This window comes from Kaistia algarum (assembly GCF_026343945.1).
Taxonomy (GTDB): Bacteria; Pseudomonadota; Alphaproteobacteria; order Rhizobiales; family Kaistiaceae; genus Kaistia; species Kaistia algarum.
Genome location: NZ_JAPKNJ010000002.1, coordinates 395,514 through 509,319 on the forward strand (window position 1 = coordinate 395,514; position 113,806 = coordinate 509,319).

General features: G+C 65.0%; 106 protein-coding genes, 3 tRNA genes and 1 riboswitch (2 of these 110 only partly in view). Of the genes, 50 read left to right on the top strand and 59 right to left on the bottom strand.

What is annotated here, in order from left to right; all coding sequences use genetic code 11:
- Both OSH05_RS15155 and OSH05_RS15160 read right to left on the bottom strand, forming a co-directional pair.
- Positions 1-319 carry the beginning of a hypothetical protein gene (locus OSH05_RS15155; RefSeq protein ID WP_266352534.1) on the bottom strand. Its footprint begins 530 nt before the window's first position, so 319 of the gene's 849 nt are visible here — the first part of the coding sequence; it begins with the start codon at positions 317-319; its stop codon lies beyond the left edge, outside the window.
- Between the two features lie 206 nt (positions 320-525).
- Positions 526-1,107: a methylated-DNA--[protein]-cysteine S-methyltransferase gene (locus tag OSH05_RS15160; RefSeq protein ID WP_104218923.1), complete on the bottom strand. Its 582-nt coding sequence runs from the start codon at positions 1,105-1,107 to the stop codon at positions 526-528.
- A 142-nt stretch (positions 1,108-1,249) separates the two neighbouring features.
- On the opposite strand from OSH05_RS15160, the gene OSH05_RS15165 reads away from it, so the two are divergent.
- From OSH05_RS15165 to OSH05_RS15185, 5 genes are all read left to right on the top strand, one after another.
- Positions 1,250-1,843: a hypothetical protein gene (locus OSH05_RS15165; RefSeq protein WP_207778743.1), complete on the top strand. Its 594-nt coding sequence runs from the start codon at positions 1,250-1,252 to the stop codon at positions 1,841-1,843.
- Positions 1,844-1,910: 67 nt separating this feature from the next.
- Positions 1,911-2,549 carry a L,D-transpeptidase gene (locus OSH05_RS15170; RefSeq protein ID WP_104218924.1) on the top strand — a complete coding sequence of 213 codons (639 nt, stop codon included), beginning with the start codon at positions 1,911-1,913 and terminating at the stop codon, positions 2,547-2,549.
- A 79-nt stretch (positions 2,550-2,628) separates the two neighbouring features.
- Complete coding sequence (locus OSH05_RS15175) at positions 2,629-3,654, top strand: amino acid ABC transporter substrate-binding protein (RefSeq protein ID WP_407660396.1); 1,026 nt, start codon at positions 2,629-2,631, stop codon at positions 3,652-3,654.
- A 142-nt stretch (positions 3,655-3,796) separates the two neighbouring features.
- Positions 3,797-3,872, top strand: a tRNA-Lys gene (locus OSH05_RS15180).
- 417 nt (positions 3,873-4,289) lie between these two features.
- Complete coding sequence (locus tag OSH05_RS15185; RefSeq protein WP_104218925.1) at positions 4,290-7,238, top strand: autotransporter outer membrane beta-barrel domain-containing protein; 2,949 nt, start codon at positions 4,290-4,292, stop codon at positions 7,236-7,238.
- Between the two features lie 100 nt (positions 7,239-7,338).
- Here the strand turns inward: OSH05_RS15185 and OSH05_RS15190 are convergent, their stop codons facing one another.
- From OSH05_RS15190 to OSH05_RS15200, 3 genes are all read right to left on the bottom strand, one after another.
- Complete coding sequence (locus OSH05_RS15190) at positions 7,339-7,776, bottom strand: hypothetical protein (protein WP_266352535.1); 438 nt, start codon at positions 7,774-7,776, stop codon at positions 7,339-7,341.
- A 234-nt stretch (positions 7,777-8,010) separates the two neighbouring features.
- Positions 8,011-8,499 carry a Crp/Fnr family transcriptional regulator gene (locus OSH05_RS15195; RefSeq protein WP_104218927.1) on the bottom strand — a complete coding sequence of 163 codons (489 nt, stop codon included), beginning with the start codon at positions 8,497-8,499 and terminating at the stop codon, positions 8,011-8,013.
- Positions 8,500-8,579: 80 nt separating this feature from the next.
- Positions 8,580-8,951 (bottom strand): winged helix-turn-helix transcriptional regulator, encoded by a 372-nt coding sequence (locus OSH05_RS15200; protein WP_104218928.1) that lies wholly within the window; start codon positions 8,949-8,951, stop codon positions 8,580-8,582.
- Between the two features lie 145 nt (positions 8,952-9,096).
- Between OSH05_RS15200 and OSH05_RS15205 the strand changes: the two genes are divergently transcribed.
- The 3 genes from OSH05_RS15205 to OSH05_RS15215 all read left to right on the top strand — a co-directional run bounded on the left by OSH05_RS15205 (position 9,097) and on the right by OSH05_RS15215 (position 11,734).
- Positions 9,097-9,939 carry an SDR family oxidoreductase gene (locus OSH05_RS15205; RefSeq protein WP_104218929.1) on the top strand — a complete coding sequence of 281 codons (843 nt, stop codon included), beginning with the start codon at positions 9,097-9,099 and terminating at the stop codon, positions 9,937-9,939.
- 98 nt (positions 9,940-10,037) lie between these two features.
- Positions 10,038-11,207, top strand: a complete 1,170-nt coding sequence (locus OSH05_RS15210) for an AGE family epimerase/isomerase (protein ID WP_165801569.1) — start codon at positions 10,038-10,040, stop codon at positions 11,205-11,207.
- Positions 11,204-11,734, top strand: coding sequence for a D-glycero-alpha-D-manno-heptose-1,7-bisphosphate 7-phosphatase (locus OSH05_RS15215; protein ID WP_104218931.1), 531 nt, complete (start codon positions 11,204-11,206; stop codon positions 11,732-11,734). The genes OSH05_RS15210 and OSH05_RS15215 overlap by 4 nt, the downstream gene beginning before the upstream one ends.
- 13 nt (positions 11,735-11,747) lie before the next feature.
- On the opposite strand, the gene rfbA is transcribed toward OSH05_RS15215, so the two are convergent.
- Entirely contained in the window at positions 11,748-12,623 is an 876-nt protein-coding gene (gene rfbA, locus OSH05_RS15220; RefSeq protein ID WP_104218932.1) for a glucose-1-phosphate thymidylyltransferase RfbA, read from the bottom strand.
- A gap of 213 nt (positions 12,624-12,836) precedes the next feature.
- Between rfbA and cbiB the strand changes: the two genes are divergently transcribed.
- Positions 12,837-13,829: an adenosylcobinamide-phosphate synthase CbiB gene (gene cbiB, locus OSH05_RS15225; protein WP_407660397.1), complete on the top strand. Its 993-nt coding sequence runs from the start codon at positions 12,837-12,839 to the stop codon at positions 13,827-13,829.
- Here cbiB and OSH05_RS15230 read toward each other — a convergent pair.
- From OSH05_RS15230 to OSH05_RS15265, 8 genes are all read right to left on the bottom strand, one after another.
- A complete protein-coding gene (locus tag OSH05_RS15230) occupies positions 13,804-15,264 on the bottom strand; it encodes a cobyric acid synthase (RefSeq protein ID WP_104218933.1) in 1,461 nt (486 codons plus the stop codon). The genes cbiB and OSH05_RS15230 overlap by 26 nt on opposite strands.
- Positions 15,265-15,439: 175 nt before the next feature.
- Complete coding sequence (gene cobO, locus OSH05_RS15235; RefSeq protein WP_104218934.1) at positions 15,440-16,063, bottom strand: cob(I)yrinic acid a,c-diamide adenosyltransferase; 624 nt, start codon at positions 16,061-16,063, stop codon at positions 15,440-15,442.
- On the bottom strand, positions 16,060-20,028 hold the full coding sequence (gene cobN, locus OSH05_RS15240) for a cobaltochelatase subunit CobN (RefSeq protein ID WP_104218935.1): 3,969 nt from the start codon (positions 20,026-20,028) through the stop codon (positions 16,060-16,062). The genes cobO and cobN overlap by 4 nt, the downstream gene beginning before the upstream one ends.
- A gap of 3 nt (positions 20,029-20,031) precedes the next feature.
- On the bottom strand, positions 20,032-21,048 hold the full coding sequence (gene cobW, locus OSH05_RS15245) for a cobalamin biosynthesis protein CobW (RefSeq protein WP_104218936.1): 1,017 nt from the start codon (positions 21,046-21,048) through the stop codon (positions 20,032-20,034).
- On the bottom strand, positions 21,045-21,590 hold the full coding sequence (gene cobU / locus OSH05_RS15250; protein ID WP_104218937.1) for a bifunctional adenosylcobinamide kinase/adenosylcobinamide-phosphate guanylyltransferase: 546 nt from the start codon (positions 21,588-21,590) through the stop codon (positions 21,045-21,047). Before cobU ends, cobW begins: the two co-directional genes overlap by 4 nt.
- Before the next feature lie 4 nt (positions 21,591-21,594).
- Entirely contained in the window at positions 21,595-22,350 is a 756-nt protein-coding gene (locus tag OSH05_RS15255) for a CbtA family protein (protein ID WP_104218938.1), read from the bottom strand.
- Between the two features lie 14 nt (positions 22,351-22,364).
- Positions 22,365-22,556, bottom strand: coding sequence for a CbtB domain-containing protein (locus OSH05_RS15260; RefSeq protein WP_104218939.1), 192 nt, complete (start codon positions 22,554-22,556; stop codon positions 22,365-22,367).
- Between the two features lie 30 nt (positions 22,557-22,586).
- Positions 22,587-22,806: riboswitch (cobalamin riboswitch) on the bottom strand.
- A gap of 50 nt (positions 22,807-22,856) precedes the next feature.
- Positions 22,857-23,114, bottom strand: a complete 258-nt coding sequence (locus OSH05_RS15265) for a hypothetical protein (RefSeq protein ID WP_104218940.1) — start codon at positions 23,112-23,114, stop codon at positions 22,857-22,859.
- A 220-nt stretch (positions 23,115-23,334) separates the two neighbouring features.
- On the opposite strand from OSH05_RS15265, the gene OSH05_RS15270 reads away from it, so the two are divergent.
- Positions 23,335-24,381 carry a LacI family DNA-binding transcriptional regulator gene (locus OSH05_RS15270; RefSeq protein WP_266352537.1) on the top strand — a complete coding sequence of 349 codons (1,047 nt, stop codon included), beginning with the start codon at positions 23,335-23,337 and terminating at the stop codon, positions 24,379-24,381.
- Between the two features lie 22 nt (positions 24,382-24,403).
- On the opposite strand, the gene mfd is transcribed toward OSH05_RS15270, so the two are convergent.
- The 5 genes from mfd to OSH05_RS15295 all read right to left on the bottom strand — a co-directional run bounded on the left by mfd (position 24,404) and on the right by OSH05_RS15295 (position 30,275).
- Complete coding sequence (mfd, locus tag OSH05_RS15275) at positions 24,404-27,907, bottom strand: transcription-repair coupling factor (RefSeq protein WP_104218941.1); 3,504 nt, start codon at positions 27,905-27,907, stop codon at positions 24,404-24,406.
- A gap of 4 nt (positions 27,908-27,911) precedes the next feature.
- Complete coding sequence (locus OSH05_RS15280) at positions 27,912-28,199, bottom strand: FAD assembly factor SdhE (RefSeq protein WP_104218942.1); 288 nt, start codon at positions 28,197-28,199, stop codon at positions 27,912-27,914.
- A gap of 394 nt (positions 28,200-28,593) precedes the next feature.
- On the bottom strand, positions 28,594-28,857 hold the full coding sequence (locus OSH05_RS15285) for a hypothetical protein (RefSeq protein WP_104218944.1): 264 nt from the start codon (positions 28,855-28,857) through the stop codon (positions 28,594-28,596).
- Between the two features lie 401 nt (positions 28,858-29,258).
- Positions 29,259-29,334 (bottom strand) — tRNA-Asn (locus OSH05_RS15290).
- Positions 29,335-29,459: 125 nt separating this feature from the next.
- Positions 29,460-30,275, bottom strand: coding sequence for a class I SAM-dependent methyltransferase (locus OSH05_RS15295; protein WP_104218946.1), 816 nt, complete (start codon positions 30,273-30,275; stop codon positions 29,460-29,462).
- A gap of 189 nt (positions 30,276-30,464) precedes the next feature.
- Here OSH05_RS15295 and OSH05_RS15300 point away from each other — a divergent pair, with 189 nt between their 5' ends.
- From OSH05_RS15300 to OSH05_RS15315, 4 genes are all read left to right on the top strand, one after another.
- On the top strand, positions 30,465-31,655 hold the full coding sequence (locus tag OSH05_RS15300; RefSeq protein WP_104218947.1) for a hypothetical protein: 1,191 nt from the start codon (positions 30,465-30,467) through the stop codon (positions 31,653-31,655).
- Positions 31,656-31,672: 17 nt separating this feature from the next.
- Positions 31,673-32,467 (top strand): SDR family oxidoreductase, encoded by a 795-nt coding sequence (locus OSH05_RS15305; RefSeq protein ID WP_104218948.1) that lies wholly within the window; start codon positions 31,673-31,675, stop codon positions 32,465-32,467.
- Positions 32,468-32,570: 103 nt separating this feature from the next.
- Positions 32,571-33,503 carry a MurR/RpiR family transcriptional regulator gene (locus tag OSH05_RS15310; RefSeq protein WP_165801571.1) on the top strand — a complete coding sequence of 311 codons (933 nt, stop codon included), beginning with the start codon at positions 32,571-32,573 and terminating at the stop codon, positions 33,501-33,503.
- Positions 33,504-33,603: 100 nt separating this feature from the next.
- Entirely contained in the window at positions 33,604-34,746 is a 1,143-nt protein-coding gene (locus tag OSH05_RS15315; RefSeq protein WP_104218950.1) for an amidohydrolase/deacetylase family metallohydrolase, read from the top strand.
- A 130-nt stretch (positions 34,747-34,876) separates the two neighbouring features.
- On the opposite strand, the gene OSH05_RS15320 is transcribed toward OSH05_RS15315, so the two are convergent.
- On the bottom strand, positions 34,877-35,167 hold the full coding sequence (locus OSH05_RS15320; protein WP_133163103.1) for a hypothetical protein: 291 nt from the start codon (positions 35,165-35,167) through the stop codon (positions 34,877-34,879).
- Positions 35,168-35,221: 54 nt separating this feature from the next.
- On the opposite strand from OSH05_RS15320, the gene OSH05_RS15325 reads away from it, so the two are divergent.
- The 16 genes from OSH05_RS15325 to OSH05_RS15400 all read left to right on the top strand — a co-directional run bounded on the left by OSH05_RS15325 (position 35,222) and on the right by OSH05_RS15400 (position 48,926).
- Complete coding sequence (locus tag OSH05_RS15325) at positions 35,222-36,451, top strand: ABC transporter substrate-binding protein (RefSeq protein ID WP_104218951.1); 1,230 nt, start codon at positions 35,222-35,224, stop codon at positions 36,449-36,451.
- A gap of 258 nt (positions 36,452-36,709) precedes the next feature.
- A complete protein-coding gene (locus OSH05_RS15330; protein ID WP_104218952.1) occupies positions 36,710-37,615 on the top strand; it encodes a carbohydrate ABC transporter permease in 906 nt (301 codons plus the stop codon).
- Positions 37,615-38,445 carry a carbohydrate ABC transporter permease gene (locus tag OSH05_RS15335; RefSeq protein ID WP_104218953.1) on the top strand — a complete coding sequence of 277 codons (831 nt, stop codon included), beginning with the start codon at positions 37,615-37,617 and terminating at the stop codon, positions 38,443-38,445. Before OSH05_RS15330 ends, OSH05_RS15335 begins: the two co-directional genes overlap by 1 nt.
- A gap of 42 nt (positions 38,446-38,487) precedes the next feature.
- Positions 38,488-39,270 (top strand): SDR family NAD(P)-dependent oxidoreductase, encoded by a 783-nt coding sequence (locus tag OSH05_RS15340; protein ID WP_104218954.1) that lies wholly within the window; start codon positions 38,488-38,490, stop codon positions 39,268-39,270.
- A gap of 24 nt (positions 39,271-39,294) precedes the next feature.
- The gene (locus tag OSH05_RS15345; protein ID WP_104218955.1) at positions 39,295-40,314 is read left to right on the top strand and encodes an aldose epimerase family protein; all 1,020 of its coding nucleotides are present in this window, start codon (positions 39,295-39,297) and stop codon (positions 40,312-40,314) included.
- Between the two features lie 359 nt (positions 40,315-40,673).
- Positions 40,674-40,853, top strand: coding sequence for a hypothetical protein (locus OSH05_RS15350; RefSeq protein ID WP_104218957.1), 180 nt, complete (start codon positions 40,674-40,676; stop codon positions 40,851-40,853).
- 30 nt (positions 40,854-40,883) lie between these two features.
- Complete coding sequence (locus tag OSH05_RS15355) at positions 40,884-41,054, top strand: hypothetical protein (RefSeq protein ID WP_165801572.1); 171 nt, start codon at positions 40,884-40,886, stop codon at positions 41,052-41,054.
- Between the two features lie 225 nt (positions 41,055-41,279).
- Positions 41,280-41,654, top strand: a complete 375-nt coding sequence (locus OSH05_RS15360; RefSeq protein WP_104218958.1) for a hypothetical protein — start codon at positions 41,280-41,282, stop codon at positions 41,652-41,654.
- 184 nt (positions 41,655-41,838) lie between these two features.
- Positions 41,839-42,009, top strand: a complete 171-nt coding sequence (locus OSH05_RS15365) for a hypothetical protein (RefSeq protein WP_165801573.1) — start codon at positions 41,839-41,841, stop codon at positions 42,007-42,009.
- A gap of 144 nt (positions 42,010-42,153) precedes the next feature.
- On the top strand, positions 42,154-43,182 hold the full coding sequence (locus tag OSH05_RS15370; RefSeq protein ID WP_104218959.1) for an acyltransferase family protein: 1,029 nt from the start codon (positions 42,154-42,156) through the stop codon (positions 43,180-43,182).
- Between the two features lie 45 nt (positions 43,183-43,227).
- Positions 43,228-44,655 carry a cryptochrome/photolyase family protein gene (locus OSH05_RS15375; protein WP_104218960.1) on the top strand — a complete coding sequence of 476 codons (1,428 nt, stop codon included), beginning with the start codon at positions 43,228-43,230 and terminating at the stop codon, positions 44,653-44,655.
- Positions 44,656-44,807: 152 nt separating this feature from the next.
- Positions 44,808-45,839, top strand: coding sequence for a cysteine synthase A (locus OSH05_RS15380; protein WP_104218961.1), 1,032 nt, complete (start codon positions 44,808-44,810; stop codon positions 45,837-45,839).
- Between the two features lie 4 nt (positions 45,840-45,843).
- Positions 45,844-46,560, top strand: a complete 717-nt coding sequence (locus OSH05_RS15385) for an alanyl-tRNA editing protein (protein ID WP_104218962.1) — start codon at positions 45,844-45,846, stop codon at positions 46,558-46,560.
- Between the two features lie 25 nt (positions 46,561-46,585).
- Positions 46,586-47,449: a 3-mercaptopyruvate sulfurtransferase gene (gene sseA / locus OSH05_RS15390; protein ID WP_104218963.1), complete on the top strand. Its 864-nt coding sequence runs from the start codon at positions 46,586-46,588 to the stop codon at positions 47,447-47,449.
- Positions 47,446-47,994: an MOSC domain-containing protein gene (locus OSH05_RS15395; protein WP_207778744.1), complete on the top strand. Its 549-nt coding sequence runs from the start codon at positions 47,446-47,448 to the stop codon at positions 47,992-47,994. The genes sseA and OSH05_RS15395 overlap by 4 nt, the downstream gene beginning before the upstream one ends.
- 125 nt (positions 47,995-48,119) lie before the next feature.
- The gene (locus OSH05_RS15400; RefSeq protein WP_133163104.1) at positions 48,120-48,926 is read left to right on the top strand and encodes a hypothetical protein; all 807 of its coding nucleotides are present in this window, start codon (positions 48,120-48,122) and stop codon (positions 48,924-48,926) included.
- Between the two features lie 13 nt (positions 48,927-48,939).
- Here OSH05_RS15400 and OSH05_RS15405 read toward each other — a convergent pair whose 3' ends face one another.
- The 4 genes from OSH05_RS15405 to OSH05_RS15420 form a co-directional block, all read right to left on the bottom strand.
- Positions 48,940-49,731, bottom strand: a complete 792-nt coding sequence (locus tag OSH05_RS15405) for an amino acid ABC transporter ATP-binding protein (protein WP_104218965.1) — start codon at positions 49,729-49,731, stop codon at positions 48,940-48,942.
- 12 nt (positions 49,732-49,743) lie between these two features.
- On the bottom strand, positions 49,744-51,087 hold the full coding sequence (locus OSH05_RS15410) for an amino acid ABC transporter permease (protein WP_407660398.1): 1,344 nt from the start codon (positions 51,085-51,087) through the stop codon (positions 49,744-49,746).
- A 5-nt stretch (positions 51,088-51,092) separates the two neighbouring features.
- Positions 51,093-52,310, bottom strand: coding sequence for an amino acid ABC transporter permease (locus OSH05_RS15415; RefSeq protein WP_104218966.1), 1,218 nt, complete (start codon positions 52,308-52,310; stop codon positions 51,093-51,095).
- Positions 52,311-52,436: 126 nt separating this feature from the next.
- Positions 52,437-53,456: an amino acid ABC transporter substrate-binding protein gene (locus OSH05_RS15420; RefSeq protein ID WP_104218967.1), complete on the bottom strand. Its 1,020-nt coding sequence runs from the start codon at positions 53,454-53,456 to the stop codon at positions 52,437-52,439.
- A 296-nt stretch (positions 53,457-53,752) separates the two neighbouring features.
- Here OSH05_RS15420 and metC point away from each other — a divergent pair, with 296 nt between their 5' ends.
- On the top strand, positions 53,753-54,928 hold the full coding sequence (gene metC, locus OSH05_RS15425; protein ID WP_104218968.1) for a cystathionine beta-lyase: 1,176 nt from the start codon (positions 53,753-53,755) through the stop codon (positions 54,926-54,928).
- A gap of 31 nt (positions 54,929-54,959) precedes the next feature.
- On the opposite strand, the gene OSH05_RS15430 is transcribed toward metC, so the two are convergent.
- The 4 genes from OSH05_RS15430 to OSH05_RS15445 are packed head-to-tail and all read right to left on the bottom strand — an operon-like array spanning position 54,960 to position 58,707.
- Positions 54,960-55,298 (bottom strand): lipid-A-disaccharide synthase N-terminal domain-containing protein, encoded by a 339-nt coding sequence (locus tag OSH05_RS15430; protein ID WP_104218969.1) that lies wholly within the window; start codon positions 55,296-55,298, stop codon positions 54,960-54,962.
- On the bottom strand, positions 55,291-56,061 hold the full coding sequence (locus tag OSH05_RS15435) for a glycosyltransferase family 2 protein (RefSeq protein ID WP_104218970.1): 771 nt from the start codon (positions 56,059-56,061) through the stop codon (positions 55,291-55,293). Before OSH05_RS15435 ends, OSH05_RS15430 begins: the two co-directional genes overlap by 8 nt.
- Entirely contained in the window at positions 56,036-56,989 is a 954-nt protein-coding gene (locus tag OSH05_RS15440) for a phosphatase PAP2 family protein (RefSeq protein WP_104218971.1), read from the bottom strand. Before OSH05_RS15440 ends, OSH05_RS15435 begins: the two co-directional genes overlap by 26 nt.
- On the bottom strand, positions 56,986-58,707 hold the full coding sequence (locus OSH05_RS15445; RefSeq protein ID WP_133163105.1) for an ArnT family glycosyltransferase: 1,722 nt from the start codon (positions 58,705-58,707) through the stop codon (positions 56,986-56,988). Before OSH05_RS15445 ends, OSH05_RS15440 begins: the two co-directional genes overlap by 4 nt.
- Positions 58,708-58,854: 147 nt before the next feature.
- Here OSH05_RS15445 and OSH05_RS15450 point away from each other — a divergent pair, with 147 nt between their 5' ends.
- The 5 genes from OSH05_RS15450 to rfaE1 all read left to right on the top strand — a co-directional run bounded on the left by OSH05_RS15450 (position 58,855) and on the right by rfaE1 (position 65,561).
- Positions 58,855-61,602 (top strand): DUF2339 domain-containing protein, encoded by a 2,748-nt coding sequence (locus tag OSH05_RS15450; RefSeq protein ID WP_104218973.1) that lies wholly within the window; start codon positions 58,855-58,857, stop codon positions 61,600-61,602.
- Between the two features lie 62 nt (positions 61,603-61,664).
- On the top strand, positions 61,665-61,922 hold the full coding sequence (locus tag OSH05_RS15455; protein ID WP_104218974.1) for a hypothetical protein: 258 nt from the start codon (positions 61,665-61,667) through the stop codon (positions 61,920-61,922).
- 48 nt (positions 61,923-61,970) lie between these two features.
- Positions 61,971-63,008 carry a lipopolysaccharide heptosyltransferase II gene (gene waaF / locus OSH05_RS15460; protein ID WP_104218975.1) on the top strand — a complete coding sequence of 346 codons (1,038 nt, stop codon included), beginning with the start codon at positions 61,971-61,973 and terminating at the stop codon, positions 63,006-63,008.
- Between the two features lie 28 nt (positions 63,009-63,036).
- Positions 63,037-64,041, top strand: coding sequence for an ADP-glyceromanno-heptose 6-epimerase (gene rfaD / locus OSH05_RS15465; RefSeq protein WP_104218976.1), 1,005 nt, complete (start codon positions 63,037-63,039; stop codon positions 64,039-64,041).
- Positions 64,042-64,118: 77 nt separating this feature from the next.
- A complete protein-coding gene (rfaE1, locus tag OSH05_RS15470) occupies positions 64,119-65,561 on the top strand; it encodes a D-glycero-beta-D-manno-heptose-7-phosphate kinase (RefSeq protein WP_104218977.1) in 1,443 nt (480 codons plus the stop codon).
- A 12-nt stretch (positions 65,562-65,573) separates the two neighbouring features.
- Here rfaE1 and waaC read toward each other — a convergent pair whose 3' ends face one another.
- A complete protein-coding gene (waaC, locus tag OSH05_RS15475; RefSeq protein ID WP_104218978.1) occupies positions 65,574-66,605 on the bottom strand; it encodes a lipopolysaccharide heptosyltransferase I in 1,032 nt (343 codons plus the stop codon).
- Positions 66,606-66,748: 143 nt separating this feature from the next.
- Here waaC and OSH05_RS15480 point away from each other — a divergent pair, with 143 nt between their 5' ends.
- Positions 66,749-67,360 carry a hypothetical protein gene (locus tag OSH05_RS15480; RefSeq protein WP_104218979.1) on the top strand — a complete coding sequence of 204 codons (612 nt, stop codon included), beginning with the start codon at positions 66,749-66,751 and terminating at the stop codon, positions 67,358-67,360.
- Positions 67,361-67,430: 70 nt separating this feature from the next.
- On the opposite strand, the gene OSH05_RS15485 is transcribed toward OSH05_RS15480, so the two are convergent.
- Positions 67,431-68,519, bottom strand: a complete 1,089-nt coding sequence (locus OSH05_RS15485; protein WP_104218980.1) for a COX15/CtaA family protein — start codon at positions 68,517-68,519, stop codon at positions 67,431-67,433.
- Positions 68,520-68,679: 160 nt separating this feature from the next.
- Here OSH05_RS15485 and OSH05_RS15490 point away from each other — a divergent pair, with 160 nt between their 5' ends.
- A complete protein-coding gene (locus OSH05_RS15490) occupies positions 68,680-68,892 on the top strand; it encodes a DUF2842 domain-containing protein (protein WP_104218981.1) in 213 nt (70 codons plus the stop codon).
- Here OSH05_RS15490 and OSH05_RS15495 read toward each other — a convergent pair.
- Positions 68,849-69,931: a polysaccharide deacetylase family protein gene (locus OSH05_RS15495; protein ID WP_104218982.1), complete on the bottom strand. Its 1,083-nt coding sequence runs from the start codon at positions 69,929-69,931 to the stop codon at positions 68,849-68,851. The genes OSH05_RS15490 and OSH05_RS15495 overlap by 44 nt on opposite strands.
- A 126-nt stretch (positions 69,932-70,057) precedes the next feature.
- Between OSH05_RS15495 and OSH05_RS15500 the strand changes: the two genes are divergently transcribed.
- Complete coding sequence (locus OSH05_RS15500) at positions 70,058-71,302, top strand: GNAT family N-acetyltransferase (RefSeq protein ID WP_104218983.1); 1,245 nt, start codon at positions 70,058-70,060, stop codon at positions 71,300-71,302.
- On the opposite strand, the gene OSH05_RS15505 is transcribed toward OSH05_RS15500, so the two are convergent.
- Positions 71,303-73,411 (bottom strand): GumC family protein, encoded by a 2,109-nt coding sequence (locus tag OSH05_RS15505; RefSeq protein ID WP_165801574.1) that lies wholly within the window; start codon positions 73,409-73,411, stop codon positions 71,303-71,305.
- 188 nt (positions 73,412-73,599) lie between these two features.
- Between OSH05_RS15505 and OSH05_RS15510 the strand changes: the two genes are divergently transcribed.
- The 4 genes from OSH05_RS15510 to OSH05_RS15525 all read left to right on the top strand — a co-directional run bounded on the left by OSH05_RS15510 (position 73,600) and on the right by OSH05_RS15525 (position 78,209).
- On the top strand, positions 73,600-74,166 hold the full coding sequence (locus OSH05_RS15510; RefSeq protein WP_104218985.1) for a polysaccharide biosynthesis/export family protein: 567 nt from the start codon (positions 73,600-73,602) through the stop codon (positions 74,164-74,166).
- Positions 74,167-74,168: 2 nt separating this feature from the next.
- Positions 74,169-75,353, top strand: a complete 1,185-nt coding sequence (locus OSH05_RS15515; protein WP_104218986.1) for a glycosyltransferase — start codon at positions 74,169-74,171, stop codon at positions 75,351-75,353.
- A gap of 70 nt (positions 75,354-75,423) precedes the next feature.
- A complete protein-coding gene (locus tag OSH05_RS15520; RefSeq protein ID WP_104218987.1) occupies positions 75,424-76,917 on the top strand; it encodes an undecaprenyl-phosphate glucose phosphotransferase in 1,494 nt (497 codons plus the stop codon).
- Positions 76,914-78,209 (top strand): O-antigen ligase family protein, encoded by a 1,296-nt coding sequence (locus OSH05_RS15525; RefSeq protein WP_266352557.1) that lies wholly within the window; start codon positions 76,914-76,916, stop codon positions 78,207-78,209. Before OSH05_RS15520 ends, OSH05_RS15525 begins: the two co-directional genes overlap by 4 nt.
- A gap of 59 nt (positions 78,210-78,268) precedes the next feature.
- Here the strand turns inward: OSH05_RS15525 and OSH05_RS15530 are convergent, their stop codons facing one another.
- From OSH05_RS15530 to OSH05_RS15565, 8 genes are all read right to left on the bottom strand, one after another.
- Positions 78,269-78,535: a helix-turn-helix domain-containing protein gene (locus OSH05_RS15530; RefSeq protein ID WP_104218988.1), complete on the bottom strand. Its 267-nt coding sequence runs from the start codon at positions 78,533-78,535 to the stop codon at positions 78,269-78,271.
- Positions 78,536-78,783: 248 nt separating this feature from the next.
- A complete protein-coding gene (locus OSH05_RS15535; protein ID WP_104218989.1) occupies positions 78,784-79,470 on the bottom strand; it encodes an outer membrane protein in 687 nt (228 codons plus the stop codon).
- 479 nt (positions 79,471-79,949) lie between these two features.
- A complete protein-coding gene (locus tag OSH05_RS15540) occupies positions 79,950-81,572 on the bottom strand; it encodes a glycerol-3-phosphate dehydrogenase/oxidase (RefSeq protein WP_104218990.1) in 1,623 nt (540 codons plus the stop codon).
- Positions 81,554-82,264 carry an acireductone synthase gene (mtnC, locus tag OSH05_RS15545; RefSeq protein ID WP_104218991.1) on the bottom strand — a complete coding sequence of 237 codons (711 nt, stop codon included), beginning with the start codon at positions 82,262-82,264 and terminating at the stop codon, positions 81,554-81,556. Before mtnC ends, OSH05_RS15540 begins: the two co-directional genes overlap by 19 nt.
- A gap of 19 nt (positions 82,265-82,283) precedes the next feature.
- Positions 82,284-83,597 (bottom strand): S-methyl-5-thioribose kinase, encoded by a 1,314-nt coding sequence (gene mtnK / locus OSH05_RS15550; protein ID WP_104218992.1) that lies wholly within the window; start codon positions 83,595-83,597, stop codon positions 82,284-82,286.
- 25 nt (positions 83,598-83,622) lie between these two features.
- Positions 83,623-84,438: a carbohydrate ABC transporter permease gene (locus tag OSH05_RS15555; protein WP_104218993.1), complete on the bottom strand. Its 816-nt coding sequence runs from the start codon at positions 84,436-84,438 to the stop codon at positions 83,623-83,625.
- Positions 84,435-85,385, bottom strand: a complete 951-nt coding sequence (locus OSH05_RS15560; RefSeq protein ID WP_266352560.1) for a carbohydrate ABC transporter permease — start codon at positions 85,383-85,385, stop codon at positions 84,435-84,437. Before OSH05_RS15560 ends, OSH05_RS15555 begins: the two co-directional genes overlap by 4 nt.
- Before the next feature lie 227 nt (positions 85,386-85,612).
- Positions 85,613-86,944: an ABC transporter substrate-binding protein gene (locus OSH05_RS15565; RefSeq protein WP_104218995.1), complete on the bottom strand. Its 1,332-nt coding sequence runs from the start codon at positions 86,942-86,944 to the stop codon at positions 85,613-85,615.
- 441 nt (positions 86,945-87,385) lie between these two features.
- Between OSH05_RS15565 and OSH05_RS15570 the strand changes: the two genes are divergently transcribed.
- A complete protein-coding gene (locus tag OSH05_RS15570) occupies positions 87,386-88,585 on the top strand; it encodes a mandelate racemase/muconate lactonizing enzyme family protein (RefSeq protein WP_104218996.1) in 1,200 nt (399 codons plus the stop codon).
- Positions 88,586-88,624: 39 nt separating this feature from the next.
- Here OSH05_RS15570 and OSH05_RS15575 read toward each other — a convergent pair whose 3' ends face one another.
- Genes OSH05_RS15575 through OSH05_RS15600 form a run of 6 tightly spaced genes read right to left on the bottom strand, consistent with a single transcriptional unit; the run spans position 88,625 to position 94,025 of the window.
- On the bottom strand, positions 88,625-89,878 hold the full coding sequence (locus tag OSH05_RS15575; RefSeq protein ID WP_165801575.1) for an allantoate amidohydrolase: 1,254 nt from the start codon (positions 89,876-89,878) through the stop codon (positions 88,625-88,627).
- Positions 89,865-90,662 carry a (S)-ureidoglycine aminohydrolase gene (gene allE / locus OSH05_RS15580; RefSeq protein WP_165801576.1) on the bottom strand — a complete coding sequence of 266 codons (798 nt, stop codon included), beginning with the start codon at positions 90,660-90,662 and terminating at the stop codon, positions 89,865-89,867. The genes OSH05_RS15575 and allE overlap by 14 nt, the downstream gene beginning before the upstream one ends.
- A 12-nt stretch (positions 90,663-90,674) precedes the next feature.
- A complete protein-coding gene (locus OSH05_RS15585) occupies positions 90,675-91,049 on the bottom strand; it encodes a RidA family protein (RefSeq protein WP_207778745.1) in 375 nt (124 codons plus the stop codon).
- Positions 91,046-92,509 carry a dihydropyrimidinase gene (hydA, locus tag OSH05_RS15590; RefSeq protein ID WP_104218998.1) on the bottom strand — a complete coding sequence of 488 codons (1,464 nt, stop codon included), beginning with the start codon at positions 92,507-92,509 and terminating at the stop codon, positions 91,046-91,048. Before hydA ends, OSH05_RS15585 begins: the two co-directional genes overlap by 4 nt.
- Positions 92,506-93,174 carry a TenA family protein gene (locus OSH05_RS15595; protein WP_104218999.1) on the bottom strand — a complete coding sequence of 223 codons (669 nt, stop codon included), beginning with the start codon at positions 93,172-93,174 and terminating at the stop codon, positions 92,506-92,508. Before OSH05_RS15595 ends, hydA begins: the two co-directional genes overlap by 4 nt.
- Positions 93,171-94,025, bottom strand: coding sequence for a BtpA/SgcQ family protein (locus OSH05_RS15600; RefSeq protein WP_104219000.1), 855 nt, complete (start codon positions 94,023-94,025; stop codon positions 93,171-93,173). Before OSH05_RS15600 ends, OSH05_RS15595 begins: the two co-directional genes overlap by 4 nt.
- 26 nt (positions 94,026-94,051) lie before the next feature.
- Between OSH05_RS15600 and OSH05_RS15605 the strand changes: the two genes are divergently transcribed.
- Positions 94,052-94,948, top strand: coding sequence for a PfkB family carbohydrate kinase (locus OSH05_RS15605; protein WP_104219001.1), 897 nt, complete (start codon positions 94,052-94,054; stop codon positions 94,946-94,948).
- A 31-nt stretch (positions 94,949-94,979) separates the two neighbouring features.
- On the opposite strand, the gene OSH05_RS15610 is transcribed toward OSH05_RS15605, so the two are convergent.
- The 5 genes from OSH05_RS15610 to OSH05_RS15630 are packed head-to-tail and all read right to left on the bottom strand — an operon-like array spanning position 94,980 to position 99,844.
- Positions 94,980-96,044: a phosphotriesterase family protein gene (locus OSH05_RS15610; protein ID WP_104219002.1), complete on the bottom strand. Its 1,065-nt coding sequence runs from the start codon at positions 96,042-96,044 to the stop codon at positions 94,980-94,982.
- 12 nt (positions 96,045-96,056) lie between these two features.
- Positions 96,057-97,052: an ABC transporter permease gene (locus OSH05_RS15615; RefSeq protein WP_104219003.1), complete on the bottom strand. Its 996-nt coding sequence runs from the start codon at positions 97,050-97,052 to the stop codon at positions 96,057-96,059.
- Positions 97,049-97,846: an ATP-binding cassette domain-containing protein gene (locus tag OSH05_RS15620; protein ID WP_104219004.1), complete on the bottom strand. Its 798-nt coding sequence runs from the start codon at positions 97,844-97,846 to the stop codon at positions 97,049-97,051. Before OSH05_RS15620 ends, OSH05_RS15615 begins: the two co-directional genes overlap by 4 nt.
- Positions 97,843-98,778, bottom strand: coding sequence for a substrate-binding domain-containing protein (locus OSH05_RS15625; RefSeq protein ID WP_104219005.1), 936 nt, complete (start codon positions 98,776-98,778; stop codon positions 97,843-97,845). Before OSH05_RS15625 ends, OSH05_RS15620 begins: the two co-directional genes overlap by 4 nt.
- The gene (locus OSH05_RS15630; RefSeq protein ID WP_266352564.1) at positions 98,771-99,844 is read right to left on the bottom strand and encodes a LacI family DNA-binding transcriptional regulator; all 1,074 of its coding nucleotides are present in this window, start codon (positions 99,842-99,844) and stop codon (positions 98,771-98,773) included. The genes OSH05_RS15625 and OSH05_RS15630 overlap by 8 nt, the downstream gene beginning before the upstream one ends.
- 250 nt (positions 99,845-100,094) lie before the next feature.
- On the opposite strand from OSH05_RS15630, the gene hpxZ reads away from it, so the two are divergent.
- Genes hpxZ through OSH05_RS15645 form a run of 3 tightly spaced genes read left to right on the top strand, consistent with a single transcriptional unit; the run spans position 100,095 to position 103,080 of the window.
- Complete coding sequence (hpxZ, locus tag OSH05_RS15635; RefSeq protein WP_104219007.1) at positions 100,095-100,484, top strand: oxalurate catabolism protein HpxZ; 390 nt, start codon at positions 100,095-100,097, stop codon at positions 100,482-100,484.
- Entirely contained in the window at positions 100,481-101,683 is a 1,203-nt protein-coding gene (locus OSH05_RS15640) for an amidase (protein WP_207778746.1), read from the top strand. Before hpxZ ends, OSH05_RS15640 begins: the two co-directional genes overlap by 4 nt.
- Positions 101,680-103,080, top strand: coding sequence for an amidase (locus OSH05_RS15645; protein WP_165801578.1), 1,401 nt, complete (start codon positions 101,680-101,682; stop codon positions 103,078-103,080). Before OSH05_RS15640 ends, OSH05_RS15645 begins: the two co-directional genes overlap by 4 nt.
- Before the next feature lie 111 nt (positions 103,081-103,191).
- On the opposite strand, the gene OSH05_RS15650 is transcribed toward OSH05_RS15645, so the two are convergent.
- The 7 genes from OSH05_RS15650 to OSH05_RS15680 form a co-directional block, all read right to left on the bottom strand.
- Positions 103,192-103,268, bottom strand: a tRNA-Pro gene (locus tag OSH05_RS15650).
- Between the two features lie 115 nt (positions 103,269-103,383).
- Positions 103,384-104,208, bottom strand: coding sequence for a MerR family transcriptional regulator (locus OSH05_RS15655; RefSeq protein ID WP_266352567.1), 825 nt, complete (start codon positions 104,206-104,208; stop codon positions 103,384-103,386).
- Positions 104,209-104,273: 65 nt separating this feature from the next.
- Positions 104,274-104,618, bottom strand: coding sequence for an integration host factor subunit alpha (locus OSH05_RS15660; RefSeq protein WP_266352569.1), 345 nt, complete (start codon positions 104,616-104,618; stop codon positions 104,274-104,276).
- Positions 104,619-104,727: 109 nt separating this feature from the next.
- Positions 104,728-105,705, bottom strand: coding sequence for a beta-ketoacyl-ACP synthase III (locus tag OSH05_RS15665; RefSeq protein WP_104219010.1), 978 nt, complete (start codon positions 105,703-105,705; stop codon positions 104,728-104,730).
- On the bottom strand, positions 105,702-106,763 hold the full coding sequence (plsX, locus tag OSH05_RS15670) for a phosphate acyltransferase PlsX (RefSeq protein WP_104219011.1): 1,062 nt from the start codon (positions 106,761-106,763) through the stop codon (positions 105,702-105,704). Before plsX ends, OSH05_RS15665 begins: the two co-directional genes overlap by 4 nt.
- A 114-nt stretch (positions 106,764-106,877) precedes the next feature.
- Positions 106,878-107,420 carry a YceD family protein gene (locus OSH05_RS15675; protein ID WP_104219012.1) on the bottom strand — a complete coding sequence of 181 codons (543 nt, stop codon included), beginning with the start codon at positions 107,418-107,420 and terminating at the stop codon, positions 106,878-106,880.
- Positions 107,417-107,974 carry a ubiquinol-cytochrome C chaperone family protein gene (locus OSH05_RS15680; protein ID WP_104219013.1) on the bottom strand — a complete coding sequence of 186 codons (558 nt, stop codon included), beginning with the start codon at positions 107,972-107,974 and terminating at the stop codon, positions 107,417-107,419. The genes OSH05_RS15675 and OSH05_RS15680 overlap by 4 nt, the downstream gene beginning before the upstream one ends.
- A 143-nt stretch (positions 107,975-108,117) precedes the next feature.
- Here OSH05_RS15680 and OSH05_RS15685 point away from each other — a divergent pair, with 143 nt between their 5' ends.
- Complete coding sequence (locus OSH05_RS15685; RefSeq protein WP_266352570.1) at positions 108,118-108,645, top strand: outer membrane protein assembly factor BamE; 528 nt, start codon at positions 108,118-108,120, stop codon at positions 108,643-108,645.
- Positions 108,646-108,720: 75 nt separating this feature from the next.
- Here OSH05_RS15685 and OSH05_RS15690 read toward each other — a convergent pair whose 3' ends face one another.
- Positions 108,721-110,865, bottom strand: coding sequence for a sodium-translocating pyrophosphatase (locus OSH05_RS15690; protein WP_104219014.1), 2,145 nt, complete (start codon positions 110,863-110,865; stop codon positions 108,721-108,723).
- A 249-nt stretch (positions 110,866-111,114) separates the two neighbouring features.
- Between OSH05_RS15690 and OSH05_RS15695 the strand changes: the two genes are divergently transcribed.
- Positions 111,115-113,806 carry the 5' portion of a tetratricopeptide repeat protein gene (locus OSH05_RS15695; RefSeq protein WP_104219015.1) on the top strand. 632 nt of this gene lie beyond the right edge of the window, so the window shows 2,692 of its 3,324 coding nt (coding positions 1-2,692); the start codon lies at positions 111,115-111,117; its stop codon lies beyond the right edge, outside the window.

Genomic DNA, 113,806 nt, shown 5'->3' on the forward strand with positions numbered 1-113,806 from the left:
CCGACGTCAGGGCGAAGGCGAGGCTCACGCCGACCGAGAACAGGACGCCGCGGGAATTCGCGCCAGCAGTCGCGGGCTGTCCTCGCGGGCCGAGCCGGTCTCGGATTCGCTCCATGATCGGCTCGATGAAGAAGACCAGGATCAGCGCGATCAGCAGCACCGATAGGAGATTGGCCCAGCTCGGATGGCTCAGGAAAATCTCCAGGCCACGCCAGATGAACTCCGGCGCCGCGGCGCAGATGGAGATCCACAGGGCGCAGATCAGAAACGCGGTCCCCGCCGATACCCTGCCGAGGCTGCGGCTCCACAGCGACTGCACTCGCGTAGACGACATCGCATGCCCTTTCCCAAGACCTCGCACCGGCCTTCCAGGGCCATCCCTGCCATACCGGACGCGGCGCGCCGCCAACAGGGCGCTCTCGCGGATATCATTGAAGATTGCGCGCCGGGAGGCCGGATGCCGCGCGTCGCTCTCGGCCGGTGAGGGATATCCGGCGGCGCGACGCTCGATCGGCACTGATTCGTTCAGCCTCGGCCAGGCGAGGATTGGAGCGGCCAGTCGCCAATTTCGAACAGGCTCGGTCCGTCGCCAATGCCAGCCCGCTCGATCGTGAGCATCCGGAGCTTCGTTCCGATCCCGCCCGCGCCGGAAAAGCCGCCGACCTTGCCGCCCGCCCCCAAAACGCGGTGGCACGGCACGATGATGGGAAACGGGTTCCGCCCCAGCGCCTGTCCGACCGCCCTCGCCTCGCCCGGCGCACCGATCGCAGTGGCGATCCGGCCATAGGTCGAGGTCGTTCCGGGCAGGACGAGGCGGGTTGCGCGCAGCACGCGGATTTCAAAGTCCGAGAGGCGCGATTCATCGATCTCGATCTCGGCGAGCGCGCGGCGTTCGCCGAACAGCAGGGCACGAATTTCCTGGATCGCGGCTATGGCGGCGCCCTGCGGTGCGGACAGGATGCCGTCCCCGAACCGGGCCTGAAGCCGGGACAAGGTCGCCTCGTCGCTGGCCTCGGGCAGTTGCACGGCACGAATCACCCGCCCGCCACAGGCGACACCGCAGGTTCCTACCGGGGTCGAGAAGAGCGACAGAAACGTTGGGTCCATGATCGCCGTTCTAGCATGCGCGGAGCCGCCGCGCGCCCTGCCCGCTCGGCACCCCGTTGCGTTTATGGGCGCGTCTCTTCATCATGCCGTCCGAACATCGTCCGCGCGGCGAGCCGAGACGGACGTCCGAGGGAGGAAACGGATGGGAACGCAAGCATCGACGCTGCGGGGATTCGCCGCGGCGAAGCCGAAAGTTCCGATGATGGCAGCGGGTGCGCTGCTTTCTGCCCTTTGCCTTTCGGGCTGCACGTCGGAATCGATGACGGGCCCGGCACTCGTGCCGGCGACGCCCGCGCTGCCGCCGATCGCCTCCGATGAACTCGTTGGCAAATGGGGCCTCGGTTCGTTCCGCGAAGAGAAGGACCTCGTGCGTACCACCGACGAGGCGCGCCGGTTCTGCAACAATCCCTACGTGATCACCAAGGGGCCGAACGGCGGCGTGATGATGTATCTCGCCGATCAGTCCGCTCCGACCGAGGTATTCGTGCGCACGGCCGGGGGCCGCGTCTATATCGGCCCGTCGAACCAGCCACCCGGCGGCATCAAGGATCGTCAGGTCATGTCGTTCGAGAACGGCGTTCTGGTCGCGGGTTGGGTCGACCCGACCGTCGCTGCCCGCTACGGCACCATGGTATTCGTGAAATGCCCCGACGGCGCGGCAAAGCCTGCACGCACCGCTGCCGCGAAACCGACGCCCGCTCCGGCGGCCGCGCCAGCGCCAGCTCCCGCCCAATAGGGAAGATATTCCGCGTGCCGCCGGTCGTATCGGTCGCGGCACGAGGCATTCAAACAGCGAGGTGACGATGCTGTCTGTACCCAAGAAGCCCCTGCACAGATTGCTGAAGACGACCGCGTGGACGGGTGTCTTCGCGGCCCTGCTTTGCGCCTCGGCGATCGCGGCGCCCCAGCCGACGAATGCGCGGGCGCCGCTCGCCATCGCCGATCAACCCGGCCTCGTCCCGACCGCGCAGGACTCGCTCCTGCCGCCGGAGTTCCGCCCCCAGCCCGTCTTCTATCGCACCAATGAGAAGCCCGGCACGATCATCATCAATACCGATGAGCGCTTCCTCTATTACGTGATGCCGGACAACCGCGCGATCCGCTACGGCGTCGGCGTCGGCCGCGACGGCTTCCAATGGGCAGGCCTGCTGAAGATATCGCGCAAGCAGGAATGGCCGGACTGGCGCCCGCCGCCAGAGATGATCCAGCGCCAGCCCTATCTGCCGCGCTTTATGGCCGGCGGCGAGGGCAATCCGCTCGGCGCGCGCGCGCTCTATCTTGGCGATACGGTCTATCGCATCCACGGCACCAACCAGCCGCAGACGATCGGCCATGCCGTCTCGTCGGGCTGCTTCCGCATGGTCAATGCCGATGTGATGGACCTTTTCGAGCGCGTTCCCGTCGGAACCAAGGTCGTCGTGCAGCAGCGCGCCAAGCTCTGACCAGCGACCAGAGCGACGATCGCCGGCGGCTTCCGCGGCCGGCGACAAGGACAAGCCGCAATCCGGGGGAGAAACGACCATGTCATTTCGGCTGAACACGATGCTGGCGCGGGGCGTTGGCCTCTCCCTGGCGTTTGCCGCCGCCAGCGCCGGCGCCGCCACGCTCGACGCGGTGAAGCAGCGTGGCACGCTGAACTGCGGCGTCAATCAGGGCCTGCTCGGTTTTGCCAGTCCGGACGATGCCGGCAAATGGAGCGGCTTCGATGTCGATTTCTGCCGCGCGGTCGCGACCGCCGTGCTCGGCGATCCGGAGAAGGTCACCTATGTGCCGCTATCGGCCAATGACCGCTTCGATGCGCTGAAGGCCGGCAAGATCGATCTGCTTTCGCGCAACTCGACCTGGACGCTCGGCCGCGAGGCGGATCTCGGCGTCAACTTCGCCGCCGTGACCTATTATGACGGCCAGGGCTTCCTGGTTCGTCGCTCCAGCGGCAAGAACTCCGCCCTCGAACTCGACGGCTCGACCGTCTGCGTGCAGACCGGGACGACGACGGAGCCGAATTTCATCGACTTCTTCACGACCAACAACATGAAGTTCACCGAGGTCACGTCGGCAACATCAGATGAATCGGTCGAGAACTACAAGGCCGGCAAATGCGACGTCGTCACCTCCGACGTGTCGCAGCTCTACGCCGAGCGCGCCGGACTGCCCGACGCGGGCGAGAGCCTCATCCTGCCCGACGTCATCTCGAAGGAGCCGCTCGGCCCGGCCGTGCGCCAGGACGACCCGCAATGGCGGCTGATCGTCCAGTGGGTGCATTTCGCGCTGCTGAACGCCGAGGAGCTTGGCGTCGCCTCCGATACGATCGATGCAGCCAAGGCTTCGAAGAAGCCGGAGGTCATGCGACTCGCCGGCACGGATGGCGACTTCGGCGCGAAGCTCGGGCTCGCCAATGACTGGGCGATCAATGTCGTCGCCAAGGTCGGCAATTACGCCGAGATCTACGAACGCAATCTCGGCGTCGAATCGAAGCTCGGCATCCCGCGCGGCCTCAACCAGCTCTGGAGCCGCGGCGGCATCCAATACGCCCCGCCGATTCGCTGATCGGAGAGGGACGCGCGAGTTTTCCCAAGGGTCTGGCCATATCGCAATGGCCGGGCCAGTTGGCCTTGACGCTCCCTCCCTCACCGACTAGGTTCCGCGCCAATTCGAGGCCCGGCCGGATTCATCCGGAAAATGCCTCTTAGAGCCCGTAGCTCAGCCGGTAGAGCACGTGACTTTTAATCATGGGGTCATGGGTTCGAATCCCATCGGGCTCACCAAACAAATCAACAGCTTGGCTGTTGTACCCCGTGAACCTTCCTGAAATGAGCGACCACCCTACGGCGGGCGCCAAGGCGCTTGCGCGGTGACGCGGTGCGCACCGCGCGTTTGCGCCGCCGGATCCCCGCCTCCGTCGTGATCGGGCGCCGCGCCTACGCCGTCGTCCGTCTGATGATCTCGGCCTCTCCCCCTCGCAGGCCATGAGCATCGTTGGTTGATCGGAATCAGCCGGCGCCCGGCGCAAGGACTTCCTCGAATTGTGCGGCGCCCCAACAGATATGCCACAGTCGCCCGCAGAATAAATGGTCAGAAACTTCCATATATCCCTAGTCTGAACGCTGTCGCATGTTTCGCGCATCGCCTGTACGCTTGGCGAATTCGGGCGCGAATCATATTTTCGGGATGGGGCGAATTCCATGAAAATCAGATCAGCATTGCGCGAGTTTTCGCGGATTCATGGCCAGGGACTGATCGCCGCTGGATTGGGCGCGGGCGTTACCCTGTCGACGGCCCATGCCGCCGAGCCGATCGTGTTCACCTATGAAACGCTGAATTTCGGGACCGACAGTACGTTTCTGACCGGCATTCGCGGCGACAACATCGTCGGCGATCATGTGATATCGGGCACGACCGAAACCGGCGGACTTTACTACAATCTCACGACGAAGACCTGGTCGCCGATGCCGGTTTCGACCTCGAACGGCGCGAACTTTCCCGGGGCGATCGGCTCCTCGCCTTATGGTCCGAGCTTCGGCACGCCGGAGGGCATCCTGCGGGTCGTGGGCAGCTACCAGACCGAGGCCTCGGCGCCCTATGATCTGAGCTATCTCTATGACGGCGCCGCCGCGCCGGGCCAGCAGATCACCAATCTCATCTATCCGAGCGGCGCCGCCGGCCAGACCCTCTACACGATTGCTCATAGCAATTTCGGCAATCAGGTCGTTGGCGACTATGACACCGACCTCGCGACCGGCAACGCCTTTATCTACAACATGGATACGGGCACTTTCTCGAACAACAATATTGCAGGCGCGATCAGCACGACTGCCTATGGGATCTATGGCGACAAGATCGCCGGCGGCTATTCGACAGTCGGAGACTTGAGCGGCCCGGTGTTCGAGCATGGCTACATCTATGACCAGACCGATGGAACCTATGTAACCTACGATCACGACGGCGCAATCGGCACCCATTTCGAAGGCATCACCGGCGCGGGCCGGGCGGGCGAATACAATCTCGTCGCGGACTGGATCAGCCCGGATGGCGCCACCCATCCGGCCGTTCTGCATGTCGCCGCCGATGGCAGTACGACCTGGTACGAGATCGACATTCCGGGCGAAGTCGTTTCGTCCAATTCCGCCTATGGCGACAATGTGGTCGGCGTCTATCTTGCCGACGGCAAGATCAATGGCTATGTCGCCACCATTCCGGGCATGTACAACCCGATCCGGAACGAAAGCTCCCTGACCGTTTCGGCCAACGGCGCGACCGGGATCGCGACCAATCCGGGCGGCGACGACGTCATCAACAGCGCCCCGATCCTGGTTTCCGGCAACAACAGCGTCGGCATCCAGGGCCAGACCTACGGCGTCATCACCAATACCAGTTCGATCACCACGACCGGCGCCGGCAGTTCCGGTGTCCAGATGAGCGGAACCTACGGCACGCTGCTGAACTACGGCACGATGACCGCCTCGCCTGGCGCCTTTGCCATCAGCACCGGAGCCAGCGCGCTGGGCACGGTTGTCGTCAATTCCGGTGTCATCGATGGCGCGGTCGATATCGAGGCCGGTCCCTATGCCCGCTTCGAGAACAGCGGCTGGCTCGGCATCACCGCGGCCGGTTCCGGCGTGACGCAGCAGATCAGCGGTATCTTCGCTCAGACGTCCGCCGGAACGCTCGGCTTGCGCATCGGCGACGGCAGCTATGACAGCCTCCATACCGACACGGCCCGCCTCGCCGGAACGCTGGCTGCCAGCTTCGATACCGATAGCCTGCTGAAGCGATACACCGTCGTTTCCGCTACGCAGGAGATCACCGGAGCGTTCGAGGCGCTAGAGACATCCGGCCTCCCCGACCTCTTCGCCGCCTGGCTGGGCTATACGCCGACGGACGTGACGCTGAACGTCGCGGCTGCCCTCGCCGCTCTGCCGGGCAATACGCCGAACCAGCAGGCGGTCGGCAGCGCCATTGATGGCATCATCAACAACACCGGCAACAACACCCTAGCCGCCCTACCCGAGGCGCTGGCCCCGCTCTATGCGCTGGATACGGCGCAGTTGCCGGCGGCGCTCGGCGCCTTGTCCGGCGAGGGCTATGCGAGCGAACAATCCATCATCGTCGGCGACAGCTTCTACAGCCGACAGGCCGTGCTCGGCCGCCTGCGCCAGGGTTCCTATGCCGGCCAGTCCGGCGCCATGGCGTCGCTCTCGGACGGCGGGCCGACCCTTGCTTATGGCGAGGAGGCCAAGCAGCCGGCATCCGTCGCGGCGCTCGGCTATGTGTCCAAGGATGGCGCGGCCGAGCCGAAGGCTTCGGGCGCCACGCTCTGGGGTCAGGTCTATGGCGGGTGGGCCGATCTGAACAGCGGCTCGGACCTTGCCGATGTGAGCGAGAGCATCGGCGGCATCATCTCGGGCGCCGACATCGGCATCGACGATTGGCGGGTCGGCGCGGCGCTCGGCTATTCGCAGTCGAACGCGGATGTCGGAGAACTGGGCAATTCGTTCAAGGTCGACAGCCTGCTTCTGGCGGCCTATGCCGGCACCAAGGCCGGGCCGGTCAATGTTCGCCTCGGCGCCAGCTATGCCTTCAACCAGATCAATTCCGACCGCCTGATCGCCTATCCGGGCTACCTCCAGCAAGCCAGCGCGCAATATAATGGCGGCACGGCGCAGGCCTTCGGCGAACTTGGCTACGGCTTCGCGGTCCAGAAGGTAGCCTTGGAGCCGTTCGTCGGCCTCGCCTATGTCAACGTCAACACGGACGGCTTCTCCGAGACGGGCGCGGCCGCTGGCCTGAACGGATCGTCGATGAATTCCGGCGTCGGCTACAGCACGCTGGGCCTTCGCGCCGCCACCAGCCTGGCGGTATCGGGCGGCATGGTCTTGCAGCCTCGCGCGTCGCTCGCATGGCAATATGCCTTTGGCGATCTCTCGCCGACGGCGCAGATGGCCTTTGTCAGCGCGCCGGGAGCGAGCTTCTCAGTGTCGGGCGTGCCGCTCGCCGAGAACACCGCGCTCGTCGAACTCGGCGCCGACCTTCTGGTCAACCCCAAGGCGCGCGTCGGCCTCTCCTATGTCGGGCAGTTCGCCGAGGATGTCAGCGACAATTCGGTCCAGGCCAATTTCAGCCTGAGCTTCTGACGCGCCGACATCGCATCTCGGGCGCATTTAGCAGCTCTGGCCGGCTTGATCATGATCGAGCCGGCCAGAGCTGTTTTCAGGATCGGTTGAGTCTGGGCGTTTAGATCTTGGCCGGCGCCGGGGCGGCAGGCGGCGTCACCGGTTTGGGCGCGGGGATCCAGCGGAAATTGTAGCGCTCGCCATAGGCCTTATAGAAAACCATCTTGTCGCCCTTGGCCGAATAGAGCGTGAAGACGCGGTTGGCGACGCTATAGGTCGGGAATACCGAAAGGTCGAGGTTGACGCCTCCGGTTGTATAGACCTGCGGACATTTGTTGCCGACGGCGATGCCGAACACCTTGTCCTTCTTGCGGTCCCAGCGGGTCACCGGCTTGCTGGTCGACGACGACATGACAAGCTGGCAGCCACTTCCATCCTTGCCGATCTGCACAAAGTCGAACCCGTCGGCCGGCGTGGCCGAGGCGGCTCCGCCCATCGTGGCGGAGAGGCCCAATCCGAGCGCAGCTGCACCCATCATCCCCAGAAAGGAAATCTTCATCGACAGCTCCCGTTAAGCCCCCAGGCCTGCGAACGCTGCACCAGGAAGGGCGGCGGGAGCAACAGGAATTTTGCGACGCACTCAACAATGTGCGACGCACCATTTCGGGGGCATGACATCGCGATGGAGCCTTCGCCCTGCCGGCCGACGCGAAAGGTTAGTCGGCTCAGCCGCGAATTCGTTCTATTCCGTCATTGCGTGAAGGAAAGCCGCCTGGTCCCCACGGGTAGGGCGTTAACCGAACATTCGTGTCAGGCGCTCGAGGATGGAGGTCCGGCTGTTCATGTCGGCCGCCTCGGCTTCCTGTTTCACATGGGCGAGTTCGGCGCGGCGCTGCTCGACGATCGAAGCCAAACGGTCCAGCAGCTCCGCGCGCCCCCCGACGACGATGGTGAAGGAGGTCTTGTCGATCTCGATCGCCGTCACAGGCTCCACCGCGGTGACGCTCGCCGTGCGGGAGAACCCCGTGAGCAGCGAAATCTCGCCGACCACGTCGCCCTTGCCCAGAACCGCGATCTCCTTGGAGCCGCCAGGAGAGTGGAAGGTCACCTTGGCCCGGCCGCCCGTGATCACGAACATCGATGCGTCCAGATCGCCCTGGCGCACGATCGAGGCACCCAAAGGGAAGCTCCGAACATGGGCGCGGTTCGCGAGCGCCTGGATTCCGTCCCAGCCGAAGCCCTCGAACAAGGGCAGCGTTTCCAGCGTCCCGGCGATCGTCATCGCGGCTCCTCGTTGCTACGAATCCTTCGATATTTCGACAGGCTTTTCGCGCCCAGCGCAAGAGCTCGGGACGCTGAAACCTACCCGGCCGGCGAGGCGCCGTCATAGGCCGCCTGCGCGGCGAAAACGGCGTCCATGTTGCTCTCGGCCCAATGGGTCAGAGCCGACACCGTCTCGGTCAGCGTGTGTCCAAGCGGCGTCAGTCGATATTCCACGGTGACGGGAACGGTCGGGAAGACGCTGCGCGAGACGAGGCCGTCGCGCTCCAGCTTCTTCAGGGTCTGTGAGAGCACCTTCTGGGAGATGCCTTTGATCTCGCGGCGAAGATGATTGAAGCGGACGGCGTCTTCCCGGAGCCGGTCGAGGATCAGCAGCGCCCATTTGTCGGCGAGGCGATCCAGCACCAGCCGGGTCGGGCAACGGTCTTCATAAACATTATAGATCCTGTCCATTGCCTGAACTTCCATCGATTGGCGGGCGCCGGCAGTTTCCCTGAGGAAACCATGTGAGCCGAAAGTGCCTTCTTTCGCGCTATATCCGCAGCGGCTATGTCTCCATATGATACAAAGTATCTATCAGAAACTTAGGAGATGATCCATGGCAGGCAAGATTCTCGTGCTCGGCGCAACGGGGCATGTCGGCAAGCCACTCGTCGCAGCGCTGCTCGCCAAGGGCGAGGCGGTGAAGGCGGCCTCGCGCTCGGGACAGCCGGTCGAAGGCGCCGAAGGCGTCGTATTCGACTTCGCCGATCCGGCGACCATCGCACCCGCCCTTGAAGGCGTCGACCGCGCCTTCGTTCTGCTGCCCACCGGTTATCTGGCAGTCACGGAATTGCTGCTGCCGCTGGTCGAAGCCGCCGCCTCGCGCAACATCAAGATCGTGTTCCAGAGCGTCTTCGGCGTCGATGCGGATGATTCAATCCCCTACCGTCAGGTCGAGATCGCCATCGAAAAATCGGGTACGCCCTATGTGATCCTGCGTCCGAACTGGTTCTCGGACAATTTCGTCACCTATTGGAAGCCCGGTATCGATCATGCCGGCACGATCGCTGTGCCGGCCGGCGATGGCAAATCCGCGTTCATCGACGTGCGCGACATCGCCGAGAGCGCGGCGGCAGCGCTAACCACGGATCGCTTCGACGGCAAGTCGTTCAACCTCACGGGTCCGGAAGCCCTCGGCTATGCGGATGCGGCGGCAATCCTCGCCAAGGTCCTCGGCAAACCGGTCGCGTATCAGGCAGTGGATGACGACACCTTCGTCGGCATCCTGACCGTCGCCGGTGTTCCCGAGGCCTATGCGCGCTTCCTGGCCAGCATCTTCTATCCGGTTCGCCAGGGCTGGACAGCCGGCGTGTCCGACGCGGTCGAGACCCTGACTGGCAAGCCGCCGCGCTCTGTCGAGACCTATGCCCGTGACAATCTTGCGACGCTCGCGGCTTGATAGGCCGCCAACCACCTTCTTCCCGCGTTGACGGTTTCGCCGTCCGGCGATAGCCATCGCTGCCGGCCTTTCCTGGCCGGCAGCGGGGGATGAGGGCGATGGCGGCAGCGAAGGGCGGCAAGGGGCGCGCGGCGGGTGCGCTGGGCGAATGGCTGGTGGCCGACGCCCTGCCCTTCTGGGCCGCGCATGGGGTCGATCGCAAGGGCGGCGGCTTCTTTGAGCGGATCGAGCCGGATGGCACGCCTATCGAGGAGCCGCGCCGGGCGCGCCTCGTCGCCCGGCAGATCTATTGCTTCGCGATCGGCCAGGAGCTCGGCTGGGGCGGCCCGGCGGGGGAATTGGTTCGGCACGGGCTCGACTTCCTGCTTGGCCGGCTGGTGCTGCCGGATGGGACCGTGCTGGGTGCCGTCGCCGTGGATGGCAGCCTGAGAAACGATCGCTACGATCCTTATGACTATGCCTTCGTGCTGTTCGGCCTCGCCGCGGCGGCGAAGCGGCTCGGCGACCGGAAGGAACTGCACAGCGTCGCGACGCGGATCCGCGAGCGTCTCGTCGCCTGCTGGGCGCATCCCTATCTCGGTTTCGAAGAGGCATCGCCGCGCACGCTTCCCCTGAAATCCAATCCGCATATGCATCTCTTCGAGGCGTTCCTCGCCTGGGACGAGATCGTGGGCACTGAGGATCCTTCCTGGCGTGCGCATGCCGACCGGATCGGCGAACTCGCGCTGACACGGTTGATCCTCCCCGAGACCGGCGCCTTGCCCGAGTTCTTCGACGGTGACTGGCGGCCGATGGCCGATGCGAAGGGTCTGCAGGTCGAGCCGGGCCACCAGTTCGAATGGGCCTGGCTGCTGCTGCGCTGGCTTGGCGCCAGACGCGACGAGCGAATCTTCTCGGCGGCTCTCAGGCTCGCCGCGATCGGAGAACGCTTCGGCGTCTCGATCGAGCGCAACGTCGCCTTTGGCGCGATCGATGAGCATTTCCATTTACGGGACGGCGAGGCCAAGCTCTGGCCGCAGACCGAGCGGCTGAAGGCGTGGCACGGGCTCGCCGGCCACAGGATGAACACCGACACTTCTCGTGCTCTCGCGGCGGAACGCGAGGCGGAAGCGGAGGAAGGTCTGATGCGTTATCTGGATCGCCGTCCGGCCGGCATTTGGCACGAGATCATGGCCGAGGATGGGAGCTTTCTTCCGGGGCCGGTTCGGGCGTCGAGCCTCTATCACATCGCCTGCGCCGCCGCGACATTGGCCGAGAAACCCGCATGAATGACGCAGCGCTCCGCCCCGCCGCCTTCCTCGACCGCGACGGCGTGCTGAATGTCGATGACGATTATGTCTTCCGCCCCGAGGCGCTGCGGCTCATTCCCGGCGCGGCGGCGGCCGTGCGGAGGATGAACGAAGCCGGTTTCGTCACCGTCGTCGTAACCAATCAATCGGGCGTCGCGCGCGGCTACTACTCCGAAGACGAAATGCACGCCTTCAACGCGTATCTCGCCGAGACGCTGGCCCGCGACGGCGCCAGGCTCGATGCGATCTATGCCTGCCCGTTTCACCCGGACGGCATTGTTGAGCGCTACCGCGCCGATCATTCAGACCGGAAGCCGAAACCCGGCATGATCCTGCGCGCCATCGCCGACCTTCGCCTCGATCCGGCGCGCTCCTTCCTGGTCGGCGACAAGGAAAGCGACATGCAGGCAGCGCGAGCTGCCCATGTCGATGGCTTTCTCTTTGAAGGCCCGGATCTGGCGACCTTTGTCGAGGGAATCCTGACGGCGCGCGCAACGCGCCGTTGATCGGCAGGGCGCCCTACCGCGTCCCATCCACCGTCAGCTGGCGTAGATACTGGCCATAGGCGCTCTTGCCGAGGGCCTTGGCGCGTGCCTCCAGCTGGACATCATCGATGAAGCCGAGGCGCCAGGCGACTTCTTCCGGGCAGGCGATCTTGAAGCCTTGTCGCTTTTCCAACGTGCGCACGAATTCCGCCGCCTCGATCAGGCTGTCCGGCGTGCCGGTATCGAGCCAGGCATAGCCGCGCCCCATCAGTTCGACGGCGAGTTCGCCGCGCTCCAGATAGGCGCGGTTAACGTCGGTGATCTCCAGTTCGCCGCGCGCCGATGGCTTCAGGTTGGCGGCAATGTCGACGACGCTCTCATCGTAGAAATAGAGCCCGGTGACGGCCCAGTTCGAGCGCGGCACCGCCGGCTTTTCTTCCAGCGACACGGCCTGCATGGCGCCGTCGAACTCGACCACGCCATACCGCTCCGGATCGGTGACATGATAGGCGAACACGGTCGCGCCGTTCTTCCTTGCCGTCGCCGCGCCCAGCAGTTCCGGCAGGCCGTGGCCGTAGAAGATGTTGTCGCCGAGCACGAGGCAGGACGACGAGCCGGCCACGAATTCAGCGCCGATGATATAGGCCTGCGCCAGGCCGTCGGGGCTGGGCTGCTCCTTGTAGGAGATCGAAATGCCCCAAGTGGAACCGTCGCCGAGCAGCCGCTGGAAGGCCGGCAGGTCGAGCGGCGTCGAGATGATGAGAATGTCCTTGATCCCGGCCAGCATTAGCGTGGTCAAGGGATAATAAATCATGGGCTTGTCGTAGATCGGCATGAGCTGCTTCGACGTGACCAGCGTCATCGGATGCAGCCGTGTCCCGCTACCGCCGGCTAGGATGATGCCTTTCATTGTTCTTGTTTCCTTTGGTTGAACCGTCCATGCCTTCCGAAGGCTCGATATGACCGGGATCGGGAGGTTCTGACAACTCCCCGCCGCTGCATCATGCCGCTTGGCCGGCCGCCTCCCAGCGGCTAGTGGAGAAGCGTTGCCAAAAGCTCACGGGGAAACGATGCGGCCGTACCCATACATGACCGATCGGCGACTACCCGGAAGCCAGCAGCTATGATGGCGCTCTCCTTTGATGCCCGGCTCTGGCTGCTGCTGGCCGCCCTCCTCGTCGATGCACTTATCGGCGATCCAGACTGGCTCTGGCGGCGGGTACCCCATCCGGTGACCTGGTTCGGAGCGATCATCGGTTCGCTGGACAGGCGCCTCAATGCCGCGCCGCCTGCCTCGGGCGAGGCGCAAGGCCGTCGCCTTGTCGGCGTGCTCGTCGTGATCTTCCTCGTCGGCTTGTCGCTGGGAGCAGGCTGGCTGCTGGAACGGCTGCTCATGACAACGCCGGCCGGCTATTCCCTGGTGGTACTGGTGGCGGCGATCCTGCTTGCCGGCCGCTCGCTCTATGATCACGTCGACGCGGTGCGGCTCGCTTTCGCACATGACGGCCTGCGGGCGGCGCGCGAAGCGGTGTCGCAGATCGTCGGGCGCGACCCCGACAAGCTCGACGAAGCCGGCGTCTCCCGCGCCGCGATCGAATCGACCGCCGAGAACTTTTCCGACGGGCTGGTCGCGCCGGCGCTGTGGTTCGCGCTGCTCGGACTGCCCGGCCTATTCGCCTACAAGATGATCAACACCGCCGATTCCATGATCGGTCACAAATCGGAACGCCACCTCGCCTTTGGCTGGGCCGCCGCCCGTCTCGACGACCTCGTCAACCTGCCGGCGAGCCGCCTATCCGGGTTCCTGATCGCGATGGCTGCACCCTTTGTCGGCGGGACGATCCAGCGGTCCTTCGTCGTCATGCTCGACGATGCCGGCAAGCACCGCTCGCCCAATGCCGGCTGGCCCGAAGCCGCCATGGCCGGCGCCCTCGACATCGCGCTCGCCGGCCCCCGCCGCTATGGCGAACTCGTGGTCGACGATCCGTTCCTGAACGACACCGCCCGCCACGATGCCTCGATGAACGATATCAGGCGGGCGCTGCGCGTACTGCAGGTCGCTGGCGCACTCGGCGCCGTGCTCATCGTTATCATCGGACTCTGGCGGCTATCCTGAGGATCGCCTCGATATCGAGATGCGCCTCCAGATGGTCGGCAAGCCTGTCCAACGTCTCCTCGACATTGGATTCGTACGAAACGTCAGACGGTTCGACGCCAAACCTCGCGAGGAAGTCGCGTCGGAACGGGTCGGATCCGAAGAGGCCGTGGACATAGCTGCCCCGGACGCGACCATCCGCCGACATCGCCCCCTCGCCGCCAGCTTCCGTCGTCAGCCACGGCCGCTCGCGGTCCGGTCCCTCGGTCCGCCCGAGATGGATCTCGTAGCCCGCAACCGCCAGTCCGCATCCGGCCTCGGTTCCGGCAAACGGCGCTGTCCGCTTGTCGCCGGTGAGTATGGTCTCGACATCGAGCAGCCCCAGTCCTGCGACGCTGCCAGCTAGACCCTCGACGCCATCGGGATCTGCGATCGTCTGTCCGAGCATCTGATAACCGCCGCAGAGCCCGACGATGCTCCCGCCGCGCCGACGATGCGCCAGGATGTCAATGTCCCAGCCCTGTTGCCTGAGGAACATCAGATCGGCCATCGTCGATTTGGAGCCTGGCAACAGCACGAGATCGCAAACGGGGATGGCGTCGCCGGGCCGCACCAGGACAAGCGCAACGCCCGGCTCCTGCTTCAGAGGATCGAGATCGTCGAAATTGGCGATCCTCGGCAGGAGCGGCACGGCAATCCGCACGCCATCGCTTCGCGGCGCTCCGCCGGCCAGATCGAGAATATCCTCCGGCGGCAGGCGTGACGCCTCGGCGAACCAGGGAACGACCCCGAGCGCCGCCCAGCCGGTGGCGCCGCGAATGGCCGTGACGCCCTCATCGAATAGACGAAGATCACCACGCATCTTGTTGATAATGAAACCTTCGATGCGATCCCGGTCAGAACGCGGCAGGATGGTACGCGTGCCGACGAGGCTCGCAATGACGCCGCCGCGATCGATGTCGCCGACGAGCACGACCGGAATATTGGCGGCCTCGGCAAAGCCCATATTGGCGATGTCGCCGGCGCGAAGGTTGATCTCCGCCGGGCTCCCCGCCCCCTCGACCAGCACGATATCGGTATCGCGGCGCAGGATGGCGAAACTTTCCAGCACCTTCGGCAGAAGTTCGGCCTTCCGCGCACCATATTCCCGCGCCCGCATCGTGCCGAAGCGCTGGCCCTGAACGATGATCTGCGCGCCGGTCTCGCTCTCGGGCTTCAGCAGCACCGGGTTCATATGAACGCTCGGCGCCAGCCGTGCCGCCCGTGCCTGCAAAGCCTGCGCGCGGCCGATCTCGCCGCCATCGGCCGCCACCGCCGCATTGTTCGACATGTTCTGCGGCTTGAACGGCGCGACCCTGAGCCCGCGCCGCACGAGCAGCCGCGCCAGCCCGGCAACCAGCGTCGACTTGCCGACATTGGAGCCGGTACCCTGGAACATGATCGCGGCGGCAGTCATGGACGGGCTATCTCGTGGAAGGAAGAAAGGCCCTCACCCCAACCCTCTCCCGCAGGCGGGCGAGGGAGCCGGACGGTGCTTGGCACGAGCGACACAGCCGATCGTTGGCGCCCCCTCTCCCGCTCGCGGGAGAGGGTTGGGGTGAGGGTCTTCCTTGCCGCCACCCACGACTCCCTCAAAACTCGATGCCCTTCTGCGCCTTCACGCCGGAGCGGAACGGGTGCTTCACCATTTCCATCTCGGTCACGAGATCGGCGATCTCGATCAGCGCCTCAGGAGCGTTGCGGCCGGTGACGATGACGTGGAGATCGTGCGGCTTCTCGTCCCGCAGGAAGGCGACGACTTCGTCGACGGGCAGATAATCGTAGCGAAGCACGATGTTGAGCTCGTCGAGCAGCACCACATGGTTGGTGCCGCTGCGGATCAGTTCCTTGGCCGTCTCCCAGGCATTGCGCGCCGCCGCGATGTCGCGCTCGCGGTCCTGCGTTTCCCAGGTGAACCCTTCGCCCAGCCGGTTGATGGTGACGAGGTCCCCGAATTTCTCCAGCGCCAGCCGTTCGCCCGTCTCCCAGGAACCCTTGACGAACTGGACCACGGCGACCGGGAAGCCATAGCCGAGCGAGCGGAAGACAACCCCGAAGGCTGCCGTCGACTTGCCCTTGCCCTTGCCGGTATGGACCATCAGCAGGCCCTTCTCGACCGTCTTCGACGCGAGGATCTTGTCGCGCACGGCCTTCTTCTTCTTCATCTTTTCGGCGTGGCGAGCATTGATCTCGGCCTCGGTCGGCTCGGTATTCATGCAGTTTCCTTCCACAAGAGCGGCTGTCCGGCGCGCATCTCGGCGAGATCGGCGTGGACGGAATTGCGGCGCGGCGACCAGAGGCCGCGATCGATCGCCTCGGCGAAGCGGGTCGACATCTCGGAGAGTGCCGCCGGATTGGCGTCGGCCACGAAGTCGCGCACGGTCTCGTCGCCCAGATAGGCGTCGTACAGCGCGTCGAAATGATGGTCGCCGACAGCGTGCGTCGTCGCGGCATAGCCGAACAGGAAATCGACCGTCGCCGCCATTTCGGAGGCGCCCTTATAGCCATGGCGCATGCAGCCGGCGATCCATTTCGGATTGGCGGCCCGCCCGCGCACGACGCGGCCAATCTCCTCGGAAAGCGGCCGCACGACCGGGCTGTCGGCGATTGCATGATCGCCATGATAGAGCCGGGGCGCCGAGCCCTTCAGCCGCTCGATCGACGCCGCCAGCCCGCCCTGGAACTGGTAATATTCGTCGCTGTCGAGGATGTCGTGCTCGCGATTGTCCTGGTTCTGGACTACGGCGTCGACGGCGGCGAGCCGGGCGCGCAGCCGGCCTTCCGCTGACGCGCCTTCTATGCCCGCGCCATAGTGAAATCCGCTGGCCGCGAGGAAATTGTCGGCGATCTCGGCCCGGTCCTGCCAGAGCGAATAGTCCATCAGCGTCTGCAAACCGGCTCCATAGCTGCCGGGCTTCGCGCCGAAGATCCGAGCCGTATGGTGCTCGCGCCGCCGCGCCGCCGCGAGCGGGTTGGCGTCGTCGTCCTCGTCGCGCTCGGCGATCGCCCGGATGGCGGAATCGATCAGGTCGATCTGCTCCGGGAAGGCATCGCGGAACATGCCGGAGATGCGCAGCGTGACGTCGACGCGCGGACGCTTAAGCTCGGAGAGCGTCAGCACGCGAAATCCGGTGACACGGCCGGTGCCCGGCTCCCAGGCCGGCTCGGCGCCGATCAGCGCCAGCACCTGCGCGATGTCGTCGCCGCCGGTGCGCATATTGGCCGTGCCCCAGGCGGAGATCGCGATGGAGCGCGGCCATTCGCCCTCGTCCTGAAGATAACGCTGCACCAGCGCCTCCGCCGCCAGCCGCCCGAGCCGCCAGGCGGCTTCGGTCGGGATCGCGCGGGTGTCGACGGCGTAGAAGTTGCGCCCGGTCGGCAGCACATCGGCCCGTCCCCGTGACGGTGCGCCGGAGGGGCCGGGCGGGATGAAACGGCCGTCGAGAGCTGCGATCACGCCAGCGATCTCGTCGCTGCCCGAACGGTCCAGCGCGGGCGCGAGATCGGCGACAATCCAGTCGAGAATGGGGGTGGTGGCGGAGAAATCGTCGAGGCAATCGAGCCGATGAAGCGCATCGGCCTGCCCTCTGCCCCCTTGTAGGGAAGAGTTGGCGAGGGGGGTATGCTGGGCGTGACTCGCCTCCGTCGACGGCTCGGCAGTTGGCCCCCTCCCCGACCCTCCCTCGCTTTGCGGGAGAGGGAGAAGAGCTGCGACCATGGCACGCGCCAAAGCCTCCACCCGCTCAACCGTATCACCAGCCGTTCGCCACAGGCCTTCGCCAAGGGCCTCAAGCACCTCCGGCCTTGGCCCCTCCCAATCGGCCGCGCGGTCACACCCGATCGGATCGAACCCCGCAAGGCCCAGATCGTTCGCGATCGCGCGCGCCAACGAGCCGTCCTGCGGTCTTCCGCCGGAGCGTGGGGCTCGGGCGATGGCGAGAAGCGTATCGATCCGCGCGTCCCCCTCGGGGCTCTTCCCGAACAGATGCAGTCCGTCGCGGATCTGCAGTTCCTTGATGTCGCAGAGATGCGCGTCGATCGCTCTCAGCGCGCGGTTCGGATCGTCGCGGCCGATTTCGAGGTCGCGGTCGATGCCATGGCGTTCGGCCAGCGCCAGGATCTCGGCCTCGAGAAAGTCGCGCCGCTTCGGATCGGCGCCGGCGGCGAGATGATATTCGTCGATCAGCGTTTCGATCTCGGCGAAGACGCCCTGCGCCCCGGCGCGGGTGAGCGCCGGCATGAGATGGTCGACGATCACCGCCGAGGAGCGCCGCTTCGCCTGCGCGCCCTCGCCGGGATCATTGACGATAAACGGATAGATGAGCGGCGTCGGGCCCAGCGCGACCTCCGGCCAGCACTCCGCCGACAGGCCGAGCGCCTTGCCAGGTAGCCATTCTAGGTTGCCGTGCTTACCGATCTGCACGATCGCGTCGGCGCCGAACTCGTGCCGGAGAAACGCGTAGAAGGCGAGGTAGTGGTGCGGCGGCACGAGCTCCGGATCGTGATAGGTCGCCTTGGGATCGACGCCATGGCCCCGTCCCGGCTGCACGGCGAGGACGATATTGCCGAAGCGATGGACGCGGACATGGAAAGCGCCGTCCTCGAAGAGCGGATCCTCTTCAGGCGCACCCCAGCGGGAGGCAAGCGCGGCGCGGACGGATTCCGGCAAGGCGTCGTGAAAGGCGAGGTAGGCGGCGAGGGGGAGAATTGCGGGAGAGACTCCGCCCAGCTCTCTCCCCCCTTGTGGGGGCGAGCTGGAGAGGGGGGTATGTTGGGCATGGAGCGTTTCCGTCGACGGCTCGGAAGCTAGCCCCCTCCCCAACCCTCCCCCGCTTTGCGGGAGAAGGGGCGAAAGCGCCTGCGGGCCTTGGTCCGCCTCCAGCAAACCCTCCATCAGCGCTCGGCCCGTCTCCGGGAACGCCGGCAGTTCGTACCCCGCGCGCCGCATCGCCGCAGCGATCCGCACCGCGCTCTCCGGCGTGTCGAGGCCGACGCCATTGCCGATCCGGCCGTCGCGGCCGGGATAGTTGGAGAGAACCAGCGCGATGCGACTTTTGCTGGCCGGCTTCGCGCCGAGACGCACCCAGGCGGCCACCTGCGCCGCAACGAAGGCGATCCGCTCGCGATCGGCCTTGTAGACGACGATGCGGCTGTCCGTGGCGGGATCGCGCGCCACTTCTTCCTTGAACGAGACCGGCCGCGTCAGGATACGGCCGTCGACCTCGGGCAGCGCCACGTTCATGATCAGATCGCGCGGCGAAAGTCCGCGCGTTGAATTGAGCCACGCCTCGCGGCTGGTGCCGGCGAAGACGATCTGCAGCACAGGCCGGCCAGGCGCGTCGAGCACGGTTGGCTCATGGCTTCGTCCGGGCCTGGAGATCGCGAAGGCGGTGCCGTTCAGTACGATAGCGGGTGGCGCTTCGACAAAGAACTGGCCGAGCGCTTCGGCGACGGCAGGGTTTTTCAGGCTGGTGACGAAGATGGGCACCGCGCCGATGCCCTCGCGGCCAAGTGCCTCGACCAGCGCGTCGATCGGCTCGGTAGAGCCGCCCTCGATCAGCGCCCGGTAAAAGACGATCGGCGCATAGGGCCGCTGGCGCGCCGCCGAGAGCGCGGCCTCTCGGGATACGACGCCGCTGCCCGGCTGCCAGAAGCCGATTTCGGGCAGCGCGACGGGCGCCTCGGGGGCCTCACCGTCGCCGACCCAGTGTCGCGCCAGCCGCAGCGCGCGGCCGATATTCTCCGGCCCCGCCTCGACGCAGCAGCGCCAGAGCTGCCGGGCGGCGGCGATGTCGATGGTCGAATAGGGCTCCAGCGACGGGTCCCAGCGGTCCTCGCCGGGCATCACCGCCAGCCTCGGGCCGCCGCCACGCGAGAGCGCCCGGAGCGCCTCCAGCCCATAGGGCCAATAGCCGGAGCCGCCCATCATTCGCACGATGACGAGCTTGGCCTTCTGGAGCGTCTTTTCGAGATAGAGATCGACCGAATAGGGATGCTGCAGCTTGGTCCAATTGGCGAGGCGAAGGCTCGGCCCTTCAGGCATCCGCGCGAAGGCACCGGCAAAGGCGGCGAGTTCGGAATCCGCCGCCGACAGCACAACAATATCGCCGGGCGATTGATCCAGATCGACGGCGGTGGCGCCATCGTCGATCCGTTCCGTTTCGCCGACGATCAGGTGCATGGCTCAGGCTCCGAAATGTGCCTCGACGGCGGCACGGTCGAGATGCTTCTCGCCGATCACGACGAGCCGACCGGCGATCTCTCCTGCCGCAAAATAGGTCTCGACGCGCGGGCCGACGGCCTGCACCACGGCCGGGAACGCCTTGCCGGCGACCCGGGCCCGGCCCTTGATTCGCAGCACGCCGGCTTCACCCATAGCGCCCCTGACCTTGTCGCCCAGCGCCTCGATCGACCCTTGCTCGCCGATGTCGAGGACATAGGAGACGAAATCGTCGTGGTCGTGCTCCTCGCCTTCGAGATCGTGGTGGCTCTTGCGGTTGGCCGCATCGTCCTCGGCCGCCGCGCCGACGCCAAGCAGGATGGCGAGTGGCAGGCCGGCCGGCGAGCCGATGACGCTGCGCGCTTCCGAGCGAGCCTCGCGCCGCACGATCGCCTCCACCTCGGCAAGCTGCGCGGCATCGACGAGATCGGCCTTGGAGAGCACGATCAGATCGGCGCAGGAGAGCTGGTCCTCGAACAGTTCCTCGATCGGGTCGTCATGGTCGAGCGAGGGATCGGCCGCGCGCTGCGCCGCTACCGCCGCCTCGTCATGGGCAAAGCGCCCTTCCGCGACGGCGGCGGCATCCACGACCGTCACGACGCCGTCGATCGTGGTCCGATGGCGCACGGAGGGCCAGGTGAAGGCACGCACCAGTGGCTGCGGCAGAGCAAGGCCCGAGGTCTCAATGACGATATGGTCCGGCGCGGGATCTCGCTTCAGCAGCATCTCGATCGTCGGCAGGAAATCATCCGCGACGGTGCAGCAAATGCAGCCATTGGTGAGTTCCACGACCGTATCCGGCTTGCAGTCATCGACGCCGCAATCGGAAAGCAGCGAGCCGTCGAAGCCCATGTCGCCAAACTCGTTGACGATGAGGGCGATCCGCTTGCCGTTCGCCTGCGCGATCAGGTTGCGGATCAGCGTCGTCTTGCCGGCCCCGAGGAAGCCGGTGACGATGGTGGCGGGAATGCGGGCGGTCAAAGCGAATACTCCGGATCGGAACGGGGTTTGAGGCGGACGGGCAGGCCCGCCGCCACGAGGAAAACCTGGGCGACCGCCTTGGCGATGCGCTGGTTGAGGCGGCCCTGCTCGTCGGCGAAGCGGCGGGCGAGTGCATTCATCGGCACGATGCCGGAGCCGACCTCGTTGGAGACGAGCACGATCGGCACCGAGGCCTCGTCAAGGCAGGCGGCGAGCCGTTCGCCCTCTGCCTCGGGGTCGCGGCCGGCCTCGAGCAGGTTGGAGAGCCAGAGCGTCAGGCAATCGACGAGAACCGCCCTTCCCTCCGCTCTCGCAATCGCGCCGACGAGATCGAGCGGCGCCTCGATCGTCGCCCAGTCGCCGCGGCGAGCCCGGTGCAGGGCGATGCGTTCGCCCATCTCCTGGTCCCTCGCCTCGGCGGTGGCGACGTAGACGACCGGACGGGCCAAGGCCTGTACGATCGTCTCCGCGAAGCGGCTCTTGCCGGAGCGGGCGCCGCCGAGGACGAGCGCCGTCCGCGGCGGCGGGATCGTCGGTTCCATCCCGTCAGGCCGTTCGCGAAACGCGCCGGTAAAGCCAGCCCGAGAAGAGGCCGGAGAGCGACCAGAGCAGCGCGCTGGCGACCAGCGAGGCGACGACGAATTCGGCGCCGAGCGCTGCCGGATAGGGAGCCTCCAGCGTCGGTGGCCGTGGAGCCCCGATAACATGCGGGACGACTGCCAGTGCGATGCCGGCGAGCTTGGCGTACCAGGCTGGCGCGAAGACGAGGAGCGCGAGGCCCGCCGCCGAGGCCGCGACCGTGCCAAGCCACCAGATCTGCCGCGAGGTGATCTCCGCCGCTGCGGTTCCCGGAAGCTCCGGCGACAACCCGAGCGAGGGGAGAAGCGAAGCGACGAAGAACCCGGCGACGCCCCAGAGCACGCCGGTTCGGGCGTCGATCGGGCCGCCGCGCAGCGTCATGGCGCCGAGCAGCACCGCCGATACTCCGACGCCCATCAGCAGATTGGCGAGAAGCGTATAGGCCGAGCGCTCGAAACCATCGGCCGGCTCCCAGGCGCCGGCATCATGATGATGTTCCGCCGGAGTGGTCTCCGCCGCGGCTGCATGGTCATGGCCGGACGCCTCCTGATGCGCGGCGGCGGGATCGACAGCGGCTGCCGGAGCCTCGTTGGCTTCGGCGGCCTTCTCAAAAGTCTCGCCATGCAGGATCAGCGGCTCGGTCGTGACGAACTGGACGCCCGTCAGAATCGCGCCCACGACAAGGCCAGCGCCAAAGGCGCTGAGAATGATCGATTTCAGCATGATGGACCCCGATGTCAGTGGCAGGGCAGCCCGAGGGCGTGCCGCGTGTCGTGGGTCGCATTATGGATGGCGCTGGGCGCAGCAAAGCCGGTGCCGACAAAGAGCAGCACGCCGAAGACCATGGCGGCGATGCCGGCGGCAAGCCGGCTGGGCGCCTCGGTGCGGGTTCCGCTTGTAGGAAGCGTGGTCGAACGAGAATCAGTCATGGCATCTCCTTTGCCGTCCCACCGACGGCCGGTCCTAACGATGCAAAGGCTGGTCTCCTGGCTCACGGGTCGCAGCTTCCCTGGCGCCTTCCCGGTTTCCCAGTGGCATGGTGCAAGGTCGCTCGCCGCTTACAGTTGCGGGGGCAGCTCCGGACTTGAAACCCCTTGAGGGGTCGTTCCGCACCGGATTCCCATTTCATCCCCCGAACCCTTCGGTCCTATCGGGGGAACCTAAGCAGATACGACGCTAGAGGGATCGCGGAGGACGCGCAAGGCCGTACGCTGGCACGGCGAGGCTGGTCAGCCCTGATCCACCGGCGCCCGACCGCGAAAACGCGCCCAGCGCCGGGCCAGTTTCACCTCCGACTGACGACGAAAGCGGCGGATCCGCGGGAAGTCATGGGACAGCACAATCAGCCCGATCGGCAACATCCATATGCCCAGCACAGGCAGAAAACTGAATATGCCGCCGGCGATGAAAGCTCCGCCGATGCCGATCCGGAGCGGCCGGCTTTCGGGCAGTTTGACAGTTCTCTTGCCAAATCGGATCGAGGGCATGGCGCTCAGGCAGCCTCCTTGTTGCTCGCTATATGGTGCTATTGGATTGCGAGAACCATACGCGACCAATTCCACGTCGATGTGCCCGAGACTTGCGCCGTTGGCCTGGCCTCGTTCTTCTTTTCATATTCGCGTTCTGCTAGCGCTGGTCGTGGGACGAGCGAGCTGATCCAGCGGGGCTGGTGCTCGCAACCGCCATGGGCATAGGCGTCGTGGAATCGTGAGCGAGGCAGTCCAACCCAAGCGCAAGGCCAGGCCGAGGCGCGCCGGCGTGACCATGGCCGACGTCGCGGCGGAAGCGGGCGTCTCGATGCAGACCGTATCCCGCGCCCTGCGGACGCCGCAAACCGTCTCGCCGGATACGCTCGAACTCATCACGGCCGCCATTCGCAAGACGCACTATGTGCAGAATCTGGCGGCCAGCATGCTCGCCTCGGCGCGCAGCCTGACGATAGCAGCGGTCATACCGACGCTCTCCACCTCGATCTTCGCCGACACGATCCAGTCCCTGTCGGACATGGTGGGCCGCAAGGGCTATCAACTTTTCGTCGGCAATACGGATTACCGGCTCGACCGTGAAGAGGATCTGATCCGCAGTCTCCTTGGCCGCCGCCCCGACGGGCTCTTCCTTGTTGGAACGCGCCATACGCGCGGCAGCGTCTCGTTGCTGAAGCGGGCCGGAATTCCGATCGTCGAGGGCTGGGATCTGGCGCCCCAGCCGATCGACCGGCAGGTCGGCTTTTCCAACGATCTGGCGATGGATGCGGTCGTTCGCCATCTGGCGGCGAGCGGTCGCCGCCAACCGGTATTCGCCGGCGTGGTCCGCCCTGGCGACAGCCGCGCGCGCCAGCGCCGGGATGGGTTCTGCGCGGCGGCGCAAAAACTGTGGCCGGAAGACGAGCCGAGGCTGATCGATGCCGGCGATCTGGCGTTGACCATGGATGCCGGCGCCAGCCTGCTCGACCGTGTCGAGGCGCAGCATCCGGACGCCGATGCCATCGTCCTCTCCAGCGACATCACGGCCGCCGGTGTCCTCTTCGCCTGCATAAGGCGCGGCATTGCCGTGCCGCGGCGTTTCGCAATCACCGGCTTCGGCGATTTCGAGTTCGCCCGCCATCTGGTCCCGTCTCTGACGACGATCGCCGTGCCAACCCGCCGCATCGGCTTCGAGGCTGGCCGCCTGCTGCTGGGCGCGATCGCGGGCGATACGGCAGGACCCAGGACTGTCGATGTCGGTTTCGAGTTGATCGAGCGAGAGAGCAGCTGATCGCGGAACCGTCCAGGTTCGCTCAGACCGCCTTCTTGCCGTCGCCGACCGCAAGCCGCGCCAGTTGCGTCAATACCACGGCGGTGCCCTTGAGCCGCTTTTCCGGGTCTTCCCAATCGCGGATCAGCACGATCTTCTGGTCGGGGCGAACCTTCGCCAGGCTGCCCTGCTCGCCGATATAGCGGATTAGGCCGGCCGGATTGGCGAAGGTCGAGTTGCGGAAGCCGATGACCATGCCCTTCGGGCCGGCATCGACCTTCTCGACATTCGCCTTGCGGCAGAGCGCCTTGATGTAGACGATCTTCAACAGGTGCTCGACCTCGTCCGGCAGCGGGCCGAAACGGTCGATCAGCTCGGCGCCGAAGGCGTCGATCTGCTCCGGCTCTTCGAGATCGCCCAGGCGTCGGTAGAGCCCGAGCCGCAGCTGGAGGTCGGGAACAAAGGTCTCCGGCAGCATGACCGGCGTGCCGACCGTGATCTGCGGCGACCAGCGGCCGTCATCGGCCTCGTCGGCGTCGCCGCCCTGCCGAAGCTGCGCCACCGCCTCCTCCAGCATCTGCTGGTAGAGCTCGAAGCCGACTTCCTTGATATGGCCGGATTGCTCCTCGCCCAGCAGATTGCCGGCGCCGCGAATGTCGAGGTCGTGACTGGCGAGCTGGAAGCCGGCGCCGAGCGTATCCAGCGATTGCAGCACCTTGAGGCGGCGATCGGCCATGGCGGTCAGGCGCTTCTCGGCCGGAACCGTGAACAGCGCATAGGCGCGCGTCTTCGAGCGGCCGACACGGCCGCGCAGCTGATAGAGCTGCGAGAGGCCGAACATGTCGGCCCTGTGGACGATCAGTGTATTGGCGGTCGGGATGTCGAGCCCGGATTCGACGATCGTCGTCGAGAGCAGCACATCATAGGCGCCGTCATAGAAGGCGTTCATGATGTCTTCGAGCTCCGTCGGCGGCATCTGGCCATGCGCGATGGCGACCTTCACTTCCGGCACGAATTTCTCGAGGAACTCCTTGCGTTCGGCCAGGTCCGAGAGGCGGGGGCAGACATAGAAGCTCTGGCCACCGCGATAGCGCTCGCGCAGCAGCGCCTCGCGCACGGTGAGCGCATCGAAGGGCGAGATGAAGGTTCGGACCGCCATGCGGTCGACAGGCGGCGTCGTGATCAGCGACAGCTCGCGAACCCCGGTAAGCGCCAGTTGCAGCGTCCGCGGGATCGGCGTCGCCGAGAGCGTCAGCACATGGACATCGGCGCGCAGCTCCTTCAGCCGCTCCTTGTGCTTGACGCCGAAATGCTGCTCCTCGTCGATTATCAGCAGGCCGAGATCCTTGAACTCGATCGCCTTGCCGAGCAGGGCATGCGTGCCGACGACGATGTCGACCTGCCCTTCCTTGAGGCCCTTCTTGGTCTCGGCGAGATCCTTGGTCGAAACCAGCCGCGAGGCCTGCTCGACCCGGATCGGGAAACCGGCGAAACGCTGTGAAAAGGTCTTGAAATGCTGGCGCGACAGCAGCGTCGTCGGCACCACGACCGCGACCTGCTTGCCGCTCATCACGGCGACGAAGGCGGCACGCAGCGCCACCTCGGTCTTGCCGAAGCCTACATCGCCGCAGATCAGGCGGTCCATCGGCGTGCCGGCGCCCAGATCCTGGATGACGGCCTCGATCGCCGTCAGTTGGTCTTCCGTCTCCTCATAGGGGAAGCGCGCGGCGAATTCGTCATAAAGCCCGTCTGGCGGCGCCATGGGTTCGGCGTGGCGCATGGCGCGGGCCGCGGCGATCTTGATGAGCTGCGCCGCCATGTCGCGAATGCGTTTCTTGAGGCGCGATTTCCGCGCCTGCCAGGCAACGCCGCCGAGCTTGTCGAGCGAAGCCTCCGTGTCTTCCGAGCCGTAGCGCGACAGAAGCTCGATGTTCTCGACGGGAAGATAGAGCCGGTCGCCGCCGGCATAGAGGATTTCGAGGCAATCGCGCGGCGCGCCGGCGGCCGTGATCGTCTTCAGCCCCGAGAAACGGCCGATGCCATGATCGACATGGACCACCAGATCGCCTTCGGCGAGGCCGGCGACCTCGCTGAGGAAATCCGACGCCTTCTTCGCGCGCTTGCGGGGGCGGACCAGACGGTCGCCGAGAATATCCTGCTCGCCGATCACCGTCAGCTTCGGCGTCTCGAATCCCGCCTCGAGGCCTAGCACGGCGAGCGCGACGATGCCCTTGTCGAGTCCCTCGGTTCCCCGCCAGCTATCGACCTTCTGCGTGCGCTTCAGCCCATGATCGGCGAGAACCTGAGCGAGGCGGTCGCGGGCGCCTTCGCTCCAGCTCGCGATGATGACGCGCTTCTTCTCGCGCAGCGTGCCGATATGCGCGATCACGGCGTCGAAGACATTGACGTCGCCGGCCGTCCGCTCGGCCGCGAAGGTCCGGCCCTGCCGGCCGCCAAGATCGACGACCATCGTATCGTCGGCCTCGGCAAAGGGCGTCATGCGCAGCAGCGTCGCCGACCCCTCGCGCCGCGTCCATTCCTCGCGCGAAAGATAGAGCCGTTCCGGCGGGACGGGGCGATAGGGAATGCCGCCCTGCCCCTGGCCCATGCCGTCGCGGCGGGCGTCATAATGATCCTGGATGTCGGCGAGACGCTCGGCCAGCGCTTCCTCGACCAGATGATCGAGAATGACCGGCGCATCGGGGAGATAGTCAAACAGCGTGTCGAGCCCATCGACGAAGAGCGGCAGCCAATGCTCGACGCCGGTGTAGCGACGACCCTCGCTCACCGACTGGTAGAGGATGTCATCGCGATCGGTCGCGCCGAACAGTTCCAGATAGCGGCTGCGGAAGCGCGCGATCGAATCCGCCGTCAGCACGACCTCGCTCATCGGCACGAGGTCGAGCCGCTTCTTCTGCGCCACCGTGCGCTGGCTCTCGACGTCGAAGGAGCGGATCGAATCGATGGTATCGCCGAAGAAATCGACGCGCACCGGCTCGCCCTGCCCGGCCGCGAACAGATCGACGATGCCGCCGCGCACGGCATATTCGCCAGCCTCGCGCACGGTCGATGTGCGCAGGAAGCCGTTCTCCTCCAGCCAGCCGATCAGCTTTTCCATGACCAGCTGATTGCCGCTGGCGATCGAAAGGCTCTGCCGCTCGATCGCCTCGCGCTTCGGCAGGCGCTGGACGATCGCGTTGACCGTGGTCAGCACGACCCGCGTCGGACCCTTGCCGGGACCGCGCCGCGCCAGATCGGCGAGGGTCGCCATGCGCCGCGACACGACGCTCGCATTCGGCGAAACGCGGTCATAGGGCATGCAGTCCCAGGCGGGAAAGCTGATCGTTTCCAGCGTCGGGGCAAAAAAGCGGATCGCCTGTTCCAGATCGGCCATGCGATTGCCGTCGCGGGCGACGACCAGCAATTCGCCCCTGCCTTCGCGGGTCGCGAGCGCGGCGATGTCGGCGACGACCTTGCCGTCAAAGCCGTCGGGCACGCCCGAGATCACGGTCGAGCGACGGTTCAGGATCGTTTCGAAGCGGATCATCGGCCTATCGAAGGGTTGCACCGGTGAAGGCGGCAAGTTTCAGGAAAAAGGGCGTGCGAGCATGTTCCGGTGTCGGCGCCTCGCCCGTCAGCCAGGCGAGGATGTCGCGATCCTGTTCGTCGAGGAGCAATTCGAACGAATCGAGTTCGGACTCGGAAAGGTCGGCGATCTGCGCATCGGCGAACCGCCCGAGGATCAGGTCGGTCTCGCGCATGCCCCGATGCCACGCCCGGAAATGGGTACGGCGCCGGCGCACATCCAGCCCGGCGCCCGACAAGGTCGTCCCGCTCATGTCCGGCTTGGCTCCTAAACGGCGTAGCCTTGAGAAGATCGTGGGGAAATGGACGCAGAAGACCGCGGCGTCAACTGCAAAGGCAGGCAAAAGCCGTCTCTTCGCACCGCTGGACAGCTATGACTTCGGGAATGAAACGATCAAGGGCCTGGGCCATTTCTGACCCAAGCCCTTGACGAAACTGGCTCCGCGAGCTGGACTCGAACCAACGACCCGGTGCCGCGACCATGGCCTGACCACCCGGGCGGCGCTCGAAACCGACCGTGTGCAGCAATGCGAGACCGGCACCGAGGGTCGTCTTGCGCGCGCCGCACTGCGTTCGCCTCATCGAGCTGTTCGGTCGGTCTTCGACTACTTCTTCTGTCAGGCGGCCTGATCGCCGGCCTGCATCTGACTAAGTCGGATGCAGTTCGATCCCGGCCGTTGCCATGACGGCAATGCCCGCTCCCGTAAGGGGGCGGGCTTTTCGTGTCTCCAGCGCAATGCACTTCTCAAGAAAAGTAGCCTTTGCCTGGAGAATTTCGAACCAGCGGCGTGTCATGTCGATCCGTCGACCATCACGCCAATCGTAGCGCTTTAGCTCACCCTGCTGAATCTGCTGCTGCTCTATTTCGATGCGCGCCAGCGTCGCCTGCCGATCGTCATACGGATCGTGCATTTAGATCTCCGTCTTTGCCCTGGGCTTTGTTAGCCCGAGCCGACGGCCAATCCTGTCGATCGCCTCCCGCCGGGCTCGGTCGCTTCGGTCTTCCGGCCCGCAAAGATCGCAGACCATCACGTCGATTTCGCCCAGGCATGTGCCATCGTATCGGTGGGGTCCGAACTGAAACTGCACGCCGCAATTCGCGCACGTCTGCATCAAGGGTTTGTCCGGATAGAAATCGCCCATCGCGCCTACCTCGAATCGGTAGTGCGAGCATGGAGCTGGACCGATCTCCCGACAAGCGGGACGCGTGCAACTCGCCGCCCCAGTACGAAGCCGAGACGCGCTCGGTACCTATGCGGTACCTAAAACGATCAAGGGCTTAAGTCATTCCTGACCTAAGCCCTTGACGAAACTGGCTCCGCGAGCTGGACTCGAACCAGCGACCCGGTGATTAACAGTCACCTGCTCTACCAACTGAGCTATCGCGGAACGGCGCGTTCGGTGCCGCGGCGCCCCTATAGCAAAGCCGGCGTCCGCTTGCAAAGACCAAAAAGAACCTATTCCACAGGGCCAGTCCGAAAGCGGCGTCGATCAAGGTCGCGAAGCGCGCGGTTTCAGCTGGGTCGCGTTGCCTGGACGACGAAGGCGCGGATATTGCCCGTGACCGGACCGTCGCCGAAACGTTCGACGAATACCTCGGCGACGCGGCTTGTGACCTCGGCGAGTGCACCCGGTGCCCGTGATTCGATCTCCGGCCGCATCGGCGTTCCCTGGCAATAGGCCGTTGCCGCCTGGAGGGCCGTGGGCGCGCGGCTTTCGGCTGCCACGGCCTCGAAGTGGATATCCGAGAAGCCGGCCTCGGTGAGTTGCGCCCTTATCGTCGCCTCGTCGAAATAGCCGTGCGGGATCCGCGCCATGAAATCCGGCGGGCTTCCGGGAAAGATCGCGCCGAGCGCTTCATGGGCCGCGCGGGCAAAGTCGTTGGCCGCCAGTCCATCCCAGACATTGAACAGAAAATGTCCCCGCGGTCGCAGGACGCGTCGTGCCTCGCTGTAGCCGCCGACCTTGCCCGGGAAGAACATGGCGCCGAACTGGCAGACGGCCAGATCGAAGCGCTCATCGGGAAACGGCAGCGCCATGGCGTCGGCGGTCTGCCAGGCGATGCGTGGGTCATTGGCCTGCCGAGCCTTCGCCACATCGAGCATGGCCGGGCTCAGATCGGTCGCAACGATCGCAACATGGGGGCCGAGCCGCGCGGCCATCGCGCGCGTGACGACGCCGGTACCGGCCGCGATCTCAAGGACATTGTCGGGCTTGAACGCCACGATGCGCCCGGCAAGGTCTTCGGCATAAGGCTCGAAGATCAACGGCACGAACAGCCGTTCATAGACTTCGGGAATGGGTCCCTGAAACCGTTCCTGCGTCGTCATGGTGACCTCCCGATGACATCGCGGCGATCCCCCGATGCCTCCGGTCGGGCGATCCATCCGCTACCCTAGCCGTTTTATCGATGGACGGCCAATATTGACGTCCGGCCGTCCTGGACCGAGGCTGTTGCTTCGTCCAGCATTCAGGTCAGCGCCCTCCTCGCGCGCTACCTTCATCAGGGAACTCCAGGAATGTCCGCCGCCGCAGCCTATCGCGCGCTCTATGCCTATGTCTGGGACCTTGCCGAGGAGGAGCCTGACGCCTTTGTCGCGGATCTGGAGCGGCTTTCGGTCAATACGCTTGCCATTGCCGCCAGCTATCATGCCGGCAAATTCATCCGCCCGCATGGCAAGAGCGGGCATGTCCATTTTCCAGAGGATGGCACGGCGCATTGCCGCGTGACGCCGGAGCGCTATGGACGCATCCGGCCGCTGGAAAGCCGCCTTGCCGCCGAGCAGGATCCGTTCGGCCGCTTTGCCGCGCGATCCGACATCGGTGTGACGGCGTGGACGGTCCTGCTGCACAACAGCCGCATCGGTTTCCAGCATCCCGATGTCGTGGTCCGCAACGCTTTCGGCGATCCCTATTTCTACAGCCTTTGCCCGTCCCATCCGGAGGTCCGCGCCTATGCCGTGGCGCTCGCGGCCGATATCGCCGATCGCTATTCCGTTCGCGGCCTCGCGCTGGAGACGCCGGGCTGGCTGCCCTATCAGCATGGCTATCATCATGAATTCGCGCTTATCGGCGGCAATCCCTGGCTCGATTTCAATCTCGGCCTCTGCTTCTGCGATTCGTGCCGCCGGGGCGCGGCGGCGGCCGGGCTTGCGGTTGAGGAGCTTCGCAGCCGGGTCGCCGCGCGGATCACGGGCTATCTCGCCGCATCGCTCGATACGCCCCCCGCGATCGGCCGCGCCTGGCTGGAGGCCGATCTCGTCCAGGACGCCGAACTGGGCGCGTTCCTGCGCTGGCGCTGCGAAACGGTGACGTCGCTCGTTGCCGAGATCCGCGCCGCCGTCCGTGCCGATGCGGAAATCTATGTCATCCCATCGGTGCAGCGGCCGAGCAGCGCCGCCTGGTATGAGGGCAGCGATCTCGCCGCGCTGGCGAAGGTGGCCGACGGCGTCGAACTCTGCCTCTATGAGCCCAGCCCGGCGGCGGTCGTCAGTGATTTCGGCGAAGTTCGACGGCGCCTCGGCGAGGCGGCGAAGCTCCGCGCGATCCTGCGGCCCGGCCCGCCTGACTTTGCCGACGAGGGTTCCTTCGCGGCGGCGATCAGCGGACTTCGGGAGGCTAGCCTGTCGGAATTCGGCTTCTACAATTACGGCCATGTCCGCCGAGCCAATCTCGAATGGATCGGCCGGGCTTTTCGCAGCAATCCTTAGACAATCGGAGTGGGTTCATGAAGCGTCTGGAGGGCAAGGTCGCCCTGGTCACCGGGGCGGTCGGCGGTATCGGCACGGCCATTGTCGAGGACTTCCTGGCTGAAGGCGCCAAGGTCATTCTCTGCGACGTCAAGGCGGATGATGTGCTGGCGCGCGTCGCCGAACTCGTGAAGGCCGGCCATCCCGTCTTTGCGGCGCCGGCCAATATCGTCGATGCGGCAGCGGTCCGGGATGCCGTCGATGCGGCGGTCGCCAAGGCGGGGCCGATCGACATCGTCGTGGCGAATGCGAATATCGGCGGTCGGCCGGCAACCCTGGCCAAGACTAGCGCCGAAAGCTGGCGCGCCGATATCGGCGACAATCTCGCCGGACAATTCAATACGATAGCGACGGCGATCGACGGCATGAAGGCGCGCCGTTCCGGATCGATCGTCGTGGTCGGCTCGGTGAATGGCCTGACCACGCTCGGCCAGCCGGCCTATAGCGCAGCGAAGGCAGCGCTGGTCAGCTATACCCGCACCATGGCGACAGAATATGGCGCGTTCAACGTCCGAGCCAACATTGTGTGTCCCGGCACGGTCCGGACGCCCGCCTGGGCGGAGCGAGTCAAGAACCGGCCGGAAACCTTTGAGACATTGATGAAATGGTATCCGCTGCGCCGCGTCGCCGAGCCGCGCGAAGTGGCGAAGGCCATCACTTTCCTCGCTTCCGACGATGCCTCGTTCATTACCGGCGCCATGCTGCCGGTCGATGGCGGGCTGATGGCCGGCAACCGGCTCATGGCCAATGAGCTGACCCATGAAGAGCTCTGAGCCGGCTTGCATCGCCGTCTGATTCTCTGCGTTTCGCTGCCGACGATCCTGTGTCATTCTCGGCCCCGGATTTGATCGGAAAATGAAACTCCGGAAGCCCCTGATGGCGGAGGCGAAGCGGCGCATGGCTACGGATCGCGGCGAGGCCACCGGGCGGATCGACCATCCGGCCGACGACATTCTCGCCGTGATCCTCGATCGGGAGCCGCAGCTTTCGAAGTCGCATCGCAAGATCGCCGCTGCCATTCTCGGCTATCCGCGTCTCTTCGTTGAAAAGCCGGTGGAGGAACTGGTGCCCTGGCTCGGCGTCTCTGCGCCGACCATCACCCGCTTCAGCCGGTTGATGGGCTGCGACGGTCTGCGCGATCTGAAGCTCAGGATGATGGGATCGATGCGCAGCGGCCTCCCCTATCTCGAGCCGCCGACGCCGCCTGCGACGCTCGTCGAAGTTGGCGAGCGCGTCGTCATGCGGGCGCAGGATGCGATCCTTCGTGCGGAAAAGACGATCGACTTCAACGCCCTCGAACGTGCCATCGCCGTCGTCAGCGCCAGCCGCATGATCTATGCCTTTGGCAATGGTGGCGTTTCGAGCTGGCTGATCGAGGAGATCCACAACCGGCTCTTCCGCCTCGGCCTTCGGATCAGCACCAGCGCCGACCATCAGATGCAGATGATGCTGGCCGCGACCGCCGGCCGGGACGACGTCGTCTTCTGCTCGTCGCTGAGCGGCACCAATCCCGAATTGATCCGCACCGTTGGCATCGCCGCCGACTATGGCGCGACCACCATCGCCCTCACCGTTCCGCGCACGCCGCTGGCGGCGGCGGTCGACATTGCCCTGACGCCGGATGTCGCCGATGACGGTGACGTGCTTGGCCCGACGCCGGTGCGCTATGCCTTTCTCGCCGTGCTCGACATGCTGGCCTATGGCGCGGCGATGAAGAGCCGGCCAGCGGCGCTGGAAAAAATGAGGCGCATCAAGCAGCAGTTCACGACCCATCGCGACGCCGACGCGACCAAGCCGCTCTCCGATTGAGAAATGAACCAGAAATGAAAGAAATGGCTTGGCGAGGCCTAAGCCGCGGAGCATGATTTCAACGGATGCGCAGCTATCGGCGCGTCACAATCGAGGCATCATGACATACGATCTCGTTCTGACGAACGGCCGCGTCCTGGATCCATCCCAGGGCCTCGACCGCGTCGTCGATATCGCCTTTTCGGGCCGCCACGTGGCGGCCATTGGCGAAAATCTCGCGCCCTCCGCAAAAAGCGTCCGCGACGTCTCCGGCAAGATCGTCACGCCGGGCCTGATCGACCTGCACACCCATGTCTATTGGGGCGGCACGTCGCTGGGCGTGGACCCGGAGGACTATGCCCGCCAGACCGCGGTCACGACCTGCGTCGACACCGGCTCGGCCGGCCCGGGCAATTTCCCCGGCTTTCGCAAGCATGTGATCGAACCGTGCGGCATACGGATCCTCGTCTATCTTCATGTCTCCTTTGCCGGCATCTATGCGTTCTCGCCGCGGATCATGATCGGCGAGGGCCACGACCAGCGCCTGCTCGCCGCCCGTGACGCCGCCGAGGTCGCCGATGCCAACCGCGATGTCATCATCGGCATCAAGGTTCGCATCGGACGCAACGCCAGCGGGCCGGCCGGGATCGCGCCGCTCGACGTAGCGCTCGACGTTGGCGAGGCGACCGGCCTTCCGGTCATGGTGCATATCGACGAGCCGCCGCCCTCCTACGGCGAGGTTATCGATCGGCTTCGTCCCGGCGACGTGCTGACGCATGCTTTCCGCGGCTTCCCGAATGCGCCGGTCCTCGCCGATGGCACGATCCGTCCGCAGGTCATCGCGGCGCGCGAGCGCGGCGTGCTGTTCGATATCGGCCATGGCATGGGTTCGTTTAGCTGGAAGTCGGCGCGAGCAATGCTCGCCAAGGGCTTCGCCCCCGACACGATCTCCTCGGACGTCCACGCCATGAGCATCCATGGCCCGGCCTTCGACCAGGTCACGACGCTCTCCAAGTTCCTGGCGCTCGGCATGCCGCTCGGCGATGTCATCGCCGCCTCGACGGTGAAAGCCGCGGAGGCGTTGCAGCGGCCGGAGCTCGGCACGCTGAAGGTCGGCGCTGTCGGTGATGCGAGCGTGCTGTCGCTGCGCGACGGCGCTTTCCCGCTTGAGGATTCGCAAGGTGAGGTCGTCACAGCTCCGCAGCGCATCGTTGCCGAGGGGATGGTTGTCGGCGGCGCCTGGTGGCATTCTGCTCAGGATTGACGGACAACGCCCGCGAAACCGAGGCCTAACAGAATAGCGGATGGCGGTGCCGCCATCCGCGACGTGCCGGTCGAGGCCGCGAAACGCGACTATCGATGAGGCATGTTGTGCCGAAATTTTGTTTTTCGGATCAATTCCTGTCCAGTCGACGAAGCATTCTGCCGGCTTGCAAAAAATATGATGCGAAAATCAAAAATAGCCCTTGGCAGAGCGAGCCGAGCGGTCCCATGATCCGTTTGCTGATGGGCTGCTGACGCGGCCATTCGGCGGCAATGCTGCGCGACGGATCGGCGGAGGAGCCTTTTCCGCGCAGCTGGCGGTAAAGGAGAGAAATTCGCTGTCCGTCCATCCGGGCGGATGGAAACCATTGCGACGGTGCCGTGCGCCGCTCGCCGAGCGCTCCAATATCAAAGATAATCAAGCGCTCATCTGTCTCGAAAAGCGTTCACGGGATGAATGCAACAGGAGTGGTGAAATGGTGAAGACGGGAACACGCAGGGTTCTGAGTTTGCTGGCCGGTGCCGCGGTACTGATCGGCGCGACGAGCGCATCCGATGCTGCCACGGTCCGCGTGGTGCTGGGCTATTACAGCGCGGCGACGCAGGGCCTCTTCGAGGAGATGGCCAAGGACTTCAATTCCAAGCACCCCGGCGACGAGGTGAAGATCGAAGTCATCCAGTGGGATAACCTTCAGCAGCGCCTGACCACGGATATCGCCGGCGGGACCGCCCCGGACATCTCCATGATCGGCACGCGCTGGCTGCTCGACTATGTCAAGAACGACATCGCCGAGCCGATGGACACCTATGTCACGCCGGAGTTCAAGGCGGGCTTCATCGACGCCTTCCTGGCGCCTTCGACGCTCGACGGTAAGCTGTACGGCCTGCCGATCGCGGCCTCGGCCCGCGCGATGTACTATAACAAGGACCTGCTGGCGAAGGCCGGCGTGAACGAGCCGCCGACCAATTGGGATGGCGTGGTCGACACGGCCAAGAAGATCAAGGCGCTCGGCGGCGACAGCTACGGCTTCGCGCTGCAGGGCAAGGAAATCGAGACCGACGCCTACTGGTACTATTCGCTCTGGACCCATGGCGGCGAGATCATCAAGGACGGCAAGTCCGGCGTCGCCAGCCCGGAGGCCGTCGCTGCGCTCACGCTCTACAAGAGCATGATCGATGACGGCCTGACCGAGCCGGATCCCACGGGCCTCAACCGCCAGGACATCGAGCGCCTGTTCAAGCAGGGCCGCGTCGGCATGATCCTGACCGGTCCGTGGCTCCGCGGGCAGATCAAGACGGATGCGCCGACGCTGAACTACGCCATCGCGCCGATCCCGGAAGGCACGACCAAGGCGACCTATGGCGTCACCGACACGCTGATGGTCTTCAAGTCGAGCCCGAACAAGGAACTCGCGATGAAGTTCCTGATGGAGACGGTGTTCACGCCGGAATGGCGCATCAAGTTCTCCAAGGCAGAAGGCTTCCTGCCGGTCATGAAGGAAGAGGCCAAGGCCTTCGCCGACGATCCGCAGCTGACCGCCTTCACCGACATGCTCGCCTATGCGCATTTCGCCCCGGCTGTCGCCAACTGGGAACAGATGTCGGACGCGATCATCGCCGCCCTGCAGAAGACCTATACGGGCCAGGCCAAGCCTGAGGATGCGCTGAAGGAAGCCGCCGGCACGATCGACGGTCTGGCTCAGTAACAGCCCGACCCAGACAAGAACCGCCCGGAACCTCACGACGAAGTTCCGGGCGGTCTCCCTGGACGATATTTCCGATAGGACTTCCGCTCTACCGAGCCGGCGGGCGGCGCCTGACGCCGGAAGCGGGTCCGCCGCTTCCTGGTCAAGTCCCGTCCCCTCCCCGCGACAGCCTACCGCTGCCGCATTGCTCGGAGGGAGGCTGATGACCGGGCAGACCGCCGCTTCGCACCCGGCGCCCATGACGACGAGGATCCCAAGTTGAGCCGAGCCGCCACGCAGTCGGGCACCAATCTAGGGCGAGCCAGCACGCCTTATCTGCTGATCCTGCCGGCGATCCTGTTTTCGTTCTGGATCATCGGCTATCCGATCTACGATCTGGCCGGCATGTCGCTGCGTCAGGTCAACCGGTTCGGTCTGACGGCAGGCTTCAACGATTTCAACAATTACAGCCGTCTGTTCTCGCACCAGCTCTTCATCGGCTGTCTCATCCGCACGCTGGTCTGGACCGTGTGCGTTGTCGGTGGAACGGTGATCCTTTCGGTCCCGATCGCCCTCATCCTCAACGAGAAATTCTACGGCCGCCAACTTGCCCGCGTGATCATCATGCTGCCCTGGGCCGTATCGCTCACCATGATGGGCATCGTCTGGCGCTGGTCGCTGAACGGCCAGTCCGGCATGGTCAATGCGACGCTCTATCAGTTCGGACTCCTGAAGGCGCCGATCGAGTGGCTCGCCACCGCCGGCACCGCTTTTCCGATCCTGATCGGCGTCGGCATCCTGGTCTCCGTCCCCTTCACGGTGACCGTCTTTCTCGGCGGCCTATCCTCCCTGCCCTCCGACATCTTCGAGGCTGCCAAGATCGACGGCGCCGATGGCTGGCAGCGCTTCCGTCACCTGACGATGCCGCTGCTGCGCCCCTTCCTGAACCTCGTCCTGGTCCTCAACTTCATCTACGTGTTCAACTCCTTCCCGTTGATCTGGGTGATGACGCAGGGCGATCCGGCGAACTCGACCGACATTCTCGTCACCTGGCTCTACAAGCTTGCCTTCCGCTATGGCGAACTTGGCATGGCATCGGCGCTGTCGGTGGTGATGTTCCTGATCCTGCTGGCCTTGACGATCACCTATGCCATGCTCGCCATGCGCAACGAGCGGAGCACCTGATGGAAAATCCTGTTCGCAAATCCTTGCTGATGTGGCTGGCGCTATCGCCGCTGGTCATCATCATCCTCTTCCCCTTCGCGGTGATGATCTCGACGGCGGTGAAGCCGCATCTCGAGGTGATGGCCTATCCGCCGACCTGGCTGCCGACGGAGATCCGGTGGCAGAATTTCGCCGATATGTGGGAAGCGGCGCGGATCGGGCCGGCCGTGTTCAACAGCATCTGGGTCAGCATCGCGGCGACGATCCTCTGCCTGATCGTCGCGATCCCGGCGGCCTATGCGACCGCGCGCATGGAGTTCCGCGGCCTGAAGCTGTTCCGCCAGTTCCTGCTGGTGACGCAGATGCTCTCGCCGATCGTGCTCGTTCTCGGCATCTTCCGCCTGATGGCAAAGATGGGGATGGTCGACAAGCTTCCGGCGCTTGTCCTCGCCTATGTGGCGTTCAACCTCGCCTTCTCGGTCTGGATGCTGCAGGCCTATTTCCAGACCATTCCGCGCGAACTCGAAGAAGCCGCGAAGCTCGACGGCGCGTCGTCCTTCCAGCGGCTCTGGCTCGTCTTCCTGCCGCTCGCGACGCCGGCGATCGGCATCACGGCGGTGTTCATCTTCATCTATTGCTGGAACGAGTTCGTGCTGGCGATGACGCTGCTGCGCACGCCCGACTACAATACGCTGACCCTGCAGGTGTTCTCGCTGGTCGGCGGACGCTACCAGATCGAATGGGAGCAGGTCATGGCCGCGACGCTGGTCGCCAGCGTTCCGGTCGCCGCGATCTTCGCCATTCTGCAACGCTATCTCGTCAGCGGACTGACGGTCGGCGCCGTCAAGTGACGCGGCGAGCGGATTGAAATCATAAGAAACGAGGAGGCCGCCATGGGTTTGAAGGACTGGTTCGGGCTGGAAGGAAAGCGCGCCCTCGTCACCGGCGCCAGCCGTGGCCTCGGCCGTGAGATGGCGCTGGCGCTGGCGGGTGCCGGCGCGGACATCATCATCACGGGCCGTACGCAGGATACGCTCGACGCCACCGTCGCCGAGATCGAGGCGCTCGGCCGCAAGGCCTGGGGCATCAAGGCTGACATGGCGGAGGCCAAGGCCTGCGAAACCGCCTGCGAGATGATCCTGAGCGAGTTCGGCGCGGTCGACATCCTGATCAACAATGTCGGCAACCGCATCGCCTCCATGCCGATCCAGGAGGAGACGCTCGAGACCTGGCAGCAATCGCTCGACATGAACCTGACGAGCTGCTTCCTCGGCACCAAGGTCTTTGGCGCCGCTATGCTGGAGCGTGGCGAGGGTGGCCGCATCATCAACATTGCCTCGATGAGCGGCCTGATCGCCAATCGCGGCATTGGCGGGCGCGACTACGAGACCGGCAAGGCGGCGGTGATCCATTTCACGCGCTGCGCCGCTGCCGACTGGGCTCCGCATGGCATCACGGTCAACGCGATTTGCCCTGGCCTGTTCATGACCGATACCAACCGGGGCTGGAACGAGCGCAGGCCCGACGTCATCGACGCGATCGTCGCCCATATTCCGCTCGGCCGCCCCGGCAACCCGCCTGAGATCGGCCCCCTCGCCGTCTATCTCGCCAGCCCATCGGCGAGCTATGTCACCGGCGCCGCCTATGTGATCGATGGCGGCTACACGCTCTGGTGAGCGTCCGTCGCGCAGGAAGTCAGCATGTCCATCCATGAATTTGCCCGCCTGCCCGATGGCACGGCGATATCCGAGATTCGTCTCGCCAACGCCGCCGGTGCAACCGCCTCGGTGCTGACTTTCGGCGCAGCGCTGCGCGACCTCGTCGTTCCCATGCCGGATGGCAGCCGCCGGCGTGTCGTTCTCGGCTTCGACAGCCTGGACGCCTATCAGGACAATCCCCGTTTTCTCGGTGTCACCGTCGGCCGGCACGCAAGCCGCATCGATGGCGGCCGGATCGTTCTGGACGGTGAGACCTATCAGCTCGCGCTGAACGCAGCTGGAGTGCATCTGCACGGCGGACCCACTGGCTTTTCTCGGCGGCCCTGGACGATTCTCGATCATGGTTCGGATTTCGTGACGCTTGGCCTCGTCTCGCCCGATGGCGAGGACGGTTATCCTGGGCGTCTCGACGTCAAGCTGACCTATCGGCTGAAGGAGCCGGCGACCTTTGCGGTCTCGATCGAGGCGACGACGGATGCGCCGACGATCGTCTCGATGGCGCATCATTCCTATTGGACGCTGCTGCCCGGCTCATCGATCCGCGACCACTTCCTGCAATTCCACGCCGCGAACTTCACGCCCTTCGGCGCCGACATGAATCCAGCCGGTACGATCGAGCCCGTGGAAGGAACGCCGTGGGACTTCCGCGACTCCCGGCGGATCGGCGATCCGCGTTTCGGCGAAGATTTCGCCTATGATTGCAGCTTCGTCATCGACCGCACGGCTCCCGGCGTCGTTCCGGCCGCGCGACTGGAGGCGCCCGACCGCAGCCTCGCCATGGATGTCGTGACCTCGGAGCCCTGCATTATATTCTATGACGGGGCCGGACTTACACCCGACTGGCCGGACATCGATGGCAGCCGACACTACCCGCATGCGGGCCTATGCCTGGAGCCGATGCGCTTTCCCGACAATCCCAACCAGCCGAACTTCCCATCTGCACGCCTCGACCCAGGCGAAACCTATCGACAGGAAAGCGAGTATCGTTTCTCGGCATTTTGAGGCATGCAGTGCTTGCGACGACGCGATTGCCGATGCGGTGATTTTCCGTTATCGCTTATTCTATGAATGCTGATGTGCCAGACCGCAAATCGAGGGGCCGTCCGCCGCTTCACGCTACTCTTGTAGGCGTGCGCATGGCGCCGGATCTTCTTGGTGCGCTGGACCGTTTCGCCGCGGAAGGCGGACGGTCACTGTCTCGGCCGGAGGCGCTGAGAATCGCGTTTCGCGAATTCGCGCTGGCGCGGGGCTATATCCGTCCGGCTTCGTCGGACGAAGGCACGAGGCCGTATGATTTGACTTCGGACAATGACGGCTGACGCCGCTAGGTCCATGGGTGGAAGTGGCTGAGGAGAAATGAAATGCGGATCCTGTTTCTGTCGCTTGCTGTGATTTCCGGGATGGTTGGCCTGTCGGGTTGCCAGTCCGGCTCCAACCCGAATTCGCCGGCCATGCAGGCCATGGACAACCCGCCGAATTCGTGCGGCTCGGGCGGTTCGCAGAACATCGAAGACTGCAATAATGGCGGCGGCCGGCGCTAATCGCCGATCGCAATTGACCGGAAATTGACGATGCGTACCGTGATGCTCTCTGTGGCGTTGGCGGCGGGCCTGTTTGGCTTTGCCGGCTGCCAAGGCTCCAGCAATCCGAATTCGCCTGCGTTGCAGGCGATGGACAATCCGCCGAATGCCTGCGGACCGGGCGGTTCGTCGAATAGCGAAGATTGCGATAGAGGTCGCTGATCGTGGTTGCTGGGGGCGGGGCGACGATGAGGAAGACAACGCTGGCGCTCGTCATATTGACGGGCGTCTTCGGAATGTACGGCTGCCAGGGCTCGAGCGACCCGAATTCGCCGGCGCTTAGGGCGATGCAGAATTCGCCGAATTCCTGTGGGCCCGGTGGAACGGCAAACGTGAACGATTGCGGTGCCATGAGGTCGAGCGGCGGCATCAGCATGGGAGGTCCGAATGGAATTTCGCACTATTGATGCGGTCACGAAACGGATGATTATTTCTGTCGTGACGCTGGCCGCAGCGATGTCGGGAGCCTCCGCTCAGCGCGCCGACGTGACCCCGGTCAACCCGGCTCAGTTCAAGAAATTGAGCTGCGAGCAGATCGCGTTTCGCATCCGGCAATTGAACGTGCCGATCGGCAATGACAGCTCGACACTCGCGGGGTTGCAGCGGGCCCAGAACCCGGTGTTGTTCTTCTTCACCGGCTTCGGCTCCCGCAACGACGATTATAACGCGTCGCTTGCCCATGCCCGCGGCGAGCGCAATGCGCTGATCGCGGTGGCAGTCGAGAAGGACTGCGCCTCGAAGCTGCTCGTGCCCCAGCGCTGAGGCGCCAAGGCACACGAAGTCGCATTGAAGTCGGCCGACAGCGCCCCATTTCGTCCGGAGATGCCGGCCCTATCCTGGATGCCGGCGCTCAGCCGGTTCTCCGGGGCGATCCGCGCCATACGGGCCACGCTAGTCGTTGGCCGGCGCTTCTTGCCCGGCGCGCCGACAGCAAGGATCGACGAAAATGCGCACTACAGTTCTGTGTCTCGCGCTGGCTGGCAGCCTGATGGGGCTCGCCGGCTGCCAATCCAACTATGACCCGAACTCGCCCGCCATGCAGGCCATGAACAACCCGCCGAACGCCTGTGGACCCGGCGGAACCGCCGCCAGAGAGCAGTGCAGCAGCAATCGCTGAGCGCCGGGGCGAACGCGGCAGGACAGGGACGGCGAGCTGGTTCCAACGATTGGCTCGCCGATGCACCCGAGTTTATGCGGTCGGATTAACCGGAACGTCGAGATTCTGGCGTTAGGCTGATGCCCTTCGTCGAAGGAACGCGTCATGCCGCCGGCCGGTAAATCACCTCGTATCGACTGGGTCGACTACGCCAAGGGCTTCTGCATCATCATGGTCGTGATGATGCATTCGACGCTCGGTGTCGAGAAAGCCGCAGGCGCTGAAGGCTGGATGCATTATCTCGTCGCCTTCGCCAAGCCGTTCCGTATGCCGGATTTCTTCATGATCTCCGGGCTGTTCCTTGCCCATGTCATCGACCGCGACTGGAAGACCTATGCCGACCGCAAGGTCGTGCATTTCGCCTATTTCTACATCCTCTGGCTCGTCATCCAATTCGCCTTCAAAGCCCCCGGCATGATCGGTGATGTGGGCACGGTGGAGACCGTGCGCCAGTTCGCGCTCGCCTTCGTCGATCCCTTCGGCACGCTCTGGTTCATCTATCTGCTGCCAGTCTTCTTCGTAACCGTGAAGTGGCTGCGCCGCGTTCCCTGGCCCCTCGTCTGGATTGTCGCGGCGGCGCTCGAAATCGCCAATATCGAAACCGGCTGGGTGCTGCCGGACGAGTTTGCGGCGCGCTTCGTCTATTTCTATTCAGGCTACGTCTTTGCGCCTTCCATCTTCCGCCTCGCCGCAGCCGTCATCGCAAGGCCGTGGCCGGCAGCGCTGGGTCTGGCCTTCTGGGCAGTTGTCGAGGGCGTAGCCGTCTTCGGCGGCTATTCCGAGCTTCCCTTCATCAGCCTGGGGCTCGGCATGGTCGGCGCCGTGGCCGTGGTCACGATCTCGGCGCTCCTTTCCAAGGCCGGCGCGATGGCGCCCTTGCGCTACTGCGGCCAGAACTCGATCGTCATCTATCTCGCCTTCTTCCTGCCGATGGCCGTGATGCGGACTCTGCTGCTCAAGACCGGCGTCATTCCGGACCTGGGCTGGGTGTCGCTGATCGTCACGGCTTTTGGTGTCATAGTACCGATCCTGTTGTTCTGGGTGGTGCGGGGCACGCCGCTCAAATTCCTGTTCGAGCGGCCAGCCTGGGCAAGGCTCGACAACCGATCGCCGCATCTTGCCGCCGCCGAATAGCGGGGAGCCATTGCCGAAACGACATCGCAGCGCTAGCTCCGCATCATGACCGACCATCCGCCCACCAGCCTCGTCTGGTTCCGCGAGGATCTCCGCCTCTCCGACAACCCGGCCCTTACCGCTGCCATCGATCGTGGCGGCAGGCTGGCCATGGTCTATATCCTCGACGAGGCGAGCGACGGGATCCGACCGTTCGGCGGCGCGTCGCGCTGGTGGCTGCATCACTCGCTGGCCGCGCTCGCCACCGATCTCGAAGGCCAGGGCCATCGGCTGATCCTGCGCCGTGGGCCGGCACGCGACATTGTCCCATCCGTGTTGCGCGAGACGCAGGCCGACGCGGTGTTCTGGAACCGCCGCTATGGCGCAGCCGAGCGACAGATTGATGCCGAGATGAAGGCGTCTTTCAAGGCGGACGGCATTGTCGCCGAGAGCCGCCAGGCCGGCCTGCTTTTCGAGCCATTGATGCTGAAGACCGGCGCCGGTCAGCCCTACCGCGTCTTCACCCCGTTCTGGCGCGCCTGCCTCGCATCGCCGGAGCCACGCCTGCCCCTCCCCGCACCGTCGATATGGCCCGAGCCAGCTCCGGCGATCGCCTCGGACCGGCTTGACGATTGGGGTCTGTTGCCGAAAAGGCCCGATTGGGCGGCAGGCTTTCGGGACCTATGGGAGCCGGGCGAAGCGGGCGGCCAACGCCGGCTTGAAGCGTTCATCGACGAGGGCCTGCCCCACTACGCCGACAAGCGCGACCGGCCGGACCGTGACGTGACGTCCCGCCTGTCGCCGCATCTGCGCTTTGGCGAGGTCAGCCCATTCCAGCTCTGGCATGCCGCCAATGGCGCGGCCGAGCACGACGGCATCGCCCGTCGCAACGTCGACAAATTCCTCGCCGAACTCGGCTGGCGCGAATTCTCCTGGCATCTGCTCTTCCACAATCCCGATCTGGCAAGCCGCAATTTCCAGCCGCGCTTCGATGCTTTTCCCTGGGCCGAGCCCGACGCGGCAACGCTTGACGCGTGGCAGAACGGGCGGACGGGAATCCCGATTGTCGATGCCGGCATGCGGCAGCTCTGGCGCACCGGCACGATGCACAATCGGGTGCGCATGATCGTCGCTTCGTTCCTGATCAAGAACCTGCTGATCGACTGGCGGGTCGGAGAGGCGTGGTTCTGGGATACGCTGGTCGATGCCGACCCGGCCAGCAACGCGGCGAGCTGGCAATGGGTCGCCGGCTCCGGCGCCGACGCGGCGCCCTATTTCCGCATCTTCAATCCGCTGCTACAGGCGGAAAAGTTTGATCCGGCTGGAGATTATGTCCGCGCGCATGTCGAGGAACTCGCCGCGCTGCCAGCAGCAAGGATCCTGAAGCTTGCGCCGGCAGGCCGCCCGGCCGGCTACCCGGCGCCGATCATAGACTTAGGAGCGAGTCGTCAGCGGGCCTTGGATGCCTTCGCCAGCATCCGCGACAGCGACTGAATCAAAATTCTCCGTCGGCACCGTCCTTAGAAAACGGTTTCGGTATCGGCGCGCAATCCCGTTCGCGAATGCGTTGCCGAGCCAATCGGCATAGAGCAGTTTGCTCGCTGCGCTTCCTTTCACCTCCTGGAACCTTCAGGCGTCGCTCATCCATGGCCATTCTTCCCTCCGTCCTCGACGCCATCGGCAACACGCCGCTGATCCGCCTGCGCCGCGCTTCCGAGCGCACCGGGTGCGAGATTCTCGGCAAGGCGGAGTTCATGAACCCTGGCCAGTCGGTCAAGGACCGCGCGGCGCTGTTCATCGTCCGCGATGCGATCGCCCGCGGTGCACTGCGTCCCGGCGGCACCATCGTCGAGGGCACGGCGGGCAATACCGGCATCGGTCTCGCCCTCGTCGGCAGCGCGCTGGGCTTCCGCACCGTGATCGTCATTCCCGACACGCAGTCGCAGGAGAAAAAGGACGCGCTACGCGTCGGCGGCGCCAGCCTCGTCGAGGTGCCGGCCGTGCCGTACCGCGACCCCAATAATTACGTGAAGCTTTCGGGCCGCCTCGCGGAGCAGCTGGCCGCAACCGAGCCGAACGGTGCGATCTGGGCCAACCAGTTCGATAACGTCGCGAACCGGCAGGCGCATATCGAGACCACCGGCCCGGAGATCTGGGCGCAAACGGCTGGGCGTATCGACGGCTTCGTCGCCGCAGTCGGCTCGGGCGGCACGCTCGCCGGAGTCGGCATCGCGCTGAAGGAACGCAACAAGGACATCGCGATCGCCATCGCCGATCCTTTCGGCGCAGCGCTTTACAGCTATTACACCACCGGCGAGTTCAAGGCCGAAGGTTCGTCGATCACGGAAGGCATCGGCCAGGGCCGCATCACCGCCAATCTCGAAGGCGCGCCGATCGACGCCGCCTTCCAGATCTCCGATAGCGAGGCCCTCGACATCGTCTTCGATCTTGCCGAGCATGAGGGGCTGGTCCTCGGTGGCTCGTCGGGCATTAACATTGCCGGAGCCATTCGCCTCGCCGAAAAGCTCGGCCCCGGCCATACGATCGTGACGATCCTTTGCGACGGCGGCTCGCGCTATCAATCGAAGCTTTTCAATCCGTCGTTCCTGCGCGAGAAAGGACTTCCCGTTCCATCGTGGATGGAGCGGCAGGCCGACATCCCGATACCCTACGAGTAGCCCCATGACCCAGACCACCCTCCTCTTCCGCGACGATCCCTATCTGTCGACGGCCGAGGCGAGGGTGACGGGGGTGACCGAGACGGGCGGAATCGAGCTCGATCGAACCATCTTCTACGCGGCCGGCGGCGGCCAGCCGGGCGACACCGGTGCGCTGGAGCGCGCCGACGGGACGATGATCCCGATATCGACGACGATCTATGGTGCCGACAAGTCGCAGATCGTCCATGTGCCGGCTGATGGCGCGGCGATTCCCGAGATCGGCGAGACCCTGATCGCCCATCTCGACTGGCCGGTCCGCCACCGGCATATGCGCATCCATACCGGCCTGCATCTTCTCACCGTCGCCGTGCCGTTTCCGGTCACGGGCGGGCGGATCGGCGCCGAGGAAGGGCATCTCGATTTCGATATCGACGGCGCCGTCCCGGCGAAGGACGAGATCGAGGCGAAGCTGGCCGCGATGATCGCTGCCGACCATGCCGTCACGACGGAATGGATCACCGATGATGAGCTCATCGCCAATCCCGGCCTCGTCAAGACGATGAGCGTCAAGCCGCCGATGGGCTCGGGCCACGTCCGCCTCGTTCGGATCGGCGATGTCGATTTGCAGCCCTGCGGCGGTACGCATGTGCAATCGACCGCCGAGATCGGCGGGCTGGTCGTTGCCAAGATCGAGAACAAGGGCAAGCAGAATCGCCGCATCCGCATCCGCTTCGCCTGACGCGCAGAACCCGCCGGAACCCTTCATGACCGACCGTCCCGACCTTCTTGTCTCCACCGATTGGCTCGCCGAGCGCCTCGACGATACTTCCGTCGCGATCGTCGATGCCTCCTGGTATCTCCCGACAGAGAGCCGCGACCCTGTGGCCGAATATCGTGCATGGCACATTCCGGGCGCGGTATTCTTCGACATAGACGGCATCGCCGACCTTTCGACCGGGCTGCCGCATATGCTTCCGAGCGAGGCCAGCTTCGCCGAGGCCGCCGGCGCGCTCGGCATTTCGGAGCGACATACGATCGTCGTCTATGACGGCGCCGGCCTCTTCTCGGCCCCGCGCGTCTGGTGGACGTTCCGCAGCTTCGGTGCGCCGAATGTCGTCGTGCTCGATGGCGGACTGCCGAAATGGCGGGCCGAGGGGCGGCCATTGGAGATGGGCGATGCCAGACCGGCACCGAAGGTCTTCGCCGCGAAGCTCGACAAAGAAGCCGTGCGAAGTGCCGGCGAGGTGCTGGCGCTGCTCGGCGAGCCGGGAGCGCAGATCGTCGATGCGCGCTCCGAAGGCCGATTCCGCGGCGAGGTGCCGGAACCACGGCCGGGCCTGCGCTCCGGCCATATCCCGGGCAGCCGAAACGTCCCGATCGCCGAACTGATTGAGGACGGCCGCCTGAAATCGCCGGACGAGATCCGCGCCGTTTTCGCCAAGGCCGGTATCGATCCGTCGCAGCCGGTCGTCACGAGTTGCGGTTCCGGCGTCACCGCTGCCGTGTTGGCACTGGCGTTGACCACGGCGGGCGCCGAGAATGTCGCGCTCTATGATGGCTCCTGGGCCGAATGGGGTGGCCGTCCCGATCTGCCGATCGAGACGGGACCGGCGGACGGCGTCGCATGACTTCCGTGCCCCGCATCCTCTCGGTCAGCGCCAGTCCGGCCCATCATTTCACCAAGCAGCGCCTGCCCGAAATCCGCCTGCTCGCGGGCTTGGGCATCGAGGGCGACGCCCATATGGGCGTGACGGTCAAGCACCGCTCGCGCGTCAAGGTCGATCCGACGCAGCCAAACTTGCGGCAGGTGCATCTGGTCCACGCCGAATTGCTGGAGGAGCTCCGCGCCGCCGGATTCCGCGTCGAGCCCGGCTCGATCGGCGAGAATGTGACGACCGAGGGCATCGACCTGCTCGGCCTGCCGCGCGGAACGAGGCTCCATCTCGGCGCCGAGGCTGTCGTCTCAGTGACGGGCCTGCGCAATCCATGCATCCAGCTTGACCACTTCCAGCACGGCCTGACCGCTGCCGTGCTCGGGCGCGATGCGGATGGCAATCTTGTGCGCAAGGCGGGCGTTATGGCTTTGGTGGAGAGCGGCGGCGTCGTGCGGCCGGGCGATGCGATCCGCATCGAATGGCCGCCGGAGCCGCACCGGGCGCTTGAGAAAGTCTGATCGGTTCAGGTCCTATTCAGCGCCGCTGCGTCAGGGTTACCCCTAGGCTCGCCACATTTTTCCGACATCTCCATGGCGCTGGCGCATGCCGGGCGGCCTCGCCGTCTGCTTGGAAAGGATCTTCGATGAATCGCATTGCCGCGTTCCTGTTCTCCGCCGCTCTCGTCGCGAGCCTTGCCAGTTCGCTGCCCGCTTTCGGCGAGGATGCCAACCCGGCGGATGCGCGTCTGGCGGCGTCGCGCAGGGCGCTGGAGCAAGCGCAGCAGTCGCTGCAGCAGGCGGAAGATACGGGCGGCGACATTCGGTCGGCCCAAAAGTCCGTCGCCAACGCGCTGAGATCGCTCCGCGCCGCCGAGATCGCCTCCGGGACCCCTCCGGCGCTGCCGCCGGCTGCGGCCGCTTCCCCTGTCGTGACCCCGCCGCCGGCTCTCCCAATTGCCCCGCAGGCCGTCGAGACACCCGCGAAACAGCTGCCCGCCGCCAGCGCCGATGCCGGGCCGAAGCCCTATGTGCCCCCAACGGTCCCCAAGCCGAAAGTGGTGCCGCCGCCAGCTGCCAAGAGCGCCGATACCCCTCCCCCGGCCGCGACGGCGAAGAAGCCGGTTCAACCGCCCGTGGCCGCGGAGGCCACGCCCCCGCCCCCGCCCAAGGCGGCGAAGCCGAAGCGACAGGCTCAGGCCCCGGTGGTGGTGCGGCGCGGACGCTATATCGAGACGACCATCACTCATGCCGACGGCCGGCGGACGATCGATGTAACGCGGCGCAACGGCCAATTGGTCCGCCGCATCGAAGTCGATCGTTTTGGAAACGAAGTGGTCGTCATCGACCAGGAGCGGCCGAACGTCCGGCGCTACGCCGATCCCCGCGAGGTCCCCGCGCCCGACGATTACCGCGAAGTTCCGCCGCCCGGATATTATCAGGACGGCTACTGACGCGGGAGACGCCTCAGGAGAGGATCTGGCTCAGGAACAGCTTGGTCCGCTCGTGCTGCGGGTTCAGGAAGAAGCTCTCCGGATCGTTTTCCTCGACGATCTGGCCACCATCCATGAACACGACGCGGTCGGCGACCTGGCGGGCAAAGCCCATTTCATGGGTGACGCAGATCATCGTCATGCCCTCCATAGCGAGGCCGACCATGACGTCGAGCACTTCCTTGATCATCTCGGGATCGAGCGCCGATGTCGGCTCGTCGAACAGCATGACGCGCGGGTTCATGCAGAGAGAGCGGGCAATGGCGACGCGCTGCTGCTGTCCGCCGGAAAGCTGGCCCGGATATTTGTTGGCCTGCTCGGGGATTTTAACGCGCGCCAGATAAACCATCGCGGCCTCCTCGGCCTCGCGCTTGGGCATCTTGCGCACATGGATCGGCGCCAGCGTGCAGTTTTCGAGAATGGTCAGATGCGGGAACAGGTTGAAGTGCTGGAACACCATGCCGACCTCGCGGCGCACCACATCAATGCGGCGAAGGTCGTTGGTAAGTTCGGTGCCGTCGATGATGATCTGGCCCGACTGATGCTCTTCGAGGCGGTTGATGCAGCGGATCATCGTCGATTTGCCGGAGCCTGAAGGGCCGGCCACGACGATGCGCTCGCCTTGCATCACTTTCAAATTGATGTCGCGCAGGACGTGGAAGTCGCCATACCATTTGTTGACGTCGATCATCTCGACCGCCGTTTCCGTCGGTGAGAACGCCCGTGGCTTGACGGACGGATCGGCGGCGATGGCAGCTTGCGACATTCCTTGTCTCCTCTAGCGACGCCTGCTTCGGTTCAGCCGACGCTCCGTATAGGCAGCGTAGCGCGACATCGAGAAACAGAAAGCCCAAAATACGATGGCGGCGAAGATATAACCCGTAACGCCGGTGACGGGAGACGCCCATTTGGCGTCATTGGCCGAGGTCTGGATCTGGCCGAGAAAATCGAAGAGGCCGATGATCGAGACGAGGGTCGTGTCCTTGAACAGCGAGATGAACGAGCCGACGATACCCGGAATGACCAGCCGGAGCGCCTGCGGCAGCACGATGAGCCGCATGCGCTGCCAATAGCCAAGCCCGATCGACATGCCGGCCTCATATTGCCCGCGCGGCACCGCCTGCAGACCACCGCGCACCGTTTCGGCCATATAGGCGGCGTTGAACAGAGCCACGCCGATCAGCGCCCGCAGCAGCTTGTCGAAGGTGACGCCGTCGGGGAGGAAGAGCGGCAGCATCACGGAGGCCATGAACAGCACGGTGATGAGCGGAACGCCGCGCCAGACCTCGATGAAGATGACGGAGGCGACCCGCACGACCGGCATGGCGGAACGGCGGCCGAGCGCCAGTAGCACGCCGAGTGGCAGCGAGGCGACCATGCCCGTTCCGGCGACAACCAGCGTCACGAGCAGGCCGCCCCAATTCGCGGTCTCGACCGGCTCCAAGCCGAAATCGATGCCGACCACCAGCAGGACGCAGGCAACGCCAGCGATCGCGATGCCGGCCATGGTTCCCGAACCGGCGACGGGAATCCCGGTCAGCCGCGCGAACGCCCCGATCGCCAGCAGGATCGCACCGCCGATGAGCGCGAATTCGATAGCGAAACGCAGCGCGGACGGCGCGGCGATCGAGGCGGGCAGCCACCCACCGGTGAACCGGATATGCCCGCCCGTCAGCAAGACAAAGGCGATCAGCGGATAGACGATCAGCAGGAAGAGCCCGTTGAGACGCTTGAATGGCGCGCGCGGGATCAGCATCGGCACCATCGCCACCGCCAGCAGCAGGAAGACGATGTCGACGCGCCAGCGTTCGGCGATCGGATAGCGCCCATAGATGAACTGCGGCAGATAGGCCTTCACATAGGCCCAGCACGCCCCGCTCGCCTTGGCGCAGGCCGCGCGATCCTCGCCGGACCAGACGGCATCGAGGATGGTGAAACGGATGATCGGAATCAGCATCCAGACGATGAATGCCAAAGCGGCGATCGTCAGGATGCTGTTGCCGAGGCTCGAGAACAATCGCTTCCGGGCCCAGCCGATCGCGCCGGCCGTGTTGACCGGGGGGTCCTGCGACGGGATGAAAGACTTGCGGACATAGGCAGGGGACGCGCTCTCCATGACCATCCCCCTCACCGCTCGACCAGCGCGACGCGCTTGTTCCAGTAATTCATGACGAGCGAGGTCAGGATGCTCATGCCGAGATAGAACAGCATCCAGATTGACACCATCTCGACCGCCTGCCCCGTCTGGTTGAGCACCGTCCCGCCGACCGAGACGAGATCGGGATAGGCGACGGCGACCGCCAGCGACGAGTTCTTGGTCAGGTTCAGATATTGGTTGCTGAGCGGCGGGATGATGACGCGGAGCGCCTGCGGAATGACGACGAGCCGCAGCGTCTGTCCCCGCTTCAGGCCGATCGAATAGGCCGCCTCCGTCTGGCCGTGGTTCACCGCCTCGATGCCGCCGCGCACGACCTCGGCAATATAGGCAGCGGTGTAGATCGACAGGGCCAGCAGGAGGCCGAAGAACTCCGGAATGACGGTGATACCGCTGCCCGCCTTGAATCCTCGTTTCAGGAGCGGCCCGGTTTCGCTGAATTGTGGCATGTCGAGCGCGATCGGCCGTCCCGCGAGGAAGAAGGCGGCGATCGGCAGCAGGACGAAAAGCCCGGCATAGATCCAGCCAAGGGGCGGCCTACGTCCCGTGCGCTCGAAACGCTGCTTGCCCCGATGCGAGACGAAGACGGCGATGCCCAGCGCGATCGGGAAGGCTAAGAGGATCCAGATAGCGCCATCGCCGAACACCGGCCGTGGCGCGTGCAGGCCGCCGATGTTCAGATGGAAGACACCGAACAGCGTCCATTTCTCGCGCATGCCCGGCACGGAGCGCAGCACGGCGAAATACCAGAAGAACAGTTGCAGCAGCAGCGGGATGTTGCGGATGATCTCGACATAGGCGGTCGCGATCTGCGCCACCAGCCAGTTGCTGGAGAGGCGGGCGATGCCGACGATGAGGCCGAGGATGGTGGCGAGCACGACGCCGAGGCCCGCGACCAGAAGCGTATTCAGCAGACCGACAAGAACAGCCCGGCCATAGCTGCTGGCCTCACTATAGCTGACCATCGTCTGGATGATGCCGAAGCCGGCCGTCCGTTCCAGGAAGCCGTAGCCAGCCGCGATATTGGCACGCTGGAGATTATGCGCCGTGTTCTGGATGAGATCCCAGACGATCCAGCCGAGGCCCGCCACGAAGACGAGCTGGAAGAACACGCCGCGAAACGTCGGATTGTTGAAGATGGCGAGCGGATGTCTCCCTGCAGACACCGCGCCGGATCGACCGGATTTCATGTCCCCTCATGGGCCGGCACGAGCGCCGGAAAAAGACGGCTTTGATCGAATGGGTCGGACCTCTGCGGGTTGCCTTACCCTCGAATTCCGCCGCCGGCGAGACGCCAGCGGCGGCATTTCCGATCTTTAGCGGATCGGCGGCGCGTACTGGATGCCGCCCTTGGACCAGAGATTGTTGAGGCCGCGGGCAATGCCGAGCTTCGTCGACGGGCCGATATTGGCGTCGAAGATCTCGCCGTAATTGCCGACATTCTTGACGATCTTGTAGGCCCAGTCGTTGGTCAGCCCGATGCCGGTGCCGAAATCGCCCTCGACGCCAACGAAGCGCTTGATCTCCGGACTATCGGCGGTCTTCTTCTCGTCGATATTCTGCTTGGTGAGGCCGAGTTCCTCGGCATTGATCAGCGCGAACAGCGTCCACTTCACGACCGTGAACCAAGGATCGTCACCCTGACGCACTGCCGGACCGAGCGGCTCCTTGGAGATGATCTCCGGCAGGATCATGTGGTCGTCGGGGCTGGTGAGCTTCAGCCGCTCGGCATAGAGACCCGACGCATCCGTCGTATAGGCCTCGCAGCGCTTGTCCTCATAGGCCTTCAGGACCTCTTCATTCTTCTCGAAGGCGAGGACCTTGTATTCCATATTGTGCGAGCGGAAATAGTCGGCGAGGTTCAGCTCTGTCGTCGTGCCCGTCTGCGTGCAGACCGTCGCCCCGGACAGCTCCAGCGCCGACGAAATGCCGAGATCCTTGCGGACCATGAAGCCCTGCCCATCATAATACATGACACCGGCGAACATCAGGCCGAGCGAGGAATCGCGCGACATGGTCCAGGTCGTGTTGCGCGACAGGAGGTCGACTTCCTTGGACTGGAGGGCCGTGAAACGCTCCTTGGCGTTCAGCGGTGAAAACTTGACCTTGGTCGCGTCGCCGAAGATCGCCGAGGCGACCGCCCGGCAAAAATCCACGTCGATGCCGCTCCATTCACCCTTTTCGTCGGCGATGCCGAAGCCGATCAGGCTCGGGTTGACACCGCACTGCACAAATCCCTTGGCCTTGACGTCGTCGAGCGTGCCCGCCAATGCCGCGGAAACACTTGCCGCCGTCAGCGCAGCTCCAATAACCGCGGATGCAATAAAGCGCTTCATACGATCCCCTCTTTTCCCTGCAGTAAAATACTCATCGAATATCCTAACTTCGGAATTCGACGGATATTTAATTCTTGTTGTTACCGAAGCCGCTCTGTCCTCCTGGAAAGGAGTGCCAGAGAATGGCAAGGCGGCGAAACGTTCTACTTCGGCGTGTCACGCAGCTCCTGAGGAGCGTAACGTTTGATCATCGCATCACAAGGCATTATGGCAGCTCGGTCAAGGGGCGAGACCAGAATTGCCTGATGCGCCCTACAACCTGTCATAGCGGAAAGCGCCCATCCGCGGAGCCGAGCATGTCCCGAAACGATAACGATCCTTCCAGCCTGCACCCCGCCACACGCCTCATTCGCAGTGGGCGAGACGGCGATCTGACGGGTCCCTTCGTCAATCCGCCGGTGGTGCATGCCTCGACCGTGCTGTTCGATACCGTCGCGAATATGCGTCCGGGCGGTCAGCGCTATGGCTATGGCCGGCAGGGCACGCCGACAATCGAGGCCCTTGAACAAGCGGTGAGCGAACTGGAGGGAGCGGCCGGGGCGGTACTCTGTCCGTCCGGCCTCAACGCGGTATCGACGGCGCTTCTGAGCGTTCTCGCCTCGGGCGATCATCTCTTGATGGCGGACAATGTCTATGGACCGAGCCGCGATCTCGCGAAGAGCGTGCTGGCCAGGCTCGGGATCGAGACGACCTTCTTCGATCCGAGGGACATCGATGCCCTGCCCTCGCATTTCCGCCATAACACCCGCGCCGTTTATGTCGAGAGCCCCGGTTCGCTGACCTTCGAGATGACGGATATTCCGAAGGTCGCCGCGATCGCGCACCAACGCGGCGCGCGGGTCATTGCCGACAACACCTGGGCGACGCCGCTGCTGTTCCGTCCTCTGCAAGCCGGCGCGGATCTCGCCGTCGTCGCCGGCACCAAATATCTGTCGGGCCATTCCGACGTGATGATCGGTACCGTCGCCGCGGCGCCCGACAGCTGGTCGCAACTGAAAGCGACCCATCAGGCGTTGGGGCTTTGCGTCGGGCCCGATGACATCTACCTGACGCTGCGCGGCTTGCGCACCATGGCGGTCCGCCTCGAACGGCACCAGAAGACAGCTCTCGCGCTGGCGCAATTCCTGAAGGGGCGGCCGGAGGTCGAGCGGGTGCTCTATCCGGCACTATCCGACGATTCGGGCCATGCGATCTGGCAGCGCGACATGAGCGGTGCCAGCGGCTTGTTCGGCGTGGTATTCGCGGGGTGGAGCGGAGAAAAAACCGCCGTCTTCCTGGAAGCCCTGCGGCTCTTCGGGCTCGGCTATTCCTGGGGTGGCTTCGAGAGCCTGGCCATTCCGGCGCATCTGCACCGCTCGGCCATGGCGATGCCGCCACAAGCAGCGCTGATCCGGCTGCATGCCGGGCTCGAAGACGCCGATGACCTCATCGCCGACCTGACGCAGGCCTTCACGGTCGTGGCGGAGCTTTGAAACTCTGTACGCCTCTGGCTCAGGCGGCCTTTCAGATCGCCTCTTCGTTAGCGCGGTTTTCCTTGCGCTCGCGCAGGATGAACCAGATGTTGCGGACATAGATGAACAGGCCCGCAGCCTGGCCGGCTATGAACACCGGGTCCTTGCGCTGGATCGCATAGACCAGTAGCAGGCTGCCGCCGATGACCGAGAAGGTCCAGAACGAGGCCGGCACGACGCTGCGCCGGGCCCGCTCGCTCGCCAGCCATTGCACCAGGAAGCGCATGGTGAAAAGAGCCTGCGCCGCGAAGCCGAGCAATATCCAGACATTGAACTGCTGCACGAAGACGTCGTGCAGCCAGCCCGCGATGTGACCGAACCAGTCAGCCATCGATGCGAACCTCCGTCGCGTTCGGAATGCGCTTGCGGCGCCGCAGCAGCCACCAGACGCCGATGAGGTCCAGCGCGCCGACCAGCGCGCGGTCCCAGATGCCGTATTTCGATGTGCCGTGCCGCCGGTTGCGGTCGACGACGTCGATATGGGTGACGCCGTAACCCTCGCGGATGGCGAGCGCCGGCAGGTAGCGGTGCCAGCCGTCGAAATAGGGGAACAGCAGGAAGATGTCGCGGCGCACGGCCTTGAGGCCGCAGCCGGAATCGCGTGTTCCGTCCTTGAGGATCGAGCCGCGCAGCTTGTTGGCGAAGCGCGAGGCTAGCTTCTTGGCGCCGGAATCGGTGCGCTTGAGACGCTGGCCTGCCGCCAGCGCCACACCCGCCCCGCCCGCCTCCAGCTTGTCGAGCAATGCCGGCATGAAGGCCGGATCGTTCTGCCCGTCGCCGTCGATCGTCATCACCACGGCTTTGTGGGCATGCAGCAGCCCGGTGCGGACCGCCGCGCTCTGGCCGCAGGATTTCGCATGGCGGACGGTACGCAGATAAGGGCGCTTGCGCATCAGGTTGGCGAGGACAGCCGCCGTGTCGTCGTCGGACCCGTCATCAATGACGATAATCTCGAAGTCGCGACCGGAAAGCGCCGCTTCGACTTCGCCGATCAGTTCGGGCAGGTTTTCCGCCTCGTTCTTGCAGGGAATGACGACGGAAACAGAGGCGGGAGCAGGGACGACGGAATCAGCCAAGGCGGTCGGGCTCGCCATCGGAGCGGGAATGGGCATTCGGCACGACTCCGATCGGCTTCAAGAGCGGAAGCCAGACCCGACGGCCGCAAAGCGCGTCGGCCAACCCGGCCAGAACCATTGCGGCCCGCTCCGGACGGGACCATGCCCATCTGATGCACGCGGCGCGGGCCCTTATAGTGCCCGATGAGCCAAGCGAAAAGGCCCAGCCATAGCGGGCGCAACGATGGGCGAGCCAGATACTGAAAATATAGCCGACCAACAGTCCCGCGAGCACGTCGGACGGATAATGCGCCGCGACGACCACGCGGCTGGCGCCGATGGCGAGGCCAAAGATCAGCAACCCGAGCTTCCAGCGTCGCGCAACGAGAAAGCCGAAGGCGATCAGCGCGCCAGCCGTCGCCGAATGACCCGAGGGGAAGCTCTGAAATTCAAACGCAAACCGGAAAGGGTCGAGCATGAAGGGCCCGACATAGTCGAACGTCACCGGCCTGCCCCGCCCGATCAACTGCTTGACGATGTTGACGAGGATGCCGATGCCGGCGATCGAGCCGAACAGGAAGGCCGTGAGGGCGCCGAACTCCGTCCAGAAGACTCGCACGGTAGGCGGCACGATGTGCCATGACCCAGCCAGCAGCACCAGAACCACAATGCCGGACGGATAGAGCTCCCATTGCGACTTGCCCATGTCCGAGATGATGCCGAAGAAAAAGGTGACGATCCCCGGCAGAGCGCGGGCTCGCTCGACGGAAACGGCATCGAAGGCAAAGCCGGTCCCCACGACCAGCGCACAAAGGAAAAGCGTGACGGCGATGATCTCGCCCCACGTCAGTCCAGATCGGCGCGGCATGCGCGCTTCGACCCGGCGAGCACGCTCGACAATCGAGGCGATGTTTCGCTGATAGCGCCGCCTTGTTGCGCGGGCCGCCTTGACGAAGCCGGCCGTCACGGCGCCACACCCTTGGAGACGAAGACGCGGATCTCCAGCTTTCGCCCGCCATTGATGTTGTAACCCGTGACGAGCGCCTTCTGCTCGACCAGGATGCCGAGATCGTCGGCTCGACTGTTGAAGGCTGGCAGCTGGCGGCCCTCGATGAAGGCGACGCGGCAGGGTCCTTCGGTCAGGAACTTGGCGGCGCGCTCGCCATCAGCGAGAAGCGTATCGGTGCCGCCGACGAGCACGAGGCTCGGCTCCTCATAGCCGGCGCTGACGAAATCGGGATTAGGGCAGCCCGCCACTGCGCGGCCGGCATCTACCAGGCGCTCGCTGAGCCGTGTCTGCTGCAGATGCGGCAGCGCGGCGCCGAACGTACCCCAATAGGTGACCATGGCAGCCAGGCCGGCGACGACAAGGCTGGCCGCGACCGAATGCCGGAACAGCCGCCAGGAGATGAGCCCGATCGCGACCGAGAGCACGAGAAAGAACAGTCCCGGCCAGGACGGCAGTTCGCGAAATAGGACCGGAATGACGATCGCCGCTATCAGCAGCATCACCGGCAGCACGACCGGCCCGGTCGAGAAGAAGCGCGTCAGCCAGCGCGGATTGCGATTGTTGATGCCGCCGCGCTCGACCGCGTCTACGGCGGCGAGCACCATCAGCGGCAGCAGCGGCAGGATGTAATGCGGCAGCTTGGTCGGCACCGCTTCGATCGCTAGCCAATAGGGCACGACCGAGGCGGCGACATAGAGCACGAGCGGCTGCTTGAGCCGGTCGAGCATCGAAGAGAAGCCCATGGCGAAGAAGGCGGCGACCGGCCAGACCGTGAACAGGAAGGTCAGCACATAGGCGCCGGGCGGGGCGCCGTGCGATTCCTGCGCGCTCGCTACCTTCTGGAACAAATCCTTGCCGAGCGCCTCGGAATAGAAGGCGCCGTGGCTCGCAATGCCGATCGCGATGAACCATGGCGCGACGACAACTGCCGTCCAGACGATTCCCCAAAGCGGCATCAGCTGCTTGAGCCAAGCTCCCGAGCCCCGCACGAGGGATAGCACCACGATCGGACAGAGGATCGCCGCCGGGCCGACGGGACCCTTGACGAGGATCGAGGCGCCGATCGCGGTCCAGAAAATCGCCGCCAGCGCCAGGCTCCGCCGCGGCTCCTTGGCAAGCCAGGCGCGGAGCAGCGCACCATGGGCGGCGGTCACCAGGACCAGAAGCGTCATGTCGGTCTTGGCGAGCCGCGCTTCGACCCCCATCAGCACCGTCGTGGCGACGAGCGATCCGGCAAGCAAAGCGAGCCGCGGCCGGCCAAACGCCATGGCCAGCCACCAGGTCAGCAGCGCCGCCGCGACGCCGCCGATAAGCGAGGGCAGCCGGTAGACCCAGATCGGCGCGTCCGGCCCCGTTCCCGTCAGCCAGACGGCGGCGGACTGCAGCCAATAGATCCCGATCGGCTTCTTGTAGCGGGCGTCGGACTGGAAGCGGATGTCGAAATAATTCCCGGTCTCGACCATCTGGTGCGTCGCCTGCGCGAAGCGCGGCTCGTCGCGGTCGACCGGCGGAAGCGTCGAGAACCCCGGCAGGAAACAGGCGAGCGCGACGACGACGATGAAAACAAGACTCGCCATCCGCGATGCGGCCAAGCGATCGACAACGGTCTCGATGCCGGCGGCAACACGGCGCCAGAGGCCGTTCGTCTCGCCCGCCAACGCTTCGCTGCTGCTCACCCGACCAACCGTCCGCCGCACTGAAGAACCGCCCCGCACGCTGCGGGATACAGGGAAGGCGCGGAAACGGCAACTGCGGCGTAAAATGCCGGCCGGCCGGCGACCTCGGTCACAGCCCGCCTCGCGCCATCGTGATAGAACAACACTATGGACGGACTTCTCGCCTTCGGCATTCTCGCTCTCGTCGCCCTGCCTGTCATGGCCGTGGCTGCGTTCATCATGGTTCTGGGCGCCCGCCGCCGTATCGCGGCGCTGGAAACGCGCGTGTGGGCGCTGGAAACCGGTACGGTCACGGCCGAATCGACCGGCGCTCTTCCGTCCGTAGCGGCCGAACTCATCCCCAAGCCTGACGCGATGATCATTCCGGAAGCGGAAATCGAGGCGACCGTGCCGATCGCGGAACCGCCTCCCCTGCCCGAGCCCAAGACCGTCGCGGCCGAACTCGAACTGCCGCCGCCGCCGCAGCACAAGCCCGGCGCAGCCAAGCCGCGTGAAAGCCTCGAGCAGCGGCTTGGTACGCGCTGGGCCGTCTGGGTCGGCGGGCTCGCGCTGGCCCTCGGGGCCATCTTCCTCGTGCGCTATTCGATCGACGCTGGCCTTCTGGGTCCGGGCGCGCGCATCGCCTTCGGCGCGGTGTTCTCGCTGGCGCTGCTCGCCGGTGGCGAATGGCTGCGCCGTTCGAAATATGTCGCGGCCTTCTCGGCCATTCCCGCCGCCAATATCCCGGGGATCGTCACTGCCGCCGGCACGGTGGGCCTGTTCGCCACCGCCTATGCCGCCTATGCCCTCTACGGTCTGATTGGACCGACAACAGCCTTCTTCCTGATGGCGGCGATCGGCATCGGCACCATGGTAGCGGCCGCCGTGCATGGACCGTGGCTGTCGGGCCTCGGCCTTGTTGGCGCCTATGCCGCGCCGATCCTCGTCTCGACGAGCGATCCCGACGTCCCGATGCTGATGGTCTATCTCACCTTCGTGACCGCGAGCGCCTTCGGCCTCGCCCGGCTTCGCCTCTGGCGCTGGCTGGCGATCGCGGCAGCCATCGGCGCCATCGTCTGGGGCTTCCTGATGCTCGGCGCGAGCACCAGCGCCTATGCCGATGGCGTCTACGCCCTTGTGATCCTCGCACTTGCCGCCTTGTTCCTCGTGGTCGATGTGCATCGCGAGGCGGATGACGGCGCGCCGGACAAACTGGCAATCGGCGTTCTCGCCGGCCTCGCCGCCCTTTTCGTCGCCGGTGCGGTGACGCATCAGTTCGACGCGGCGAGCCTGATGGCGGCGCTTGTTGGCGGCGCCGTCCTGCTGGCGATCGCCTATCGCTACGACGCGGTCGCCCTTGCTTCTACGGCCGCCGCCGGCTTGGCCGTCGCCTTGGTCTATTTCTGGCCGGCCGCCCTGCAGGCGGCACGGGAACCGACGACCTATGTCGTCGACGCCGTCTCCGCCTATTTCCCGCTGCCGGATGCGATCCGCAGCTTTGCGGCGATTGCAGCCGTTGCGGCCGCGGCGATCCTCGCCACAGGACTTCTCCGTCTGCGCGCCCCACCTGCCGTTGCCGGCTTCGCCGCCATCGTCCATGTGGCAACCGCCGTGGCTGCGCCGCTGTTGATCCTCGTCGTCGCCTATCTGCGCATCACCGCCTTCGTCTCCAATATCGGCTTTGCCGCCATCGCGCTGGCGCTGGCCGGTCTCTTTGCCTGGCTGACCAACCGCTTTGCCGAAAGCGAAGCCGCCGGACGCGCCGAAGACGGCTTGCCGACCGGCCTCTTCGCCGCTGGCTCGATCGCCGCCATCGCCCTGTCGTTGACCATGGCGCTTGAAGGCGGCCTGCTTACCACTGCCTTCGCGTTGGCCAGCCTCGGCGCCGCCTGGGTGCAGCTACGCCGGCCGATCCCGGCGCTGCGCTACGCCGTAAGCGCCCTCGCCGTCCTGGTCCTCGCTCGCATCGTCTGGGATCCCTGGATCTTCGGTACGCGTTCAGGGCCGGGCATCTATGTCTCGATCCTTCTCGGCTACGGTATCCCGGCCGCGTCGTTTGGCGCCGCCTCGGTGCTGCTGCGCCGTGCCCGTATCGACCGCTCGGTCTATGCCTCCGAAGCGCTGGCCGTGATCATGACGGCGCTCCTCGTCATCTTCGAGATTCGTGCCTTCGTCTTCGATGGCGACCTGACGCGGCCCGCCACGGCACTCGCGGAGCAGGGCCTCAACACCGCCGCTGCCTTCGCCTTTGCGCTCGGCCTGTCGCGGCTCTCCCGCCTCCGTCCTAGCCCGGTCTTCGCGATCGGAGGCATGATGGCGCGGCTGATCGGCCTCGTCATCGCCGTGATCGCGCTCGGCTTCGTCGTCAATCCGCTCGTGACCGGAATGCCCGTGCGCGGCGGTCCGGTGTTCAACGAGATATTCCTCGCCTATGCGCTGCCGGCCGTGCTCGCCGCCCTGATCGCCGCGCAGAAACTCCCGGATGCCAGTGGCGTCCGCCGGGCTCTGCGTGCAGCCACGGGCCTTATCGCCTTCGCGCTGGCCTTCGCGGCGATCTCGCTCGAAATCCGCTTCCTCTTCGCGGTCAACCCAGACCTCTCGGCCGACATCATCAGCTCGGCCGAATCCTACAGCTATTCCGCCGCCTGGCTCGTCTTCGGCCTCCTGCTGCTGCTCGCCGGCCTCGTCTTCGACTGGAAGGCGGCCCGCCTTGCCTCGGCAGCGCTGATTCTGTTGACCGTGCTTAAGGTGTTCCTGCTCGACATGGCCAATCTCGAAGGTGTGTGGCGCGCGCTTTCCTTCATGGGGCTGGGCGTCGTTCTGATCGGCATAGGCCTGCTCTATCAGCGGCTGCTGTTCGGCCGGCGAGAGCCGGTGGAACCGGAGGCGCCCGGCGGCGAGGCGGAAGGCGGCTAGACGCGAGCGGAACTCCCGGCGGGCTCGGCGGTTGGCTCCTTGTGAAAGCAAGGGAGACCGACATGAACGCCGATCCGAAGCCGGGCGATCCGATGCCGCCGATGCATGATCCGCAGCCCCAGCCGCAGCCCTCGCCGCCGGCCCCCGATATCCCGCCAACCGTGCCGGAGGAATTGCCGCAGAACGAACCGCAGGAACTGCCGGCAACCGATCCGAAGGGCGGCCCGGCACGGCCGATCCATGATCCGGGCAGCCTCGACATCCCGCCGCCCGCGCCGGACGTTGTGCCGCCGCTCGGGCCGGAACCGACGCGTCTGTGAGTTGCGCGTTCGCTTGACGGGCGCGGCGGCTGCGGCCATGACGAAGGCATGCGCGCCGCCGCCCCCGACTCCCCGATCCTGATCGTCGGCCCCTCCTGGGTCGGCGACATGGTCATGGCGTCGAGTCTCGTGGCGGAATTGCGCCAGCGCTGGCCGACCCGCCCCATCGACATGCTGGCGCCGCCATCGGCTTTGCCGATCGCCACGCTGATCGAGGGCGTGCGCGACGCCATTTCGTCCGATTTCGGCCATGGCGAATTGGGGCTCGCCGGCCGCTGGAAGCTGGGTCGCAGCCTTCGCTCCCGCCGCTACGGCACCGCCATCATCCTGCCGCGCGCCTTCAAGGCGGCGGTCGCGCCCTTTGCCGCCGGCATTCCGGAGCGCATCGGCTACGCCGCCGAGGGACGCAGCATCCTCCTGTCGAAGCCCCGGCGCGACAGCGAGCGGAAGACGGCGCGTACCATCGACCGTTTCGTGGCGCTCGGCCGCGAAGGCGGTGTGTCGTCGCCCTCCCCGCGCCCGCTCCTCAATCCACCAGCCGTCTCGGCCCGGTCGGTCGAGCAGAAGCTCGGTCTTCTGCAGCACCGCCATGTCGTGGCGTTGGCGCCCGGTGCCGAATATGGGCCCGCCAAGCGCTGGCCGGCCGAGAAGTTCGCAGCTCTCGCCGCCCTTGCTGCAGCGTCCGGTTATGGCGTTCGGCTGTTCGGCGGGCCGAAGGATCGCGACATCACAGCAGAAATCGCCGCCAGGGCCGGCGTGCCGGTCGAAGACCTCGCGGGTCGGACCAGCCTCATCGAAGCCGCCGCGCTGCTCGCCGCCGCAGACATCGTCGTCTCCAATGATTCCGGCCTGATGCATGTCGCCGGCGCGCTCGATCGGCCGCTGGTGGTGCTCTATGGCTCCAGTTCGGAAAAGATGACGCCGCCGACAGCGCCGCGCGCCGAAATCGTGTCGCTCGACCTCTCCTGCCGCCCCTGCTTCCAGCGGACCTGCCCGCTCGGGACGTTGGCCTGCCTGGAGGGAATCGAGCCGGCCGTGGTCTTCGCGGCCATGAGCCGCCTGATCGGCGACGGGACCCTGCCATGATGAAACGGACCGCCGCGGAAGGACGAGAATGAGCAATATAGGCAGAGCCGGGCGCGACACCATTCTGGTGACGGGCGGTGCCGGCTTCATCGGATCCAACATCGCGGCGGCGCTGGCGGCCGATGGCTGGCGCATCGTCGTCTCCGACTGGTTCGGCACCGGGTCCAAATGGAAGAACCTCGCGCCGACGCTGCTCGACGATATCGTGACGCCCGAGGCGACGGCGGCCTGGCTCACCCGGCATCACCACCGCGTCGAGGCGATCGTGCATATGGGGGCGATCTCGGCGACGACCGAGGCCGATGTCGACCTGATCATCGCGCGCAACATCCGCGCCACGCTGGATCTCTGGTCGTTTTGCGCCGAACACGACATACGCTTCGTCTATGCCTCCTCGGCCGCGACCTATGGCGGCGGCGAGCACGGCTTCGTCGATGACCAAACGCCAGACCATTTGGCCGCTCTGCGACCGCTCAACGCTTATGGCTGGAGCAAGCTGGTCGTCGACCGGCGCGTCATCGAGGATGTTCGCGCCGGCCGCGCCAAGCCGCCGCAATGGGCCGGGCTGAAGTTCTTCAACGTCTATGGCCCGCTCGAAGCGCACAAGGACGACATGCGCTCCGTCGTCCACAAGATCTGGCCGATCGCGGCGTCCGGCGAAAGGGTCACGCTCTTCAAGTCGCATGATCCCGCCTATGAAGATGGCGGACAGCTTCGTGATTTCGTCCATGTCGAGGATTGCGTCGGCGTCGTCCGCTGGCTGCTTGGCAGCCCATCGGTCAACGGCCTCTTCAATGTCGGCACCGGCAAGGCCCGCTCCTTCGCCGATCTCGCCAGGGCCGTCTTCACCGCGCTCGGGCAGGCACCGAAGATCGACTATGTCGAAATGCCGGAGAAGATCCGCGGCAGCTATCAGTATTTTACGCAGGCCGACCTCGGGAAGCTGCGCGGCGCCGGGTACAATTCCGACTTCCTGTCGCTGGAAGAAGGCGTCGAGCGCTATGTGCGCCATCTCCAGTCCGGCCGGCCTTGAGTGCCGATCCTGCGACCCCCATCTTGACGCCGCCCCGCCCGCATGCACCCTCCGCGGCGACGGAGACACGCCAAGCCATGCTCGACAAGATTGAACCCGGACGGATCGCCGTGATCGGCGACGTCATGATTGACCGCTACATCACCGGATCGGTCAACCGCATCTCGCCGGAGGCGCCGGTGCCGGTGCTGCTGCACGGCAATGTCCGCGTCGTGGCCGGCGGCGCGGCGAATGTCGCGGCCAATGCCGCCGCTCTGGGCGCTTCGGTGAGCCTCGTCGGTCTGGTCGGCGACGATGCCGAGGCGGGCGAATTGCGCGCCGTCCTCGCCACCTATCCCTCGATCGATCTTGCCGGCCTCGTCGTCGATACCGGCCGCCCGACCGTCACCAAGACCCGCGTCATGAGTGGCCGCCAGCAGATCGTGCGCATCGACGCCGAGAGCGCGCTCTATCCCCTGCCCGATATCGAGGCGGCGGTGATCGCGGCGGGCAAAACGGCGGTCGAAACCGCCGATATCGTTGTGTTCTCCGACTATGCCAAGGGTGTGCTGACGGATTCGGTCATCGCCGCGCTGATCCAGGCAGCGAAGGCGCGCGGCGTCCCGGTTATCGTCGACCCGAAGCGGCGCACCTTCGAAACCTATCGCGGCGCCACCCTCGTCACGCCTAACCGGCGCGAACTCTTCGAGGCGACCGGCCTCGCCGACGACACGGACGAACAGGCCGCTCTCGCTGCCAGTGCCGCGGCGCGCCAGTTCGGCGGCGACGTGCTGGTCACGCGGGCCGAAAAGGGCATGACGCTCTGGCGCCAGGGCGGCGCTGTCGCCCATGTCCCGGCCCAGGCGCGCGAAGTGTTCGACGTCTCCGGTGCCGGCGACACGGCGCTCGCCGCGCTGGCCGTGGCGCTGGCGTCCGGACTGCCGGTCGAGCGCGGCATGGTGGTTGCCAACACGGCGGCTGCCATTTCCGTCAGCAAGATCGGCACGGCGGTCGTGACGCGCGAGGAACTCGTCGCAGCGCTCGGCCATACCGAACTTGGATCCTTCGCAGCCGGAGCGCTGGCGACGCGAGAAGAGGCGGTGACCATCGTCCGCGCCTGGCGGGAGCGCGGCGAGCGCGTCGTCTTCACCAATGGCTGCTTTGACCTGCTGCATCCCGGCCATATCGCTCTGATCGAGGCCGCCGCGCGCGAGGGCGACCGGCTCGTCATGGGCCTCAATACCGATGCCTCGGTGCGGCGCCTGAAAGGCGAGAGCCGACCCGTGCAGGATGAACAGGCGCGGGCCCGTGTCATGGGCGCCCTCCGGCCCGTCGATCTGGTGGTCCTCTTCGACGAGGACACCCCTCTGCAGCTGATCGAGGCGCTCGTTCCCGACGTGCTGGTGAAGGGCGCCGACTACAAGCCGGAAGACGTCGTCGGCGCCGATTTCGTCATCGCGCAGGGCGGCAGGCTGGTGCTGGCCGACCTCGTAGCGGGGCGCTCGACGACGGCGCTGATCCAGCGAGCCAATTCCCCCTGAACTCCCTTCCGCTCAAAGCTCCGGCGTTGATATTGCGATCTGTCGGAGCAGGCGCGCGACAACCGCCTCGGCGGTCTGGTCGGCGAGGCAGGGCGGGCCCTCGCCGAAATCGGGCCGAATCGCGCAGTTCGCCTTCTCGCAGGGCGCGCAGGTCCGGTTCGAGACGATCTCGGCGATATTCGGCCCGACCAGCCCGGTCAGGCCCGGGTTGGTCGGCCCATAGAGGCCAATGGTCGGAAGCGCCAATGCTGCTGCGAGATGGCCGAGCCCGGTGTCGACGGTGACGACGCCAGCCGCCCCGGCCAGGACCGGCACGAGGCTCTCGATCGAAGCCGGTGGCAGGATGTGGACATTGCCGAGCCCCGCCGCGATCGCCGCAACGCGCTCATTCTCCACGGCGCCATGGGCGAACAGCACGGCATCGAGGCCCTGCGCATCGAGCCGGGCGGCGAGATCGCGCCAGCCCTCGCGCGTCCAGGTCTTGGTTTTCCAGCTCGTGCCATGGATCAGCACGACATAGGGCCGCCCGTCTCCAGGCAAGCCGCCATCATACCGGAGGCCGGCATCGGGCGGGCTCGCCGGTATCGCATAACCGAGCGAAGCGGCGAACAGGCGGCGGATGCGCACCGCCATGTGCTCGGTTTCGGGGATGTCATGCCGGCGATCATAGAACAGCGTCGCCATCCCCTCGCGCGCGCTGCCCCGGCCGAAGCCGTGCCGTGTCGTAGCGCGGGCCAGGCGCCCGGCAAATGCACTCTTCAGCAGTCCCTGCGCATCAATGAGCACGTCATAGCGTTCGGCGCGCAGCTCGGCGAGGCGCTGCCGCAAGTCGGAAAATGTCGCGCGAGGCTGCTTCTTCATGCGCCGGATCGGCAGCGCGATGACGCGGCGAACCGATGGATGCAGCCGCGCGAGCGGTGCGAAGGCTTCGTCGACCAGCCAGTCGATCTCGATGCCGGGCACGGCCGCCGCCGCATCCGTCACGGCCGGGTAAGAATGGACGACATCGCCGAGCGAGGAGAGCTTTACGAGGAGAACGCGCATGGCGCCGATATGGCCGCAATGCCCGGCTCATGGCAACGGCAAGACGAACTGTGCCCACATTGCTCGCCACCTTACCGAGTGGTAATTCTACGCTTCTCCGGTTCCTTAAGGAAAAGTGAGCGCCGACGATGTGGAAATCTTTGATGATTGCTGCCTCTGTACTGCTTACGAGTTCCGGGCTAGCGGCAGCTGCCTGCCAGGGTACGAATATCGAGTTCGAAGAGAAGTTTTCGCCCCCCGATCCGTCCTGGGGCGCCAATAGCGATGTGGCCTATGCCAAGGACGGCAAGGCCTATCTGAAGGCAGCGCCCAATGGCGTCGCCTCCTGGGTCAATCCCGCCTTCGTTTTCGACAACGTTTTTGCCTGCGCGACCTTCAAGGTGCCGGAACTGAAAGAGGCTGCGGCCGGAACCGGCGGCATGATCTTCTGGTATGAGAGCGCGGACAAATACTACATGACCGCCATCAAGGGAGATGGCCGGGTCGGCATCTGGCGATATCTCTCAGGACGCTGGAATCCCGTCTTTCCGCTGGCAGCGAACGCCGCCGTGAAGACGACGCCGGGCGACGAGAACACGATCGAGGTGGCGTTGCACGGCAATACCGGCACGCTGTTCCTGAACGGTACCAAGATCACCGATTTCCGCGGCCAGCCGCCAAAGGGCGGCAGCGCCGTCGGTATCTACGCGGAATCCGAGTTGTCCCAGTCGAATATCTGGGAGTTCAGCGACGTCCGCGTCGCTACGTTCCAGTAGGATTGGGCGAGGCATAGCGAGCGGTGCCTGAAGACCCGGCCGCTTCAAGCTGCCGGGTTTTTCCTTGTCCTCAGCTTTCGATCGGGATCGGCGGCGACAGGGCCCGCCGGTGCGAGACGGCGGCGATCAGCACGATCGCGGCGCCGAATTGATGCGTCAGCGCGAGGTCGATCGGCACCACCATGAGCAGCGTGCCGATACCGAGCGCCGCCTGCAGGAACACGAGGCCCATCAGGTGCATCGCCCGACGCGCCGCCTTAGTGCCCCGCGCGAGGCGGATCGCCTGGAAGGCGTGGACCACAGCACCGATGAAAAGCAGATAGGCGACGATGCGATGGTCGAACTGGACCGTCATCACATCCTCGAACACGCTCCGCCATGCCGGCTCGTATTCGTAGAGCCGTGAGGGGATCAGCGTGCCGTCCATCAACGGCCAAGTATTATAGGTAAACCCGGCATCGAGGCCGGCGACCAGTCCGCCGAGGAATATCTGCAGCAGCACAATACCCAGCAGGAAGGTCGCCATGCCGCGCAGCGGCGTCACCTTTTCCATAGGGTCGCCGCTGGCGGGCGCGAGGCCGCGCCGGATCCAGACCGTGGCGGCCAGGATGAAGCAGGCGAGCAGGAGATGGGTAGCAAGGCGGTACTGGCTGACATCGACGCGGTTGACGAGGCCGCTCGACACCATCCACCAGCCGACGCCGCCCTGAAGCCCTCCCAAAAGGAACAGCCCGAACAGCGGCAGCCAGAGCCGCCGCTCGATCCGGCCGGTCAGCCAGAGGAGGAGGAACGGCACGAAGAAAACAACGCCGATCAGCCGCCCAAGCAGGCGATGGCCCCATTCCCACCAGAAGATGGTCTTGAAGCCGGCGATATTCATGTCCTTGTTGAGCTGCTGATATTGCGGGATCTGTTGGTATTTCAGGAATTCTTCCTGCCATTCCACGTCGTTCATCGGCGGAACGACGCCGTGGATCGGCTTCCATTCCGTGATCGACAGGCCGGAATTGGTGAGACGCGTGGCGCCGCCGACGACGATCATGGCGACGATCATCACGATCACGGCGAGCAGCCAGGCCCGGATCAGGGCGCGGTCGCGCCGACGATCGCGCTTCACCGCCACGGTGCCGGCCGGCAAGACTGCTTCGGACATGCTCATCACCTCGCTTAGCCCCGGGACTGCACTTAGCGCCGACGCGGGAAATCGACAATCGGCAGGTCGTCGCAGGCGAAGGTCAACGACGGCTCCTCGCCTCGCATTTGCCCCATCGCCCCTGACGCGCTATGCCCTCCCCGATTGCTGCGTAAAGGATGGGACGATGCCGGAACGGCTGCGCAAATTCATCGGGATGATCGCCCTCGTCACGCTGGTCGTCGTCTATTCGCTGGTGGTCATAACCATTCCGATCCAGAATATTCCCGGAGCCTGGATCTGGTTCTTCTATGCGCTGGCCGGCCTGGTCTGGGTGCTGCCGGCCGGGTTGATCATCAAATGGATGCAGAAGCCGCCGCGCGACCGCGAAGCCGGTTGATCCGCCGCTCGATGGCATAGGGCACCCCAGAGAGCAGCAGATCCAGATAACGGAGCCGCTGGTAGTCGCCATTCACGGAAATGCGCGGCAATTCGGTAAGCCGATCGGCGTGGCCAGGATAGAGGACGCCCCGCCTGGTGGTCACGGCGGTCGCGAAACCCGCTTCGCGCGCCAGGGAGAATTCGCGTTTCCCGGCCGTATCGGCCGATCCGTAAGGATAGGCGAAATGGCGTGGACGAATTCCGGTCATCGCCTCGATGCGCGCGCTGCTGGCCTCGATCTCCTGCTGAGCGCGCGGTTCCGGTAAGCGGGAAAGCGCGTAGTGGCCAACCGTGTGGCCGCCGATGGTGACCAGAGGATCGGCGGCAAGGCGCGCGATTTCGTCCCAATCCATCATCGCTTCGCGCAGCATCGCGCCGATATCAACTCCATGGTCACGAGCCGCCTTCTCCACGGCCTGCCGCTGCTCGTCCTCGGGGACAGCGATCAGCGCGGCGATCAGGGCATCGACCGCACGTTCCTTTTGGGAACAGCTCTCCGTGGGCCGCTCCAGCGGGTGTCCGCCAATCGTGACTCGAATGCGAGAGCTGCGCGCTACGATTTCGCCGACGACATCCCACCAGGGCGCCGCTGTGCCGTCGACGAGCCCCGTCGCGACGTAGAGGGTAAACGGCGCGCCTTCGGCCTTCAGGACCGGGAAGGCCTCGGTCAGATTGTTGCGATAGCCATCATCGAACGTCAGCACGACGAAGCGACGGGATGAAGCAGGCGCGGCGAGCCGCCGCGCCGCCTCGTCGAGATCGACGATGTCCATGCCGAGCTCGCGCACGCGCCGGACGACGGCGGTGAGATAGGCGGGCGTGATTTCCAGATGCGAGTTGGGCCGGAAGGCGGCGGACGACGGCTCACGCACATGATGAAACATGAGAATGGCGCCCATGCCCCGCGTCTGCGCGCCAAAGACTTCGCCGGCCCGTACGGCACAGAGTCCGTCGAGCCCGGTCCGGATGACCGATCTTCTCAGGGCCTGGAAGCGCATGTCGAAAGCTCGTCGGTCGGCACGCGCGCGTCCTGCCCGTTCTGGTGGCGTCGATAAGGGAATACGAACACGGCGTTTACACTAGGTTGATAGGCTCGCCGAAGCAAAACGGGAGCTCGGGGCGCCATGGACGGATCACTCTGGACCGAGCAGGCCGAAGCCAGCGGCGCGCGCTCGTCCGGACAGGCGCGATCTGGGCTGACGATCGAAATCCTGCCCTCGCCATCGTCGATCGAGACCGAATGGCGCGGGCTGGCAGCCAAAGCGAAAGTCTCGATCTATCAGCAGTTCGGCTGGACCAACGCCTGGGCGGCGACCATCGCACCGGCACAGCACATCATCCCCTCCATCATGGTGCTACGTCTGGCCGGACAGATCGCGGCGATCCTGCCGCTCGGCATCGAGCGCGCCGGACTGCTGCGGATCGCCCGCTTCCCCGGCGGCGAGCACGCCAATATCCGTATGCCGATCGTCGATCACGACTGCATGGACGCGCTCGTCGATTCGGATGCTCTGGGACAGCGCATCGTCGCGGCGATGCAAGTGCTGCCGGAGCGCGTCGACCTCATCGATCTCGATGCCCTGCCGCTGGAATGGCTGGGGCGCCCTGTTCCGCTCGCGAACCATCCAGCCGCCCGTCCGGCGCGGCTGCAGGTCGGCTCGATCGCCCTCGGCACGGATCTCGCCGCGACGCTGGAGCCGAAGCGCCGCTCGCGCAAAGCGAAGAAGCACCGCGCCCAGTTGAATGCGCTGGCTCCCATCGGTGGGTACCGCTTCTATCGTGCACCCGATGCGCTCTCGGCCATCGCCCTGTTCGAGCGCTTTCGCGCCGAAAAATCCGAATGGTTTGCCAAAATGGGGATTGGCGACAGCTTCGCCGGACCCGGCGTGCCCGAATTCTTTCACGCTCTGATCGAACGGCGGTGGCAGGGCGATGACGCGCTGCTCGATCTCTATGCCGTCGAGTTCGGCGGTGCGGTCCGCGCCATACTGGGCGGCGGCGCTGCCTCCGGCCGGATGAGCGGTTATTTCCTTTCCGTCGCCGATGACGAATGGCGGCGGATCACGCCTGGCGAATTGCTGCTGCACGATCTGGTCGAGGCCTGCTGTGCCGAGGGTCTCTCATCGCTGGATCTCGGCAGGGGCGACGAGCGCTACAAGACTTCCTGGTTGACGAGCGAGGAGAAGCAGGTCCGCCTGATCCTGCCGGTCACGGCCGCCGGACATGCCGGGCTCGCTGCCCTCCGGCTGCGCCATGCCGCCGAACGCAAGCTGAGGGATAATCCCCGTCTCTGGCAGCTCGCCAAACGGATTCGTCGCATTCTGGGCGGTCACGCGCCGGCGGCACCGGAGCCGGAAGCCGCAGACTGATCAGGCGACGGCAGCGTCTTCCGGGATAGAGGCCGGCTCGGCCTCCGCCACCAGAACCAGGATTTCGGCCGGACCGAGCGCGCGGAATGTCGCGATGGCCGCGTCCCGTACTTCCTCGGTCGTCGCCTCCTCGGCGAGCAGCACGATCGCCGCAGCGTCAGGCGCCAGCAGAGGACCGAGCGCCTTATCGGCGTCGATCAGCACATGCTCATACGTATGGTCGAGCGCATCCAGGATGGTCTCGAACCGCTCTGTCGCAGCAAATCCCTCGGGAAGCTCAGTTCGCCCGCGTGGGATCAGATGGGCCCGCGAATAGCGGTCGCGGAAGATCGTCTGCGCGAAAGTCGCAGAGCCGGCGAACAGATCCGCGAAGCCCGGCAATTTCTCGCCCTGCGGCGCCATGGCCGCTCCATCGGCGCCATCGGCATGAAGGTCGAGCAGCAGGACGCGGTTGCCGCGCCGCGACAATTGCCGCGCCAGCGCCACGGCGGCCAGCGGACGACCGCCCTCCCCGGCTTCGATCGGCAATAGCACGACCCGCCGCGCCTCCAGATCGCGCAGCCGGTCGACGAGCGGACGCAGCCGGTCCGGCTGTTCCGGTGCGATCGACGGCGGCGGGCTGGGCTCCGCCGGCATCAGGCGGCGCACGTCCCCGCCCTCGGGCCAACGTTGCCCTGGCTCGGCCGGCGGCATCGGCGCTATCCGAATTGGGCGCAACGCCCGTCCGCTCATCAGTTCGCGCAGCAGGACAAAGGCGACGGAGAGCAGCAGCAGGGCCACGCCGAAGGCTGCCGTGATCGGCACGCGGCGCGGGAAGGATGGCTCGATCGGCACGGAAGCACGCGAGATGACGCGCGCATCGGCCGGCAGATAGTCGCCATCCTGCCGAGACGTCGCCTCGCGATAGCGCCGCAGATAGGTCTCGAGCAGGTCCCGCTGCGAGGACGCCTCGCGCTGCAGCGCCCGGAGCTTGACCTCGGCATCGTTCGACTGTGCGGTCTGCGATTTCGTGCGCTGGATATCGGCCCCGATTTCGGCCTCGCGCGCCTTCGCCGTTTCGACCTCGTTCTCCAAACTCTTCAGGATGCGCCCGGCCTCGGAGCGGATCTGGCCGTCGAGATCACCCAGCTGGGCGTTCAATTCGCGGATGCGCGGATGGTTGGAAAGCAGCGTTGCCGAGAGCTGGGCGATCTGCGCTCTCAGCGCGACCTGCTGTTCGCGCAGACGCTGGATGAGCTGCGAATCGAGCACCTCCGGCACATCGAGGCTGCCGCCATTCTGAAGGCCCTTGCGGATCGTCGTTGCCTTGGCCTCCGAGGCGGCGCGCGCGCCTTCCAGCCGGGCGAACTCGGCATTCAGATCATCGAGCCGCTGCTGCGGCAGGGAGGTCGTGCCGTTCTGTCCGCCCATGAACAGACCGTTTTCGGCGCGGAACGATTCGACCTTGGCCTCCGACCCCGACAGGCGGGTTCGCAGATCCGCGATCTGAGTCTCCAGCCAGTGCGTCGCGTCGGCGTTCGTTGCCCGCTTCGCATCCCGGTCGAGCGTCAGATATTCATCGGCAACCGCATTCGCCACCCGCGCCGACAGCGCCGGATCCGAGGACGAGAAGGCAATGGTGATGACGCGCGTCTTGTCGACCGGATAGACCTGCAAGGCATTGGCGAAGCGCTGCAACACGCGCTCCTGCCTGGAGGCATCGCTCGTCACCTTCCCAAGGCCATACCGCGCCAGCAACGCCTGGATATTGTCGGCAAAGGTCGGCTGGTCGAATTCAGGCAGCGACGCAAGATCGAGCGACTTGACCACGCTCTCGGCCAGATCGCGCGACGCGATGAGCTGCACCTGGCTGGCGACGCCCTCCGCGTCCAGCAGCGAGCGAACTTCGTCCGTTCCGCCCGCCCCCTGCGTGATCGACGACTCGCCCTGCTGGATCAGCACCATGGTCTGCGCGCTGTAGCGCGGCGTCAGCAGGCCGAGGCCGAAGAACACCACCAGCATGGCGACGATGACGAAGGGGATCAGGAACGGCAGCGACCGGCCCAGCGCGCGATAGAGCGCCCGCGAGTCGAGCTCGACATCGTCTGTCCTGGCGAACCGGTCATTCATTGTGTCGGCGATTCCCGCTGAAGCTTGCCCGATCATGGGAATTCAGGGTAACCGCCGAGTTAATTTCCGCCGGTGATGCTTTCAAATAGATGAAGGATCCGAGCTGACATCCGGCTGGGCTTTACCGTGTGTTAACCACGACGACCGACAGTCACGACATTCTTCCCGCCACTCGGAATCGCTGACCGATGCGCCTTCTCTGCCTCATCGCCATGCTGATCGGGACGGTGCTTCTCGCCGGCTGCCAGACGGCCTATCCGCCGCAGGATTCGACGACATACAAGACGCTGATTGGGCCATATCGGCTGGATAGCGGCGATAGGCTGCGCGTCGTCGTATTCGGGCAGAGCGATCTTTCGAACACTTATCTGATCGACCAGGCTGGCTACATCTCGGTGCCGCTCGTCGGCGCCGTCGCAGCCAGGGGCCGGACGACACAGGAACTCGAGGGCGACATTGCCGGCAAGCTCAAGTCCGGCCGCTTCCTGCGCGATCCGGACGTCTCGGTCGAGGTCGACCGCTATCGACCCTTCTTCATCATGGGCGAGGTCGTGAATTCCGGCCAATATCCCTTCGTCAGCGGCATGACGGTCCAGACTGCCGTGGCGATCGCTGGCGGGTTCACGCCGCGCGCCCAGCGCGGCGATGTCGACGTCACACGGCAGGTGAATGGCAAGGTCATGACGGTGCGCCTCCTCCCGACCCAGCCGATCTTCCCGGGCGACACGATCAACATTCGCGAGCGGCTCTTCTGACAATGGAAGCCGCCGGTCCTCCCGCGAGCGACGCGGCCCGCCGGCTCCGCATCGTCCATTGCTTCCGCTCACCCGTGGGCGGCATCTTCCGCCATGTTCGCGATCTTGTCCGCGCACAGGTGGATGCTGGCGCCTCGGTCGGCATCCTCTGCGATGCTTCGACCGGCGGCGCACATGAGGAGATGCTGTTTCGCGAGATCGAACCGCTGTTGGACCTGGGGCTGCACCGCGTCCCCATGCAGCGGCAGATCTCGCCTTCGGACGCGACCGCGCTCTATCGCCTGTTCCGCCAGATGAAGGCCTTGCGCCCGGACGTGATCCACACCCATGGCGCCAAGGGCGGCGTCTATGGCCGCATCGTCGGCACCATGCTGCGCCTTTCGGGCCATCGCGTCGCCCGCCTCTACTGTCCACATGGCGGCAGCCTGCACTACGATCCACGCTCGCGTTCTGGCCGGCTGTTCTTCGCCGTCGAGCGTTGGATGGAGCGGATCACCGACGCCTTCGTCTTCGTGTCGCAATATGAGGCCGATGCCTATCGCGCCAAGGTCGGCGCCCCGAGAAAGCCGTTCCGCATCGCTTCAAACGGCATCGGCCCGGAAGAGTTCGAACGGATCGAGACGCGGCCCGACGCGGCCGATTTTCTCTATATCGGCATGATGCGCGACCTGAAGGGGCCGGACGTCTTCCTGAACGCTCTGGCCCGACTTCGCGACGGCCAGGACGTGGCGCCAACGGCGCTGCTGGTTGGCGACGGCCCGGATACGGCGCGCTATCGCGCGCTCGCTGATCGTCTGGGGCTTGCGGAGGCGGTCCGATTCTTGCCGGCGACTCCGGCGCGCGAAGCCTTTGCCATGGCGAGGTTCGTGGTCGTGCCATCCCGCGCCGAATCGATGCCTTATATCGTGTTGGAAGCGGCTGCCGCGGGAAGGCCGTTGGTCGCTACCGCCGTCGGCGGTATTCCCGAGATTCTTGGAACGCAGCGCAGCCGCCTCGTTCCTTCTGGCGACGCTGCGGCGCTTGCCGGGGCCATGGAGCGCGCGCTCGCCGATCCGGCCGCCACGGAAGCTGAGGCGCTCGAACTTCGCGACGACATGAAGCCGCGCTTCTCCATCGATGCGATGGCGGCGAGCGTCGCTGCAGCCTACAGGCTGGCGGCGACAAACACTCCCGCGAAGCGACGCTGAACGGCCGGCAAAGGTTTGTTAGCCGCGGGCGGTTATGCTCGCTCCTGAGTTTCCCGCGTAAGCCGAGACCATGACCGTTCAGACGCCACAGCGGCTCGATGCCCGCGATGCCAACGCGCTGCCAGCCAGGGCGCGCGAGGTTGCAGCGCGCCTGTCGGACCGGCCGATTTCACCCGCCATGCTCGGCGGGGGCGTCATCGCGGCGGATTTGGTGACTCTCCTCGTCATCGGGCTCGCCCTCTCGCGTGCAACCGGGGAAACCGCCCTCTTCCATCGCCTCGCCGACCTTGGCTCCTTCCTGGTGCCACTGGTCGCGACCTTCCTGATCCGCTCGCAGAGCGGCTACACATTGACGGCGTTCCGCGATCCGGTATCGGCTCTGGCGAAGAGCCTTCTCGCGCTTGCCGTGACCATGCTTCTCGCCGCCGCCGTCGGGTTCTTCGTCGGGGTGGCCTCGCCGGGTTCACGCCTCTGGCTGGTGCTCTATTCCCTTGGCGGGTTCATCTATCTGATCGCGGGCCGCGCGACTCTGGCGCGTCTCGTATCGCGGTGGACACGGCTTGGACGGATCGAGCGGCGCGCTGTCATCGTTGGCGGCGGCGAGGATGCCGCCCGGCTGATCGCGGCACTCGATTCGGACAAGGCGTCCGGAATCCGCATTTGCGGCATCTTCGACGATCGCGACGACGAGCGTTCGCCCGCCGAGGTCGCCGGCCATCCGAAGCTTGGTACAATCGGCGAATTGGTCGCCTTTGCCCGGGCGGCGCGAATCGACCTGCTCGTGGTCGCCTTCCCGGTCAGCGCGGAGCAGCGGCTGACGCAGATATTGGGTCAGCTGTCCGTACTGCCCGTCGATATCCGCCTGTCGGCGCTCGGCAGCCGGTTGCGGTTCACGCCGCGCGCCTATTCCTATGTCGGCGACGTGCCGTTTCTGGACTTGCTCGATCGGCCGATCTCGGGCCGCGACGCACTGGCGAAGCGCATCTTCGACCTCGTCGTCGGCACGATCGCGCTGGTGCTTCTTTCCCCTATCCTGCTGGCGACGGCCATTGCCGTCCGCCTTGACAGCCCCGGCCCGATCCTGTTCCGCCAGCGCCGCCTCGGCTTCAACAACGAGGTCATCGAGGTGCTGAAATTTCGCTCGATGTATCATCATCTGAGCGACCCGGCGGCCAAGGTGGCGGTTACGCGAGATGACAGTCGCGTGACTCGCGTCGGGCGGTTCATCCGCCGCACCTCGATCGACGAGTTGCCACAGCTCGTCAACGTGCTGCGCGGCGAACTCTCCCTGGTCGGCCCGCGCCCACATGCCGTGAACGCGCATACGGCCGATCGGCTATGGGAGGAAGTCGTCGACGGCTATTTCGCCCGTCATCGCGTCAAGCCGGGCATTACCGGCTGGGCGCAGATCAATGGCTGGCGCGGCGAGATCGACGTGCCGGAGAAGATCCAGCGCCGCGTCGAATATGACCTGCACTATATCGAGCGCTGGTCGTTGCTGTTCGATTTCTACATCCTGCTTGTGACGCCGCTCCGGCTGATCCGCCAGGAGAGCGCCTATTGAGCGCCACCGCACCCTTTGAACGAACACACACCGGCTTGCCGGCCTTGATGCTCGGCCGTGCCGCCATCGCCGTGCTGGTCTTCCTGTCCGGCTTCGTCATGTTCGAACCGGCACCGTCCGATCTGCTGCTTTGCCTGGTCGTGCTGGTTTGGTCGTTCTTCGGGCTGCGCTTTACCCGACCCATGCTGCCGATGATCGTCTTGCTCGTCGTCTATGTCGTCGGCGGGCTCTTGTCGTTCACGCAGCTATCGTCGTTTCAGAAACCTACAACCTACATGGCAACGACGGCGTTTCTGGCAATTTCTGCCGTCTTCTATTGCGCGGTCCTCCAGGAAGACACGGAGCGCCGGCTGGCCGTCATCGAGAAAAGCTATATCGCCGCGGCGATCCTTTGCGCCCTGATCGGCATTCTCGCCTATTTCGGCGCGATACCGGGCTCGTCGCTGTTCACGCTGTATGATCGGGCCAAGGGGCCGTTCAAGGATCCCAACGTCTTCGGGCCCTTCCTCGTCCTGCCGCTGGTCGTCCTCGCTCGCTCGATCCTGACCCGACCGATCCTGCGCTCAGGATGGGCGATTCCCGGCGCCCTCGTCCTTATCGCAGGCATCTTCCTGTCGTTCTCGCGCGCTGCCTGGGGCATGGCCGTCTTGGCACTTGTGGTGACGGCGCTCATCATCTTCATCAATGAGCGCGCGACGTCCCGGAGACTGCGCATGCTGGCGGCGCTGGCGGCCGGCGCTTTGCTGGTCATGCTGCTCCTGCTGATAGCGATCTCGATCCCCGCTGTGCAGGACATCTTCGTCCAGCGCTTCAAGCTGGTGCAGGACTATGACGCGTCACGGCTCGGCCGATTCGAGCGGCACATCATCGGGTTCTTCCTGATTCAGGAACATCCGCTCGGGCTTGGCCCGTTCCAGTTCGGCCTGGCCATGGGCGAGGACGAGCACAATATGTGGCTGAAGGGGTTCACGGTCTATGGTTGGCTCGGCGGCTTCGCCTATATCACGCTGGCTCTCTGGACCCTGGTCATCGCCACGCCGCTGATCTTCCTGAAGCGCGCGTGGACGCCGTTCATCCAGTGCGTTTACGCCGTCTATATCGGCCATTTGATGATCCACAACGTGATCGACAATGATCACTGGCGGCATCTCTTCCTGATCTATGGCCTGCTCTGGGGCGCCTATGCCGCCGAACGATCGCGGCGGCCGGCCGGAACAGTCCGGCCACCGTCTCAACCGTCCTTGATCATCACGGCGCCGGTCACCCTGCCGCGATCCCAGCCCGCCCGATAGGACATCGGTCGAACGCCGGGGCTCCATACCCGTCTCGTCTCTCCCATCCCGATGTCGTGCTAGAGGCCGATATCTTCCGCTTCGACTGCGAGGACGGCCGCCAGCGCCTGGCGCTCGGAAATCGTCGGGCAAAGGCCCGCTTCAATGGCGCGCAGATGATCGGGAATCATGCCGGCCGCCGTCGCCAGGTCGATCACGCTGAGGCCACGCGCTTCCCGCAAGGCCACGATGCGGCCACCGGCGCATCCCAGTCCGGCTTCATCGCCCAGAACCGGCATATCGACGACGCCAGCCATACCGGTATTTGTTTCAAATCGATCGAGCATCTCTCGTCCTCCTCCACTGGATCACCAAATCCAATGTCGGAGTGCGCTGGAAGTTCCGGCGATCATGACTAGAGCGCCTTGCGTCCTGCCGGACGCGAAGAGGCGATCCATCTCGGTGTTTTCGCGTTGGATTGACCCGAAAACCGGATTCTGCTTTCCGGTCCAATGACCTAGGCCGATCACACCTGCACAAACAAAAATGGCCCGGCTTACGCCGGGCCATTCGATGGAAGATCCAATCTTGAAGATTAGAACTTGTAGTTGATACCGGCCTTGACGACGTTGGTGGTCAGGTCGACGCTGGTCGCGCCAACCGAGGTCCAGCCGCCGATGTTGCCGAGATCGTAGTAGTCATATTCCAGGAAGCCGGTGACGTTCTTGGTGAACGCCTTTTCGACGCCCGCACCAGCCGTCCAGCCGGTCGCCCACTTCGTGCTCGACCAGGAAGCGTAGAGCGGACCCGAGGTCACGCCAGCGCTGGCTTCGACCTGGCCATACGCAAGACCGCCCTTGGCATAGAAGAGCCAGGTGTCAGCCGCGAAGCCGGCGCGAACCGTGGTCGAACCAAGCCAGTTGGTCTGGGCCTTGGCATTGATGTAGGCGAGGCCGGTGTAGCCGTCACGCGTCGTCTGGATGCCGGTGTAGGCCAGATCCGTCTGAGCGCCGATCACGAACTGGTTGATCTGGTAGTTATACCCGATCTGAGCACCGCCGAGAGCGCCGGAAGCCGAACCGAGAACGTCGGTGTAGGTGCCGACATTCGTGTTGTAGTCGCCCCAGCCACCGCCGGCGTGCACACCAGCGTAGAAGCCGGTCCAGTCGAACACGACCGGAGCGATGACAGCGGCCGGAGCCGGCTCATAGGTGAGGTCAGCAGCCGACGCACCCGCCGTCAGAGCCAGAACCGCCACACCCGCGTAAAACAAAGTCTTCATTGGGGATCTCCATCAAAACCCGAAATAACTAGCCGTTGCACCCCCGAGCGATCGGCTTGACGTGAACATACCTCAAACGCCGCGTGCGGCAAGTTCGATCCGAGGGGCAGAGGCACTTGCCCTCCCACTGTTGCGAAAGTGCAGCAGTCGAACTTCCGGCTGAAAGTTGTTCCGATTGTGACCAAAGTATGCCGGCGTATCGAAACGGGGCTAAGCTCAAGCAACGGCATTGCGATTTAATGTTTGGTTAACCATAAGACCACAGTGCGGATCGGCACGCCTTTAAGGTTTGTGGGCGCTGTCACTTGTATATTGCTACAATAGTGCTTCGAAACTCTGGACTTCAAACTGTGGTTGACGCTTCACGGAGACGGTAACCCGATATCGCCCAGTCAAATGACCAGAAGCGGTACAAATTGTGCGCATTGATCGGCCACAGTGCCGCCTCTTGAGTGGGACGATCGGCCGGATTGTTCGAATTAATCTCGAATTTGAGAGTCCAGGCTGCCAACGGCCTGCCAGGCATCGCTGCGGCGTCGCAGGATGTCCTCCTGTGAGATGGCCATCTCGGCGGCGCGGAAGAAGGCGACTTCACCGATCGTCAGGTTCGATCCGTCAAGGACCTTTTTCCCACCCACCGCCCTGATCCATGAAGAAACGATTCGGGCGCGTGTCCCGTAGGTGGCAAGCAGGCGCTCGGCCATTGCCGATTCGACCCCCCCGGCGACGATTTCTGCCAGCAAGGCGCGGCGCTCCGCGTCTTCGCGTGGAAAGCCCTTGCCGCCGCCGATTGGCAGATCGCGCGTCGACAGCGTCCGGTCTTGGCCCAGTTCGCGCAAGACCGCGTCGCTCGCATCCTCCGCCATCCGACGGAACGTCGTCCATTTGCCGCCGACGATCGAAATCACGGGAAGCGGCTGGCGGTGGACGAAGACGGCGTGGTCGCGACTGCGGCTCGCCAGCGAGTGGCTCGCGGAGCGCACGAGCGGGCGCACACCGACCATGTGGCCGACGATCCGGACCGATTCGATATCCACCGACGGAAGGGCAGTCGTGAGGGCCCGGAGCAGGTAGGTTTCGTCATCCGCCGTCGCTACGGCCTCGTCCGGATCATCGCAGGCCGATTCGGTGGTGCCGAGAAGCACGCGGTCGCCCGAGAGGCGGTAGCAGACCAAGAGGCGCCGATGGGCTGGGTCGGGCGTGCTGTCCTCGAAGAAGAGCAGATCCTCGCCGAGAGTCGCCGCCAAGTCCGGCGCCTCAAGAATGAGATGGGTGCCGGCGACGCCGCCCGTTATCCGCTCGGATATACCGAAGAGCGCGGCGACCTTGTCGGCATGCGCACCCGCCGCATTGACGACCACTCGCGCCGTGACCTCCAATTCCTGGTCCGTCAGTCGGTCCCGCAGTCGCAGCCTGTCCCCTTCCACGCCGACCAGTGCGCAATAGTTGAAAGCGGCGGAGCGCTCTCCGGCCGCAACTCCGTCCTCGATCAGCTCGATCGCGACGCGTTCGGGCATCAAGATGCGGGCTTCGCCCAGCGACAATGCACCGGCAAAGCGCCCGGCGAGATAGGGAAAGCGCCGAGCAAGGGCGGCGCCAGTCCAGATCCGGCCGCGCGGCAGCGCATGCGAGACGCCAGCCAGGGCGTCATAGAGCCAGCGCCCCAGCGCCATCGGCACGATACCGGGCATGCCGCCCTTCGGCGCCAACTTGAGAAAGCGAAGCGGCGCCGCGACAAGGCCGCCCAGCCAGGAGGAGAGTGGCAGGACAACGGTGATCGGCTGCACGGCATGCGGGGCGTTGTTGACGAGCCGATCGCGCTCGACGACGGAATCACGCACGAGGCCGATTTCACCGCGTTCCAGGTAGCGAAAGCCGCCATGGGCAATGCGGGTCAGCGCGCCGCTGGCCCCACTGGCAAAATCGTCCCGTTCGACGAGGAGGACGCGAAGTCCTTGGAGGCATAGATCGCGAAACGTGCCGGCGCCGGTGATGCCGCCGCCGATGACGACGGCGTCAAAGTCCGAATCGGCGAGCACCTCGGCCCGCATCCGTTCGCGGTCGAGGATCGGCGCGGGAGGCGCTACGACGCCGTCGGCCAACGGCGCAATTCCACTTCCTCGAACGAGGTGATGGCCTGGAAGCGCGGATCAGGCTTCGTCCCCTCCTCCTCGCGCACAACATGGACGACAGGAAGTCCGGCGGCCGTAGCGGCAGCCAGTTCGCGTGGATTGTCGGAGAAGAAGAGAAGCCGGGTCGGATCGACGCCGATCGATCCAGCGATCTTGCGGTAGGACTCCGTTTCGACCTTCGCGCCGATATCGGTGTCGTAATGGCCGGAGAAGAGCGGGCGCAAATCGCCCGAGGGGATGTTCGCAAAGAACAGTGTCTGAGACAGGACCGAGCCGGACGAGAAAACGAAGAGCGGAACGCCAGCTTCGTGCCAGAGCTTCAACATGGCGAGGGCATCGTCGTAGATGTGGCCCTGCAGGCGCCCGGCCTCGAAACCGGCGACCCAGACCATGCCCTGGATTTTCTTGAGCGGCGGCGCCTTCCTGTCCTCGGCCAACCAGCCGAGCAGCGTTTCGATCGGGTCACACGGTTCGCCGGCCAGCGTGACCGTGTCCGCCAGGATCTGCTGCACCACCGGATCGTCGTGATGGGCGGCGACATAGTCCTTCAGATTATCGCGCAGATAGCTGTAGAGAACGGCCGTCACATAAGGCTGCGACGCGATCGTCCCCTCGATGTCGAGCAGGACGACGTCGGGTTCGAAGACCAGATTGGCAGACATGCGGCTCTTTCGGCAGGCTTCAGCGCGCGAGCGCCGGATCGAGCGTCGTGCGCTCGAAATGCGGGATGGCGTCCAGGAAGGCGCCCAGATCGGCAAAACGCGCCGGGTCCTTCAGCACCGTCCGCGCAAAGGCAAGCGTCGCCGCCTGAACCTCGGCACGGCGGACCGTATCCTCGATGACGAGGAAATCGGCGACCTGCGCATAGGACAGGACACGGCGGATCATCTTGATCGCGGCGAAGGCGACGAGATCCTCGAAGATCGCCTGCACATAGTCGTGCCGGATCGTGGCGAGCCGCGCCCTGCCCGCAGCGTCCGCGAAATGCGAGGCCGGATAGCCATCGCCACCCGTGTCGGGATGCGTGTCCCAAAGCCGCAGGAATTCCGCGCGGAACGTCTCCCAGAGCGTCACGATCTGGTCGAGCAGGTAGCGCTGATGCGCCTCGCGCTCGGCCTTGTCACGAACATAGGCGCCCTGCGCGTACCAGTTGATGACCAGATTGGCGATGAAGGCGCCGAGATCGAAGCCGATCGGACCGAATGTCGAGAACTCGCCGTCGATGACGCGCGTCTCATCCTCGGTGACCATCACCGAGCCCGAATGGAGATCGCCATGCAGCAATGCCTGCCGGTTCGACAGGAAGGCGTTGCGGCGGATGGCGACGGCGCTCTTCAGCTCCGTGTCCTCGCGGAAGGCTTTCGCCCAACCGGCCAGTTCCGGCACGAAACGATTGCGCCAAACCTCGACATAAGGATCCGTGAAGATCAGATCGACGCTGATCCGGAGCAGCGAGACATTGCCGGAGAAAGTCGCGATATCCTCGAACTTCCGCTCGAACGGTACGCCGAGATCGGAAGTGTGGAACGAGGCGGCGGCGACATAGCGGCCGATGTCGGCGGCGACCTTCGGGAAGGTCTGGCCCTCGATTAGCGCGCCGCGCAGCACGACATGGGGGGAAAGCTTCTCCATGACGATGAATTGCAGCACCGGATCGAAATGCAGCAGCTTCGGCGCCAGCTGACCGACGATCGGCTCCAGCCGACGCATATAGCTCGCCTCGAAGAAGGAGCGCTTCTCGTCGAGCGGCCAGCTCTCACCATGATAGCGCACATAGGGCAGACCCTGCTTGGCACAGACGCCACCCTCGGGCCCGTCGACGATGAAGACGGCGTTGATATAGCCATCCGCGACGTCGCGGATGGTCCACTCGGACGGCTTGCCGCCGAGGATCGCCGCCGCTTCCGGCAATTGGGCAATCTCGGCGATGATGTCGGCCTGCGACAGGACGCGGTAGCCGCTCGTCGCGGCGGGAATGTTCAGAATTGCGGACATGGAGCCTCCCGATCGCGCCTTGTCATCATTTTACGCCGCCATGCGCAAGTCCCTCGACGAGGTGCTTCTGCATCAAAAGCGCGATGAGGTAGATCGGCAGGATCCCGGCGAGCGACGCAGCCGCCATCTGGCCGAAATTGACCAGCCGGTCGCCCTGGAACAGGGAGATGCCGACGGTGAGCGTGCGCATCGCGTCGGAAAGCGTCAGTCCGGAAGCGAGCAGGAACTCGTTGAAGGAGAGGATGACGACGATGATCGTGGTGGCGGCGATTCCCGGCGCAATCATCGGCGCCACGACCGAGACGAGCGTGCGAAGCTTGCCGGCCCCGTCCAGCGCCGCTGCCTCCTCGATCTCGACTGGCACTCGGCGCAGGAAGGGCGTCAGCAGCCAGAAGGCGACCGGAATATTGAGAAAGCCGTAGATCAGGATGAGACCGGCATGGGTGTTGATGAGCCCGACCATCTTCAGAAGGAAGAAGAACGGGATCAGACCGACGATCGGCGGCGCGATATAGCTCGCCAGCGTCGCCTGCGGCAGGAGTTTGCGGCCAATGCCGAGCCGGATCATGGCATAGGCGGCCGGCAGCGTGATCGCGATGGTGACGAGGCCGGCCAGAATTGAAACCACCACCGAATTGAAGATGAAGGTGGCGAGCGACGTGGCTTCGAAGGCGCCCGGCCAGTTGGCGAGCGTCGGATCATTCGGCAGGAAAGAGCCGCTGAGCACGTCGTCCTTGCGCTTGAACGAGACCGACAGGAGATAGGCGATCGGCAGCAGGAAGAAGGTGACGGCGACGAGCGCCGCCGCGGCCTGCAGAATGCGGGTGGAGGGTCGGGTCATGAATAATGCTCCGACGCAAAGCGGTGCAGCCGGACGATCGGGATCGTGACGATGCTGATGACGACCGCATAGATCAGCGTCTGCGCCGCCGCCTTGCCGACATCGAACTGTTCCAGCGCCAGCCGCCAGATGCCGAAGGTGGCGTTGGTGGTGGCAAAGCCCGGACCGCCGAAGGTCAGCACATAGACGAGGTCGAACAGCTTGAAGCCGATGATGAGCTTCAGCAGGAAGATCGAGGCGAGCGGCGCGGCGACGAGCGGCAACGTGACATGGCGCAGCCGCTGCCACGGACCCGCGCCGTCGATCATCGACGCTTCACGGACGCCGTCCGGTAGGCTCACCAGCGCGGCGAAACAGAGGATCGTGACGAAGGGCACCCATTGCCAAAGATCCGCAACGCCGATCGAAAGCCATGCCGGCACCGGCGTTGCCAGGAACGAGATCGGCGCGTCGGTGATGCCCCAATTCATCAGGACGCCGTTCAGCAGGCCTCCGGATGGTGCCAGGATCAGCTTCCAGGCGACGCCGACCATGACCGGCGGCGTCATCAGCGGCAACAGTACGACGATCAGCAAATAGCGGCCGGCACGGGCGAGCGCGACGAAGAGGCTCGCCAGCGCGAAACCGATCACCAGTTCGGCGATCGCCGAGGCGAAGGCAAAGGCGACGCCCTTGAACACGGCGCTCTGAAACGCCGGGTCGAGCAGCGCGCCGGTAATTTGCCTCATTCCGACGAAAGCGCGAAACGGCTTGCCGAGCGTGCTCTTGGTCGTCGCAAGCGCGATCAGGAAGATCGTCGGATAGAGCGTCGTGATGACGAGCGCGAAGCCCAGCGGCGCCACCCAGATGAATTTCGACCAACGGCGCAGCTCGGCCGAGGCGGCCCGCCCAGCGATGTGGAGCGTCGCGGGGCGTGCTGAGGCGCCTTCCATCGGAATGCTGCTCAATGGATGCCCTCCCCGCTTGTGCTGCCGCGCCCTATCCTGCCGCCCCATGACCTGCCCCCGATCGGATGCGGTTGTTTCGAACGCAGCCGGGATCGCGTCAAGGCCGGCCCGGCTTGGCGCAGGTTGAAAGCTGCCGGGAAAGCAGATGGGGCCATGGGTCTGCACGCATTCTCAAAAGCGAAACCCGCCCGCTGTGAAGCGGGCGGGATCGTCATATCCGACCAGGCTCAGGAGCCGATGATCTGCTGCCAGGCAGCATGTGCGTCGGCGATCGCCTGCTCGGGTGTCTTAGAACCGGCCAATGCCAGCGCCAGTTCGTCGGCCAAAGCCTGCTGCAGCTTCGGCGTCGCTGGCGTGGTCGGCCAGGGCAGCGCATTCTCCAGCGCACCGGCCAGCGCCGACTGAACCTGCGGCGCGAACGCCTTGTACTTGTCGGAATAGAGCAGCGACTTGCGGTCCGGATCGATGCCCGAGCCGGTCAGCGTGATCAGCTCTTCCTGGTATTTCGGGCTGGCGGCGAACTTGATCAGTTCCCAGGCCGCTTCCTTCTTCTTCGAGCCCGACGAAACCGCGAAGGCGAAGCCGGCATTGAGTGCCAGGCGCGGCTTGTCATTGGCGCCGCCGACCGGGATCTGCGTCACACCCCATTTATCGACGATCTTGGAGCCCTTCGGATCCTGCGCATAGACGCCGAGATCGCTCCAGAATTCGATGAAGCCGACCTTGCCGCCCAGGAACGCCGGCAGACCTTCTTCGAAGCGTGTCTCGAGCGGCGTCGGCAGCGCATAGGGATTGGTGGCAACGAGAGCCTTCGCCGCCTCCAGCGCCGCCGGCTTGTCGAGCGCCGAGGTCCCATCCTCGTTCAGGAAGGTACCGCCGAAGCCGGCGAGACGGTTGGCATAGCTGGAGCCGATGATGATCGGCGCCTTGCCGCCCAGCACGGCCGCGCCATAGACGCCATTCTTCGACTCGGCTTCCGTGATCTTCTGGATCGCAGCCTGATATTCGTCCCAGGTCTTCGGCACGGCGACGCCGTTCCGGTCGAGAATCTCCTTGTTGTAGAACAGGAGGTGCGAATCGCCGTCATAGGGCAGGCCGTAACGCTTGCCGTCATAGAGCGTGTAGGTGTCGTAGATCAGCGGGATGTAGTCGTCCGGCTGGATCTCAGCCTTGTCGCGCTCGATCCATTCGGTCACGTCCTCGGCGATGCCGTCTTCGGCCAGCTGACCGATATTCGTGTACCAGTAGTCGAGAACGTCGAAATCGTTGACGCCGGACTGCACGTCAAGCGTCGCCTTGGCGCCGACCTGGTCATAGGGAACGATGGTCACGTTCACCTTGGCGCCGGTAGCAGCCTCGAAATCCTCCGCCAGCTTCTTGCCGGTGACGGCATGCGACTGGATGATCAGCAGGTTCAGCGACTGCCCGGCCAGCTTCTTGTCAGCGGCAAAGGCCGCTCCGGCGCGCCCGACCAGCGGCAGCGCCGCTCCCGCCACGCTCGCCAGCAGAAAGCGTCGGCGGCTCAGCCCGCCGCGCAGAAAGTTCGTCGTATTGGTCATCCCGCCCATCTCCTTGCCGCCTGCCCCATCCGGGAAGCGGTCTTCTGAAATCTGGTTTCAGTTTCAGCCGAGACCGGACTTTCCTCAACGCACAGGCTTTCCATTGGTTGGGGAGTTGCGCAAATTCGTTCCGATTATGATGGCGATGCTAGAACGGCGTTCTGACCGAATCCGCTCCTGACCGTGCCGGCGATACGTCCGTCGCGTGGAACGATTCCGCGCCTCATCGGCTCGAACCGCGCCGGATCCATCGAATGCCGCGTCGGTCCGTTGACAGATCAGAACCGATCTATACCAAAAACTTGGCTCGCTTCCGTCGTAGCGGCGTGCCATCCGCCAGAGGTTGCCGCCGAGGCGAAAGTCTCCACCAATCGACCACCTCGGAAACGCATCCCTGCACCCATAAGACCGGCCACCGGCGATAGCAGCGAAAGAGCAACCATGAAGATCACGGGCATCGAGACGCTGCGCGTCACGGAATTCGCCAACCTGCTCTGGGTTAAGGTCCACACCGATGAAGGCCTTTACGGCCTCGGCGAGACGTTCTTCCTGCCGGAGACGGTCGAGGCCTATCTGCACGAATCCGTGGCCCCGAAGCTCATCGGCCGCGATCCGCTGGCGATCGAGGCGATCGCGCGCGATCTCGTCGGCTATCTCGGGTTCCGCTCGACCGGGGCCGAGGTGCGCGGCAATTCGGCGATCGACATCGCGCTCTGGGATCTCTTCGGCAAGGCTGTCGGCCAGCCAGTCGCGCAGCTGCTGGGCGGCTTCGCCCGCGAGGAAATCCGCACCTACAACACCTGCGCCGGCACGACCTATATGCGTTCCGGCGGCGCCCAGAAGGTTGCCAATTACGGCCTCGGCAACGCCACGGACGGCTATGACGATCTGAATTCCTTCCTGACGCGCGCCGACGACCTCGCCGAGGATCTGCTCTCCGAAGGCATCACGGCGATGAAGATCTGGCCCTTCGACATGGCGGCCGAGAAGACGCAGGGCACCTATATTTCTGGTCCCGATCTGAAGGCAGCGCTCGAACCCTTCGAGAAGATCCGCAAGCGTGTGGGCGACCGCATGGACATCATGGTCGAGTTCCATTCGATGTGGCAGTTGCTGCCGGCCATGACGATCGCCCGGGCGCTGGCGCCCTACAACACCTTCTGGCACGAGGATCCGATCAAGATGGACAGCCTCGCCAGCCTGAAGCGCTATGCCGAAGCCTCGACGGCGCCGATCTGCGCCTCGGAGACGCTGGGCAGCCGCTTCGCCGTGCGCGACCTGCTGGAGACCGGCGCTGCCGGGGTCGTGATGCTGGACATTTCCTGGTGCGGCGGGATCAGCGAGGCCAAGAAGATCGCCGGCATGGCCGAGGCCTGGCACCTGCCCGTCGCGCCGCATGATTGCACGGGACCGGTGGTGCTGGCCGCCTCGACGCATCTGTCGCTGAACGCCACCAACGCCGTGTTCCAGGAGAGCGTGCGTGCCTATTACCGCACCTGGTACAAGGACATCGTCACCGTCGTGCCGAAGGTCGAGAACGGCATGATATCGGTCGGCCGCGAGCCCGGCCTCGGCCTCGACTTGAACCCGGACCTCGACAAGCGTTTCACGGTAGTCCGGCGGGTGTCGGGCAAGGCGTGAGTTCGGGGGAGTTCCCTTAACCCGCCCTCCAGGGGCGGGCTAAAGGCAAGTCGAAGTCTCCCCCAACCGCCGGCACACCCTTTCCAGCGCCTCGATGCCGAGCGCCACATCGTCAACGCCCACTGCCTCGGCGGGATCATGGCTGACACCGCCGACGCAGCGCAGGAAGATCATGCCGATCGGCGCGATCGAGCTGATGGCGATGCCGTCATGACCCGCGCCGCTGGCGAGTTCGAGGCGTGGCAGGCCCATATCGGCCAGGACATCGCCGATCGCCTCCACGACGACGGGCGCGCAGGGAACCGCCGATGTGTCGCTGGTAATTTCGACGGCCAAACCCACGCCGCGCGCAACAGCAATCGCGTCGAAGGCCTTGCGAATCTCGGCGAGCAGTATTTTCCGCTCCGCATCGTCGCCAGAGCGGATATCGACCGAGAAGCGCACGCGGCCGGGAATGACGTTGACGGCGTCCGGCTCGACGCGCAGATGCCCGACCGTTCCCACCGCGCCCTTGTCTCGGCTTAGCCGATCGACGGCCAGCACGCATTCCGACGCCGCGACCAGCGCATCGCGGCGCAGCGCCATCGGCACCGTGCCGGCATGGCCCGCTTGGCCCGCCACCGTCACCAGAAGCCGAGACGCTCCGGCAATCGCCGTCACGATGCCGAGCCCGCAATTCTCCTGCTCCAGTATTGGCCCCTGCTCGATATGCAGTTCGACATAGGCAAAGGGCGGATCTGCGGCGCGGCTCGCCGCAGGAACCTCGTCCGGATCAACGCCGAAGGCGCGCACTGCGTCCTCGGCCCGGACCCCGTCGCCATCGACGCGCTCGCGCCAGCCCTCCGGAATGCGCCCGGCGAGCGCCCAGCTGCCCAGGACAGTGCCGCCGAAGCGCACGCCCTCCTCGTCGGCGAAGGCCACGATCTCGATCGCGAAGGGCAAGCGCTCGCCAGCCTTCGCCAACCGCTCGACGACAGCGAGCGCCGCGACAACGCCGAGCGCACCGTCATAGCGGCCACCGTTCCTCACCGTATCGAGATGCGAGCCGAGCAGCAGCGCCGGCCTGTCGGGCTGCAAGCCCTCATAGCGGCCGACGACATTGCCCGCCGCATCGATACGCGCCGTCATACCGGCGGCACGCATCCAGCCGATGAGTTCGGCATTCGCGCTATCGAGCGAGGGCGAGAAGGCGAGCCGCGTGATCCGGCCCGGCTCGTCAGTGAAGGCCGCCAGCGCGTCGAGGCGCGCCATCACCCATCCCGCCGACCCGGGATAGGCCTCAGAAGCGAACATCGCGATTGACGTCCTTGTAGAGCAGATAGGCGGAAGGCTCCCAACCGGTCGGATAGAACAGCTGCGGGCAATAGGGACCCATCCAGATGAAGTCGCCCTGCCAGACCTCGTGCCAATCCTCGCCGAGCAGATACATGCCCTGCCCTTCCAGCATGACGAGGCCATGCTCGTTGATATGGGTCTCGACATCGGGGAAATAGGTTCCCGGCTCGAAGGAGAGGATGTTCATCTCCATGTCGAAGCGCAGGTCGCCATAGGGCAGGAGATGCTGCCAGCCGCGCCCCTCGGTGCCGTTGACGTTGACGACCGGAACATCGGCGCGGCGCGAGACGATCGGCTCGGGCGCGCCAAAGCCGTCGGCCGGCTCATAGGGCCGCTTCAGCCCGTTGACGGCCGCAGGCTGACCCTCGGCGCTCGCCATCGAGAAGCGGGTACCCGCCGGCACATAGGCGAAGCCCTCGCGCTCCAGCCTTGCGGGCGGCAATCCCTCGATCGCGAGATCGACCGCGCCGCCCATCACATAGAAGAAACGTTCAAGCGCATCGGCGATTGGCGCGCGCGTGCCGCCGCCGGGCTCGATCTCGATCAGCGCCTGCGCGAAGCGGGCGCCCAGCTGCGGAGCCGCTTGGAAGCGGATCACCGTCTTCTCCCAATTGGGAAGATAGGAGTCCATGACGCCCTCGGGCGGCATGATCGCGTAGTTCGATTTAACCACGCCGCGATTGTGCCCGAAGGCGCCGGGGTGGATGCGGCCCGTTTTCACCGGTATGTCGCGCGGATGCATGGGTCGTCCTCCTCAGGTGGTCGCGGGAAAGGCGGCGGTCACGATGATCTCGACGAGGTCGCCATCCGGCATGACCGACTGCACGAAGGAGCGCACCGGTCCGTATCCGGCCGGCATCCAGGCCGACCAGACCGCGTCGAATTCAGGCTTCCGGCCATGGTCGGTAACGACGATCTCGGCCTTGACGATGCGCGTGCGGTCGAGGCCGTGGTCGCTCAGATAGGTGTCTATGACGGCGAGCGCGTCGGCCGTCTGCCCCGGCAAGTCAAGCGTGAGATCGCGCGCCGTGGCGACGCACCACAGGAAACCGCCGCCGGGAAAGTTGTACGTGGCGACGCGGCTCTTTGCCGGCATGTCCTCGACAGGAAGTCGCGTGATGTCGCTCATCTCGCGGCTCCGGGTGTATCATAGGAGGCGGCGTCGAAGCCGTTCGCGAGACGCCCGAGCGGGCGCGCCAGCTCATAGGGTTCGCGTGCGAGGAATGCCCCCGATCCTTCTGCGGCGACCATCTGACCGTCCTGCATGACGATCTCGCCGCGCCGGATGGTCATGACCGGCCAGCCGGTGACCTCGCGCCCCTCATAGGGCGTGTAGTCGACGCCATGCTGGAGCAGCGCATTGGTGATCGTCTGCTTCTTGTTCGGGTCCCAAAGCACGATGTCGGCATCGGCGCCGGGCATGAGCGAACCCTTGCGGCCTTCAAGGCCATAGATCCGTGCCGGATTGGTTGCCGATAGCGCCACAAAGGTCGGCAGATCGATCTGGCCCTTCACCACGCCCTCCGAGAACAGCAGCGGCATGCGCGCGCCAACGCCCGGAACGCCGTTCGGAATGGCGCTGAACGGAGCCTTGGGGCCGTTCTGGTCCTTGGCGTGATGACCGGTCGTGTTGAAGGCGCTGTCATCCGAGGAGACGACGTCAATCACCCCCTGCCGCATCATTTCCCAGAGGCCCTCATGGTCGGCCTCGTCCCGTGGCGATGGGCTGCACATATATTTCGCGCCTTCGAGGCCCGGTCGGTCCATGTCGGCGGCGGTCAGCGTGAAATATTGCGGGCAGGTCTCTCCCCAGACCTTCAGGCCCCGCCTCTGCGCGCGGCCGATCTCCTCCGCCACCTCGGCACAGGAGACGTGGAAGACCTGGATCGGCGTATCGACCAGCTCGGCCAGCGCGATAGCGCGGTACGTCGCCTCCCGCTCCACGACCTTCGGCCGCGACCAGGCGTGATATTTCGGCGCGGTCAGCCCGGCGGCGAGCAATTGTTCGGTCAGCCAGCCGATCGCGTCATAGTTCTCGCAATGGACCGCCACCATGGCCCCTTCCCGCCGCGCCGCCGCCAGCACGCGGAGATATTGCCGGTCGTCGAGCCGGATCGCGTCATAGGTCAGGAACACCTTCAGGCTGCGGATGCCCGAGGCGATGATCGCCGGCAGCTCCGCGATCACGTCGTCGGTCGGGTCGGCGAGGATCTGATGGAAGGAATAGTCGATGATCGACCGCCTGCCACGCTTCAGCGTCTCGGCCAGCACCTCGCGGATCGGCTCGCCCTTGAACTGCGAAACGAACGAGATCGCCGAGGTCGTGCCGCCAAGAACGGCGGAGCGACTGCCGGTGACGAAATCCTGCGCGCCATAACCCATGCCCGGCTCGACCTGGTCGAGATGGCAATGGGTGTCGACACCGCCCGGAATGACGAGCAGGCCGTCGGCATCGATCGCCCGCTTGCCCGACAGATTTTCGCCAATGGCGGCAATGCGGCCATTTTGGACGGCGATGTCGGCGCGGAAGACATCGGTCGACGTGACGAGGGTTCCGCCGCGAATGACGAGATCATATTCGGCGCTCATGATTCATCTCCCTCGAACGGCGCCGAATGAAACGCGATCTCCAGTTCCAGCGCCTTGCGGAACCGCTGGCCCAACCTGTCGGCCTCGGCCGGGCCGGCCGCATCGATCTGCCGCCGCAGCCAATCGGCCTGCGCCAGGAACTCCGGCTCGGCATGGAGATCGACCCAGCGCTTCAGAACCGGGTTGGTGATCGGCTTGCCGGCAGCCCGCGAACACCACGTTGCGTACATCCATTCCGCCGCCAGCATGATCGCGACGCCGTCGAGATAATCGCCGTCACGGGCGATCGCGAGCATGCCGTCGCGGAAGGCAAAAACCGAGGATGGCAGCGGCTTAGCGCGGTCTTCGCCGGTGACGCCCACCGCCTTGAAGGTCGCCTCGAAATAGCCGATCTGCTCGGTCGCCAGCGCCTGCAGCACCCCGGCGAGCCAGCGCCGCTCGGCAAGGCTCGGGGCCTTCACCAGCATGTGGCCGAAGATCAGCATCGCCGTTTCGACGAAGTCGCATTCATAGACGAGATAGGCCTTGAAGGCCTCGTCACTCAGCCGGTCGGCCTCGATGTCCGTGACGAAGCGATGGGCCTGCATCGTGTCCCAAACGTCGAGATTGGCGGCGCGGATCTGTTCAGAAAGCGGCACGAAACCCTTGTTGTCGTTATCGTTCATGCTGCCGGTCCCATCTCGCGGATCGCATGGACGCGGTCCATGAAGGCGGCTACTCGCCGCTCCTCCACATCGTTCCACCAGACGCCGTCATGCTTCAGCGTGCTGGCGACGATCACGCCGTCGAGCAGCGGCAGCATGGTCCCGATATTGTCCGGCGTCACCCCGCTGCCGACCAGCAGCGGCAGGCTGGTCGCGGCGCGCATTTCGCGGATCTCGTCCAAGGACGCCGCATCGCCGGTGCGCTGGCCGGTGCAGATCACCGCGTCGGCATCGAAGAACTCGACATCCCGCACCAGTTCCGACACTGAACGGTCGGCAACGATGGCATGGGCGCCGTGCTTCACATGCGCATCGGCAAAGACGGCAATATCGGCGGCATCGATCGCCGCCCGATAGCGCAGCACAGTCGCGGCCTCACCTTCGATGATGCCCTCATTCGCGACATAGGCATTGGCCCATTGATTGACGCGAACGAAGGAGGCGCCGGCCGTCTTGGCGATCGCGAGCGCGGGAATGGCGGCGTTGGCGAGCACGTTGATGCCGACGGGCACGTCGAGCTTCTGGCGAATACGGTCGGTAATGATGGCAAGGCCGGCGCTGATCTCAGGGCCGATCTGATCTGGCTTCAGAAATGGAATGTCGCCATGGTTCTCGACAATCAAACCATCCACACCACCCGAAACATAAGCAACAGCATCCGAAACAGCTCTATTGATCGTATCCTTGAACTCTCCGGATCGCCATCTCGGCGTTCCAGGCATGGGCGGGCAATGAACAACTCCGATTATTACTTGTCGCCTTCCGAATATTGTCTTGATAATGCTTCTATCTTTATGCGATATCGGCGACACCTGCTTCACTCCACATGGGCGTTTGAATGTTTCTGGTTCTAGGAAACGCAACGATCGACGAATCGATGGCTGTCACGGATTGGCCGTCTCCCGGCCAGACCGTCGCTGTCGGGCCGCCGGCTCGCGATCTCGGCGGCAAGGGCGCCAACCAGGCGATCGTGTTGGCGAGAACGGGAGCGCCCGTTAATCTCGTCGCCGCGATCGGACGCGACGCCGAAGGCGACTGGGTCGCAGCGGCCATCGTCAGGGCCGGCCTTGATACGGGCGGCTTGCTGCGTGTCGACGAGCCGACCGACCGGTCGCTGATCTTCGTCGCCGGAGACGGTGAAAACGCCATTGCCTCGACCACGGCGGCTGCCCGCTCGATCGAGCCGGCGATGGCTCGCGCGGCTCTTCAAGGGCTTGGCCATGGCGATGGGCTGCTGCTCCAGGGCAATTTGACGCTTGATGCGACGAAGGCCGCGCTGGAGGCCGCGAGGGCTCAGGGCGTCGTCACTATCCTCAATCCCTCGCCGATGCAGGCCGGCTTCGCCGGATTGCTGCCGCTCATCGACCTTCTCGTGCTCAACGAAGGCGAGGCGCTCCAGCTTGGCGGGGCTGGCGAACCGGGAGAGATCGCCGAAGGTCTCAGCCGCCGGAGCCGGGGAACGGTCGTGCTGACGCTCGGCGGTCGCGGCGCGGTCTTGCGCGGCGTCGGGATCGAAGACGCCATCCCCGGCATGCCGGTTACCGTTCTGGACACCACAGGGGCCGGAGACACGTTCACAGGGGTCATGATCGGCGGGCTGCATCACCGCAAGCTGCCCCTGCGAGCGGCGGTCGCCGCCGCGAATCGCGCGGCGGCGCTGACCGTCCAGCGCAAGGGCACGCTGGAGGCGTTCCCGTCGGAAGCCGAGATCGAAGCGATCTTCGCCACAGCCTGAAGCAAGGCCGCCATGCGCTACGAGGGGCATGTCAGCTGCCGGTGCTGAAGACACGGCGCGGATTGTCGACCATCAGTGCCTGGATCTGAGGATCCGTGACGCCATGGCGCTTCAACCGCGGCAGGAAGTGCTTCTGGATATAGGCGTAGCCGAAACCGCCATAGCGGGTCAGCATGATCTTCAGGAACACGTCCTGCGAAACAAGCACCTGATCGCCGAAGCCCGCGTCGATCAGCACCTTGATCCCGCGCGCATTCTCATCGTCGGACGGGCACTGCACGCCCTGGTCGGCGTACCAGAAATCCATGCCGACCATGTCATATTCGAGAAAGGCGCCACGGGCCGCCAGCCTCAGCTGATAGTAGCTGTCATGCCAGGACGGGTTCATGTGGCAGAGCACAGTCTGGCGGATGTCTCCGCCCTCCTCCTCGACGATGTCGAGGACCTCGTCCGCCCGGCGAAACCAGCCCGGCAGATGCACCATGAGCGGCAGGCCGGTGCGCTTCTGGGCGATCGCCGCGCCACGGAGCGACTTACGCTCATTGGGCGTAAAGTCAGCCGAGACGCCGATCTCGCCGATGATCCCGACCTTGACGCCGGAGCCGTTCACTCCCTCGATCGCTTCTCCAACGATCTTGTCGGCAATGTCCGATTTGCTCATGTCCGACACTTCGGGCGGCATGGAGGTCTCGAGATAGAAGCCGGCGCCCATGACGATGTTGAGGCCCGTCGCCCGAGAAATCCGCTGGAGCGCCAGCGGATCGCGCCCGACACCGACGCCGGTCGGATCGACGACGGTTTTACCGCCAAGCGCGGCGACTGGCTTCAACTCCTCGACCGCGGCGCGCTCGTCGTTAAGGGTGATGTTGTCGAGACTGACGAACGGATCCATGCGGAGTTCGCCGATGATGTCCATCGTCACGGGACTGTCGGCGAGGAAGCGGCGTTCCTTGTCCTTCGGCTTGTGCCACCAGCAGGTACAGTCGTTGAGGATGTGCTCGTGCATCAGCGTGATGCCGAGGTCACTGGCCGCGATCGGTCCGAGCACGGTCATGACCTTGCCCGAGCCGACATGCGTTTCCGATAATTCGCTCATCGGGTTCCCTCCCTAGCCGCGCCGGCGCGCCGTGCCGACATGGTCGAAGATGCGCGTGTTGAGCCAAATCGCTGTCAGGATGATCGCGCCGGTGACGATCTGGGTGAAGAAGGCGTCGATATGGGCGAGGATGAGCCCGTTCGAGATCACCGAGATGGTCAGCGCACCGAGAACCGTCCCGACGATCGTCCCGCGTCCGCCAGCCAGCGATGTGCCGCCCAGCACCACGGCGGCGATCACGTCGAGCTCCGTTCCGACCGCCGCGTTGGACGAGCCTGAACCGAGGCGCGCGGCTACGACCAATGCGGCTAGCGCCGAGAGCACGCCGCTCCATACATAGACCGACGCAATGACGCGCTGTGCCGGCATGCCGACCCGCCGTGCCGCCTCGGCATTGGCGCCAACCGCGCAAACCCTGCGGCCATAGACCATCGTGTTGAGGACGATGTAGCCGGCCAAGGCGACGAAAAGGCCCAGGATCGCGGGATTGGGAATACCGAAGACCGCGCCGCGCCCGATCGACAGGAAGATGCTGGGCGGGATCAGGATCGAGAAGCCGCCCGTCAGCACCAGGGCAACGCCGCGAATGGCGGAGAGGCCGGCGAGCGTGACGATGAAGGCCGGGATCTTCTGGTAGGCGATGAAGAAGCCCTGGAAGAGACCGATACCGGCACCGAGCACGAGCATGAGCGGCGAAACCAACCACCAGTCCCAGCCGGCGCGCAGCATCAAAGCGGCAACGGCGTTGACGAGAGCGATGATCGAGCCGACCGAAAGGTCGATACCGCCTGTGGTGATCACGAAGGTCATCGCCACAGCGACGATCAGGGTTGGCGAAGCCTGCCGCAGCAGATTGAGCAGGTTGCCGGTGGAGAAGAAGACGGGGTTGATCGCGCCGAAAAGCAGGCAGCACGCCAGCAGGAAGGCCGCGATCGAGAGCACATGCGCATGGGTCTGGAAGAAATCGGAGAGCTTCGAGCCCTGCTGACGTTCGGTATAGGCGGTCATCCGCGGTGGCCCTCTCCGACGATCAATCGAACGATGTCCTCAAGGCTCGTTTCCTGGATCGAGCGCTCGGCGACCTTCGTGCCCTCGTACATGACCGCAATGCGATCGCAGACGCGGAAGAGGTCCTGCAGGCGGTGTGTGATGAGGACCACCGCGACGCCCTTGGCCTTAAGGCGGCGGATCAGCGCCAGAACGGCCTCGACCTCCGCAACGGCGAGTGCCGAAGTCGGCTCGTCCAGGATGAGGACACGCGGGTTGAACGATGCCGAGCGCGCAATCGCGATCGACTGGCGCTGGCCGCCCGAAAGCTGGGCAACCTTGGCCGCGACATTGGGAATGCGGATCTCGAGATGGGTCAGCATCTCCCGCGCGCCCTGCTGCATCGCGCCCTTGTCCAGGAAGGGCCCGCGGCGCAGTTCACGGCCGAGATAGAGATTGCCGGCAACATCGATCGTGTCGCAGAGCGCGAGGTCCTGATAGACCATCTCGATGCCGCGCTCGCGCGCCTCGGCCGGGCCGGAATAGTCGACCTTCTCGCCGTCGATCTCGATGGTGCCCTCGTCGGCAATATAGGTGCCGGCAAGAATCTTGGTGAAGGTCGACTTGCCGGCGGCATTGTCGCCGACGAGCCCTAGGCATTCGCCGCCCCACAGGTCGAGATCAACGCCGCGCAGCGCCTGATTCGAGCCGAACGTCTTGCGGATGCCGGTGACGCGCATCCGCGGCACCGTCCCGTGAGCGGGGTTGGGATGGGAGGCGGCCGAAGCCGCCTCCACAAGGGTTTCCCCCATCATTTGAATGCGGCCCGGAACTGGTCGACATTGTCCTTGGTGACGATGGTGACCGGCACCTTGATGGCCTTTTCGACCGTACCGCCGCCGGCGATCGTCCCCAGCGCCTCAATCGCCTTCTGGCCTTCGAGGAAGGGGTCCTGCTGTACGACGGCGACGACGAAGCCTTCGTCGATGCCCTGGATCGCCTGGGCCGAAAGGTCCCAGCCGAAGATCTTGATGCTGCCTGTCTGGCCCTGGCTTTGCGCGGCGGCGACCGCACCGACCAGCGCCGGCTCGCCCGTTGCGTAGAGCGTCTGCAGGCCTGGATTACCGGTGAAGAGGTTCTCGGCGGCGGCCAGCGCCTGGTCCTGGATGTTGCGGCCGTCAACGACGCCGACCTGGGTCGAGACGCTCGACGGCACGACGACGTCGTCAAAGCCCTTCTGGCGCAGGTTCTGCAGGTCGGAATTCAGTGCGCCGACGACGCCAAGCGTCGCCTTGCCGCTGAGGTTCTTCTTCACATACTCGACATAGGCGTCGCCGATGAGCTTGCCGGCGGCGTAGTTGTCGACCGAGATCTGCGAGGCCTGCGGGCCTTCCGGCAGGATGCCGTCGACGGCGATGACCGGGATGCCGGCTGCGGCAGCGGCCTTCACGGCCGGCATGATGCCGTTCTGGTCGACCGAGACGATGACGATGCCGTCAACCTTCTGCTGAATATAGGTGTCGAAGGCGCTGTCCTGGGCCTGGGCCGAGTTGTTCGCGTCGAACACCAGCAGCTTGTCGCCCGCCGCATCCGCCGCCTTCTGGGCGCCGTTCGTGATGTCGGTAAAGAAGGAGACCTGCTGATTGTACTGGATCAGCGCGAAGGTCTTGTCCTTGGCCAGCGCGCCAGACGCGACGCCGGCGGCGAGCAGCGTGGCAAGCGAGAGCTTCAAAGCGAGTTTATTCATGACGTAGTTCCTCTTGGTTGGTGGAGATGGTCGGTTTTCTTGTTGTTGTCGGTCTTGCGGTCCTGGCCCCTGGCGGAGGCCGGCCCGTTGATTCCCGCAGGATCAGTTCCACGGGCAGGTGCTCGACGACTTCGCTGACATCCTCGCCCGCGAGCCCGCGGACCATGAGATCGACAGCGCGGCGTCCCATCGCGTCGACCGGCTGGCGGATCGATGTCAGCGGCGGATCGAAAAGGACGAAGGGCGCGATGTCGTCAAAGCCGATGACGGACAATTGCGCCGGGATGCGAAGCTTCTGGCGGCGGAATATCTCCAGCGCGCCCAGCATGATCTGGTCGCTGGAAACGAGCAAAGCCGTCGCCCTGCTGCCGGTCGCGAGCAGCCGCTCCGCCGAAGCGCGCCCATGCTCGGGAGAATAGTCCCCGCAATAGATATCCGTGATCTCGGCCTCGACACCGGCATCCGTAATGGCGCGCCGAACGCCCGAGAGGCGCATCTGCGTGCTGCCCATCGTTTCGGGGCCGCCGAAAAAGGCGATGCGCCGATGGCCGAGTTCGACGAGATGGCGGCCCGCGAGAAAGCCACCCTGTTCATTGTCGCTGAAGACCTTCGCGCCGGTGACGCCGGCCACGTCCTCGTCGAGAATGACCATGCGCTGGCCGCTGCGGTTGATGGGCTCCTTCAGCATGCCGTCGTCGGGGTGATTGGTGACGAAGATGATGCCGTCCACGGCGGCGCGGCTGAGGCGCTCCAGATATTCGCGCTCGCGCTCCTGCGTGTTCAGCGAGGCACAGAGGCTGAGGCCATAGCCCCGCCGCGCCGCCTCGCGCTCCACGGCGGCGGCGAGACGGGCGAAATAGGGATTGGTGATGTCGGGCACGACCAGCCCCAGCGTATCGGACCGGCCGAGGCTGAGGCTGCGGGCATGCGGATTGGGCTTGTAGCCGAGCGTGTCGATGGCCTGGCGGATGCGAAGCACCGTCGGCTCGGGCAGGTGCAGGGTGTTGTTCAGATAGCGCGAGATGGTGGCGACCGAAACTCCGGCCGCTCGCGCCACATCCGCCATCCGTGCAATCCGTTTCGTCATTACGTAACCGGTTTACAAACTCAGGCCACGCTACCGCATCGATACAAACGCGCAAGCGAATATTGCGAGCACAGTTGCGCGGCAATTGCGCTAATTTTCGGCAGAAAGGCTGACCTATCGGGCAGCCGATCCACTTTTGATACTCCTGTTCAGGATTGATCGTCGCGAAGAAACGGCGGTAAACTGCTTTACCGCCAGCATCACATGATCGTCGCAGCAGGAGTGAGGAATGGAGATCAACCGGCCGGACGTGCTCGCCGAAGTCCAGGCAGCCTATCGCCGCTATGAGGATGCTCTGCTCGCGGCGGATGCCCGGACGCTGGACGAACTTTTCTGGAACGATCCCCGGCTGATACGCTTCGGCGCGGGCGACATCCAGTTTGGCCACCGCGCGGTTGCGGCGTTGAATGCCCGCCGCCGGCTCAATCCGGAGCGCGTGCTGACCGACACCGTCGTCACGACCTTCGGCAGCGATTTCGCCACGGCGACCACGCTCTATACCGACGTTCCGGAAGGACAGATCGGGCGCCAGATGCAGAGCTGGGCCCGAACCGCCGACGGCTGGCGGGTCGTCGCCGCCCATGTCAGCGTCATCGACAAGCCGGAGATCGAGAGATGATGGCCTATCGTCCGGACGGCGCCCCCTCCACCGACGATTTCGGTGCGTTCCTCCCCGGTCCGCGGCTGACGATGGCAGGCGCCTCCGAGGGGCCGCTTGCGGGCCTCTCCTTCGCCGCCAAGGACCTGTTCGACGTCGCGGGTCACGTCACCGTCTGTGGTAGCCCGGATTGGGGCGCAACGCATCCTCCGGCGGCGCGTTCGGCGACTGTCATCGAAAAATTGCTCGCCGCTGGCGGCTCGCTCGCCGGCAAGACCGTGACCGACGAAATCTCTCTCGGCTTGCTTGGCCGAAATCGACATTACGGCTCGCCGGTCAATCCGCGCGCCCCGGACCGCTACACCGGCGGCTCGTCGTCCGGCTCGGCCGCAGCCGTCGCCGGCGACCTCGTGTCGTTTGCGCTCGGCTCCGACACGGGCGGCTCCATGCGTGTGCCGTCGAGCTATTGCGGCATCTATGGCATCCGCCCGACCCATGGCGCAATTCCGGTCGCTGGCCTGATGACGCAGGCACCCTCCTTCGACACAGCTGGTTTTTTCGCGGCCGATCCGGAGATTTTCGCCCGCGTCGGCGACGTGCTTCTGCCGGATGCTTCGCTCGGCGAGATCGAGGAAGTGATCGTCGCTGAGGACGCGTTCGGCGCAGCCGATGCGGCGGTTAGCGCGGCGCTGAAGCCGGCCATCGAGCGCATTGCCACGCTGATCGGCGCAAGCCGAACCGAAATCGTCGCTGCCGAGGGCCTACGCGTCTGGAACGAGCATCATTGCTTCCTGCAGCATCCCGAATTCGCCAGGACCTTCGGCCCGTGGGTCGACGCGATCGATCCGCGCCTCTCCTACGACGTCGCCAAGACAATCGCCAATGCGCGCGGCCTCCCGGATGCACCGAAGCGGGCGGCCGAGGCGTTTCGTCCGCTGGTTCGCGAGCGGCTCGATGCGCTTCTGGATGGCAGGCGTGTGCTCTGCCTTCCGACGACGCCCACCACCGCCCTGCCCCGCGACCTCTCGCTCAGCGCCACAGGCGAGGCCTGCGACCGCATTGTCGACCTGACCTGCATCGCCGGCCTTACGGGCCTGCCACAGATCAGCCTACCGCTCGCGACTTCAGGCGGGCTGCCGATCGGATTGTCACTCATCGGGTGGCGGGGATCCGATCTTACCTTGCTCGACCTCGCCCGCCGTCTGGGATCGCCGCAGTGAACACCGCGGAATATGCCGCGCAGGACGCGGTAGGCCTCGCCGGGCTGATTGCGCGCCGGGAGGTTTCGGCCGAAGAGCTCATCGACGCCACTATCGAAGCGATCGAGCGGCTGAACCCATCCCTGAATGCCGTCGTTCACCGCTTCTATGACGAGGCTCGTGCCGCCCTACGCGCTGGTCTGCCGGGCGGGCGGTTCCATGGCGTGCCCTTCCTGCTCAAGGACCTCGATGTCGCGATGCGCGGCGTGCCGCTCTCCGAGGGCAGCCGGCTGATGTCGGACTATATACCCGATTTCGACGCCACGATCGTCGCGCGCTACAGGGCGGCTGGCCTTGTCATCCTGGGCCGCACGAACTCCGCCGAACTCGGCCTATCCTTCACGACGGAGCCGCTCGCCCACGGCCCCACGCGCCATCCCCTCGATTCCCGTCTCTCGCCCGGCGGCTCCAGCGGCGGCTCGGCCGCCGCGGTGGCGTCCGGCATGGTGCCGATGGCGCATGCGACCGATGGCGGCGGCTCGATCCGCCAGCCGGCCGCGCTGACGGGACTGTTCGGCTTGAAGCCCACCCGCGGCCGCACGCCGCCCGGCCCCGATCGCAGCGAGATCTTCTTCGGCATATCGGTCGGCCACGCGATCACGCGAACCGTCCGCGACAGCGCAGCGCTGCTGGACGCGACATGCGGCCATGAGCCGGGTGCGGTCTTCACGCCCCCGGAGCCTGCATTCACATATGAATCGATGGTCGAACGCGAACCGCCGCGCTTGCGCATGGCTTTGCAGTCCGAGCCATTCAACGGCGCCACGGTAGACAAAGCCTGCCGCGCCGCCTTGGACAACGCCGCGCGACTGATGGAAGCCATGGGCCATCACGTCGAGTTTGCGAGACCCGATCTTTCCGGTCTGGATTTTGGCCCGGCAACCGCGCTGCTCGCCGGCGCCTTCACGGCGGACAAGGTCGAGGCCTATGCGGCGAAGGCCGGGATCGCCGACCCCTACAGCCTGCTCGAACCCGCGCACGCCGCCTTCGTTCGCGAATCGCAACCGCGCTCCGCTCGCGACGCGGTGGCGGCCCTCGAAATCGTGCGTGCCGTCGAACGGCGCTATGCTGGATTTTTCGAGCGGTGGGACGTCATCCTCTCGCCGGTCACCGCCACGTCCGAATTGCCACTGGGATGGCTCAGCGCGGAGGTTGGCGATCTGGCGGAAGTCGGCCGCCGCGCCGCCGCTCATGCTCCCTTCACAGCGCCCTACAACCTCGCCGGCGTGCCCGCCATGAGCGTTCCCTTCCCCCAGCAAGGCAAGCCGGTAGGCGTCCAGTTCGCCGCCGCCTTCGGCCGCGAGGATCTGCTCTTCAGCCTGGCGGCAGCCATCGAACGAGCCAAGCCTTGGATGTGAGGCGTGGCGGCCTCTCGAAGCGTGGCCAGCCGGGTCGCTGAAGCGCGTCCGGCGTGCCATCGGAGGGACAGCAGCGCAGAACGCGGAAATAAAGCTGGCATCTCGAAAATTTGGTCGGAGTGGCCGGATTTGAACCGACGACCCCCTGTCCCCCAGACAGGTGCGCTACCAGGCTGCGCTACACTCCGATCCGTGCTCGTTCCGGTGCGTTGGAACGGCCCTGGTTGCCGCGTCGACGTCTGCGTCGGCGACGCGCCGCTGTTAGCATGATTGGCTTTGGCTTGTCACCGCCAAATCGCGTCGTCAGCGCGACTGATCGAGCAGGCGCTTGCATTCGAGCAGTTCGGCCAGCGTGGCTTGCAGCAATTCCCTGTCTTCGCGCGGCAGACCTGCCGGGGCGATGCCGGAACCATGGGACGACGCGGCCACGGAATGGGACTCGGCCACAGCCGCCTGCGGCACCTGCAGCTTTGGATCGCGCCTCTGCTCGGCCCGGGGCGGTCGGAACGGATCTTCCTCGGGCACGCTGACGCCGCCCCGATCGGGGGGCGGCGGGCTGGCGGCAATGAGCGGGGGCAGATAGGTCTCGAAATCGTCCGGCTCATCCGGCGGCGCGGCCGGAAAATTCGAAACATTCGGGGTCGGCTCGGGCGATGCCTTGACGGCGGGCGGCGCGCGATCGGCCGGACGTGGCTGCGCTGGTCGCGTCTCGAAGACCGGCTCGCGACGCTCGGCGCGCACGCTGGCACGATCCGGTGTCCCTGGCCGTGGCGAGCGCTCGTCCTTGCCCTGGGGTGCCTCGAAGATCGGCTCGTCGTCCTCTGCCACGACATCCGCCGGAACAGGATCCAGTCGACCATCCTTCGCGAAAGCGGCAACGTGGCGCAGGCCCTGCTCTTTCAGGATCCGCTGCACGCCCTTGATCGTATAGCCCTCGCCATAGAGCAGACGGCGGATACCGCGCAGAAGCTCCACGTCATCGGGCCGGTAATAGCGGCGGCCGCCGCCGCGCTTCATCGGCTTGATCTGCGTGAAGCGCGTTTCCCAGAAACGCAGGACGTGTTGCGGCAGGTCGAGTTCTTCGGCCACCTCGCTTATCGTCCGAAACGCATCGGGACCCTTCGACAAGGGCGAACCCTCCGCCATTCAGGAGCCGGCCGACAAAGCAGTTGCAGCTTTGCCGGAAGCCGCACTCAATCCTCCAGCTCCTCAGCCGAGCCGTTAGGAAGAAGCGTACCATTGATACGGTGCTTCAGCACATTGCTGGGCTTGAATACCATGACGCGGCGCGGAGAAATCGGCACTTCCTCGCCCGTCTTTGGATTGCGGCCGATGCGCTCGCCCTTGGAGCGGACAAGGAAAGAACCGAACGAGGAAAGCTTCACAGCCTCGCCGCGCACTATGCAATCACTGATTTCATCAAGAACCAGCTCCACGAGGTCAGCGGATTCCGTTCGCGACAGTCCAACCTTCTGATAGACCGCCTCGCAAAGATCGGCACGCGTAACCGTCTTGCCCGTCATGGCGTTAATTTCCAATCTGTTCCTTCGGCAATGCGTTCCCGGCCCCTTGAGGATGGAGCCTATTGTGAGACCCGGTGCCGGTCAACGACCTTGATCGTAAGACACGGTTTTGTCTCGCAATTCCCTACCAGCGCAGCAGGCTGGATCCCCAGGTGAAACCGCCGCCCATCGCTTCGAGAAGCACGAGGTCGCCGCGCTTGATGCGCCCGTCGTCGCGGGCAACCGAGAGCGCGAGCGGGATCGAGGCAGCCGAGGTGTTGCCGTGATCGGCCACCGTTCGCACAACCTTCTCGCTCGCAATCCCCAGTTTCCGCGCGCTGCCGTCGATGATGCGGATATTGGCCTGGTGCGGGACGAACCAGTCGATGTCGTCGGCGGAATAGCCGGTCGCGTGGAACGCATCCTCGATGACGTCGGTGATCATGCCGACGGCATATTTGAAGACCTCGCGGCCCTCCATGCGAAGATGGCCGACCGTACCGGTCGATGATGGCCCGCCATCGACATAGAGCTTTTCGCGGTGGCGGCCATCGGAGCGCAGATGTGTCGTCAGTACGCCGCGATCCTCGCGCGTGCCGCTTTCGACCGAGGCAGCGAGCACCACCGCGCCGGCGCCATCACCAAAGAGCACGCAGGTGGTGCGATCCGTCCAGTCGAGGATGCGCGAAAAGGTCTCGGCGCCGATCACGAGGATTCGCTTCGCCTGGCTGGCCCGGATGAAAGCATCGGCCGTCGACAGCCCATAGACGAAGCCGGAGCAGACCGCCTGCAGATCGAACGCCGCGCCGTGCTCCATGCCGAGCTTGCGCTGGACCGTGACGGCGGTCGAGGGAAAGGTGTCGTCGGGCGTTGCCGTAGCGACGATGATCAGGTCGATATCGCCGATCGTGAGCCCGGCATCGGCGAGTGCCGCCTTGGCCGCTGCCGTCGCGAGGTCAGACGTCAGCTCGCCCTCGGCGGCGATGTGCCGCGCCCGGATGCCGGTGCGCTGGACGATCCAGTCATCCGATGTTTCCACCATGGTGGACAGCTCGAGATTGGTAAGGCGTTTCTCGGGCAGATAGCCGCCACAACCCAGCACCACCGATCGTATGAAACTCACGACACACCTTCGTCCGCGGTCACGGTCACATCCCGCGCGAAGCTGGCGCGGTGATAGTCGCCGAGATCCTGTTCAATCTTGGCCAGGAGGCCGTTCTTCGCCATGCTGTAGCCGACTTCGATGGCATTCGCGAAGCCGACACCGTCCGTTCCGCCATGGCTCTTGATGACGATGCCATTCAGTCCGAGCAGCACGCCGCCATTGGAGGCGCGGGGATCGAGCTTGTGGCGAAGCTCGCGGAAGGCGCCGCGGGCCAGCAGATAGCCGAGACGCCCGAGCAGCGTGCGGCTCATCGCATCGCGCAGATAGGAACCGATCTGGCGGGCGGTTCCCTCGGCTGTCTTGAGCGCGATGTTGCCGGCGAAGGCCTCGGTCACGACGACGTCGACCGTGCCCCGGCCAATATCATCGCCCTCGACGAAGCCGACATATTCGAGCTGCTGGAGATTCGCTTCCTTGAGGAGTTGTCCCGCGACGCGAATCTCCTCAAGGCCCTTCATCTCTTCCACGCCGATATTGAGCAGGCCGACGGTCGGCCGTTCGACGTCGAGAAGCGCGCGCGCCATCGCGCCGCCCATCATGGCGAAGTCGATGAGTTGCTGGGCGTCGGCATTGATCGTCGCGCCGACATCGAGCACGACGCTCTCGCCGCGTATCGTCGGCCAGAGCGCCGCGAGCGCTGGCCGTTCGATGCCGGCCATGGTGCGCAGGCAGAATTTCGACATCGCCATCAGGGCGCCAGTATTGCCGGCCGATAGCGCGACGTCCGCATCGCCCTTCTTCACGGCTTCCAGCGCGCGCCACATGCTCGACTTCCAGCGCCCCTTGCGAAGGGCCTGGCTCGGCTTGTCGTCCATCTGGACGGTGATTTCGCAATGCGTGAAGGTCGAAGCGGCCTTCACCTTCGGATAGGCTTCCAGAAGCGGCAGGACGACCGCCGCCTCGCCGAAAAGATGGAAGAGGAGGTCCGGGCGCCGCACCAGGGCGATGTCCGATCCGGCGAGGACCGTCGACGGTCCATTGTCGCCGCCCATGGCGTCGATCGCGATTCTAACCATTCCGTCCCTTTACCGCGGCCCCGGCAGCGCCGTTCCGCAACTGGGCCCGACGACTCCGCCGCAAAATAGCGATTTCGCAGGATCGCACAAACTGGTTTCGGCAGACGCCGGGATTCATTTGTCCTTGAGGCGCGACAATGCCGCGAATGGCGAAGGCTGCCGCCCCGACTCGCTCGCCGCCGGGTCGTCGATCTTGGCGCCCTCGGCTCGCGGATAGGGATCGAGGGCGAGCACGAGTTGCTCGACCAATATCGGCCCCAGATCGAGTACGGGGCCGTTGAGATCTTCCGGCGGGTCGTCCTTGTCGAACTCGACGATCACCTCGGCCTCCGCGACCGTGCGGGGGGCCGCCGAGCGCGACCCTGGCGGAAGGAAGGTTAAGCGGAACGGCTCATCGATCACTTGCCGCACAGGTTCCAGCGTCACGACGCAGGCCTGCGACGCAGTCGCTCGCAAGCGCCCTTCGATCAGGACCCCATCCTTGGACCAACTCTCGATGCTCATCTGCGCATCCAGCCGTTCCAGGCCCACGATGCCGAGAAACGCCACGATCGCGTCCCGCTCGGCCGCGCTTGCCGAAGCGCTCTCCTGGATCGGATCGTTTCCGAGGCGTCGCGTGTCGAAGGGTCGGTGAAAATCAACGATATCTGCTGTCATGCCGCCGCCTGCCGTCCAGCCTCGCCGGGATCGGGAAACGCGATCCGCCCACCCAGAATGTCGTCTATCGGCAGTTCCGCAAGGGCGGCCGACGCAACGCGCACATACTGGGCGAGATGGGCTGCGTGCCCCTGACCGTCCGAACCGGGAAAGACGTTCCGCTCGATCGCTTCTGCCAGCCCCGCATCATCCGCCGCGTCGATTGCCGAATCATACGCACCAACCCGGCCGTAAAAGGACTCGGCCATCTTGTTGAGCTTCTTCGGCACGCCGAAATCGCCGACGCCCATTTCCCGCAAGTTCCGGTCCATGTCCGCTAGGAAGACATCGAACACGGCCTGGCCGATCTGGCGCTGGTCTTCGGTTGCCGACTTCAATCGATGCAGGAACAGGAATGCGTGCAGCACGATCATGTCGAAACGGCCATCGACCGTGTCCGGCACGCCAAAAACGCTATAGAGCGCCGGTTGACGCGCTTGCGCCACGATCGCGCCGTAAAGCGAATATGCAATGGATTCGTTGTTGCGCCGACGGGCGAACAGGCGTGGAAACATTCGGCCTCCAATTCGGACGGCCATCGAAGGCCGGGTTTCGCCGGCATCCGACGGTGGTTCCCAGAGCGGTACGAGGAACGTTGCCACGAGCCCTAGCGCAGGCTAGGGAGATTGCCAACCGGGGAATGGTTCAGGAGAGAGCAATGCTATTTGGCGTATCGGCCCGGAAGCCCGGCACCGGCGTGACGGCGCGACATGTCGGGGCCGGCATGCTGCTCCTTGCGGCTGTCACATCGCTTTCGGGATGCGGCTCCAACGGCATCATCAAGTCCAATGTCGTCGGCGGATTGAACGAGACCTACCATGCGGGCTTCGTCATGCCCGATAACGGCCTGGAGCAGATACCGATCGGCGCCAGCCGCGACCAGGTGCAGATCGTGCTCGGCTCGCCCTCGACGACAGCCGATTTCGGCGGCGAGGTCTGGTATTACATCAGCCAGACCCGTACGCGGAAGGTGCTCTTCGCCAACCAGAAGATCGTCGAACAGCGCGTTCTCGCCATCTATTTCGACAAGAAAAACAATATCGAGCGCATCGGGAATTACGGCCTGAAGGACGGCAAGGTCTTCGACTTCGTTTCGCAGACGACGCCGACCGGCGGCAAGGACCAGGGCTTCCTGGAGCAGATCCTCACCGGCGCCCTCAATGTCGGAAGCCCGCTCGGCGGCTGATCCGCCAGGGCATCGAGAAGAATCAGAAGGGCCGCCGGATCCATCCGGCGGCCCTTTTCTTTGCGACGAGGCGCCTCAGTGATGCGCCAGCACGGCCAGCAGCAACAGCGCGACGATATTGGTGATCTTGATCGCCGGATTGACCGCCGGACCCGCCGTATCCTTGTAGGGGTCGCCGACGGTATCGCCCGTCACCGACGCCTTGTGCGCGTCGGAGCCCTTGTAGTGGGTGACGCCGTTGGCATCGGTGAAGCCGTCTTCGAACGACTTTTTAGCATTGTCCCAGGCGCCGCCGCCCGAGGTCATCGAGATCGCGACGAAGAGGCCGGTGACGATAACGCCGAGCAGCATCGCGCCGACGGCCGAGAACGCCTCGCTCTTTCCCGCGATCCAGTAGATCACGAAATAGACGACGATCGGCGCCAGCACCGGCAGCAACGAGGGAACCACCATCTCGCGGATGGCGGCTTTGGTCAGGATGTCCACCGCCTTGCCATAGTCTGGCTTGTCGGTACCCGCCATGATCCCCGGCTTCTCCCGAAACTGGCGACGAACCTCCTCGACGATCGCGCCGGCCGCGCGGCCGACGGCCGTCATGGTGATGCCGCCGAAGATGTAGGGGATCAGGCCGCCCAGCAGCAGCCCGACCACGACATAGGGATTGGACAGCGTGAAGTCCGGTATGATGCCCTTGAAGTACTGGAACGCCGTCGCCCCCTCCTTGTTCGCCTCGGCGATGAAATAGGAGAGGTCGTAGTTGTAAGCGGCGAACAGCACGAGCGCGCCGAGGCCGGCCGAGCCAATGGCATAACCCTTGGTGACGGCCTTGGTCGTGTTGCCGACCGCATCGAGCGCATCCGTCGACTTGCGGACCTCCTTCGGCAGGCCTGCCATCTCGGCAATGCCGCCCGCATTGTCGGTGACCGGCCCGAAGGCGTCGAGCGCCACCACCATGCCGGCGAGGCCCAGCATGGTCGAGACGGCGATCGCCGTGCCGAACAGGCCGGCGAGCGAATAGGTCACGATGATGCCGAGGACGATGATGAGCGTCGGCACCGCCGTCGCCTCCAGAGAGACAGCCAGACCCTGGATGACGTTGGTGCCGTGGCCGGTGACGGAGGCCTGGCTGATGGAGCGGACCGGCCGATAGCCGATGCCGGTATAGTATTCCGTGATCCAGACGATGCCGCCGGTGACGGCGAGGCCGGCGAGACCGCAGAAGAACAGGTTGAGGCCGGTGATCGACGTGCCGCCGACCGTGCCGATCTCGCCCCAGCCGACGAGCAGCTGCGTTGCCACGGCAAGGCCGACGATCGACAGCAGCGCCGAGGCGATGAAGCCCTTATAGAGCGCGCCCATGATCGACTGGTTGGCGCCGAGCTTCACGAAGAACGTGCCGGCAATCGAGGTCAGGATGCACGCGGCGCCGATGCCGAGCGGATAGAGCATGATGTTCGGCAGGTTCGGCGAGCCGACGAAGAAGATCGCCGAGAGCACCATGGTAGCGACCAGCGTCACGGCATAGGTCTCGAACAGGTCGGCGGCCATGCCGGCGCAGTCGCCGACATTGTCGCCGACATTATCGGCGATCGTGGCGGGGTTGCGGGGATCATCCTCCGGAATGCCGGCCTCGACCTTGCCGACGAGATCGCCGCCGACGTCGGCGCCCTTGGTGAAGATGCCGCCGCCGAGGCGGGCGAAGATCGAAATCAGCGACGCGCCGAAGCCAAGCGCGACCATGGCGTCGATGACGGCGCGGTCATTCGGCGCATAGCCGGCGAAACCGGTCAGGATCCAGTAGTAGACGGCGACGCCGAGGAGGGCGAGGCCGGCGACCAGCATGCCGGTGATGGCGCCCGACTTGAAGGCGATCTCGAGCCCCTCACCGAGGCTCTTGGTCGCTGCCTGGGCCGTGCGCACATTGGCTCGCACCGAGACATTCATGCCCACGAAGCCGGCCAGCCCGGAGAGGATGGCGCCAATGGCAAAGCCGATCGCGACGGAGAGCGACAGAAGCAGCCAGATGATGATGAACATGACGACGCCGACGACGGTAATCGTCAGATATTGCCGCCTGAGATAGGCGCTCGCCCCCTCGCGAATCGCCGCGGCGATCTCCTGCATTCGCGCCGAGCCCGCATCCGCGGCGAGCACGGATCGCGTCGCCCATGCGCCATAGGCGAGTGCTATCAACGCACACAATATTATCAAATAGATCACGTCGTCGTTCCTCCAATTGCCGGTATCGGCACGCCAGTCGCGAGCGGCGCCGCGCCCCCCGGACGACGCGGCGGGAAAAGCAGCCGTCCTCCCGGCATTTCCCCGTTTTCCAAGTTGAGAACGCATTTCCGAATCGGTCAAGCGAATGCTGAATCGCGCCGAGTTTTGGGTTTGCAGATGCGCGCGAACTCCCGCTAATGTTGCAGAGCCTCGCTGGGACGGGGCACTTTCGTTCCAGTGGGGAAGAACATGCCCGCGATACGCTTTATGCTCGTCCTGCTCGCGGCGATGGCCTTCAGTGGCCCAGCGACAGCGGGTGTCGATGCCATTCCAAAGGAGGCCTGCGCCAACGGCGCTGGCTGCGTCGACGCCGAAGGCCGCCGTCCGCTTGGAAGCGGCGCCTGGACAGGAATGCCGATTCGGCCCGGACAGGACCCGCTTTCGCTCGATATCGCCGAACGCCGCATCACCGAACTCGACGCACAGATCGCCGAAATGCCGGGGGATGAGTTTCTGCGCGCTGAACGTGCCGGGATCCTTGCACCGCTTGGCCGCCTCGACCCAGCCCTTGCCGACTATGACGAGGCGATCCGGCTCAATCCGGCGATGCCGGAATTCTATGTCGGCCGCGCGCTGGCCCGCTGGGACGCTGGCAAACTCGAGGGAGCGGCGGAAGATCTCGGCGCGCTCATCAAGATCAACCCACTGAATGCCTGGGCCTATCGCAATCGCGGCGATCTCTGGCGCCAGCTCGGCAGAAGGGGCGCCGCGTTCAAGGACTATACCGCTGCGATCGAAATCGAGCCGCGGGACAGGGACAGCTATTTCGGGCGAGGCAATCTGCAGTTCGAGGCCGGGTCTTTCGAAGCGGCCATCGCCGACTACACGGAAGCCATCCGGACGAACAGCTCCGACCCTGTCGCCTACTATAATCGCGCTCTCGCCTATAAGCGGCTGGACCGATTCGACGATGCCCGACTCGACGCAGACGCCGCGGTACGTCTCCTTCCCACTGCCGCCGATACACTCGATCTGCGTGCAGCTATCGCCAGCGACCAGAAGGACTTCGCCGCTGCCATCCGCGACGGCGAGACCTTGCGAGCCTTGGGGAACGAGGCACTCGGCCTTTACAATTTGGGCGTCGCCAACTACCGGAACGGCGCTGCCGGAACCGCTGTCGAGATGTTGTTGAAGGTCCGGGACCTAGGGTTCGATCGGTTCGATCTCGACGGTTATATCGGTCTCTCGCTGCGAGACGTCCGCCGGCTAGAAGAGGCCGTGACGGCGTTCGACCGGGCGGTGGCGGCGGACCCCTCCTATTCAGATTTCATTCGTTGGCGCGGCGAGACGAAGTATGACCTCGGAAAATACGATGAAGCTCTCGCCGACTTCGACCAGTTCATCCTTGCCGATCCGTCGAACCCCGAGGCCTTCATTCGCCGGGGCACCGCCCTCCGCCGCCTCAATCAATTCGACACGGCAATGGACGCTTTCGACACCGCCATCGCTCTGGATCCGAGTTCGGTCGGTGCCATCGTGGGGCGCGCCCGCACAATGGTTATCCTGGATCGCAATGCAGATGCCGTTCGGGACTTCGACGCGGCCCTGGCGCTCACGCCTGACGATGCCGCTATCCAGTATGAGCGCGCCGTCGCTCTGGACTTTCTTGATGACAAACCCGAAGCAATGGCCGGCTATAATAGGGTGCTCGAACTCAACCCGGATTTCGTCGCGGCCCTTGCCGACCGCTGTGACCTGAAGGGCCGTCTCGGCGAGGCCAAATCGGGACTTGTCGATTGCGAGCAGGCGCTTCGACGGGATCCGCGAAACTTCAGTGCCCTGCGAGCTCGCGCCGATATTCGGGTTCGACAGGATGAATTCGCCGCCGCCATTCAGGACTACAGCGCCGCTCTTAGCGTGACGCTGGATCCGTCAACCTTGGTGGACCGCTGCAAGGCCTATCGCGAAGCCGATGAACTCAGACTGTCCCTGGCCGATTGCACATGGGCCATCTGGCTGAACCCCCGCGAAGCGGACAGCTATACGCAACGCGGACGAACGCTGCTGTGGCTCGACCGCTATCGCGAAGCGATTTCGGACTTCGACCGCTCGCTCGCGATCAACCCAGACGACTCATGGACAAACTATCATCGGGCTCGGGCTCTTGACCTGCTTGGCGATCAGAAAGCTGCGCTTGCTGCCTTTGACCGAGCCATTGCGCTGAACCCAAAACCAGCATCGCCCTATGCCCTTCGCTGCAACTTGCGTGCAAGGCTAGGCGAGACCGACACGGCGATTTCAGACTGCGATCGCGCACTCGAAATAGACCCGAAATCCACGACGGCGCTGGATTCTCGTGGGCAAATCCTCGCCACCGAGCGGCGATATGATGAAGCTATACGGGATTTTACATCTGTCATCGACATCAAAGGTGGCGGACCCGCTTATCTGGCCCGTTGCGACGCCTACCAACAGAAAGGAGATCTCGAAAGCGCGCGCGCTGACTGTCGCAACGCCCTCGAGATTGATCCGAACGACGCAACCGCTCACGAGACGATGGCGGACGTCCTAGTGAAACTCGGTCTTTATAGCTCGGCGACTGATGAATACCGCCTGGCCATTGAGCTCGACCCCGACAACGCGGATCTGTATGTCGCGCGGGCCCATGCCTTCATCAAGACCGGTCGGCCGGAGATGGCGGTCGATGACGCAATGGAAGCCATCAAAATTGATCCGAATAACGCAACCGCCCACAACAATCTGGGTGCTGCGCTTGAGCAACTCGACAGAATCGATGAGGCGTTTGAAGAGTACGAAAGAGCTATCAAACTTGACCCTGGCGACTCCTTGCCGCTCATGAACCGTTCCGATGTTTATCGAAAGCGTGGAGAGCTTGACCTTGCCCTTGTCGATCTCGATCATGCGATCGGCATGGACTCCG

Bases quoted from the DNA above. Each gene is read 5' to 3' on its own strand.
- rfaD (WP_104218976.1), top strand. From the start codon at position 63,037: ATGAGCAATATAGGCAGAGCCGGGCGCGACACCATTCTGGTGACGGGC.
- OSH05_RS15410 (WP_407660398.1), bottom strand. From the start codon at position 51,087: ATGGTCATGGAGAGCGCGTCCCCTGCCTATGTCCGCAAGTCTTTCATC.
- OSH05_RS15495 (WP_104218982.1), bottom strand. From the start codon at position 69,931: ATGCGCTTCCAGGCCCTGAGAAGATCGGTCATCCGGACCGGGCTCGAC.
- OSH05_RS15195 (WP_104218927.1), bottom strand. From the start codon at position 8,499: ATGACGATCGCCGGGACGCTGGAAACGCTGCCCTTGTTCGAGGGCTTC.
- OSH05_RS15520 (WP_104218987.1), top strand. From the start codon at position 75,424: ATGACCGTTCAGACGCCACAGCGGCTCGATGCCCGCGATGCCAACGCG.
- mfd (WP_104218941.1), bottom strand. From the start codon at position 27,907: ATGATCCGCTTCGAAACGATCCTGAACCGTCGCTCGACCGTGATCTCG.
- OSH05_RS15405 (WP_104218965.1), bottom strand. From the start codon at position 49,731: ATGTCGCAAGCTGCCATCGCCGCCGATCCGTCCGTCAAGCCACGGGCG.
- OSH05_RS15610 (WP_104219002.1), bottom strand. From the start codon at position 96,044: ATGAGCGAATTATCGGAAACGCATGTCGGCTCGGGCAAGGTCATGACC.
- OSH05_RS15190 (WP_266352535.1), bottom strand. From the start codon at position 7,776: ATGAAGATTTCCTTTCTGGGGATGATGGGTGCAGCTGCGCTCGGATTG.
- OSH05_RS15615 (WP_104219003.1), bottom strand. From the start codon at position 97,052: ATGACCGCCTATACCGAACGTCAGCAGGGCTCGAAGCTCTCCGATTTC.
- OSH05_RS15355 (WP_165801572.1), top strand. From the start codon at position 40,884: ATGCGTACCGTGATGCTCTCTGTGGCGTTGGCGGCGGGCCTGTTTGGC.
- OSH05_RS15400 (WP_133163104.1), top strand. From the start codon at position 48,120: ATGAATCGCATTGCCGCGTTCCTGTTCTCCGCCGCTCTCGTCGCGAGC.
- OSH05_RS15630 (WP_266352564.1), bottom strand. From the start codon at position 99,844: ATGGCGGATGTGGCGCGAGCGGCCGGAGTTTCGGTCGCCACCATCTCG.
- OSH05_RS15505 (WP_165801574.1), bottom strand. From the start codon at position 73,411: ATGAATGACCGGTTCGCCAGGACAGACGATGTCGAGCTCGACTCGCGG.
- waaF (WP_104218975.1), top strand. From the start codon at position 61,971: ATGCGCGCCGCCGCCCCCGACTCCCCGATCCTGATCGTCGGCCCCTCC.
- OSH05_RS15210 (WP_165801569.1), top strand. From the start codon at position 10,038: ATGGCGGCAGCGAAGGGCGGCAAGGGGCGCGCGGCGGGTGCGCTGGGC.
- OSH05_RS15385 (WP_104218962.1), top strand. From the start codon at position 45,844: ATGACCCAGACCACCCTCCTCTTCCGCGACGATCCCTATCTGTCGACG.
- waaC (WP_104218978.1), bottom strand. From the start codon at position 66,605: ATGCGCGTTCTCCTCGTAAAGCTCTCCTCGCTCGGCGATGTCGTCCAT.
- OSH05_RS15345 (WP_104218955.1), top strand. From the start codon at position 39,295: ATGTCCATCCATGAATTTGCCCGCCTGCCCGATGGCACGGCGATATCC.
- OSH05_RS15640 (WP_207778746.1), top strand. From the start codon at position 100,481: ATGATGGCCTATCGTCCGGACGGCGCCCCCTCCACCGACGATTTCGGT.
- OSH05_RS15490 (WP_104218981.1), top strand. From the start codon at position 68,680: ATGCCGGAACGGCTGCGCAAATTCATCGGGATGATCGCCCTCGTCACG.
- OSH05_RS15365 (WP_165801573.1), top strand. From the start codon at position 41,839: ATGCGCACTACAGTTCTGTGTCTCGCGCTGGCTGGCAGCCTGATGGGG.
- OSH05_RS15160 (WP_104218923.1), bottom strand. From the start codon at position 1,107: ATGGACCCAACGTTTCTGTCGCTCTTCTCGACCCCGGTAGGAACCTGC.
- OSH05_RS15435 (WP_104218970.1), bottom strand. From the start codon at position 56,061: ATGGCGAGCCCGACCGCCTTGGCTGATTCCGTCGTCCCTGCTCCCGCC.
- OSH05_RS15510 (WP_104218985.1), top strand. From the start codon at position 73,600: ATGCGCCTTCTCTGCCTCATCGCCATGCTGATCGGGACGGTGCTTCTC.
- OSH05_RS15340 (WP_104218954.1), top strand. From the start codon at position 38,488: ATGGGTTTGAAGGACTGGTTCGGGCTGGAAGGAAAGCGCGCCCTCGTC.
- OSH05_RS15300 (WP_104218947.1), top strand. From the start codon at position 30,465: ATGTCCGCCGCCGCAGCCTATCGCGCGCTCTATGCCTATGTCTGGGAC.
- rfbA (WP_104218932.1), bottom strand. From the start codon at position 12,623: ATGAAAGGCATCATCCTAGCCGGCGGTAGCGGGACACGGCTGCATCCG.
- OSH05_RS15430 (WP_104218969.1), bottom strand. From the start codon at position 55,298: ATGGCTGACTGGTTCGGTCACATCGCGGGCTGGCTGCACGACGTCTTC.
- cobO (WP_104218934.1), bottom strand. From the start codon at position 16,063: ATGAATACCGAGCCGACCGAGGCCGAGATCAATGCTCGCCACGCCGAA.
- OSH05_RS15205 (WP_104218929.1), top strand. From the start codon at position 9,097: ATGGCAGGCAAGATTCTCGTGCTCGGCGCAACGGGGCATGTCGGCAAG.
- mtnK (WP_104218992.1), bottom strand. From the start codon at position 83,597: ATGTCCGCAATTCTGAACATTCCCGCCGCGACGAGCGGCTACCGCGTC.
- plsX (WP_104219011.1), bottom strand. From the start codon at position 106,763: ATGGTTAGAATCGCGATCGACGCCATGGGCGGCGACAATGGACCGTCG.
- OSH05_RS15350 (WP_104218957.1), top strand. From the start codon at position 40,674: ATGCGGATCCTGTTTCTGTCGCTTGCTGTGATTTCCGGGATGGTTGGC.
- OSH05_RS15530 (WP_104218988.1), bottom strand. From the start codon at position 78,535: ATGCTCGATCGATTTGAAACAAATACCGGTATGGCTGGCGTCGTCGAT.
- OSH05_RS15375 (WP_104218960.1), top strand. From the start codon at position 43,228: ATGACCGACCATCCGCCCACCAGCCTCGTCTGGTTCCGCGAGGATCTC.
- OSH05_RS15675 (WP_104219012.1), bottom strand. From the start codon at position 107,420: ATGACAGCAGATATCGTTGATTTTCACCGACCCTTCGACACGCGACGC.
- OSH05_RS15265 (WP_104218940.1), bottom strand. From the start codon at position 23,114: ATGCCCTCGATCCGATTTGGCAAGAGAACTGTCAAACTGCCCGAAAGC.
- OSH05_RS15310 (WP_165801571.1), top strand. From the start codon at position 32,571: ATGGCGGAGGCGAAGCGGCGCATGGCTACGGATCGCGGCGAGGCCACC.
- OSH05_RS15455 (WP_104218974.1), top strand. From the start codon at position 61,665: ATGAACGCCGATCCGAAGCCGGGCGATCCGATGCCGCCGATGCATGAT.
- OSH05_RS15175 (WP_407660396.1), top strand. From the start codon at position 2,629: ATGTCATTTCGGCTGAACACGATGCTGGCGCGGGGCGTTGGCCTCTCC.
- hpxZ (WP_104219007.1), top strand. From the start codon at position 100,095: ATGGAGATCAACCGGCCGGACGTGCTCGCCGAAGTCCAGGCAGCCTAT.
- OSH05_RS15595 (WP_104218999.1), bottom strand. From the start codon at position 93,174: ATGAACGATAACGACAACAAGGGTTTCGTGCCGCTTTCTGAACAGATC.
- OSH05_RS15450 (WP_104218973.1), top strand. From the start codon at position 58,855: ATGGACGGACTTCTCGCCTTCGGCATTCTCGCTCTCGTCGCCCTGCCT.
- OSH05_RS15200 (WP_104218928.1), bottom strand. From the start codon at position 8,951: ATGGACAGGATCTATAATGTTTATGAAGACCGTTGCCCGACCCGGCTG.
- metC (WP_104218968.1), top strand. From the start codon at position 53,753: ATGTCCCGAAACGATAACGATCCTTCCAGCCTGCACCCCGCCACACGC.
- OSH05_RS15230 (WP_104218933.1), bottom strand. From the start codon at position 15,264: ATGACTGCCGCCGCGATCATGTTCCAGGGTACCGGCTCCAATGTCGGC.
- OSH05_RS15620 (WP_104219004.1), bottom strand. From the start codon at position 97,846: ATGATGGGGGAAACCCTTGTGGAGGCGGCTTCGGCCGCCTCCCATCCC.
- OSH05_RS15565 (WP_104218995.1), bottom strand. From the start codon at position 86,944: ATGACCAATACGACGAACTTTCTGCGCGGCGGGCTGAGCCGCCGACGC.
- OSH05_RS15535 (WP_104218989.1), bottom strand. From the start codon at position 79,470: ATGAAGACTTTGTTTTACGCGGGTGTGGCGGTTCTGGCTCTGACGGCG.
- OSH05_RS15215 (WP_104218931.1), top strand. From the start codon at position 11,204: ATGAATGACGCAGCGCTCCGCCCCGCCGCCTTCCTCGACCGCGACGGC.
- OSH05_RS15170 (WP_104218924.1), top strand. From the start codon at position 1,911: ATGCTGTCTGTACCCAAGAAGCCCCTGCACAGATTGCTGAAGACGACC.
- cbiB (WP_407660397.1), top strand. From the start codon at position 12,837: ATGATGGCGCTCTCCTTTGATGCCCGGCTCTGGCTGCTGCTGGCCGCC.
- OSH05_RS15555 (WP_104218993.1), bottom strand. From the start codon at position 84,438: ATGACCCGACCCTCCACCCGCATTCTGCAGGCCGCGGCGGCGCTCGTC.
- rfaE1 (WP_104218977.1), top strand. From the start codon at position 64,119: ATGCTCGACAAGATTGAACCCGGACGGATCGCCGTGATCGGCGACGTC.
- OSH05_RS15325 (WP_104218951.1), top strand. From the start codon at position 35,222: ATGGTGAAGACGGGAACACGCAGGGTTCTGAGTTTGCTGGCCGGTGCC.
- OSH05_RS15585 (WP_207778745.1), bottom strand. From the start codon at position 91,049: ATGAGCGACATCACGCGACTTCCTGTCGAGGACATGCCGGCAAAGAGC.
- OSH05_RS15255 (WP_104218938.1), bottom strand. From the start codon at position 22,350: ATGCTGAAATCGATCATTCTCAGCGCCTTTGGCGCTGGCCTTGTCGTG.
- OSH05_RS15480 (WP_104218979.1), top strand. From the start codon at position 66,749: ATGATTGCTGCCTCTGTACTGCTTACGAGTTCCGGGCTAGCGGCAGCT.
- OSH05_RS15165 (WP_207778743.1), top strand. From the start codon at position 1,250: ATGGGAACGCAAGCATCGACGCTGCGGGGATTCGCCGCGGCGAAGCCG.
- OSH05_RS15605 (WP_104219001.1), top strand. From the start codon at position 94,052: ATGTTTCTGGTTCTAGGAAACGCAACGATCGACGAATCGATGGCTGTC.
- OSH05_RS15305 (WP_104218948.1), top strand. From the start codon at position 31,673: ATGAAGCGTCTGGAGGGCAAGGTCGCCCTGGTCACCGGGGCGGTCGGC.
- cobU (WP_104218937.1), bottom strand. From the start codon at position 21,590: ATGGAACCGACGATCCCGCCGCCGCGGACGGCGCTCGTCCTCGGCGGC.
- OSH05_RS15285 (WP_104218944.1), bottom strand. From the start codon at position 28,857: ATGCACGATCCGTATGACGATCGGCAGGCGACGCTGGCGCGCATCGAA.
- OSH05_RS15185 (WP_104218925.1), top strand. From the start codon at position 4,290: ATGAAAATCAGATCAGCATTGCGCGAGTTTTCGCGGATTCATGGCCAG.
- OSH05_RS15570 (WP_104218996.1), top strand. From the start codon at position 87,386: ATGAAGATCACGGGCATCGAGACGCTGCGCGTCACGGAATTCGCCAAC.
- OSH05_RS15380 (WP_104218961.1), top strand. From the start codon at position 44,808: ATGGCCATTCTTCCCTCCGTCCTCGACGCCATCGGCAACACGCCGCTG.
- OSH05_RS15685 (WP_266352570.1), top strand. From the start codon at position 108,118: ATGCTATTTGGCGTATCGGCCCGGAAGCCCGGCACCGGCGTGACGGCG.
- OSH05_RS15515 (WP_104218986.1), top strand. From the start codon at position 74,169: ATGGAAGCCGCCGGTCCTCCCGCGAGCGACGCGGCCCGCCGGCTCCGC.
- OSH05_RS15415 (WP_104218966.1), bottom strand. From the start codon at position 52,310: ATGAAATCCGGTCGATCCGGCGCGGTGTCTGCAGGGAGACATCCGCTC.
- allE (WP_165801576.1), bottom strand. From the start codon at position 90,662: ATGCATCCGCGCGACATACCGGTGAAAACGGGCCGCATCCACCCCGGC.
- OSH05_RS15370 (WP_104218959.1), top strand. From the start codon at position 42,154: ATGCCGCCGGCCGGTAAATCACCTCGTATCGACTGGGTCGACTACGCC.
- OSH05_RS15420 (WP_104218967.1), bottom strand. From the start codon at position 53,456: ATGAAGCGCTTTATTGCATCCGCGGTTATTGGAGCTGCGCTGACGGCG.
- OSH05_RS15360 (WP_104218958.1), top strand. From the start codon at position 41,280: ATGGAATTTCGCACTATTGATGCGGTCACGAAACGGATGATTATTTCT.
- OSH05_RS15280 (WP_104218942.1), bottom strand. From the start codon at position 28,199: ATGAGCGGGACGACCTTGTCGGGCGCCGGGCTGGATGTGCGCCGGCGC.
- mtnC (WP_104218991.1), bottom strand. From the start codon at position 82,264: ATGTCTGCCAATCTGGTCTTCGAACCCGACGTCGTCCTGCTCGACATC.
- sseA (WP_104218963.1), top strand. From the start codon at position 46,586: ATGACCGACCGTCCCGACCTTCTTGTCTCCACCGATTGGCTCGCCGAG.
- OSH05_RS15500 (WP_104218983.1), top strand. From the start codon at position 70,058: ATGGACGGATCACTCTGGACCGAGCAGGCCGAAGCCAGCGGCGCGCGC.
- hydA (WP_104218998.1), bottom strand. From the start codon at position 92,509: ATGAGCGCCGAATATGATCTCGTCATTCGCGGCGGAACCCTCGTCACG.
- OSH05_RS15485 (WP_104218980.1), bottom strand. From the start codon at position 68,519: ATGAGCATGTCCGAAGCAGTCTTGCCGGCCGGCACCGTGGCGGTGAAG.
- OSH05_RS15315 (WP_104218950.1), top strand. From the start codon at position 33,604: ATGACATACGATCTCGTTCTGACGAACGGCCGCGTCCTGGATCCATCC.
- OSH05_RS15625 (WP_104219005.1), bottom strand. From the start codon at position 98,778: ATGAATAAACTCGCTTTGAAGCTCTCGCTTGCCACGCTGCTCGCCGCC.
- OSH05_RS15395 (WP_207778744.1), top strand. From the start codon at position 47,446: ATGACTTCCGTGCCCCGCATCCTCTCGGTCAGCGCCAGTCCGGCCCAT.
- cobN (WP_104218935.1), bottom strand. From the start codon at position 20,028: ATGCACCTGATCGTCGGCGAAACGGAACGGATCGACGATGGCGCCACC.
- OSH05_RS15260 (WP_104218939.1), bottom strand. From the start codon at position 22,556: ATGACTGATTCTCGTTCGACCACGCTTCCTACAAGCGGAACCCGCACC.
- OSH05_RS15680 (WP_104219013.1), bottom strand. From the start codon at position 107,974: ATGTTTCCACGCCTGTTCGCCCGTCGGCGCAACAACGAATCCATTGCA.
- OSH05_RS15335 (WP_104218953.1), top strand. From the start codon at position 37,615: ATGGAAAATCCTGTTCGCAAATCCTTGCTGATGTGGCTGGCGCTATCG.
- OSH05_RS15575 (WP_165801575.1), bottom strand. From the start codon at position 89,878: ATGTTCGCTTCTGAGGCCTATCCCGGGTCGGCGGGATGGGTGATGGCG.
- OSH05_RS15295 (WP_104218946.1), bottom strand. From the start codon at position 30,275: ATGACGACGCAGGAACGGTTTCAGGGACCCATTCCCGAAGTCTATGAA.